Below are 85663 nucleotides of genomic sequence, written 5' to 3' on the forward strand. Positions count from 1 at the left end.
ACGTCGTTCGCCGCGGCGACGTTCGACGGCGAGTCGTTCGCCGACCGCGCCGGTTTCGAGGACGCACAGGTCCTGGTCAACCCGGGAACCATGAACTCGGAGTGGCCGGAGGGCTGGGAGATCAGTTTCCTCGGCGAGGACCATGCAGTCCGCAGCGGCGAATGGACCCACCTCACTCAGGACTTGTAGCGCTGCACCGCCTCGTCCACCGACCCCAGGATCGTGAACACCGAGTCCAGCCCGGTCGCCTCGATGGGCCGCAGAGCAGCCCGCGTGGAAGCGACCACGACGAACTCGACCTCGGACTTGGAGGCACGCTGCTGCCCGAGCACGAGGGCCTCCAGCCCGGCGGAGCCCAGGAACTTCACGCCGGCGAGGTCGACGACGACGGCACGGTTGGACGACACCACGTGGCTGTCCAGCGGTGTGGTCAGCTCGCTGCTGGAGGTCGTGTCGAGCTCGCCGGACACGTGCAGCACGACGACGTCGGGTGCGATCCGGTCTACGACCACGGATGCCAGAGCGGTGGGGTCAGGCACGCTGTCTCCCTTCAAAGCTTCAGCATCCCACGTTAACGCGACCACCCTGTGGGACGAGCCAGCGGCCCCTCAGCGAGGTGCGGCCCTGGGCGATCGCCGCGTGGACGTGGTGGGTGAGGCGGGCGTGGAGTTCGTGGCACACGGTGAAGCCCAGGCGGATGTCGTCCGGTGGGCATTGGACCGGCAACAGCTGCGCGAACGGGTCGCCGCCGATCGTGTCGACGGCGGTCAGGAAGCCGACGAGGGCTCCCACCAGGCGCTGGTGGAGGCCGAACAGCGACAGGGCGTTCGCCAGGGCCAGGGTGGGGGCGGGCATTTCGTCGACGCTGGAGCAGTCCAGGTCGCGCAACGTCACGGTGAACAGCACCGAGTGGGTGCGTTCGGACCGGGCGCCGTAGGCGTCGCCGTGGATGTCGCGCAGCACTGAGCGCATCTCGCGGCGCGGTTGCCAGAAGGCTTGGTGCTTGCGCAGTTCGGCGAGGCCCTCGTCGGACAGCGTGGCGGGGTGGGTCGACTCGGTCAGCGACCGCAGGCCTGCCTCCCAGCGGGCTTCCAGGGCCAGGTGGAACTGGGCCAGGAACGCGTTGTCCTCCCAGGCCGGGTCGGCGTCCTCGAAGCCGCGCGTCCGCAGTTCGTAGCAGATCCACAACGACAGCTGCAGGTCGTCGTCCTGCCACGCGTCCCTGGTTCCTCCACTGGCGAGCAGCGCCGGTCGCGGCTGCGGTGGCAGACGGAGTGCGGCGACCAGAGCGGCGCTCATGTGGCCGCGGGGTGCAGGGAGGCGCATCAGTCAGGTTTCCTCACGCGTTCGGGCGATCAGCATGTCCACAAGGGACTCGGGGTCCGGGCAGCGTCGTTGCCGAGCGGCACCACAGCCGTTGTGGCGCAACCAGTCCATGTGCTGCTCCACAGTAGACAGAGTGTCGCGATCGCGCAGGGCGACCTCGACGTGCTCGACCAACGTCATTGCCCGGTCGAACGCGGGGGAGAGTTTTCCGGTGTGTGGATCGGCGGCCAGTCCGTCGACCCCGTCGCGCGACGCCCGCCAATATGCCGCTCGCAGCACGGAATCGTCCACCCGCTGTTCGGAGGGTTCCGTCACGACGAGGGCTCGGATCAGTTCCGCGAGAACCGCGACTTCCGTTGCCAGTTGCGGAATGTCCGCGACGCGCACTTCAACCGTCGGATGATCGGCCGACGGGCGCACGTCCCAGTACACCATCGCCCTGTCCAGCAAGGCCTGCGTCGCGATGATCGACTCGACGGTCCGGTCGTAGTGCTCGGGGCCGTCCCACGACGGCGGCGGCCCGCTCACCGGCCAGCGCGACCACACCATCGACCGCCAGCTCGCGTAACCGGTGTCTTCTCCTTCGTAGATCGGGGAGTTCGCGCTGATCGCGAGCAACGTCGGCAGCCACGCCCGCAGTTTGTTGGACGCGAGCAAGGCTTCCGCCTTCGACGAAACACCGACGTGCACGTGCAGCCCGCAGGCACCCTGCCCGATCACGAGCCTGCGGTGGGAGTACTCGATCTGGTGATATCTGGGGTCATCCGATCCGGGGGGAGGGCCTGCCTCGCCGATCGGCGGCATGCCCGTCGCCACGAGCCGGCACCCGGCGGAGTCGGCGGCGTCCACGAGCACCCGCCGGCCGCGCAGGACCTGTTCGGACAGCTCCTCGAAAGAAGAGGTGACGCCGGTGGCGATCTCGATCTGGAACGGCGTCAGCTCGCCCTGGACGTCGAGGTCACCAGGCGCGTGGGACAGCTCCCGGACTCGGGGCGCCAGCGCTACCGGCCGCCGCGACTCGGGGTCAACGAGGAGGAACTCCTGTTCCACACCGACCGTGTAGTCATTCATCGGCGAGCGGGTACCCGCCTTTCGTGCTGATCAACCACGAGGTGGCCAGATGAGACTCCGCCGCAGTTCCCCGTCGTCGCCCGGCTGGACGCGGGTGAAGCACGGCAAGGGCTTCCGGTACCTGGACGCCGACGGCCGGTCCCTCACCGCGAAGGACGTCGAAAGGGTGAAAGCCCTGGTCATCCCACCCGCGTGGCGCGAAGTCTGGATCTCCCCGCACCCCAACGGCCACATCCAGGCGGTCGGGTACGACGACGCGGGCCGCCGCCAGTACCTCTACCACGAGCAGTGGCGCACCAATCGGGACGCGGAGAAGTTCGACCGCGTGCTCGAGCTCGCCCCGCGGCTCGGGAAGTTCCGCGCGCAGATCGAGGCGGACATGAGGTCACGCGGCCGCAAGCGATTGCTCGCCATCGCCCTGCGCATGCTCGACCTGGGCGTCTTCCGCGTCGGCCACGAGGAGTACGCCGAGGACAACGGCACTCACGGCGTCGCCACGCTGCTCTGCGAACACCTCAGCGTGCGCGGCGACCGGGTCAGGTTCCGCTTTCCCGCCAAGCACGGCGTCGAGGTCGACGAGGAGATCGCCGACGCGAAACTCGCACGAGCCGTCAGGACCCTGCTCGGGAACCGGACTCCGGACTGCCGGCTCTACGAGGACCTCACCGCCGACGACATCAACGAACGGTTCCGCGAGCTGGTGGGCGACGAGTTCAGCGCGAAGGATCTGCGAACCTGGCACGCCACGGTCCGCGCCGCCCAGGCGTTCGCCCGCGCCCTCCACGACCGCGGCAAGCCCTCGAAACGAGCGGTCAGCGCGGTGATGAAGGAGGTGGCGGAAGACCTGGGCAACACGCCGGCCGTCGCGCGGAAGTCCTACGTGGACCCTCGCCTGACGGAAGCGTTCGAACGCGGTGAGGTCATCGGCGACGGCGAGCCGGAACGGGCGGTGCGGAAGCTGCTCACACGGTCCTGAGCGCGGCCTTGTCGCACTGGCGGCACCAGGCGGCACCCTGGGCCGCCGCCAGTGCGGCGAAGCCGGCGAACAGGTGCAGCGCGTTGCTACCGGGGTTCACGTTCAGGAAGTTGACGACCTGGTCGTCGTACCGGGCCAGGCCGAGCCCGAAGATCACCAGGAAGGACACCGCGGTCAGCAGGCCGACGTCGCTCAACGCCTTCAAGCGCGGTACCGCGAGCAACAACGCGGCACCGAACACCAGGTGCAGCGTGTTCTGCAACGGATTGACGCGCAGCCCGAGCACCCACGTGTCGGACTCACCGGCGAACGACGACAAGCCGGTCACGAGAAACCCGGCGACCCCCCAGAGCACGAGCAGGGCGCCAGTGCCGATCGCCAGCTTCTGGGGCCACCGCAACCGGTTCATGCGGCCAGTATCGCGAAAACCGGACATTCCCGCTCGCTCATTTCAGTCTTCAGCCAGCAGATCGTGTCGCAACTGCTCCAGCGACTTGGTCAACAACCGCGAGACGTGCATCTGGGAGATCCCGACGCGGCGCGCGATCTCCGTCTGGGTCAGCCGGCCGAAGAACCGCAGCACCACGATGGTCCGCTCACGCCGAGGGAGACCCTTCAGCATCGGCTGAAGGGCCTCGTGGATCTCGACGCCTTCCAGGGCGGGGTCGTCGACCGTCGAACTCTCCAGGGAGTCGAGGGACGCGAACGCCACGTTCTTCTCCACCCGCAGGCCTTCGTAGACCTCCTGCAGGCTCAGCCCCAGGTGCCGGGCGATCTCGGAGGGAGTGGGAGATCGCCCGGACTTGTGCGACAGCTCGGCGGTCGCGCCGTCGATGGAGTCACACAGCTCTTTCAACCTGCGCGGCACCCGCACGGCCCAGCACTGGTCGCGGAAGTGCCGCCGGACCTCGCCGGTGATCGTGGGCACGGCAAACGACAGGAAGTCCGTCTGCCGGCCCACGTCGAACCGGTCGATGGCGTTGATCAGCCCTACGGCCGCCACTTGGGCGAGGTCTTCCATCGGCTCGCCGCGTTCACTGAAGCGGCGGGCGATGTGCCGGGCAAGCGGGAGGTACTCGCGCACCAAGCGGTCCCGCAACGCGTAATAGCGCGACGAGTCACGTGAGGTGCGTCCGAGTTCCTCGAACGCCGAGTGCTGGTCGGGCGTCAACGCGCACCGCGATCAGACCTGGGGCGGCGGCGTGACGTCGCCACGCCAAGCGCCCGTCTCGACGCCGCGGTTCTCGATGAACTCCTTGAACCGCTTCAGGTCGCCTTCGACCCGGTGGCCGACGACGCCGAGCGCCGCACCGGCCTTCTCGGTCAGGGTCTCGGGATCGTACTCCATCTGGAGGTGCACCCGAGTCGTCTCGTTGTCGAGCCGGTGGAAGGTGACCACGCCACCCTGCGGCGGTCCGTCGACCGTGGTCCACGCGACGCGCTCGTCCGGGTGCTGCTCGGTGATCTCCGCGTCGAACTCGCGGACGACCCCGCCGATCTTCGTGGTCCAGTGCGTCCTGGTCGGCGTGACCTGGTCGATCTTCTCGACGCCGTCCATGAACGCCGGGAAGGATTCGAATTGGGTCCACTGGTTGTACGCCGTGCTCACGGGCACTTGGACGTCCACCGACTTCTCAATGGTGGTCACGAAACCTCCTCCTCGTTTTCATCTCTAACCGTTCGAAGAGTGAGTACCCGCGTCACGACCTGTTACACATCGGTCACCAGTCCACTCTGGACGGACACGGAGAGTGCTGGACCAATTGCGATCTGCGCATCACGAAATCGCCCGTAGTGGGCAAACCGTCTGTGATCCAAGTCATAGCGCGGGCATACTGCTCGGTATGTCAGGGGCCCCTAGGAGGCGCTGGTGCTCGAGGCGAACAACCTTGAGGTTGTCTACGACGACGTGATGCTGGTGCTCCGAGGCGTGAGCCTCAAGGTGCCCCAGGGCAAGGTCGTGGCCCTGCTCGGAGCCAACGGAGCAGGGAAAACGACGCTGATGAGGGCCTTCAGCGGGCTCCTCGACGTGCACGACGGCAAGGTCACCAAGGGCTCGATCACGCTCGACGGTGAACCGATCCACCGCCTCTCACCGGCGAAAATCGCCGACAGGGGCATCAAACAGGCGCTGGAAGGCCGGAGGATCCTCGCCGAGCTCACCGTCGAGGAGAACCTCAAGGTCGGCGGTCACGCCCGCCCCAAGCGCCTCAAGAGCAACCTCGAACGCTGCTACGAGCTCTTCCCGCGGCTGGAGGAACGGCGAAGACAGAGCGCCGGCTACCTGTCCGGGGGCGAGCAGCAGATGCTCTCGATCGGCAGGGCGCTCATGTCCGAACCCTCCTACCTGCTGCTGGACGAACCGAGCCTCGGCCTCGCGCCGCTGCTCGTGCAGCAGATCCGCGACCTCGTCGTGAAGATCAACGAACAGGGCACCACGGTCCTGCTGGTCGAGCAGAACGCCAGCATGGCGCTCTCCATCGCCGACCACGGGTACGTGCTGGAGACCGGCAAGGTCGTCATGGACAAGCCCGCGGCGGCACTTCTCGCCGACGACGACATCCGCGAGTTCTACCTCGGCCTCGGCACCTCCTCGTTCCGTGCGGTCAAGCACTACAAGCGCAGGAAGCGGTGGCTGTCGTGAGCGTTCTGGAAGTCACCGACGTCAGGCTCGCGTTCGACGGGGTCGTGGCCGTCGACGGGGTGTCGTTCAGCGTCGAGGAAGGCGAGCTGTTCGCCATCATCGGGCCGAACGGCGCCGGCAAGACGTCCATCTTCAACGTCCTGAGCGGCGTCTACCGGCCGCAGCAGGGCACCGTGCGGTTCCACGAGCAGAACCTCCTGGGCATGCGCCCGCACCGGATCGCGGCGCGGGGCATGGCCCGCACGTTCCAGAACATCGAGCTGTTCTCGCACCTCACCGTCGTGGACAACCTGATGCTCGGGCGCCACAACCACATGAACTACGGCGCTCTGAGCGCGTTCTTCTGGCTCGGCAAGGCCCGCAACGACGAACTCAGGAACCGGGCCGCGGTCGAGAACGTGATCGACTTCCTGGAACTGGAGCAGTGGCGCCGGTACCCGGTCGGGCTGCTGCCCTACGGCGTGCAGAAGCGCGTCGAGCTCGGCAGGGCGCTCGCGATGGAGCCGAAGCTGCTGCTGCTCGACGAGCCCGTCGCGGGCATGAACGTCGAGGAGACCGAGGACATGGCCCGGTACATCCTCGACGTCCGCGAGGAACTCAACATCCCCATGATCATGGTCGAGCACGACATGGGTCTCGTCATGGACCTCGCCGACCGCGTGATGGTCATGGACTTCGGCCGCCCGATCCGCACCGGCACCCCTGCTGAAGTGCAGCAGGATCCCGACGTCATCCGCGCCTACCTCGGCGAGCAACACCGGAGCGTGGCCTCATGACCACACCTGAGACGACCACAGCTGGGACGACCACACCCAAGATGATCACGACCGTCGTCACGAGGGTGAAGAACCGGGCGGCCGACACGCCCGATCAGATCGCGCTGCGGGCCAAGGACTTCGGCATCTGGCAGGAAGTCTCGTGGGCCTGTTACTGGGCGAACGTCGAACTGGTCGGCGACGCGCTGCTGGCGTTGGGACTGCAGCCGGGCGACCGGGTGGCGATCCACTCCGAGAACCGGCGCGAGTGGCTCTACGCCGACCTCGGGATCGTCGCGGCCCGCGGCATCACGGTCGGGCTGTACCCGACGAACCCGGCGTCCGAGGTCGCGTACCTCCTGTCCCACTCCGGCGCGCGAATCCTCATCGCGGAGGACCAGGAACAGGTCGACAAGGCGTTGCTCGTGCTGGAGGACACGCCTGACCTCGAATGGATCGTCTATCTCGAACCGCGTGGCATCAAAGGGCGCTACGACAACCCGAAGCTCATGGCCTGGGACGACTTCCTGGCACTGGGCGCGCGGCACCGGGACCAGCACGGCGACGAGCTGGCCGAGCGGATGGCGCGAACTGAGCAGGACGACGTGATGACGTTGATCTACACGTCCGGCACCACCGGGCCGCCCAAGGGCGCGATGCTCACCGTGGCGAACGTCGAGTTCGCCGTCCACGTGCTGGTGGAGGGCGGTGGTTTCACTTCGCCGCCACCGTCCTCCACCGACGTCACGTTGTCGTACCTGCCGTTGTGCCACGTCGCCGAACGGATCTTCACCACGTGGTTCAGCGCGGCGAGCGGGGTGCAGGTGCACTTCGCCGAGTCCATCGAGACGGTGCAGGCGAACCTGCGCGAGGTGCAGCCGACGATCCTGTTCGGGGTACCGCGGATCTGGGAGAAGGTGCTGGCGGGCGTCACGATCGGCGTGTCGTCGGCGTCCTGGCTCAAGCGCTCGGTCACCCGGTTCTGGCTGCGCCGAGCGGAAGGCATCGGCGAAACGCTGGTGCACACCGGTGGCAAGCACACCGGCAAGAGCAGGCTGATCTACGCGCTGGGCTGGCTGTTCTGCTTCCGCGCGCTGAAGGCCCGGATCGGCATGCGGTACGTCCGGTACGCCGCGTCCGGTGCCGCGCCGATCGCACCGGACGTGCTGAAGTTCTTCATGGGCATTGGGGTGCCGATGCACGAGGTCTACGGCATGACCGAGAACACCGCCGTGGCAACGGGAAACCGGCCGGGCCGGGTCAAGATCGGCACGGTCGGCGAACCGCAGCCCGGCATCGAGCTGCGGATCGACGAGGAGACCGGCGAGATCCTCACGAAGCACGGCGGCACGTTCGCCGGCTACTGGCAGGACCCCGAGTCCACGCGACGGGTGCTGTCCGACGGCTGGCTGCACACCGGTGACGTCGGCGAGTGGGTCGACGAGACGCACGTGAAGATCACCGACCGGATGAAGGACATCATCATCACCGCGGGCGGCAAGAACATCGCGCCGTCCGAGCTCGAGAACGCGCTGAAGACCTCCCCGTACATCAAGGAAGCCGTGGTGATCGGCGACCAGCGGGCGTACCTGGTGGCGTTGATCGGCATCGAGCTCGACACGGTCGGGCACTGGGCGCAGCAACGCAAGATCACCTACACCACCTACCGGGACCTGTCGGAGAAGCCGGAGGTCCTGGAGCTGGTGCAGCAGATCGTGACCGAGGTGAACGGGAAGTTCGCCACGGTCGAGCAGATCAAGAAGTTCCGGATGTTCCCCAAGGAGCTCGACCACGAGGACGGCGAGCTGACCGCGACCCAGAAGGTGAAGAGATCCGCGCTGGGCAAGATGTTCGACGACCTCGTGGAGAGCATGTATGGATGAGTTTCTCCAGTCGTTGATCCGGGGTCTCGGCGCCGGGTCCATTTACGCGTTGCTCGCGCTCGGCTTCGTGATCATCTACAAGTCGACGCAGGTGATCAGCTTCGCGCAGCCGGCGTTCATGCTGGCGGGCGCGGTGCTGGTCTCGTACCTCTCGCCCGCGGTGTCGTTCGTCGGGGCGGTGCTGGTGGCCGCGGTGGTGATCGCGGTGCTGGCGCTGGGCGTCGAACGCACGGTGCTGCGGCCGATGGTCGGCAAACCGGTGTTCGTGGTCGCGATCATCACGATCGGTGTTGATGTCGTGGTCAGGGTCGTGACGAACGCGTTCATCGGCCTGGACGTGCGGCAGGTCGGCGATCCGTGGGGCCTGAACACGGTGTCGTTCCTGGGTGCGGAGGTGCAGCAGCGTTATCTGGTGATGATCGCGACCACCGCGGTCGTCACGGTCGCGTTGTTCGCCTTCTTCCGTTATTCACGGATCGGGCTCGCGATGAGGGCGGTCGCCTACGACCAGGAAGTCGCGCTGGCGCAGGGGATCTCGGTCGGGTCGGTGTTCGCGCTGTCGTGGGCGCTGGCCGGCGGGCTCGCGGCGCTGGCCGGTGTGTTCGTGGCGACGGGCGCCGGTGTCGACCAGCAGCTGTGGATCGTGGCGCTGAAGGCGTTGCCCGCGATCATCCTGGGCGGCCTGGAGTCGTTGGGCGGCGCGGTCGTCGGCGGGCTCGCGGTCGGCGTCGTCGAGTCGCTTTTCGGGACGTACCAGGGTGACTTCGCACCGTGGCTCGGGCCGAACTTCGGGCTGGTCGCGCCGTACGCGTTGATGCTGCTCGTGCTGCTGGTCAGACCGTACGGGTTGTTCGGCAAACGGGAGGTGGAACGACTGTGAAGGGTCGTCCGGAGCTCTACACCTCCTACCGGCAGGACATGGGATTCCTGAACACGCGTCCCAAACGCGCGTGGACGGGTGGGCTGGTCGTGCTCGCGTTGCTGATGCCGTTCATGATCACCGACGACCTGTTGCAGCTGCTCGCGACCGGGTTCGTGGCGGCGATCGGCGCGATCGGGTTGAACATCGTCACGGGTTTCGCGGGCCAGGTTTCGTTGGGGCACGCGTTCTTCCTGGCGATCGGTGCGTACACGGGTGCGGCCCTGAGCGGCTCCGAGACCGGGCGGGTGATCGGGTTCGGCATCACGTCGCTGCCGATCTGGATGCTGGCCTCGGGGCTGGTGGCCGCGTTCTTCGGCGTCCTGGTGGCGCCGGTGGCGGTGCGGTTGCGGGGGCTCTACCTCGCGATCGTGACGCTGGGACTGGTCTTCCTGGGAGAGCACGTGTTCCGGGAGTGGACATCGCTGACCGGCGGGCCCGGTGTCGGGCGGCCCGCTGCCGTGCCCGAGTTGTTCGGGGTGCGGCTGGACCGGGACAACGCGTTGTTCACGGCACCGCAGCAGTTGTATCTCGTGATGTTCCTGCTGCTGGTGATTTTCGGTGTGCTGGCACGGAATCTGGTGCGCTCGCGGGTAGGGCGGGCGTTCGCGGCGGTGCGGGACCGGGACCTGGCCGCGTCGGTGATCGGCGTGGACCTGACCAAGTACAAGGTCCTGGCGTTCGCGATCTCCTCGTTCTACGCGGGGGTCGCGGGCTCGTTGCTGTTCGTGATGAACGGGTTCTTCGATCCCGGTTCGTTCAGTCTTCTGTTGTCAGTGCAGTACATCGCGATGGTGCTCATCGGCGGCGCGGGCACCATCTCAGGGGCGATCATGGGCGCGCTCTTCATCACACTGCTGCCACGCATCACCAGGGAACTGCCCGCGGTGCTGCCGTTCATCAGTGGTGACGCGACCGGGGTGATCACGGTCTTCCAGCTGGAAGCCGTGCTCTACGGCGTGCTCATCATCGTGTTCCTCATCGTCGAGCCACGCGGGTTGTTCGGCATCTGGGTCCGCGTCCGCAACTACTGGCGCACCTGGCCGTTCTCGTACTGAGGAGAGAGAATCCCCATGTCTGGTAAGAGATTGGCAGTCATATTCGTGGGAGCCCTGGCTCTTGCGTCCTGTCGTGGCGGGGACGGCGCGGCACCGCAGGAGGGTGCGGGCGGCATCAAGATCGACGCCGGGGTGACCAAGGAGGCGTGCCCCAACGCCGTCGACAAGTCCAAGGGTTGCATCTACCTGGGCACCATCTCGGACCTCACCGAGGGTCCGTTCAAGACGCTGGCCGTGCCGATCACGGACGCGCAGAAGGCGTTCTGGAAGCGCGTCAACGACAAGGGCGGCATCGGCGGCTACGAGGTCGACGTCACCAAGTACGTCAAGGACAACAAGTACAACCCGCAGATCCACAACCAGGTCTACCAGGAGATCAAGGGCAACATCCTGGCGCTGACCCAGACGCTGGGTTCTCCCACGACCGTCGCGATCCTGCCGGACCTCGAGAACACCCAGATGGTGTCGGTGCCCGCGTCCTGGACCTCGTTGTGGGGCTTCGAGGAGGTCGTGCTGGAGTCCGGCGCGAACTACTGCGTCGAGTCGATGAACACCGTGGACTACGCCGTCGAGAAGATGGGCGTGAAGTCCGTGATGGCCGTGCACCTCGCCGGTGACTACGGCGACGACGCCGCTGCCGGGGCGAAGTACGCCGCGGAGAAGCGCGGGCTCACGTTCGAGAACGTGACCACGCAGAGCGGTCAGGACAACCAGGGCGGGGCGATCGACGCCGTGGTGTCGAAGAAGCCCGATCTGGTGGTGCTGACGACCGGTCCGACCGACGCGGCCGTGATCGTCGGACAGGCCGCGGCCCGTGGCTACAAGGGGAAGTTCATCGGCACCTCGCCGACGTGGAACCCCGGTCTGCTGAAGTCGCCGGCCGCGCCCGCGATCAAGGCGCTGTACATGCAGTCGGCGCCGTGGAAGGCGTGGGGCACCGAGTCCGTCGGCCACACCGCGATGCGTGCCGCGCTGCCGGGCGTGACGCCGAACGACGGCTACACCGCCGGTTGGGTGTGGGCGTACCCGCTGAAGGCCGCGCTGGAGAAGGCGGCGTCCAACAAGGACCTGACGCGCGCCGGTCTGCTCGCCGCTGTGCGCCAGCTCACCTCGGTGGACTACGAGGGCATGCTCCCTTCGGGTGCGGGTAATTTCTCCGCTTCCGCGCAGGACGCGGCGTTCCGTCAGACACTCATCTATCGCCCGGATGACGCCGCCCCGACCGGAGTGACGCTGGTAGAGGACTTCTTCACCGGTTCGACGGCAAAAGATTTCAAGTTCGAGAAGCCCTGCTACCAATGAACCGAACGGGTGACACGCACCTCTGATGCCGCTGGTTTCTGGCTAGTCTCGCTTTGAGAAGTTTGCTAGGAGGTTGCAGCGGTGTTGACTTGCGTTGAAGTTCGCCGTGCTGCGGGTGGCCTCCGGTTGTTCGTTCGTCCCCCGGCCGCGCTGCGCTGGAGCGCGCGGCTGGGGTACGAACGGGTGTCGGAGTTGTTGACCGCGATTCGTCAGGCCGAGTCGTGCACGGTGCCGGGCGTGGCGTTGCGGTACGTGCCCGACCAGCGCACCGGCGAGGCTGTTCTGGCGTGTGAGAACGGGTCCGTCCTGCTGGACGCGGACGACGTGTCGCTGTTGCACGACACCCTCCGCGCGCACATGCCGGACCGGATGCGACCCCTGCCTGTGTAGACACTGCCTGCTCAGGTGCCGAGCGTGCGCGCGAGCCAGTCGGTGCGCGTACGCCGTGCGGCAACGGAAAGCCGTGCGTCGGGAAAGATCGCGTCGAACCCGTGGAAGCCGCCTGCCCACGTGTGCAGCTCGGCCTGTCCACCGGCCGCCCAGATCCGGGTCGCGTAGTCGACGTCCTCGTCGCGGAACACCTCTGCGGTCCCGGTGTCGACAAAGGTGGCGGGCAACCCGGACAGGTCGTCGGCCAATGCCGGTGACACGTAACCGGGCACGTCGGTGAGATCGCCGAGCACCGAACGCCAGCCGAACTCGTTCATCTCCCGCGTCCACACACCGGGTTCGCCGGAGTACTGCCCGCTGGACGTGGTGGTGTTGCGGTGATCCAGCATCGGGCAGATCAGCACCTGCGCGGCGATCGCGGGCCCGTTCAGGTCGCGGGCCATCAGCGTGACTCCGGCGGCCAGGCCGCCACCGGCGCTGATGCCCGCCACGACGAGCTTCGCCGGGTCGATGTTCAGGGCTTCCGCGTTCTCGACCGTCCACAACAGACCGTTGTAGCAGTCGTCTACGAGCGTTGTGCCGGTTGCTTCAGGAGCCAGCCGGTGTTCGACGGTGACCACGACGACACCGAGTTCTTCCAGCCACTCCAGCGGAATGTCGATCTGCGAGAAGCGATCGCCCATCACCATGCCGCCGCCGTGGATCCAGTAGACGCACGGCGCCGGGCTTTCCAGGCCCGCGGGGCGGAAGACGGTGAGCTGGATCTCGCCGACGGTCACGTCGTGTCGTTCGGCGTGGGTCTTGACCGGCGGTGACGGCATTTGCCGTATCTGCACCAGCATCTCGTAGGTGAGTTCGGTCGAGAGCGGCATGTCCGCGAGCAGCGTGCGCAGCTCGGGGTCGAAGGCCGGGCGGGTCATCAGAACGCCGCCTTGCCGCCGACGGGAACCTCGTCCAGGTACGTCGACTCGCCGACGAGCAACGTCTGGAGGTTGGCGACCAACGCCTGCGCCGCCTCGCTCGCGAAGAACGTGCTGTGCGCCTCAGCGGTGACCCAGCCCTCGGTCACGTGGATGACGTCCGGGTCGGCGGCCGACCGACCGACCAGGAAGACCACGCAGTCGTCGTTGGCGAGGGAGGGTGCGTTGAGCAGAAACTCGACGACCTCGTCGCCCTTGCCGGGCCGTGCGGTGAGGGTGGCGTGGAAACCGTGCTCGACACTCATCTGTTCCTACCTCTCGTTGCTGTCGCCGTTCTGGCGATGAAGCAATCAGATCAGTCTGAGCAGGGGTTACGGGAGAGCGATGCTGTCGATCTCTTGCCCAATCCTGCCGATCGGCATGATCTGCCGGGTGACTACCGAACAGACGAGCCAGGCGTACGGAAAGCGGGCTGACGAGTACATCGAGGTCGTCGGCACCATGGCGGACACCTCGCCGATCGACCGCGAGAGGGTTGGCGCCTGGGCGCGCGAGCACGCCGCCGGGCAGATCCTCGACGTCGGGTGCGGGCCCGGCCAGTGGACGAACTGGTTGCACGAGCAGGGGATCGACGTGATCGGCGTGGATCCGACACCGGAGTTCGTCGACAGGGCCCGGCGTGACTACCCGGACGCCCGGTTCGTCGCGGGCCGCGCCGAGTCGCTCGACTTCGCCGGGCTCGCCGGCATCCTCGCCTGGTTCTCGTTGATCCACACGCCCCCGCGGGACGTACCGGCGATCCTGGCCCAGTTCGCCCGCTGCCTCGAACCCGGCGGCGGACTGATGCTGGGGTTCTTCGAGGGCCCGGAGCTCGAACCGTTCGACCACACGATCATCACCGCGTACTACTGGCCGGTCGACGAGCTGGCCCGCGTGGTCGAGGAGGCCGGTTTCACCGTCACGGGACGGCATGCGCGCGACGAGCCCCCGCACCGGCGCCAGGGAGCTGTCACGGCGGTCCGGCTGGGATGACTGCCCGTTGGGGCAGCCAACCGTGTCCGCGGGGACGTCGGTGCGCTGATGGTTCCCGGTGCGGTGGCGCGCGATCGTGGACGGTGTGATCCACGAGGTTGACGAGGCTTTGCGCCGCCTGGTCCGGGACGAGGCGTTGCGCGGTTCCGACCTGGACGTCGCGTTCGACGCGCCGACCAAGGACTGGGCCGCGCGGCGCAACGCGCCCACGGTCAACATCTACCTCTACGACATCCGCGAGGACATCAGACGCCGCCAGCGCGGGCTGCTCAACGAGTACGACGCGCAGGGCCAGGTCGCGGCACGGCATCTGCCGCCGCGGCACATGAAGCTGTCGTACCTGGTCACGGCGTGGACGCAGCGGCCGGAGGACGAGCACCGGCTGTTGTCGGACCTGCTCATGGGATTCATCCGCTACGACGCCGTGCCGCCTGGCCTGTTGAGCGGGACGCTGGAAGAACTCGCGTTGCCGGTCCCGATGTCCGTTGCGTTGCCACCGCCGGAGGATCGCGCGTTCGCGGACGTGTGGAGTGCGCTGGGCGGCGAGCTGAAGCCGTCGCTGGACGTCGTGGTGTCGGCGCCGGTTTCGTCCGGGCGCAAGTTCGCCGCCGGACCGCCCGCGAAGGAAGGCATGCGGCTGCGGACCGGGGACGATCGCGTGCGGCACAACGTCGACCCGGACGGCGTCTCGATGCGCCGGGTGGCGCGATGATCTTCGAGCGGATGGCGGGGCTGGAGCGGCGGATCCGGATGGCCGTGGCGGCACGCCGTGCCACGGATCCGAACCCCGACGACCCGTTTCGCGGGCTGTACCTGTCGGACGAGGTCATCGAGGCGTTGCTGGACAGCGGACGCGAGCCGTTCGGGCCGTTCACCGAGACGAACGCCGATGGTCGGCTCGGGCAACTCGCCCGCAAGGCGCAACTGTCCGAAGTGGACGTCGAGCTGCTCCTCGTGGCGCTGGCGCCGGACGTCGACAGCAGGTTCGAGCAGTTCTACGGATACCTGAACGACGACGTGACGCGGCGCCGGGCCACGGTCGGGCTGGCGTTGCGGCTGTGCGGGCTCGCGGAGGCCTCGGCGCGGGGGAGGGCGAGGCTCGACCAGGGCAGCCCGCTCGTCCGCTGCGGGCTCGTCACCGTGGAGGACCCCGAACGGCCGTTGCTCAGCCGGTCGTTGCGGGTGCCGGACCGGGTCGGGGCGCACCTGCTCGGCGACGATCGGCCTGACCCCTCGCTCGCCGATTTCGTGACGCTGCCGGGAGATCCGGTGCTGATGCCGGGCTCGGAACGGCTGGCGCGCGGTGTCGAACGCGGCGTGCGGCTGGTCTACCTGCGTGAGCATCCTGGCGGTGGCGCGGCGGAACTGGCGGTGGCGGCGCTGGCACAGGCGGGCTTCCCGGCGCTGCTGGTGGACGCGGCGCGCATGACCGATCCGCTCGCGGTGACGCGGGAGGCGTTGCTGCGGGGCGCGGGGATCGTCATCGGGCCGGTGGAGGCGAACTTCACGCTCGATCCGTTGCTGCACGACGAGATTCCGGTGGTCGTGCACGGGTCCGGGTCGTGGGAACCGCGCTGGACGCGGATGCCGCCGTTGCAGCACGACGCGGTGCAGGTGCCGTTCGACTTGCGGGTGGCGTTGTGGCGCAGCGAACTCGACGGCAAGCTGTCGGCGGGGGTCGACCCCGCCGAGGTGACCGCGCACTTCGTGCTGGGTCCCACGCAGATCAGCCGGGCGGCGAGCGCGGCCACGGTCTCGGCGCTCGCCGACGACGGGCTGGTCGACGTCACGCATCTGCGGGCGGGTGCGCGCAGTCAGAACGCCGGTGGGCTGCAACGGTTGGCCAGGCGGATCGAACCGGCCGTGTCGTGGCCGGACCTGGTGCTGCCCGTGACCGTCACGGCACTGCTGCACGAACTGGCGGCCAGGGCGAAACACCGCGACCGCGTGATCGACGAGTGGCGGATGCGGCCCGGCGGCGGCAGGGGCAGGGGAGTCACCGCGTTGTTCGCGGGCGACTCCGGGACCGGCAAGACGATGTCGGCCGAGGTGATCGCGGCCTCGCTCGGGCTCGACCTCTACACGGTCAACCTCGCGACGGTCGTGGACAAGTACGTCGGCGAGACCGAGAAGAACCTGGAGCGGATCTTCGTGGAGGCGGCCGGCGTCAACGGCGTGCTGCTGTTCGACGAGGCCGACGCGATCTTCGGCAAACGGTCCGAGGTCCGCGACGCGCACGACCGGTACGCGAACATCGAGAGCGCGTACCTGTTGCAGCGCATGGAGTCGTTCGACGGGATCGCGGTACTGGCGACGAACCTGCGGGCGAACCTGGACGACGCCTTCACCCGCCGCATCGACGTGATCGTGGACTTCCCGTTGCCCGACGCGGACCTTCGCCACGGGCTGTGGGACCGCTGCCTGGGCGGGGCGGTGCCGCGATCGTCCGATGTGGACCTGGAGTTCCTGGCGGAGTCGTTCGAACTGGCCGGCGGGCACATCCGGTCGGCGGCGGTGACCGCGGCCTATCTGGCGGCAGCGGCCGGGCACGTCGTCGGCATGGTCGAGCTGATCGGTGCCGTGGCGCGCGAGTACCGGAAGCTGGGCAGGCTGGTGGGCGAGCGCGAGTTCGGCCGCTACTTCGACCTCGCAGTGGAGAGAGATGGTTGTGATGCACGGGCACGAACATGAGTACGAGACGTCGGTGCGTCCCAAGGGCGACCGGGCGTCGCACGAGGAGACCGACCTGATGGGTCGCGCGGCCGTCGCCGGACGCCCTGACGTGCTCGGCGCCTCCGGCATGCTCGGCCTGCAACGGGCCGTGGGCAACGCGAGCGTCGGCGACGTCGTCTCGTCCGGTGGATCACCGCTCGACGCCGGTGTGCGCGAGGACATGGAGGGCCGGTTCGGGCAGGACTTCTCGGACGTGCGGGTGCACACCGGGTCGGCGGCGCACGACTCGGCGAAGTCGGTGAACGCGCAGGCCTACACCGTCGGCTCGAACATCGTGTTCCAGCGCGACAAGTACGACCCGGCCTCGGACTCCGGCAAGCACATGCTGGCGCACGAGCTGACGCACGTTGTGCAGCAGCGTTCCGGGCCGGTCGAAGGCACTGACAACGGTTCCGGCGTGAAGGTCAGCGACCCGTCCGACCGGTTCGAACGGGACGCCGTGGCCAACGCCGACCGCATGATGTCGGCGCCCGCCGCTCCCGTGCAGCGCTGCGAAGACCACGGCAGCCACGGCGAGATGGCCGTGCAGCGCGAGGAAGCGCCTGCGGAGGAGGAAGAGACCGCGCAGACCTACGTTCAGCGGGCGGAGGAAGAGGAAGAAGCCGCCGCCGAGTAGTCAGTGCTGCTTCCGGCGTTCGCGCCCCGAGTGGCGAGGGAGAGTTGGGTGTAGTTAGCGGCGGTTCGATCAAGGGTTGGTAGTACTTGCAGACGCCGTCAGCTGATCGGTGCAGGAGAACTCGCCTCGGGGACCAGCACCGCGGGCGTGCCGGTGCCGTCGGCGGGCACGGACCACACGTCGTTGAGGCCGTCGTCGCGCTGGATCCCGTACGCCACGGTCCTGTCGTCCAGCCACGCCGGCTGGTCGTCGACGCTGCGGGTCTCGGCCAGCGGCGTGATCCTCTTCGTCGCCAGGTCGAGCACGGAGACCCGCCAGCCCTGCTGCGGATCGCCGTTGACCGCGGCCTTGTAGGCGATGCGGGTGCCGTCGGGGGACAGCGACGGGCATTCGACGTCGTCCAGGTCCGTCGGCCGGACCTTGCGCGCCGCGAAGTCGCCTTCGAGCAGGTAGCGGTGGCCGCCGGTGGACATGGTGGCGTAGAAGCGGTTGTCGTCCGCGGTGAAGGTGACGCCCCAGAAGTTCGTGTCCACGGGCAGCTGGGGCATGCCCTCGACGGTGAACTCCTCCAGCGACTGCACCAGGGTGCCGGTCTTCGTGTCGAGGATGCCGGTGCTGGTGGAGAACCCGTTGGCGGCGTAGGAATGCCCGTCGACGAACAACGTCCAGGCCACCATCCGGCCGCTGGCGGACACCCGCGTGCGGTTCGGGAAACCGGTCAGCGGGACGGTCCTCAGTTCTTTGAGGTCGCTGTCGAGCACGGCCAGTTCGCCTGCTTTCAACGCCCCGACCGGACGCAGGCAGGAGATGGTGCCGGCGGCGGCGTACACGCGGTCGCAGCGTTGTTCGGTGACTTCCCGCGAACCGGCTGGATCGTTGCGGGAGACCGTGGAGAGCTTGCCGTTGCTGAGCATCATCAGCCGCGGGCCGGTGCCCGTCGTGACGGCGTGCGCGGCATCGTCCGGGGAAGCGCCGGACAGCACGGTGTAGCCGACCGCGACGCCGCCGAGCAGCACGGCGGCGACCAGGGTGATCAGCAGGCGGTTCTTCATGAGCGGCGACGTCCCAGCAGTGCGGCGGTGGTGATCAGGGCGAGGACGACCGCGACCGCGGCCATCCTGGTGGCGGCCTCTGGGCTCCAGAACTGCCAGGCGAGGCCGAACAGCACGGACGAGCAGAGGTAGGCGAGCGCCTGTCCACTTTGGATCAGCGCGATGCCGGTGGTGCGCAGGCGTTCCGGCAGGACCGGGCCGGCGAGCGCCATCAGCACGCCGTCCGTGGCCGCGTAGAAGACGCCGTACAGCAACACGACCAGGACCAGCAGCGGCCAGCCGCCCAGCGGTCCGAAGAGCAGCAGGTAGACGAGGGTCAGCGCGCCGTAGCCGCACAGCATGACCTTCAGCCGGCCCACCCGGTCGGCGAGGGCGCCCAGCGGTGCGGCGAGCAGCAGGTAGACCAGGCTGGTGCCGACGGCGAGCAGCGGGAACCAGCCGAAGGCCAGCCCCTCCCGCTTCTGCAGCAACAGGTACACGAACCCGTCGCCGATGGTGACCAGGCCGAGCAGCGAAGCGGCCGCCACGATCTTGCGGACGGCCGGGTCCTTGAGCAGGGCGAGCTTCAGGGGTTCTTTGCGAGCGACGGGTTCTGGCCGGTCCTTGACGTAGAGGACCAGGACCAGCACGCCGAACGTGGCGATGCAGAAGCTGGTGACGAACACGGCGTCGAACGACTGGGCGGACGCGGCGAGCACGGCCATGGCGACCAGTGGCCCGGCGAACGCGCCGATGCCGTCCATTGCCCGGTGCACGCCGAACGCCCGTCCGAGGTCACCGCTCGGAGTGGAGAGGGTGATCAGCGCGTCGCGTGGCGCGGTGCGGAGGCCTTTGCCCGCGCGGTCCGCCGTGATCACGAATCCGAGCGCGGTCAGGGAGTTGCCCGCGGCCAGCAGCCCGAGCTTGGCCGCGGCGGAGAGCCCGTAACCGAAGCCCGCGACCGCCTTGCGCCTGTTGGTCCGGTCTGCGAGATAGCCGCCGGCGAGTCTGAGCAACGTGGTGGCGCCGGTGTAGACGCCGTCGATCAACCCGTAGGCGGCCGGGCTGAGCTGGAGGCCGATGACCAGGTACAGCGGCAGGATCGCGGCCACCATCTCCGACGAGACGTCGGTGATCAGGCTGACCGTGCCGAGCGCGAAGACGTTGCCGCTCAGCCCTTTCCAGTTCGCCGTCCTGGGTTTGTCAATTGTGGACAGGTACACATCGGCCTCCAGCGGTCCGTCAGTGGCAGTTCGTGGTGCCGCTGTCGGTGTAGGTCTTGCCGGCCTCGGGGACGAACTGCCAGTCGAAGCTGTTGCTGTGCAACGTCAGCTTCAGCACGCCACGAGTGCCGGTGTTGCGCGCTTCGCTGTTCGGCTTGATCGTGCCGAAGCCGTAAGCGCCCGCGCCGCCCATGCCCGCGACGAACGTGCGGATGCCGCGTGCGTTGTCCAGCCCGCCGGTCGGGTTCTGCGGGGCGAACCGCTCGTACTGGTGGTTGTGCCCGAAGAGCACCACATCGGCGTTGGCGTCGTACAGCGCCTGGAACAACGGCCTGGTGGCCGTCGAAGGCGCGTGGTTGGCACCGCTCGTGAACAGCGGGTGGTGCCAGTACGCCGCGGTGCACGGCTTCGTGCTCGCCGCGAGGTCCTGCCGCAGCCACTGCTCCTGCGCGCTGCCCGCGGACATGCTGATGTTGGAGTTCAGCGACACGATGTGCCAGTTGCCGATGTCGTAGGAGTAGTAACCCCGTCCCGACGGTCCGGCCTGCGTCCCGAAGTAGTTGTAGTACCCCGTGGCGCCACTGGTGTGGTAGTCGTGGTTGCCGGGCGACGGACGCGTGCGCGCCTTGTGCCGGCCCCAGGTGGGCTCGTAGTAGGAGTTGAACTGCGACGCGGTGCCGTCCGGGTAGACGTTGTCGCCCGTGGTCCAGACCGTGCCCTGGATGTTGTCCAGGAGCGCGGCGGTCGCGGTGTCACCGGAACCCGAGTCGGCGATGTCGCCGGCGCCTACGAACACCGGGTCGCCGGGCGGCGGCGTCGTGCCGTCGGTGACCACGAGCTGCGGCGCGGTCGTGCCGGACTCCCTGGAGTCGTAGTCGGCGCCGTCCGTGCTGCTGGACGTGATCGCGATGCTGTACGTGCCGTTGCCGGTGACGTAGCTGGTGACGTCGACCTCGTACCAGGCGTTGCGCACGACCGACCCGAGCGAGCCGAGCGTGGCGCCGTCGACGGCGGGCTGGTTGTTCCAGGTGACTCCGGTCTCGGTCCAGCTGACGTTGGACGTGGACCGGAACGTGCCGCCGTTCGGGCTTGCCGCACCGGAGACGTCGTCGGTGTGGATGCGCAGCTTGGCGTTGCTGACCGAGCCGCTGATCCCGGACACGGTGAACTTGAGGAACGTCCGCTTGATCGGCGAGTTGTCGGTGCCGAGCTGGCCGGACGTGCCGTAGTTCGTGCCGGTGGCGGAGTTGTCGACGTAGGTGTCGGCAACGGGGGTGAACGTGGTCGTGGCCGCGTGAGCAGCGGTGGAGGCGGTGAGTGTGGCCGCCGTGACGATGACGGTGGAGAGCACGGCTATGGGAGCCCTGCGACGTGACATGCCTGTCCTCGGTGTGGTGGGCGGACATGGGCCGTCGCGAAGGGTAGGGCTCAAACGGCTCGCGCGCGGTGATCGTTCGGCGGCAGTTCGGTGAACGGCGGGAAAATCCCTCCCAGGGGTGGCTGCCCTTTCGGGCAGTCACCGGCTCCCTCCGGCACCGTCGCGTGGTCGTGTCGGGTTTTCCCAGGTCGCCGCAGCATGTGTCGTACAGGGTTCCGTACGACTTGGGAGGCCGTCGATGCCCACCTATCTCTCGCCGGGCGTGTACGTCGAGGAGGTGGAGGCTGGTGCTCGCCCGATCGAGGGCGTGGGCACCGCCGTCGCCGCGTTCGTCGGGTTCGCGGCCAAGGGTGACTACAACATCGCGACGCTGGTGTCGAACTGGGCGCAGTACACCGAGAAGTTCGGCGACTTCGCCGAGGGCTGCTACCTGCCGCTCGCCGTCTACGGCTACTTCCTCAACGGCGGCACCAACTGCTACGTCGTGCGCGTCGGCGGGTCGCGGTCCACCGCAGCTCTGCCCGCGGGTCCGCAGGCCCAGCTGGGCGGCTACCGGGTCTCGGCCCGTGAGCTCAGCGCCGGATCGCTCGCCGTCGAGGTCGGCGACGCGGCGGGCGAGAACGCGCCGGACGACCGCTTCGCGTTGCTGGTCAAGGACAACGGCAAGGTCGTCGAAACGCACCAGGTCTCCGCCAAGCGCGGCAAGGAGAACGTGGTCACCGTCGTCAACACGGCCTCGAAGCTGATCACGATCGAAGAGGTCGCCGGGGCTGCTGCCACGCGTCCTGACAAGGCTTCTGTGGCGTTGCGCGAGGCACCCGCGCCACCGCCCGTACCGCGCAAGGTCGTCGCGGACGACTACGTGGGCGACGTCGCCGACCGCACCGGTTTCGGTGGCCTGGAAGCGATCGACGAGGTCACCATGGTCTCGGTGCCCGACCTGATGAGCTCCTACCAGCGCGGGCTGATCACGCTGGAAGCCGTGAAGACCGTGCAGACCGCGATGATCGCGCACTGCGAGCTCATGGGCGACCGCATGGCGATCCTCGACCCGCCGCCGGAGCTCTCGCCGGACCAGGTGAAGAACTGGAAGCAGGTCGAGGCGGGCTACGACTCGAAGTACGCGACCCTGTACTACCCGTGGATCAAGGTCTACGATCCGTCCACTTCGGACAACATCTTCGTGCCGCCGTCAGGCCACATGGCCGGCGTGTGGGCCCGCACCGACGCGACCCGCGGCGTGCACAAGGCTCCGGCGAACGAGACCGTGCGCGGCGCCGTGGCGTTGCAGACCCAGCTCACCAAGGCCGAGCAGGAGCTGCTGAACCCGATCGGCGTGAACTGCATCCGCTCGTTCACCGGCCGCGGCATCCGCGTGTGGGGCGCGCGGACTCTCTCCTCCGACCCGGCGTGGCGTTACCTGAACGTCCGGCGGCTCTTCAACTACCTGGAAGAGTCCATTCTGGACGGAACCCAGTGGGTCGTCTTCGAACCGAACGACGACGCGCTGTGGGCGCGCATCCGCCGCACCATCGCCGCCTTCCTGGTCATGGAATGGCGCAAGGGCGCGCTGTTCGGCCTGACGCCGGACGAGGCGTTCTACGTCAAGTGCGACCGCGAGACCAACCCGGCGGAAGGCATCGACCTCGGCCAGGTCGTCTGCGAAGTCGGCATCGCGCCGGTGAAGCCCGCGGAGTTCGTCATCTTCCGTCTCGCGCAGCTGCAGGGCGGCACCAGTCTGGTCAACGAGTAAAGGTGGTTCATCGGCATGGCACTCCCCGATCTCGACACGTCGGTAGGCCACTCGTTCGGCCTTGAGGTCGACGGCATCACGATCAAGCAGATCTCCGAGGTGACCGGCCTGAAGATGGAACAGGACGTCATCGAGCTCAAGCAGAACATGGCCGACGGCAAGTACGTCGTGAAGAAGCTGCCCGGCCGCATGAAGGCGGGCGAGGTCGTCTTCACCCGAGGCCTGACCGCCGACAACTCCTTCGAGAAATGGGTGAAGGACTCCCGTTTCGGCAAGATGGGCGCCGCCCGCAAGAACGGCGTGGTCGTCGTCTACGACTACGAGGGCGTGGCCATCAAGCGCTACAAGATCATGCGCGCCTGGCCGAAAGCGTTGGAGATCGGCACCTTGAAGGCCGGCGACACCTCCGTGCTGACCGAGAAGCTCACGGTCACCTACGAGGAGATGGACGTCGAGTGAGGCGCACCGGTGCTACCGCGGTGATGCAGACCGAGTTCGCGTTCGAACTCCCGCGCGGCTACGTGGACGACTCCGGTGCCGTCCACAAGTCCGGCGTCATGCGCCTGGCCACCGCCCGCGACGAGCTGATCCCGCTGCGGGACGACCGGGTGCGCGAGAACGCCGCGTTCCTGACCGTCGTGCTGCTGGGGCGCGTGGTGGTCCGCATCGGCTCGGTGACGGACGTGCACGCCGGGATCATCGAGAACCTGTTCGCTTCGGATCTGGCTTTCCTGCAGGACATGTACCGCCGCATCAACAGCGAGGGACACACCCGGTCCGCTGTGCTGTGCCCCTCCTGCGGGCATGGCTTCGAGGTCGACATCTCGGGCGGGCGCCTGGGGGAATCGTGACGTACGCGCCGGACCGGCTCTACTCGGAGGTCGCGTACGTCGCCTACCACTTCCACTGGTCGCTCGACTCCATTTTGGACCTGGAGCACTCCGAGCGGCTGCGGTACGTGGAGGAGATCGGCCGCATCAACACGCGGATGTCCGCTGGTTCAGGCTCGGGTTCGGGTTCCGGGTTCGGTTCGAGGAGGTGAGTTGCTGTGTGGCCCTTTCGACGGCGTTCTGCTCCGCTGCCCGTGGTGCGGGCCGACTGGCGGACGCTGCCGCCCCTGCAACGGATCGTCACCGCGCACCCGCTGATCAACCCGGTCTCCGCCTTCTCGTCGCGGCTGGCGTCGTGGCAGAACCCTTCGTTCCTGGCGCCGCTGGCCCACGTGGTGGGTCCTGCAGAGCCTTCCGGGTCGATCGCGGACGTGGCGGCCCCTGCTCCGGAGTCGTACGGCTGGAAGTCGGAGCTGGGCCGGGCGCCTGCCGCCGATGGACCGGTCGTTGCTCGGATCGCCGAGGCGCCGCCGGTGGTTTCGGCGGGTTCGGTCGGTTCGGTGGTTTCCCGCAGCGTCGTGGAACCGGAGCCCGACTTGGCGCCGTTGGAGGCCCCCGTGGCTCCTCCGGCTAGCGCCCCGGCCAACGCCCCGGACGTCGTGCCGGCGAGTGGTCCGGCTCTCGTGCAACGCTCCGTGTCGGAAGATCTGCCGCTGCCGGCCCCGGCCCCGGCGACTCGGCCTAGAAGGCTGGGTCTCGGCGAGCCGATCTCGCCGGTGTTGCAACGAACTGCCGAGACCGCCGCGCTCACCGGGCCCGCTGGTCCGGACACGTCCCAACCGTCGGGTCCGGCGCAGCCAGCCTCGACTGGAGATGCCGTCGATTCGCCGTCGGCCCCGATCGCGGGATTCGCCGACCACCAGCGATCCACCGACGCCAGCCGGGAGGTGGCCCAGCAGGCTGCTCCACCGATGGCGCAGCGAGCGATCGAGTTGCCCGTGCCGACAGCGCACACAGCTGATGTCCGCCAGAGCAACATTGTGGACTCCAGCGCCGTCGCGGCGGACCACGTGTCTGGCGTCCACCAGGGCGGTTCCCCAACCATCCGCGAGGCCAGTCCGCCGACGGTGCAGCGGCTCGTCGGTGCCACACCCAGCTTGCCGGTCGTGGCACGACTCGAGGATTCGGCCGCACCGGAGACGTCCGCTGTGGCCAGTTCCGGCGATGGGCAGCTCGGCGCTGATCCCAGCACGACCATGCCAACCGACCCGCCACGTGCGGACCCCGGTACCGCGGTGCCGTCCGGCCAGGTAGGGACAGACGTCAGCGCGGCTCCGCCGACCAAGCCGGACACCAGCGGTCCGGTAACGCAGCGCCTTGTCGGTAATGAGCCAACCCTGCCGGTTGTAGGCCGAGCCGACTCCGCCGCTCCTTCCGCAGGGCGGGAGTCCGCCGCCCCAAGTCCGCTTGCCGCGGCCGGATCGGACTTCACTGAACCGGTCGCGCAGCGCCTCGTCGGTGGCGAGCCGAGCCTGCCGGTCGTCGCTCCTTCCGCAGCGCGGGAGTCCGCCGCCCCAGGTCCGCGTGCCGCGGCCGGAGCGGACTTCACTGAGCCGGTCGTGCAGCGCCTCGTCGGCGGTGAACCGAGCCTGCCGGTCGTCGCTCCTTCCGCAGCGCGGGAGTCCGCCGCCCCAAGCCCGTCTGCCGCGGCCGGAGCGGACATTGCTGAACCGGTCGCGCAGCGCCTTGTCGGCAGTGAGCCGAGCCTGCCGGTCATCGGCCGAACCGAATCAGCCGACATCCCTTCCACCCCGCAGGAGTCCGCTGGCCCGCTCGCCGTGAGCCGAGCGGACTTCGTCGAGCCGGTCGCGCAGCGCGTTGTCGGTGGTGAACCGAGCCTTCCGGTCATCGCCCGAACCGACTCAGCCACCGCCGCCTCCACACCGCAGGTCGCCACGGCCCTCAGCCAACCCGCACCCGACCTGCCCTCCGCCACGACACTCACCCTGACCCGAGCCCACTTCACTGAACCGGTCGCCCAGCGCCTTGTCGGCTCGGCCCCGCCGATCATCCAACGGACTGCCGACGTCGATTCGCCAACCCACCGGGAAAGCCCTCCCAACAGGGCCAGCACCCAAACCGGCGAACCCGCGGTGATCCAAAGAACCGACACAACACCCCAAGCACTGCGTGCCTCATCCGGATCCCAAGCGCCCGGACCACTAGCCCCGGGAGTCCTAACTCTCGCGCACCCAGCCGCGCTGCAACGAACCACAGCACATTCAGCAGCAGCACTGCCAACACCAGCGCTGCCAACACCAGCACAACCAGCCGCGGCCCTGCCGGTCGTCACCCTCCCCACCCCAGACCCCGCACCGGTGCTGCTCCGCACCCCGGACCCGGCCCCCAGCCCACCACCAGCCGAACCCGTCCAGCGGACCGCGGAAGTCCAGCGCGCCGAAGCACCCCAGCCCCAAGCGTCGGCGCAGAACCCCGAAGAGCTGCTGAGGAAGCTGTACGACCCCCTGCTGCGCCGGCTCAAGGCCGATCTGTGGCTCGACCGTGAGCGTCGTGGGGCGCTCACCGACCTGTGAGGACATGCCATGACCGCACCAGAGGAAGCCGTCGCCGTCTGCTTCAGCGTGTCGGTGGACAAGGACGACCTGGGGTCGTTCAACAGCTGTGAGGGGCTCGGGTGCGAGTTCGTCATCGAGCAGCGGGAGGAGGGCGGCAACAACGGGATGGTGTGGCAGTTGCCGACGCGGATCAAGTATCCCAACGTCAAGCTGTCGCGGCCGGTCACCAGGGACAGCCAGAAGATCACTCGGTGGATCTCGGGCATGGCGGCGGGGGTCAAGCGCCGGACGGCCGTCATCGAGGCGAAGACGTTGGAGGGCAAGACGATTGCCAGCTGGTCTCTGTCGGAGGTCATCCCGGTCAGGTGGACCGGGCCGCAGTTGAGTGCCGAGCAGACGAAGGTCGCCACCGAGACGCTCGAGTTGGCGCACCACGGGTTTTTGGACGCGCGATGACTGTCACGTTCACGAGCGCCGGGCCGGCGACCACGTCCAAGAAGATGGTGCACGCGTCCCTCAAGGTGTACGAGCCGCCCAAGCGCGGCAGTGTGCAGAAGCCGGGGGCGTGGATCACCGACATCGAGTTCCAGTTCAACCCCAAGGAGTTGACGCTCGCCAAGAACGCCAAGTGGCAGCGGCAGAGTCAGCCCAACGCGGCGAAGGCCGGGGTGCCGGAGTTCAAGGGGGCCGAGCCCGCCAAGCTGAGTTTGGAGATCTTCCTCGACTCCACGCGGGACATGGGTGACTCGACGATCAAGACGGTCGAGCTGCTGTTCAACCTCACCGTGCCCACGAAGGCCAGCCGCAAGGACAGCAAAGGCAGTCCGCCGTGGGTCATCTTCAAGTGGGGCACCACGACGGCCTTCCCGAGTTACGTCGCGAGCGTCACGGCCAAGTACACGCTCTTCACGCCCGGCGGGATGCCGGTCAGGGCGGTCTGCACGGTCAACCTCGAAGAGGTCAGCGGCGAACCGGGCGGGCAGAACCCCACAAGCGGTGCGCTCGCGGCGAGGGACGCGCACACCCTGACCGCTGGCGACTCGCTGCAAAGCCTGGCGTACCAGGCGTACGGCAACCCGGAGTTGTGGCGGTACATCGCCGAGGCCAACGAAATCGACGACCCGATGCGGCTCAAGCTCGGCACGACGGTCCTCGTCCCGGCGTTGGAGGAGGTCCAGCATGGCTAACGAGAGCTTCGCCAACAACCTGGTCGTCGAGGTCGAGGGCCAGCCGCTGCCAGCGGACGTCAAGTTGTTGCTCACCTACGCCTACGTCGACGACAGCCGGAACCTGCCGGACATGTTCGTGCTCCGGTTCCGCGATCCCGGCCACGTCGTGCTCGCCAAGGGCCGCTTCACCATCGGCGCGAAGGCCGCGCTGAAGGTGCAGACGGCCGACCCCGGCGCGGCGAAGTTGTTGATGAGCGGCGAGATCACGGCGGTCGGTGTCGAGCTGGACGCGCAGGGCACGTTCACCGAGGTCCGGGGCTACGACGAGGCGCATCGGCTGTTCCGCGGCACCAGGGTCGCGGTCTATCCGAACATGACGGTCAGCGACGTGGTGAAGAAGGTCGCCGAACGCGCGAAGATCAAGCCGGGCGAGATCGACAACGTGCCGGGGTTCGGCGGCCGGCCGGACACGCAGCTCAGCCAGGACAACGTCAGCGACTGGGAGTTCCTGAGCCGGCTGGCGCGCACGGTCGGCGCGCAGATCGCCGTCCGCGAGGGCAAGCTCGACTTCAAGCTGCCTGAACCACCGGCGACCGCGCCGAAAGCCAACGCCAAGGCCCAGACGAACCCGCTCGTCCTCGAGATGCACAGCACCCTCGTGGCGCTGCGGGCCGGCATCACGACCGCGGGACAGGTTCCCGAGGTCCAGGTCAGGGGCTGGGACTTCGAGAACAAGCAGGAGGTGCTCGCCACCGCCATCCCGAACACGGCGGGAGTCGAGGTGCCGCAGGCGAACCCGGTGGAGCTCGCCGGCAAGTTCAAGGCACCGCCCCACCTCGAAGCCGGGCTGCCCTACCGGACGCACGCCGAAGCGAAGACGGCGGCGGAAGCGCTCGCGGCACAGCTCGGCGGTTCCTGCGCCGAACTCACCGGCGTGGCGAAGGGAAACCCCGAACTGAAGGCAGGAACCGCGGTGGCGCTGACCAACGTCGGCGAGCCGTTCCAGGGCAAGTACACGCTGACCAGCACCCGGCACCTGTTCGCCGAACACGTCGGCTACACCACGGAGTTCACCGTCTCCGGCAGGCAGGAACGCTCGCTCTACGGACTGGCCCACAGCACGAAGACCAAGCAGCTCAACGGACTCGTCCCCGCGATCGTCACGAACGCCAAGGACCCGCTGCAACTCGGCCGCGTCCAGGTCAAGTTCCCGTGGCTCGCCAACGACTTCACCAGCGTCTGGGCCAGGACCGTGCAACAGGGTGCCGGCGCGAACCGCGGCACGATGATCCTGCCGGAGGTCGGCGACGAGGTGCTGGTGGGTTTCGAGCACGGTGAGTTCGACGCGCCGTACGTGCTCGGCGGCCTCCACAACGGCAGGGACAAGCCGCCGAAGCTGACCAAACCGCCGGTCGACGGTGCCAGCGGTGAGATCGCGGCCAGGGGATTCGTGAGCCGCAAGGGGCACAAGGTCGAGTTCGTCGAGGACGACGGTGTCGTGATCTCCAGCGGTGACGGGAAGTTCGTCGTCAAGCTCGACCAGAAAGCGCAGAACATCGAGATCACCAGTGGCAAGTCCATCACCGTCAAGGCGCAGAACGGCATCACCGTCGACGCCGGCACCGGGCCGTTGGAGCTCAAGGGCCAGAAGGTGACCGTGAAGGCGCAGACCGAGTTCAAGGCGGAAGGCGCCCAGGTCAAGATCGCCGGTCAGGCGCAGACCGAGGTGACGGCCAGTGGCCCGCTGACGGTCAAGGGCGCCATCGTGAAGATCAACTAGGGGAACGGGACATGCCACCCGCAGCGAGAATGGGCGACCTGACCGGGCATCCCGGCGTCATCACCGGGCCCGGTGTGCCGACCGTGCTCATCGCCGGCAAGCCGGCGGCGACGGTCGGGGACATGCACGCGTGCTCGTTCCCGCCGCCCGCCGTGCACCCGCCGACGCCGATCATCCCGCCGGGGTGCCCGACCGTGCTGATCGGCGGCAAGCCCGCGGCCCGCGTCGGTGACATGAGCGGCTGCGGCGCGCCGATCCTGCCACCCGGCGCTCCGACCGTCCTCATTGGAGGGTGAAGTGGACTTCATCGGCAGGGGCCTCAGCTTTCCCGTCCGCACCGACGCGACGGGCTCGGTGGCGCTGGTCGGCGGCGACCGCGAGATCGTGGAGAGCATCCGGCTGATCCTCGCGACCGCGCCGGGGGAACGCCCGATGCGGCCCGAGTTCGGCTGCGCGATCCACGACCTGGTGTTCGCGCCCGCCGACTCCACGACGGCCGGGCAGATCGCCTACGAGGTGCGGCAGTCGCTGGAGCGGTGGGAGCCGCGCGTCGACGTCACCGACGTGGTCGTCGACTTCGCCGAGGCCGACAACGGCACCCTGCTGATCGACATCCGCTACACCCTGCGCACCACCAACGACCCGCGCAACCTCGTCTTCCCGTTCTACGTCATCCCGCCGCACGAGGACGGTGCGTGATGCCGCTTCCCTTGCCGAACCTGGACGACCGGCGCTTCCAGCAGCTCGTCGACGAGGCCAAGCGCCGCGTCCAGCAGCACTGTCCGGAGTGGACCGACCACAACGTCTCCGACCCCGGTGTCACGCTGATCGAGGCCTTCGCGCACATGGTCGACGAGCTGATGTACCGGCTCAACCGCGTGCCGCGACTGCACTACCTCAAGTTCCTGGACCTGATCGGCGTCGAGCTGTTCGCCCCGACCGCCGCACGCGTGGACGTCACCTACTGGCTCTCGGCACCCCAACCGGCTCCGGTCGAGGTCCCGCGGGGCAACCAGGTCGCGACCCAGCGCAAAGGCATCGAGGACGCGGTCGTGTTCACGATCGACCGCCCGCTCACCATCGTGCCCTGCGAGCTCACGCACCTGGCCACGGCCACCGCGAACGGCCAGCCGATCGACCGCACCGACGACCTCAAGGCCCTGAAGGAGCCGGCGGCGTTCAGCGAGCAGCCGGCACCGGGCGACGCCGTGCTGTTCGGGCTGTCCGCCGCGATTCCCGGCTGCGCGGTGCTGCTCAGGTTCGACTGCGAACCGATGGGCTCCGGCATCAACCCGGCCGACCCGCCGTGGGTGTGGGAGGCCTGGACCAGCGAGGGCTGGACCGCCTGCGAGGTCGACCACTTCACCAACGGCGGCTTCAACTCGTCCGGCGACGTCGTCGTGCACGTCCCGCCGGACCACACGACGTCGATCCTGGTCAGGCAACGCGCGGGCTGGCTGCGCTGCCGCGCCGCCGAACTGTGGCAGGACCAGCCATTCTACCAGCGCTCACCGAAGATCCGCGACGTCACCGCCGCCACGATCGGCGGCACCATCGAGGCCGTGCACGCCGACGTGGTCAAGGCCGAGACCGTCGGCGTCTCGGAAGGCGTTGCCGGGCAACGGTTTCCGCTCGCGCGCACCCCGGTCGTCGCAGGCGCGCCGATCACCGTGGAGGTAGCGACCACCGACGGCTGGGACGAGTGGACCGAGGTCCCCACGTTCGTCGAGTCGGGCCCGGATGACCGGCACTTCCTGCTGGACAACATCGAGGGCCAGATCATCTTCGGTCCGGCCGTCCGCCAGCAGGACGGCACGTTGCGGCACTACGGCGCCGTACCCGCGAAGTCGGCGGCGATCCGCGTCCCCGAGTACCGGACCGGCGGCGGGGTCCGGGGCAACGTCGCACGCAACCTCGTGGTCGTGCAACGGGATCCGGTGCCGTTCGTCAGCAACGTGACGAACCGCAAAGCCGGACGTGGTGGTGTCGCGGGGGAATCGGTCGAGGACGCGGCCCTGCGCGGTCCGCTGTCGTTGCGGACGCGGGATCGGGCGGTGACGGCCGAGGACTACGAGATCCTCGCGCGGGAGGCCGCTCCGGAAGTCGCCAGGGTCCGTTGTGCGCCAGGGGACGAGGGTGTGCGCGTGCTGGTCGTGCCGGCCGTCCCGGAGCACGAGGAACCGAACTTCGCGGCGCTCCAGGTCGATCAGGAGACGCTGGAGCGGATCGGGCGCCACCTCGACGCCCGACGGTGTGTGGGGGCGCGGGTGAGCGTCGAACCGCCGTTCTACCAGGGGATCACGGTGGTCGCGGACCTCAAGGCACGGACCGGCGCGCCGACCGAGGCCGTGCGGGCCAGGGCGATGGACGCGCTGGGGAATTACCTCGATCCGATTCGCGGGGGCGCGGACGGCGACGGGTGGCCGTTCGGGCGGCCGGTGCACTCCGGGGAGGTCTACGCGGTGCTGCAACGGATCGTGGGCGTGGAGCTGGTGGAGGACGTCCGGCTGTTCGCGGCGAACCTGGTGACGGGGGAGCGCGGGCAGGCGGTGCAGCGGGTGGATCTGCCGCCGAACGGACTGGCTTTCTCTTACGGACACCAGGTGAGGGTGGTGAAGGGCTGACCATGCGCACCGCGGTTGACGACCTCATCTCCCCGCACCCCCTCGGCGAGCGCATGCCCGCCGTCTACACCGACGACGACTTCGCCCAGCGGTTCACCCAGGCCCTCGACGGCGTGCTGGCCCCGATCTTCACCGTCCTGGACAGCTTCGCCGCCTATCTCGACCCGCGGCTCGCCCCCGCGGACTTCGTCGACTGGCTGGCCGGCTGGGTGGCGCTCGACCTGGACGAGAGCTGGTCCGCCGGCCAACGCCGCGAGCTCGTGGCACGCGCCGTGCGGCTGCACCGGTTCCGCGGCACCAGGAGAGGGCTGGCGGAACACGTCTGGCTGCTCACCGGCGGCCGCGTCGACATCGCGGACAGCGGCGGCACCTCCACGTCCCCGCGCCCGGACGGCCCGATGCCCGGCAGTTCGCCCGCGCACGTGCTGATCCGCATCCGGGTGGCTGACCCGAACACGGTCGACCGGGCGCGGATCACCGCGGCGGTACGGCGGATGGTGCCCGCCCACGTCGCCATGACCATCGAGGTGACCACATGATCGTCTGTCAGACCTGTGGGGAGCACAACGCGCCCAACGCGGAGTTCTGCGGCAACTGCGGCGACTTCCTGAAGTGGACCGGGGCGCAGGTGCAGGCCGGGCCGGTCCGCCCGGACGCCGTGCCGCAGCAGCAGCAGCAGCACCACCGTCCACAACAGACGCTGAGACGGCAGGCCCAGCCAGGTGACCTGATCTGCGGCCAGTGCGGGTCCGGCAACGTGCCCACCAGGAACTTCTGCAACGTCTGCGGCCACTCGCTGCAGGACGCGGTCACGCAGAAGCAGCCGTGGTGGAAGCGCTGGGTGCCCGGCAAAGGCCCGAAGGTCAGGGAACGCGGCAGCCGTCCACCCCGCACCAGCAGAACGACCAAGGTCCGCCAGGGGATCGGCAAGGCGTTCCGATGGGTGCTGGTGATCGCGGTGCTGCTGTTCGGCGGCTTGTACGGGTTCTCGCAACCCTTCCGCGGCAACGTCAACACGCAGGTGGTCGAGGCGAAGGACACGCTCGCCGGCATCTTCCTGGAGGACTGGGTGCCGGTGCGGCAGAGCTCGATCTCGGCCGGGCGGGAACTCCCCGACCACCCTGCGAAGCTCGCCATGGACAACAACACCGCCACCTTCTGGGCCGCCCAGACCGATTCGAAGACCGCGGCGCTGACCATCCAGTTCGACCGGGTCACGGACCTGCGCCGGATGATCGTGCACAGCGGCGACCCCAAGAAGTACCTGGGTTCCCAACGGCCGCAACGCCTGACGCTGGTGTTCGACACCGGCAAGACCCACGACGTCACGCTCACCGACAAGCCGGACGAGCAGCAGCACTCCATCAAGAACGGTGACGGCGTCAAGCAGGTCCAGGTGCTCATCGCGGGTGTCTACCCGTCTGCCGACAGCACCGACACGGTGATCAGCGAGATCGAACTGTTCGAGAAGCAGGTGAAATGACCGTGCGCGCACTTCCGTTGCTGCTCGTCGCATTGCTGGCAGCGCCGACCCCGGTGTCCCTCGCCCAGCCACCGCGACCCGAGCCGTTCAACATCGGCTTCACCAGTGACAACGACCTCTTCACCGTCGACAGCTCCGGAAACGCGCGCACCAACCTGACGAACAGCCCGCGCGAGCAGCAGTACGACCCGGCGTTCTCGCTCGACGGCGCCAAGCTCGCCTATGTCGACCGCGGCCGCGTCATGATCGCCAACGCCGACGGCACGAACCCCGAGCGGCTCAACAACGAGACGCTCGCCCAGACACAACCGGCGTGGTCCCCGGACGGCACGATGATCGCGCTCGTCACCTGGATCCCGAACGGCGACGGCGAGCGCCCGTTCATCGAGATCTACCGTGCGGCAGACGGCGTCAAGACCGGTGGGATCCCGATCCCCGACCACCTCAGCGCCGAGGACACCCAGCCGGACTGGTCGCCGGACGGCAGGACCATCGCGATCACCCGCCGCTCCAGCAACAGGACGCCGCCACCGCCGCAGATCACCCAGCCCGCGACCGACCGCCCGGCCAGGCAGGGCAGCACGTTCGACCTCGAGCAGGTCGTCCACACGCCGCGCGTCCCGCCGAAGCCGGACGTGGTGCTGCTGATCGACATCAGCGGCTCGATGCGCGACGAGCTGAAGGGCGTCCAGGAACAGCTGGGAAGCATCATCGGCGAGGTCAAGACGTTGCAGCCGGAGACCAGGTTCGGCGTCGCCACCTATGCCGGCGCGGAGAACAAGGGCAAGGTGTTCACCGTCGACATCCCGCTGACCGGCAGCGTCGAGGAGGCGGTGAAGGCGGTCAAGGACATCGGCCTGGTCACCGACCTCACCTCCAGAGAGGTGTGGGCGAACGCGCTGATCGAGTCCTCCACCCGCGCGTTCGAGTTCCGCCCCGACGCCAGCAAGGTCTTCGTGATCATCGGCGACGAGCCGACCGAGGAACGACTGGTGACCGGCAACGACACGGTCGCCAACGCCATCACCGAGCTGAAGCGCGCCAACGTTCGCGTGGTCGGCGTGGACAGCGGCGACGCGGAGGTAGGCCTCAACTCGCGCGGCCAGATCAGTCAGATCATCGTGGATCCCAAGGGGTCGCTGCAGAAGTACGTGAAGAACGGCTCCGAGCAGATCCGGACGGCGATCCTGGACGGCATCAAGGACCTCGACGTCACGGTCACCCCGATGCCGAGGTGCGACACCGGGCTCACCGTCGAACTCACCCCTCCGGGCCCGGTCACCGGCCCGAGCGGTCAGGACGTGAAGTTCGCCGAGAAGTTCAGCGTGGCCGCGACCGCCACACCCGGAAGCACTCTGCGCTGCACCATCGAGTTCCGCCTCAACAACGAGCCGCAGGCACGCCCCGGCCACACCCAGACCGTCACCGTCCGCGTCGCCGACCTCGTCACACCGTTGGTGCGCATCGACAACGTGACCACGCAGGCCCAGGACGGCACCGGTGCGACCGTCACCTACCAGGCGAGCGCGACCACCAGCCAGGGCCAGCCGCTCACCCCGGCCTGCACGCCGCCGTCCGGAACCAGGTTCCCGATCGGCATCACGACGGTGACCTGCACCGCGACCGACCCCCAAGGCAACACCGGCACCGACACCGCCGTCATCACCATCACCGCGCAGAATCCCGAGGGCTCCCAGATCTGGCTCGTGTCACCGGACGGCGCCAACCAGGTCGACCTGTCGTCACGCTTCGACGACCCGTGCGGCGGCCGCGACGACGAGTTCCCGGCGTGGTCCCCGGACGGCATGAGCCTCGCGTTCACCCAGGACGAGCGGATCTGCACGGTCAACGCGGACGGCACCGGCCTTCGCGTGATCGTGGAGGACGCCGGCACCATCGTCCGCCCGCGAGACGCTGCGTGGCTTCCTGACGGGACCAGGCTGGTGTTCCAGTCCTCCGACGTCGAGGCGCCACCGGACCTGTGGACCGTCGCCGTTCAGAACGGCACCCCGCAACCGCTGGCCCGCAACGCCGGCCAGCCTGCCGTGCAACGGCTGCCCAGGCTCGCCGTGACCGCCACCGCGACACCCGCCGAGATCCCGTTCAACGGCAAGACGACGATCGAGGTCGCCGTCACGAACTCCGGCTTCGCCCCGGCGCCCGCCACGCTCACCGTGACCATGCCGCCTGGCCTGCGAGGTGGACCGGCGGGAACGAACCTCGGCCCGATCGCCCCGGGGGAACGGAAGGTCGTGAACGGCGAGGCCTCTGGTGTCACAGCAGGAGAGCACGTGGTGACGGCCGCGGTCGGCACGATCACCTCCCAGGTCACGGTGAAAGTCCTGGAACGAACCGGATCCCTCTCGCTCACGCTGTCGGCGGGCCCTCGGCCGGCGTTCGTCGGCGGTGACGACGTGAGCGTGGTCTTCAAGCTGCTCAACAGTTCCGGCTCGACGCTGACCGACGTGCGGGTGGTCGCCTCGGCGTTCGGCTGCCAGCCGGACTGCCCGGTCGGCACGCTCGGGCCCGACGGCCAGGCCGAGGTCAGGTTCACCATCCCGGCCACCCAGGCCGTCGACCGGGAGCTGGTCGGCGTCGTGATCGCCACCGGACCGGACGAGAACTCGCTGGACAACGTCGCGGCCACGCAGATCGTGATCAAGCAGCCCACGCTGACCGTCGACCAGCAGGCAGGGCCTCTGGGTGGGGTGGTCTCGCTGCTGGGCAAGGACTTCCCGCCGGGCGCGAAGCTCAGGCTCGGCTGGACCACCGGCATCTCCGAGACGCCGGGGGAGATCACCACCGCCGACGGCACGTTCGCCACGCAGATGCTCGTCTTCCACAACGACACCGAGGGCGTCCGGCAGGCGCTGGCGACCGCGCTCGAGGGCACGCGGTTCGGCGAGGTGAAGTCGGGGGACTTCCTCGCGCTGCCGAGCACCGTGCAGCCGTCGGACTTCGTCGAGCGCGGCTGAACTGCACCTACGGGCAGTGATGAGCGCACCCGGTCACGCCTGAACCGCCACTGCCACAGGGACGCTGAAGAAGGAGACTTCAAGTCATGGGAGCAACAGCGACACTGTCCACTTCGGACCTCGCGGTCGCACCGGGCGGGGACGTCACCTGCCAGGTGATGGTGCGCAACGCGGGCGAGCTGGTGGACCAGTTCACGATCGACGTCGTCGGCGATGCCACGTCGTGGAGCCACGCCGAACCTGCCGCGGTCAACCTCAACCCCGGTGAGTCCGCGCCGGTGCTCATCCGGTTCGCGCCACCCCGCGACGCCAGCGTCCACGCGGGCCCGATCCCGTTCGGCGTCCGGGTCATCTCACACGAGGACCCGCACGGGTCCGTCGTCGAAGAGGGCGTCGTGGTGGTGGGCGCGTTCACCGACGTGGCCGCGGAACTGGTACCGGCCAAGGCGGAGGGCGCCAGGAAGGCCAGGTACGAGGTCGCCGTCGACAACGTGGGCAACGCGCCCGCGATGCTGCGGTTGCGGGCCGTGGATCCCGAGGACGAGCTGGACTTCCGGCTGGACCGCACCGAGATCTCGCTGCCGCCGGGCACCACCGCGTTCGTGCGGCTGCAGGCCAAGCCGCGCAAGACCTTCCTTCGTGGCGAGCCGAAGCGGCACCCGTTCCAGGTCGAGATCACGCCGGAACAGGGCGAGCCGCTCGTCGCCCAGGGCAGCATGGTCCAGCGCCAGCTGCTGCCGAAGTGGTTGCTGCCGGCCCTGATCGCACTCCTGTTGCTCGCGGGAGCCCTGGTGGCGCTGTGGTTCACGGTGCTGGCGCCGGCGGTGAAGTCCGCGGCACGCGAGGCGATGCAGCAGGAGAGCAAGGAGATCAAGGAGAAGGCTGACGAGGCGGCCAGCGCGGCCGGTGCGGCCAAGAACGAGTCGAAGCAGGCGGCGGCCAACGCCGGTCAGGCCCTGGACGCGCTGGGCATCAAGCCGGGCGACACCAGCTCGACGCCGACGTTGCCCAAGCCCGCCGAGAAGGGCGAACCGGTGACGTTCCGGATCGACGTCACCTCACCGATCGTCGCGAACGCCGGTGCGTTCACCGAGGTGACCTTCACCCCGCCGGACGACAAGAAGACGCTGCTGTTCAAGGACATCTTCTTCGAGAACGCCAAGGGCGACACGGGCACCGCCCAGCTCGTCCGGGACGCGGGCGGGACCCGCAGCGTCATCAGGGTCATCGGGCTCGGGAACTTCCGGGACCGCGACGAGCACTTCCAGGAACCGCTGCGGTTCCAGCCTGGCGAGAAGATCGTGTTCCGGGTGAGCTGCCAGAACCCGCAACCGAAGGGCGCTTGCACGCCCTCGGTCGTCCTCAACGGACGGGCGGAATGACGTCAGGTCAGGCCCTCACCCTAGATCAGGCCTTCGCGCAACGCGAAGGCCACGGCGTGGGCGCGGTTGCGCAGCTGGAAGCGGTTGGTGATGTCGTGCAGGATCGACTTCACCGTCCGCTGCGAGTAGCACAGCCGCTCCGCGATCTCCTTGGTCTCCAGGCCGTCGGCGATCATTCGCAGCACCTCGGTCTCCCGGCTGGACATGCCGGCGAGGTTGAGCCCGTTGGGGCGCAGCACGTTGCGTTGCAGCTGGGACACCCGGCCGAGCAACCGCCCGAGCAGGTCGGCGGGCAACGAGCCCTCGCCGACGTGAGCCGCGCGGATCAGCCGGACCAGCGTGTCCGGGGTGGCCTCGGCGCGGCGCAGCACGGCGGACACGCCACTGCCGACGACGTCGAGCAGTTCGGAGTCGGCCACGTCGCCCGTGACGAGGACGATCCCGGGATTGGGCTGGCACTGCAGCTTTCTCAGCAGTTGCAGGACGTTCTCGTCGAGACGTTCCGCGACGACGAGCGCGACGCAGCTCTCGGCGGTCTCCGGCTCGACGAGCCGGATCTCCGGGCGTGAGCGCAGTGCGACGATCACGCCCGCGCGGGTGATCGAGTCGGCGGCGTGCAGGACAACGGTCACTGGTTCGGCGTTCATCAGCTCCCCTTCTGACGTCGGCCCAAGAAAAGGCACCACAGCAATCATCCGGCCGGAAACGTCCCGGCGGACAGGTGCGGTTATCCCGAACTGTCCCGGAACCGGTTCACGGCTTGAGCGCGATCTGCTACCTGTAACTTGCGGAGGATGTTGGAAACGTGATTCCGCACGGTTTTGGTGCTCAGGAACAACTCTCGTGCGATCGTGGCGTTGCCTTTGCCCGCGGCCATGAGATCGGCGATCTCGCGTTCCCGCCCGGTCAGTTCCGGCAGCGTGCTCGGACGTGGCGCGGTGACGAAGAAGTCCAGCAACCGCGTGGCGACGGCCGGGCTGAAGATCGCCTCACCCTCACCGACCGCGCGCACGGCGTCCACGATCTGCTGGGGACGCGAGGACTTGACCAGATACCCCCGCGCACCTGCCCGCATCGCCGCGAACACCGATTCGTCGTCGTCGAACATGGTCAGCACGAGCACGCGCGCGGACGGCCGTTCGGCCACGATCTGGCGCGTGGCCTCCACACCGCCGAGGTCCGGCATGTTGAGGTCCATCACGATCACGTCCGGTTGCAGCCGGTCGGCCAGCTCGATCGCCGCCGTGCCACCGGAAGCCTCGCCGATGACGTCGATGCCGCTGTCGGTCAGGGCGGCCATCACGCCGCGGCGGAACAGAGGGTGGTCGTCCACGACGAGTGCGCGCAAGGTCATGACCGCGCTTTCATCTCGGGGCCGTCATCTCAGGGGGATGGCCGCGACGAGCCTGGTGCCGCCGTCGCGACCGGATTCCACCCGGCAGTTCCCGCCGAGCTCGCTGGCACGTTGCCGCATCGACGCGAGCCCGACGCCGTTCGACAGCTCGGCGCTTCCGACGCCGTCGTCGACGACCTCGGCGTGCAGCTCCACGTCGAACCACAGCCGCACCTGGCACGTGCGCGCGTCGGCGTGCGTCACGACGTTCGTCAGCGCCTCGCGGATGATCCGGTACGCCGCCACGCTGACCGCGTCGGGCAGCGGCGGGATCTCGCCGAGCACCACGACGTCGATCGCGACGTGCAGCCGGGAGCGCAGGGCCGCCACGAACTGCTCGACCGCGCCGGCCAGTCCGAGCCTGGTCACCGAGGACGGGCTCTCGTTCGCCACCAGCGCCTTGATGTCGCCGATCGCGGAGTGCATCTCGTCCTCGAGCAGCGCGAGCAGCCTGGCCGCGCCGGTGGGGTCGGAGGTGAGCAGCTGCCGTGCCGACCGCAGCCCGAGAGCGACCGCGGCGAGCGATGGGCCGACGCCGTCGTGCAGGTCGCGCAGCACCGTGCGGCGCGCCTCTGCCGCACTCCTGGCGCATGACTCCGCGGGCACGATGAACTGGCGGCGCATGCTGCCTCCCCTCCAACTGTGACGTCGTCCGCGCGTCAGCACCCGTTTCCGGCATTCCCGATGGAGTGACGCAAGTCCCCTGATCGGCCCATTCCGCCCGCTGGCGTGCGTGCGCGACAGGTCGTTTGCACTCTGATGGAAGCGCCGGTCGCCGTGATACAGCCAGATGGAAATTCCAAATGGACCGGTGAGCGGTACGGAGGTATTTGTCAGCCGAATGGACGCTCCTGTCGAGTATGGGAGTCGAGGTCCACGACCCTCGCTGGCTCACGGCCGTGCCGGGCGCCGAGCTCGTGGTCGGGCTGGACGAGGCGGGGGAATGCGCCGCCAACGGTCACCGGGCGACGGTGTTGATCGACCTCGTGCCGGACACCGTGCCGTTGCTCCGGGGTATGGCGGCCGAAGCGGTGGGGGCGGGTGCGCGCAAGGTGCGTGTGCGGCCGTACGGCGTGGATCGGGTCGACCTCGTCTACGCGGCGGTCGAGCTGAACCGGGTCGCGGAGGACGATGCCATCGAGGTCCAGTTCGACGTCACGTCCGCCGCACTGCTGCGGGCGGACCCGGCGGCGTTCGTGCGGGTGGATCCGCTGGTGGTCAAGGCGGACGGGACCGTCGTGCCGATCTGCGCCGGGCTGGAGCGGTACGCGCTGGGCGCCATGGGGCCGTCGATCGACGAGCTGGTGTCCGCGTGGGATCCCGAGCCCGTCCGGGACCTGTGCCGGGTCGCGCTGACCCGTGCGCTGGCCGACACCGGGCCGCTGGTCTCCTGGTACGAGCACCTCACCCGGACAGCAGCTCAGATGCGGACCTCGTGTTGATCACGAGGTCCGGCGTGACGCCGCACTCCTCCGCCCGCGCGCAGCCGTAGTTCAGCCAGTCCAGCTGACCGGGCGCGTGCGCGTCGCTGTCGATCGAGAACGTGCACCCGGCGTCGACGGCGAGGTTGAGCAGCCGGCGCGGGGGATCGAGCCGCTCCGGCCGTGAGTTGATCTCCACCGCGGTGCCGTGCTCGGCGCAGGCCTCGAAGACCCGTTCCGCGTCGAACTGCGACTCCGGGCGGCCCTTGCCCACGACCAGGCGTCCCGTGCAGTGGCCGAGGATGTCGACGTGCGGGTTCGCGACCGCGTTCAGCATTCGTTTGGTCATGTCGGCTTTCGGCATCTTCAGTTTCGAGTGGACGCTCGCGACCACGACGTCCAGCCGTGCCAGGAGGTCCTCGTCCTGGTCGAGCGAGCCGTCGTCGAGGATGTCGACCTCGATGCCGGTGAGGATCAGGAACGGCGCCAGTTCCACGTTCAGCTCGGCGACGACCTCGAGCTGCTTCTCCAGGCGTTCCCTGCTCAGTCCATTCGCGACGGTCAGGCGCGGCGAGTGGTCGGTCAGCACCATGAACTCGTGGCCGAGGTCCCTGGCCGCCTCGGCCATGTCCCTGATCGGGCTGCCGCCGTCGGACCAGTCGGAGTGGACGTGGCAGTCGCCCTTCAGCTTCGCGCGCATCTCCTCGCCGCCGGTGATGTCGACGTGCCGGAGCTTCGCGAGATAGGCGGGTTCCCTGTTCGCGAGCGCGTCCTGGACCACGCCCGCGGTGGACTTCCCGACGCCTTTCAGGTCGGTGAGCGTGCCGAGCCTGGCGCGCTTCTCCACGTCCGCGGGGTCCAGGTCGGCGAGAACGGCGGCCGCGTTGCGGAACGCCTGGACGCGGTAGGTCGGCTCGCCTGCCCGTTCGAGGTGGAATGCCACCTGCTTCAACGCCTTGACCGGATCCATACCCCTTCCTACCTCATCGACTCTCCGCACGCCTTCTGTTGTTGGAGACGCATCGATCAACAATGATGTCCGCCATGAACCGAGCCGGCTCGCGGCGCAAGCGGAGCAAGGGTGACCTGACGTCGCAGGCCATTCTCGACACCGCGGAACAGCTGCTGGAGACGAGAGCGCTCGACGACATCGCCGTCGACGAGCTGACGTCCGGCGCGGGAATCTCCCGGTCCACCTTCTACTTCCACTTCGAATCGCGCGAGGCGGTGCTGCTCGCGTTGTCCGAGCGGATCACGGACAGCCTCTACGACTCCGCGGTGCTGTGGTTGCGGCGCGGCAGCGAACCGCCGGCGGACTCGATCCGGCGTGCGATCGCGGGCACCGTCGCGTTGTGGCGGGCGCACGGTCCTGTCTTGCGCGCGGCGGTTCGGGCTCGCGACACGAGTGAACTGGTGCGCGGGTTCTGGTCCGGGGTCGCCCGCAGGTTCATCGAGTCGTCGGCCACGCAGATCGAGATCGAACGTGAGGCCGGTGTCGCCCTGCCGGGGCCGCCGACCGCGCGGGCTCTCGCGACTGTGCTGATCTCGATGAACGAGTCCATGTGCTACCGCCTGTCGCTGTCCCGGAAGTCGGCCGCTCGCGATCGTGAGGTCGTGGACACGCTTACTGCTGTGTGGTTGCGGGCCGTGTATGGGGTTCCCCAGTAGATAAGCGGTGGTCATTGCTCTCTCGACACTGTGTCGAATAATTTCGCCACCATGTCGAGCAACCCGTTTTCGCTGGTCGGGCACGTCGCGCTGGTCACCGGCGGCACCCGTGGCATCGGTCTGGAGTCGGTGCGCGCGCTGGCACGTGCGGGGGCGAGCGTCGCCGTGGTCGCGCGCACGGCCGAGACCACCAAGGAGGTCGCGGCGGCGGTCGAGCGCGAGTTCGAGGTCGAGGCGCTGCCGCTCGTCGCCGACATCGGTCATGACGACGAGATTCCCGGTGTCGTGTCGGCCGTCGTCGATCGCTTCGGCCGCATCGACGTGCTGGTCAACAACGCTGGTGCCGCGCCGCCGTTCGGGCCGTTGATCGACGTCTCCGTGAAGGCGTTCGACAAGATCATGGCGGTGAACGTGCGGGCGCCGCTGGCGTTGACGCGTGCCGCGGTTGGCGCCGGCCTCGGTGCCGGTGGTGGGTCGGTCATCAACATCGTCTCCGCGGCCGGGCTGAAGGCAGAACCGTTCATGGGGCTGTACTCGGCGGCCAAGGCGGCGATGATCAGCGCTACCCGGACGCTGGCCCGTGAGCTCGGTCCGGCCGGGATCCGGGTGAACGCCGTGGCGCCAGGGGTGATCAGGACCGAATTTTCGGCCGCGATCGTGGGGGATGAGCGTCTGCACGCGTCGGTCGTCGCCAAGACCGCTCTGGGGCGGGTTGGAGAGGCATGCGAGGTCGCCGGTGCCGTGGCGTATCTGGCTTCTCCGGCCGCTGCTTACACCACCGGTTCGATCCTCGTCGTTGACGGCGGGACGGTGGCGTGATGGAGCTCGTGCCGTTGGGGACGATGACCGCCCGGCTGCGAAAGCCTTACATGCTCCCGAAAACACCCGCTGGCGATCGGTTGATCTACGAGGTCGAGTCTGGTTCGTTCGTCGGTGACCGGTTGCGCGGGGAGATGCACGGGACCTCGACCGCGGACTGGCTGACCATCGGACCGGACGGCACCGCGACCCTGGACGTGCGGTCCGTGCTGCGCACTCATGACGGCGCGTACGTGTTTTTGCACTACTCAGGACGGGTTGACGTCTCGAATGGCTTCAACGCGCCGTTGTACGCGGCGCCGCTTTTCGAAACCGGTGACGACCGCTACCGCTGGTTGAACCGCGTGCAGGCGGTCGCGAAGGGCGTTCTGGACGGGCTCGTGCTGACCTACGAGGTGTGCGAGGTGCGGTGAAATTCACCCGACCTTCGGGGGTGTCGATCGGGTCAGCTGCTGCGGAAGCGTCAGCCGCTGACCGATCGGGAGGGGTACGCGGTGAACAAGCGTTGGGGCGCGGCGGCTTTGGTCGCTCCGTTGTTCGTGTCCTTGGTGGGAACGGCCCAGGCGGCGCCGGGGCCGTTGGACGAGTACTACAACCAGACCGTCGCGTGGGCCGAGTGTCCGGCTGGGTGGGTCTCGCCGTCGACTGGCGTTGAGTGCGCGACGGTTGTCGTGCCGATGGACTACAAGAATCCTGGCAACGGGAATCTTGAGGTTGCGATCTCGCGGAAGAAGGCCGCGGATCCGGCTCGGCGCAGAGGGGTGTTGCTGACCAACCCCGGTGGGCCCGGTGGGTCTGGGCTTGGGGCTGTGCACTGGTTCAACGCTCAGACTGAGGTTCTGAAGATCTACGACGTCATCGGGATGGATCCTCGTGGGGTTGGGCGGTCCACCCAGCTGCGGTGCATCTCGACCGGCTCTGATGACGAGTTTCCCACTCGTCCCACGGACTCGCAGTTGGCCAACTGGGCGGACTACGCGCGTGCGGTTGAGGCCAACTGTCAGCGTGGTGGCGGGGAGATGCGGCGGTTCGTCTCCACCATGAACACTGCTCGGGACATGGATGTGATCCGCGGGGCGTTGGGGGAGAAGAAGGTTTCCTACGTCGGGTACTCGTACGGGACTCAGCTCGGGGCGGTTTTCGGGTCCATGTTCCCGAAGTCGTTGGATCGCAGTGTGTTGGACTCCGCGCTGGATCCGTTGAAGACCTGGCATGAGCAGGATGTCGATGTTGTCGATGCGATCACGGACAACTTGAAGAAGTGGACTGAGTGGACTGCTGCTCGGCATGGGACGTACGGGCTCGGGAGTACTGCTGCTGCGGTGCGGGCTGAGTTGGATGCGATCGCGGCCAAGTTGAAGACTGGGCCCCACGGTGGCTACGCGGACGTCAGCTCGTTCGACTACGCGGTGGGGGCTACTCGGTATCGGCGGTCTTGGGCGGCGTTCTCGCGGCACATCGCGTCGATCAAGGCCGGGGTGGTTGATCCCGGTGAGGCTTCCGCGGTTGTTGCCGCGTTGAAGAAGGGGGACATCGAGCCGACCTCGGCTGGTACGTATCAGGCTGTTACCTGTGAGTGGGACTGGTTCAGCGATGTCAACACTTACTACGGCGACATGAAGCGGTGGCGGGATACGAACCCGTATGGCGGCACGGTGGACTACATGGCGCCTACCAACTGTACGTTCCGGGCGTTCCAGCGGCCGGAGAAGATTCCGGCGATCACGCGGAAGTATCCGGCTGGGATCGTTGTGAACTCTGATGGGGATACTCAGACTCCCTTGGCCAACGGGCGGGTCATGGCTGAGCATCTGAATGAGCCGTTGATCAGTGTGGCCAATGATGGGCAGCATGGGCACTATGCGTTGCGGCGCAACGCTTGTGTGGATGTGCTGGTCAACAAGTACCTGGTGTCCGGGGTTTTGCCGGCTTCGCGGGTTACCTGTGCTGGGACGGATGTCGCGGAGACTGTGCCGCCGGGTGCTGCTTCGCTGTCGGTGCAGTCGTCCCGGCCGTTGAGCGAGATCCTTGGGGAGATCGCTGTGGAGCCCAAGCCGTTCTAGGCAGGCTGCCGGAAGTGGTGTCCGTTACCCGCCGGAGCCACCCAGCGCGTGACCCTGATGGCGTCTGCAAGTACCGCCAACTCAACATCAACACGCACTTTCCTGCTACCAACCGCGCACCCTGCGCGCCAGCACAGGGGTGCGCAGTTGGGTGTAGGTGACGGTGATTGGATCAAGTGTTGGTAGTACTTGCAGACGCCACTTGGAGCTGGCGAGCACATGAGGTTCCGGACAAGGCTGCGCAAGCTTGGGCGCTCGCCTTCGGCATCGCGGGCTTGCGTTAGGCGTACCAGGTGTTGCTGCTTTGGTGGTAGCCGAGAGCGCGGTAGAGAGCGTTCACCAGGGACTGTCCTCGGGAGTTCAGGGCTAGGCCTGGGCCCTGTTTGTTCATGGTGTAGCCGAACGAGATTCGTGCTTTGGGGTCGGCGAAGCCCAGTGAGCCGCCCATGCCGGTGTGGCCGAAGGCTTCTTCTGGCATCAGCAGGCCCTCGGCGTCGTTGGCGGGGAGGTGGGTGTTGTTCACCTGCTTTTGGAAGCCGAGGGAGAAGCGGGACGGGACGCCCACCACGGCGTCTTGGCCGGAGACGGCGGTGATCGACATCTGGGGGATTTGAGACTCTTCGACCAGGCGTATGCCGTTGTAGGTGCCGCCCAGGGCCAGGGGGCGGTACATGCCTGCCAGGCCTCGGGCGTTGGAGATGCCGCCGATTGCGCCCATTTCTGCTGTGTGGGCGGCTCTTGAGTCGGATTCGCCTGGGGCCATGTAGCCGCCGTTGTTCAGGAGCATCAGGCCGGGGAGGGATTCGGGTTGGGTCATGGCGGTGATGAAGAGGGACGGGAGGAGGAGGCCTGGTTCGGTGGGGTCGACCGGGATTGTCGGGGCTACGTGGGGTTCCAGGTCGTCTGGGAGGCCCATCCAGAAGTCCAGGGCCAGGGGGCCGGAGACTTCCTTCTCGAAGAACTGGCCGAGCGAGAGGCCGGTGGCGCGGCGGATTACCTCGCCGATCAGGAAGCCGAAGGTCAGGCCGTGGTAGCCGTGGCGGGTGCCTGGTTGCCAGAGGGGTTTTTGGGCGGCGAGGGTTGAGGTGATCAGGTCCCAGTCGTAGAAGGCGTTGGCTGGCAGCAAACTGGTGGCTGCTGGGAGGCCTGCTTGGTGGGAGAGCAGGTGGCGGACGAGGGTGGTGTCTTTGCCTTCGGCGCCGTACTCGGGCCAGTAGTGGGTTACCGGGGCGTTCAGGTCCAGTTCGCCTCGGGAGGCGAGGATGTGGGCGCAGAGGGACGTGGCGGCCTTGGTGCAGGACCAGACGTGGACGATGGTTTCTTCTGACCACGGCTGGCCGGTCAGGGGGTCGGCTTGGCCTCCCCAGAGGTCGACTACCGGTTCACCGTCGAGGGTGATGTGCACGGAGGCGCCTACCTCGCCGCGTTCGGCGAAGTTGCGTTCGAACTCGGTGCGGACCTCGGCGAACTGCGGGGCGCAGGTTCCCTGGATCGACATTGACCCTCCTCGGACGGCGGCTGGGTCCTCAGGGCATCACTGAGAGGCACCACGGATTAGTAGGGAACACTCAGTGGCTAACGCGGTTGGGCTCATATCTGGGGGAAGTATTACTGGGAGTGAGTGATCCGGCACGGAAAGCGGCTCTTGGCGGGGGCGGACACCCACATGGAAGACTCTGGGCAGCTCCGCTGAAGTTTGCCGGGAGGCCGTCATCGCCGACACTCCGCTCCGTGCTGTCCCCGAGTTGTGGGGGCGGGAACCGGAGCTGCGCGATGTGCTCGAGGCTGTCGACCAGGCGCCTGCTACCGGGCTGGTCGTGGTTCAGGTCAGTGGTGAGCCGGGGATCGGGAAGACGTCGTTGCTCGCGGAGATCGCGCGGCGGTTGCGGGAGCGGCAGTGCGCGGTGTTGACGTCGGCGTCGGACGTGCTGGGCAAGCGGATCCCGTATGGCGCTGTGGTGGCGTTGATCCGGTCGTTGGGGGCGGACAAGGGGCGTTCGGATGCCTTGGCGGCGTTGGAGGTCTCGGTTGCCGAGGATTCCGGGGCCTGGTTCGGGCGGGCTTGCGATCAGGTGGTGCGGCTGCTGGCCGAGTTGACGGCCACGCGTCCGGCGGCGTTGTTGATCGACGATCTGGATCATGTCGACGACGATTCACTGGCGTTGCTCACGCTGGTGCTGCGGCGGGTGTCGGCTGCGCCGCTGGTGCTCGTCACGGCCAGTCGTTCGCACGTCAGCGAACCCGGCGCGGAAGGGTTGCTGGATCGCGTTGAGCAGCATGCCGAGGTCATGCGCATCGATCTCGCGCCGCTGTCCGGTGCGGACGTCGCGCGCATCGTCGAGTCGGTGTTGCAGACGGCGGTGGACGAAGGGCTGGCGCGTGAGGTCCAGCAGCGGTCCGACGGGAATCCGTTCTTCGTCACGGAGATCGCGCGGTCGTTGAGAGAGCTCGACCTGGTGACGGTCGAGGGGAACCGGGCGCGGCTCGCGGTGTCTCCGGACGCGATCCGGCTGACTCGTCGCGAGGCGGTGCTCAGGCGAGTGGCGCCGCTGGAGAACGACACGCGGCTGGTGGCGCGGGCGGTGGCTGTGTTCAGGCGGGTTCGGCTGGACCAGATCTCTCTCCTTGCCCGTGTCGCGTCGCTGCCGGAACAGACTGTGGTTGCTGCGTTTGACGAGTTGTCGCGCGCGCACATCGTGGTGCACGACGACGATCGGGGTTATCGCTTCTCGCACGCTTTGGTCGGGGAGGCGCTCTATCACGAGGTCGGGCCGGCTCAACGTCGTCACCTGCACTCGCTGATCTCCGCACGGCTGCTGGAGGATCGGGCTCAAGGGCTGGCGGTAGACCTGCTGCAACTCGCCTGGCACCTGGCCGAGTCCGCTGCGCCTGGTGATCGGGTGGCTGTGGGAGTGCTCGCGGAGGCGGCCTCGGTGGCTCGTGCCACGGCGCCCGAGACGGCGGCCGCCCTGTGTGCTCGGGCTCTGCAGTTGTTGCCGCGCAACGCACCTGAGCGTGCCGAGTTGCTGGCGTTGCAGTGCCGGGTGCTGGCCAGGGCCTCCCGTCCGGCGCTGGCTGTTGAACCGGGGCTGGCGGCGTTGGAGTCGTTGGAAACCGGGCCGGAACGTGCGCGTGTGGCGACGGCTGTGATCTCGTCGCTCTTCTCGGTCGGGCGCACGGCAGAAGCCATGGAACTGGCCGACGTCGAGGTCGCGCGTGGTTCGGTGCCTGCGTCGTTGGAAGCTCAACGGGCCGTGTTGTTCCTCTACAACGACCGGTACGAGGACGCGGCGAAGGAAGTCGCGCGCGTTGAGGCGTTGCCGATCAGCTCACCGGCCGAGGGGGTGATCGTCTTCGAACACCTGGCGATGCTGACCTCGTTGCTGTTCCAGCACGACAAGACCGTCGAGTACGCGAACCGCGCCCTGTCGTGCAGCGACGGCCAGCCGATGCTCGAACTCCAGGCGCTCTCGGTCTGCGCGTCGATCACGGCCCTCGCCGGTCTGGTGCACGACGCGTCGTGGCGGGTGCGGCGGGCCGAGGAACTCGTCGATCAGGTGGGGTCGCACGGCTTTCGCGCCGAACGTGCCGCGTCACGGGTGGCGCTCGACTGGCTGGGCGGGCGCTGGGACGCGGCGCTGGACGGCATCGGCCGCTGGCTGCCCGATGTCGAGGCCGCCCAGGCCGATCAGGCGCTCGGTGTGCTGCACGCGATCGAACTGTCCATCCGCACCTGGCGCGGCGAGCTGGACGTGGCGGCACGGCTGGCCGCGATGCCCGCGCCGCAGTCGATCAACATCTCGAAGCTGCACGCGATCGCGCTGGCCGAATACCTGATCGCCAGGGGAGAGCTGACCGAGGCCTACGACCTGCTCGCGGAGGCCGTGGGCGAACGGCTGGAGGCCGCCTACTCCTGCGTGCTGGTCGCGAGGATGATCGAACTCGATCTGGAGCGCGGCCGCACGAAGGAGGCAGAGGAAGCGCTGGACCGGCTGGCCGAGGTGTCCGCGACACGGGTTTCGCCGTGGTCCCGCACCACGATCCGCAGGGTGTCCGGCGTGGCGCGGCGGGACGAGGACCTGCTCAGGGAAGCGGTGTCCGAGGCCGCGCTCGGCGGGCTGGAGTTCGAGAAGGCCCGCGCTCAGCTCGCGTTGGGCGAGGTCTCCGCCGACGAGGTGCCGGTGCTCGTCGAGGCCTACACGACCTTCCAGCGGCTGGGCGCGCACGGGCTGCGGCGCCAGGCGGGCAACCGGCTGCGGACGTTGGGGGCCAAGGTGCCCAGGGCGCGGTCGAAGGCGCCCGGCCTGCTGACCGAGGCCGAGGAGAACGTGGCACGGCTGGTGCAGCAGGGAATGCGCAACCGCGACATCGCCTCCGCGCTGCACTACAGCCCGCGGACGATCGAGGTCTACCTGTCGCGGATCTACGCGAAGCTGCACGTCTCGTCACGGCTGGAGCTCGCCCGCGTGCTGGACGCCATGCAGCAGCGTTAACCCGGCGGCATGACCTTGCCGAGCCGGTTGCGCACGCCGCCTTCCTGGTAGCGCGCAACGGTTTCGGCCAGCTGCTCGCACGCGCGCTCGATGGCCCGCCTGGCCTCGTTGCGTTCGCTGGTGATCGCACTCAGGACCAACCCGGTCAGCGCCACCGACCCGTTGAAGGCCTGCAGCACGATCATCGTGGTCAGCAGGTCGGTGGCCGCGAACTGCCCAGCGGCCGCCGACATCACGGCCGCCACCGAGATGATCACCGCGCACGGTGCGGCGATCGCGTGCTGGAACCTCAGCGCCGCCCAGATCAGCATCGGGAACACCAGGAACAGCAGCCGCAACTCCGACATGGTCACGAACGACGCGAGGGCCGCGGTGGCGATCAGCAGCGCGCAGGCCTCCGCGAGCCTGCGCGGCGGGGCGTTCCACTGCCGGGGCAGCGTGAGCAGCAGAGGCGTGAACACCAGCACGCCCATCGCGTCACCGGTCCACCACACCGCCATCACGGCCGGCACGTCGTGCCACGGGATGTCGCCGCCCATCTTCAACGCCGCCGTGCCGACCAGCGCGCTGATCAGCATCGCGCCCAGCGCGCCCGCGAAGACGAGCAGCACCGCGTCCCTGAGCCGGTCGAGCTGGGGCCGGAACCCGAGCCGCCTCAGCAGGTACCAGGCGGCCAGCGGAGCGGCGGTGTTGCCGATGGTGATGATCAGGATCGCCCACGGGCCCGCGCCGAGCGCGAGGTTGGCGGTGAGCGCGCCGAGCGCGATGCCCGGCCAGATCTTGGGACCCGACATCAGCAGCGCCGCGACCGAGATGCCCGTCGGCAGCCACAGTGGCGTGACCTGGCCCTTGACCAGTGCCAGGACCAGTCCCACCTTGGCTGTCGCGTCGTAGGCGACCGCCACCGCGAGCATGGTGAGGGCGGTGCGGAGTGCGGCGTTCACCGGCACATGCTCCACCCGTGCACACAGGATCGCCAGACCCCGCAACAGGCCGTACCCACTCGGACTCACCCCGCGGGCCGCGATCGCGGACCGAGCCCCTGAGCAGCGCGGATTCTTAGCTGTTGTGGAAGCCTCACTACAGCCGGTCGCCGCGAGAACGTGAGATGGCCACATGCGCACTGCCGAGGCGATCGACGAGGTCCGGGTGGAGGACGGCGGACGTCGCGTGGTGGTGGTCGCCGGCCGGCTGCACCTCCCGGTCTCGGCGGGCGTGACCGACGCCCAGGCGCTGACACTGGCCAGAGCAGGCACAACGGCGTGGCACCTCCTCCGCACGTGCGCGCACCTCAAGCCGGACGAGTCGATCGTCGTGCACGACGCCGCGAGCGAGGTCGGTGCGATCGCGGTCCAGCTGGCCCGCAGTTTCGCCGCCGGCCGGGTCATCGCGACCGACTCCAGCCAGGCTCGCCGGCGCAGGGCGATGAAGCTCGGTGCCGACGTCGCGGTCGAATCCGATCGAGACGGTCTGGCCGAACGGCTGATCCAGGCGAACGAGGGCAAACAGGTCGATGTGGTGCTCGATCCAGGTGGCGCCCTCCAGGCTTCACTGGACGCTCTCGCGCCGTTCGGCAGGATCGTCTGTTACGGCTCTGACCAGGACGAATCCGTCAAGCTGATCGGTCTGCTCGGCGGCTCGCGGGCGGTCATCGGATTCCGGTTCGAGCACACCCTCGAACGGCCGGACATGATCGCGAGGGCTGTCAGTGAGCTGTTCGGGTTGACCTCGGCTGGGCGATTGCGTCCGATGGCACATGACTAGTACCCGTTAGTAACAAGCTGCGTGAGGGGACCCATGAGGACCGTGTTCACGACCTGCCCGCTGTGCGAAGCGACGTGCGGGCTGGAGCTGACGGTCGAGGGCGACCGCATCACCAAGGTGCGCGGTGACCGCGAGGACGAGTTCAGCAGGGGCTTCATCTGCCCCAAGGGCGCCTCGCTCGGCACGCTCGACGCCGATCCCGACCGGCTCAGCGCCCCGCTGATCAAACGCGACGGCGAGTTCCAGGAGGTGACCTGGGACGAGGCCTTCCGGTACGTCGACGAACGGCTGAAGGACTTCCCGGACCGCAACGCCGTCGCGATGTACCTGGGCAACCCGGTCGTCCACTCGCTCGCCGGCGGCCTCTACGCCGGACCGCTGCGCAAGGCGCTGGGCAGCCGCAACGTCTTCACCGCCAGCACCGTCGACCAGATGCCCAAGCACGTCCAGTGCGGCCACATGTACGGCAGCATCTTCTCGATCCCGGTGCCCGACATCGACCGCACCGACTTCATGCTGGTGCTGGGCGCGGACCCGTTCTCGTCCAACGGGAGCCTGTGGACGGTTCCGGACGTGCCGGGCCGGTTCAAGGACCTGCGGAAGCGCGGCGGGTCCTTCGTCGTCGTCGACCCGCGCCGCAGCCGCACGGCCGCGGCCGCCGACCAGCACGTCGTGATCCGGCCGGGCACGGACGTGTTCCTGCTGCTGTCGTTGATCCACGAGCTGTTCGCGCAGGACCTGGTCGATCTCAAAGACCTCGCCGAGCACGTCACCGACCACACGGTGATCCGTCAGCACGTCACGCCGTTCAGCCCGGAGGCCGTTGCCGAACGCACGGGCGTCGAGGCGGACACGATCCGAGCACTCGCACGGCAGTTGGCCGAGGCGGAACGCGCTGCCGTCTACGGCCGTATCGGCACGACGACCGTGGAGTTCGGCACGGTCGCGTCGTGGGCGGTCGACACGCTCAACATCCTCACCGGCAACCTCGACCGGCCGGGCGGCGTGATGTGGCCGTTGCCCGCGCACAGCAAGCGCGGCTCGGGCCGTGGCAGGGGTTTCGGCATCGGCCGCTGGCACAGCCGGGTCAAGGGACACCCCGAGGTGATGGGGGAGTACCCGGCCGTCACGATGGTCGACGAGATCGAGACGCCCGGCGACGGCCAGGTGCGGGCGCTGTTCACGATCGGCGGCAACCCCGCGCTGTCGTTGCCGAACTCGGCCCGCGTGAACGAGGCTCTGTCCGGTTTGGACTTCATGGTCAGCGTCGACCCGTACCTCAACGAGACCACCAGGCACGCGGACGTCATCCTGCCGACGCCGCCGCCGTCCCGCCGCGACCACTACGACATCGCGTTCCTCAACAACTCCGTGCGCAACGTCGCGAAGTACTCGCGGGCGGCGATCCCGTTGGAGGAAGGCAGGGTCGACGAGACGGACATCTTCTTCCGGCTCGCCACGATCTTCAGCGGCCTGGGCGCGGAGGCCGATCTCGACGCCATCGCGGCGATGCAGCTGGCGGGACTGAAGCAGAAGGCGGGCGTCGACTTCGAACCCGAGGGCGAGACGCGCGAGGAACGGTTGCTCGACCTCAAACTCCGCACCGGCCCGTACGGGGTGTCGTTGCGGCAGTTGCTCGACAACCCGCACGGCATCGACCTCGGCCCGCTCACCTCGCGCCTGCCGGAGATCCTGCGCACGGAGTCCGGTCGCGTCGAACTGACCCCGCGGGCGATCATGGACGACTTCCCGCGCGTGCTGGAGGCGTTGGAGAACCCCGAGACCGAGATGGTGCTCGTCGGCCGCCGGCACCTGCGCACCAACAACTCCTGGATGCACAACGTGCCCGCGCTGGTGAAGGGCAAGCCGTTGTGCACGCTGCTGGTGAACACCGGTGACGCGGCCAGGATCGGCCTCGCCGACGGCGCGACCGCCCAGGTCACCTCGCGCGTCGGCAAGATCGAGGTGCAGGTCGAGGTCACCGACGACATCGCGCCCGGCGTTGTCTCGATGCCGCACGGCTGGGGCCACGACCTGCCGGGCACGCGGCTCACCGTCGCCAGTGAGCACGCCGGCGTGAACGTCAACCTCCTCACCGACGACCTCCGCATCGACCCGCTCTCGGGCACGGCCGTGCTGAACGGCACCCGCGTTCAGGTCGTGCCCGCCTAGTACAACCCCCTGAAGTCCACCTAGGAGCCGCCATGACCGCCGGAGTCGCCAGCCCGAACGCGGTGCAAGCCGTCCGCCGGATAGCAGACCTGCCGTTCCTCGCGGAGCAGGCGTACGGCGACGCGGTGGCGTGGCGGTTCAAGGAGAACGGCGAGTGGCGCACGCAGACGTACGCCGAGGTCTCCGAGCTGGTGCTGGACCTCGCGTCCGGGTTCGTCCACGCCGGACTGCAGGTGGGCGACCGGGTCTGCGTGCTCGCGAACACCCGTCCTGAGTGGACGGCGGTCGAACTGGCCGTGCTCGCGGCGGGCGGCATCGTCGTGCCGATCTACCCGTCCAGCACGTCCGAGGAGATCGCCTGGGTGGTCGGCGACTCCGGCGCGTCGATCGTGGTGGCCGAGAACGAGGCCCAGTGCGTCAAGGTCGAGGTCGTCGGCCCCGAACTCCCCGAACTGCGAACAGTTTTCACCATCGACCCCGCCGGTGACCGTCCCAGGATCGCCGAGCTGCAGGACACCGGCCGCACGTCACCGCTGGCCGACGAGCTGGACAACCGGCGGCGCGCGATCAAGCCGGAGGACCCGAGCCTGATCATCTACACCTCGGGCACCACCGGTCCGCCCAAGGGCTGCATCCTCACCAACGCGAACTGGGTCGCGCTGTGCCGGGTCGCGGAGGAAGCCCGCATCGACGCGATGACCGGCACCGTCTACCTGTTCCTGCCGATGGCGCACGTCTTCGCGCAGATCATCATGTTCGGCACCATGTACCGCGGCGGGACGCTGGCCTACTTCGGCGGCGACATGTCGAAGATCGTGCCGGAGCTGGCCGAGGTCCGGCCGACCTTCCTGCCTTCGGTGCCGCGGATCTTCGAGAAGATCTACACGTTCGTCACCTCCGCCGTGCCGCCGGAGCAGCTCGCGCAGGCAGTCACGCTGGGCCTGGAGGTGCGGCGCAGGCGTGCCGCCGGCGAGCCCGTGCCTGCCGAGATGGCGGCGGCGTTCGAACAGGTCGACGCGCTGTTCGCCAACGTGCGCGCGGTGTTCGGCGGTCAGCTCGTGCAGGCGTTGTCCGGTGCCGCACCGATCTCCCGTGAGGTGCTCCAGTTCTTCCACGCGGCCGGCGTGCCGGTGCTGGAGGGCTACGGCATGACCGAGTCCACCGCCGTCGGCACGATCAACACGCTGGACCGCTTCAAGCTCGGCTCGGTCGGCGCGTCCGGCGTGGCGGGCCTGGAGATGTCGCTGGGGGAGGACGGCGAACTGCTCATGCGCGGCCCGCACGTCTTCGCCGGGTACTGGCGCAACGACGAGGCGACGGCCGCCACGATCCAGGACGGCTGGCTGCACACCGGCGACCTCGGCGAGATCGACGCGGACGGTTTCGTGACGATCACCGGGCGCAAGAAGGACATCATCATCACCGCCGGTGGCAAGAACATCGCGCCGGCGAACGTGGAGAACGTGCTGCGCCAGTCCCGCTGGATCTCGCACGCCGTCCTGTTCGGCGACCGCAAGCCCTACTGTGTGGCCCTGCTCACACTCGACGCCGACGAGATCGTGCCGTGGGCAACAGCCAAAGGCTTGCCTTCTGACATCGAATCTTTGGTGGGTCACCCGGAAGTGCGAACGCTGGTGCAGCAAGTTGTTGACGAAGCGAACTCGCACTTCGCCAGTGTTTCCCAAGTGAAGAAGTTCGTGCTGCTCACCCGCGATCTGTCCCAGGAGGAAGGTGAGCTCACCCCGACGTTGAAGGTCAAGCGCAACGTGGTGCACCGCCTTCACTCTGGGTTGTACGAAGGCCTCTACGAGTAACCCGTACGTACGAGAAATCCAAAAACAGGTACATCCACCCTGGCGGATTCCGTCCGCTCAGGGCAGAGTGGAACACCAAGCGGTGCCAGGCCCCCTCCCCCCTCGGGCCCAGCCGCTTCGCGGCCCCGGCTTACGGCGTACTCCCCCCAGACGCCCTTGCCGGGGCCGCCTTCATCTACCGCCTCGGCGGTGTCGTGGTTCCGCGCACGATGAGTTGGGTCTCCGCCACGATCTGCGGCACCTCGGTGTTGTCCGAGTCCAGCCAGTCGAGCAACAGGTTCACGGCGGTGCGCCCGGCCTGTGCCACGGGCATTGCCACCGTTGTCAACGCGGGCGAGCACAGCGCCGCGTACGTCAGGTCGTCGAACCCGGTGACCGACACGTCACCAGGCACGGAGATACCGCGGTCCCGCAGCCGCGCCAGCACGCCCAGCGCCATGATGTCGTTGTAGGCGATGATCGCGGTCGTGTCGGCCGCTACGGCCAAATCAGCGGCCTGCAGGCCACCTTCGTAGCGCGGCGCGAACGGCCCGAGGTCCACCAGGTCCACGCCGTGCTGGGCAACGGCCGACATGAGCCCGCGGCGACGCTCCTGGTTGGACCACGAGGTGCGCGGCCCGTTCAGGTAAGCGATCCGCCGGTGTCCCAAAGCGACGAGATGGTCGACGATCGCGTGCATTCCTCCCGCCGAGTCCATCAACGCGGCGGGCACGCCGGGCAGGCGCCGGTTCAGCAGCACCAGCGACGTCGCGCCCGCCACCTCGTAGACCTGCGAGTCCTCCAGGCCCGGCGCGCACAGCACGACGCCGTCGACCTGTTTGGCCATCGCGTGCACGAGCTTCGCCTCGGCCACCGGGTCCTCGTCGCTGTCCGCCACGAACACCGCGTAGTCGGCCTGCATCGCCCGTGCCTGCACGGCCTTGAGCACGCCTGTGAAGAACGGGTTGTCGAGGTCCGGCACGACGATGCCGATGTTGCCGGTCTTGCCCGTGATCAGTCCTCGAGCGGCCCTGTTGGGCTGGTAGCCGAGGTCGGAGGCAGCAGCCAGCACCCGTGATCTGGTCTCCGGGCGGACCAGCTCGGGGGATGTCAGCGCACGCGAAACGGTGGCGACCGATACGTGCGCCCTGCGAGCCACGTCGCGGATGGTGACTGCCACTGGTTACCTCACCCTCAACTGCCGGTTGAAACAATCATGACGGGTCAGGTGTCAAGCCGTGTCTTTGAGTCTGGTGACGAGCTGGGTCGGGTTCACAAACCTAAGCGCGATCACCAGCAAAAGCAGCATCGAGCCGGTGTAGATCACGGCCATCGAGTCGACCATCTGCTGTGGCCTGATGCCCGCCGACGACATCGCCTCGTACAGCGACACCACCAGCGTCTGGCTGGTCGGGCCCGCCGTGAGGAACGTCAGTTCGAACATGCCCACCGTCCGCACGAGCACCAGAATCGAGGCCGCCAGGATGCCCGGTACGAGCAGCGGCGCGAGCACGCGGGTGAAGATCGCGTACGTGTTCGCCCCGCACATCCGGGCCGCCGACTCGATCTTCGTGTCGATCTGCTCGATGAACGGTGTCATCGTCAGCACCACGAACGGCACGGCCGGCACGAGGTTCGCCGCGATCACGCCGAACATGCTGCCCGCCAGCTGGAACTTGTACAGCACCGTCGCGAGCGGGATGCCGTACGTCATCGGCGGCATCAGGATAGGCAGCAGGAACAGCACGTTGAGCAACTTCTTGCCGGGGAAGTCGCGCCGTGCCAACGCGTAGGCAGTGGGAACTCCGATGAGGACGGAGATGACCACGACCGCGATCGCGACCTGGAACGTCACCACCAGCACGTCCAGCAGCCGGTAGTCGCGCCACGCCTCGCCGTACCACTTGCCCGTGTAGCCGTTGGGCAACCACGTGCCGAACCACGACTCGGCGAACGAGTTGGTGACGACCGCTCCCACGATGCCCACCAGATTGAGCATGAAGAAGATCAACGCACCCCACGTCAGCCACACGACAGGGCGAGCAGTGAGTTTCATCCCTTGCCTCCCGTAGCGCCTCGGTAGAGCGTCGTGCGCCAGATGAGCACCACGCCGATCACGATCAGCATCACCAGCGCCATCAGCATCGCGATCGCAGAACCCATCGCGAAGTCGTTGTCCCGCAACGCCGTCTCGTACGCGGCGATCGACATCACGTGCGTCTCGCCGGCGGGGTTGCCGACCATGACCGCCGACGGGAAGACCGAGAACGCGAGCACGAACGAAAGGCAGAACGTGACCGCCAGGCCAGGTGCGAGCAGCGGCATGGTGATCGTCCGGAACCGCTGCCGTTTCGACGCTCCCAGGGTCGCCGCCGCCTGTTCGAGCGTGGGATCGATGCCGGACAGGTAGGACAGCGTCAGCAGGAACGCGAACGGGAAGCCGGTGATGATCAGGCTGAACAGCACGCCCCAGTAGTTGTGGGTGAGCTTCGCCGGTTCGTCCGCGCCCAGCGCCATCAGGATGCGGTTGAACCACCCGGTAGGCCCGAAGAACGCCAGAAGTCCTTCTGCCGTCAGCACGGTGCCGAGCGTGATCGGGACGACCAGCAACGTGGTGAGCGCTCTCTTGCCCCGGAACCTGCCGCGCATCCGGAACGCGATCGGGATGGACGCCAGCACGTTGAACAGCGCCGCCGGCAGCCCGAGCCGCAGCGTGATCCAGACGGTCTCCGCCAGGTACTCGTCGGAGAAGAAGGTGATGTAGTTCTGGAACGGGCTGCCGCCGCCCTTCGGCTGGAACGAGAGCTGCAACCCGTACAGGAACGGATAGACGAACAGCAGCACGACGAACACCGCGCCTGGCACCAGCAACCAGAGGACGCGGTCGACGCCCTTCTCCGCCAGCCGGTGCTTGAGCGACGCTTTTTCGAGGGCGGGCTTTTCCAGAGTGGCTGTCATGCGAACACCAGTACGCGTTCGACCGGCACCTTCAGCGCGATGGTGTCGCCCGGTGCCAACCGCGAGTTGGTGCGGACGTGCAGCCGCTCACCGTTGCGCAGCCGTGCCTCCACCGCCTGCTCACGGCCGTGGTACTCGACGATCTCGACCACCGCTTCGAGGGTGTTGTCCCCGGCTTCGCTCACCACGGTGAAGTCCTCGGGCCGGACCGCCGCCACGGCTTTCGATCCGAGCTCTTCCCGTTTGACGCCAACGAGCTTGACGCCGGCCTCGGTGTACACGGTCGCGTGCTCGTCACCCTGATCGGAAACGGTCACCGATATCATGTTGCGGTAGCCCATGAACCCCGCCACGTACTGGTTCACCGGATGTGCGTAGACCTCCTCCGGCGACCCGACCTGCTGCACCTCGCCGAGCCTCAGGACCACGAGGCGGTCGGCGAGGGCCAGCGCCTCCTCCTGGTCGTGCGTGACGTAGACGGTGGTGAGGCCGAGCGACTGGTGCAGCCGGCGGATCTCGGTGCGCATCTCCAGCCGCAGCGCCGCGTCCAGGTTGGACAGCGGCTCGTCCATCAACACCAGGGGTGGTTCCAGGACAATGGCTCGCGCGATGGCCACGCGTTGCTGCTGGCCACCGGAGAGCTGGGCCGGGAACTTGTGCTGGTGCTCCTCGAGTTGGACGAGCCGCACCGCCTCGTCCACGCGCGAGTTCAGCTCGGCCTTGGGCGTCTTGCGCATGGACAGGCCGAACGCGATGTTGCGCCGCACCGACATGTGCGGGAACAGCGCGTAGTTCTGGAACACCATCCCGAACCCGCGCTTCTCCGGTGGCAGGTCGTCGATGCGCCTGCCGTCCAGCGTGATCCGTCCGCCGGTGAGCGGCAGCAGACCCGCCAGGCAGTTGAGCGCCGTCGACTTGCCGCAGCCGGACGGACCGAGCAGGGCGACGAACTCGCCGCCCTTGATCGTCAGGTCCATGCCATCCAGGGCAACGGTGTCCCCGAACGCCCGCCGCACGTGATCCAGGTGCAGCTCGGCGAACCGTTGCCCGGAAATGTGAGAGATCATTTCTTGCCGATCTCCCTGTCCCAGCGCTGGAACGCCTTCACCTGCTGGGCCGCCGGCAACGAGGTCTCCTTGGGGTTGTCCGCGATCAGCTTGTCGTACTCGCCGCGCCCGAACTTCGCGATCGCGTCCTGCGACTCCTTCGGCGCCATCTGCAGCGTGACGTCCTTGACCGCCGGGCCGGGGTAGAAGTAGCCCTTGTCGTAGGCCTTGGCCTGCTGCTTGGGCTCCAGCATGAACTTGATCAACGCCAGGTTCGCCGCCAGCACGTCGGCGGAAACCCCCTTGGGCACCACGGCGTAGTGCGCGTCGGTCACCCAGTGGAAGCCCTTGAACGTCGAGATCTTCATGCCCTCCGGCACCGAACCGAGCACGCGCGGGTTGATGTCCCAGCCCGTGGTCGAGGCGACCATCCACGACGTGCCGTTCGCCAGGTTCTTCATGACGTCGGTCGTGCCGCCGGGGTAGTTGTCGACGTACTGCCCCAGGTCCTTCAGGTACGCCCAGGTCTTGTCCCAGCCCTTCTCCGGGTCCTTCGGGTCGGAGTCGCCGAGCAGGTACGGCAGTCCCATCAGGAACGTCCTACCCGGACCGGAGTTCGCGGGCCGCGCGTACTGGAACTTGCCGGGGTGCGCCTTGGCCCACTCCAGCAGTTCGGCGGGAGAGGTCGGCGGAGTCGGGACCTTCGCCGGGTCGTACTCGAGCAGCGGGCCGGCGGGGTAGTAGGTGACGGCGACGCCCTGGCCCTGTGCGAGCTTCTGCATCTCCCACGCGGGCGGGAGGTAGGTCTTCTCCAGATCCGGCAGCTTCCCCGAAAATCCGGGGAGCAGTTCGTAGACCAGTTTCTGCTCGATCACCGACGACAATCCGTCGGTACCGGTCAGCACGAGGTGGGTCTGGGAGGTGCCGGAGTTCTGTTCGGCCTTGAGCTTGCCCGGCATGTCCGGCGCGGTCGCCTTGGTGTAGTTGACCTTGCTGACGAAGTCCGGGTTGGTCTTGACGAACTCGTCGATCATGCCCTGGGTGAGCTGCAGGTTGCCGGCCACGTCGAGGACGTTGAGCTCGACCGGTTTCGACGGCTTGTCCGGGATTGTCGTGGGTGCGTTCTGCGCCTGCGGGGCCGCCGGCGCACCACACGCCGTGACGACCAGCAGGGCGGGGATGACGAGCTGCAACTTCCTTGTCCAGCGCATCTGATGGCTCCCTTAACTGACTCTGGACCTCGCGCTCGAAAACGTTTACGGTTTTTCTGTAACACTCGTACACCCGCCGCCGTTCGAACGCAATGCCCCGCCGCCGCACACCCGTTCCCAACGAAAGTGGGAGGCTCCTGTGGCACCCCGTTCACGGCGGTTGCCGGTAGCTAGAACCGGCATCCTGGCCACTGCGCTCGCAGTGGCGGTGACCTCGCTCGTTTCCGCCGCACCCGCGGCGGTGGCAGCCGATGTCCTGCTGTCCCAAGGCAAACCCACGACCGAGTCGGCGTCCGGAGGCGCGAACTACGCGCCCCGCAACGCCGTCGACGGCAACGCGGCCACGCGCTGGGCCAGCAAGTCGAACACCGATCCGGCCTGGATCCGCGTCGATCTCGGCGCGTCCGCGAACATCAGCCGGGTCCGGCTGCAGTGGGACCTCTCGTGCGCCAAGGCGTACCGCGTCGAGACCTCTGAGAACGACTCGAGCTGGACGTCCGTCTACAACACGACCGACGGCAAGGGAGGTGTCGAGGACCTGACGGTTGCCGGGCGGGGCCGTTATGTCCGCGTCTTCGGCACCACGCGCTGCCGCACCGGCACGTCGTACGGCTACTCCCTGCAGGAGTTCCAGGTCTTCGGCAACAGCGGCCCCGTCGACGGTGAACCGCCGTCAGCGCCGACGGATCTCGTCGCGTCCGACGTCAAGTCCGACTCCGCGAAGCTCACGTGGTCGCCCTCGACGGACAACATCGCGGTCACCTCGTACGAGATCTACAACCTCGGCCAGTTCGTGAAGTCCGTGCCCGCGACGCCGACCTCGACGGTGATGACGGGCCTGAAGCCGAACGTCACCTACGGCTTCTACGTCAACGCGAAGGACGCGGCAGGCAACATCTCGCAGGCGTCCAACACGGCGGAGTTCAAGACCCCGCCCGCGCAGGACGACCCGATCCCGCCGACGGCGCCGAAGAACCTGCGCTCGCCCTCGCAGACCGCGAACAGCGTCACGCTGAACTGGGACGCGTCGACCGACAACGTCGGCGTGACCCGCTACGAGGTCTACAGCGGTGGCGCCAAGGTCGGTGACTCGACCTCGACGTCGGCCACCATCGGCGGCCTGAAGGCGAACACCGAGTACAGGTTCACCGTCAAGGCCTTCGACGCCGTCGGCAACGCCTCACCCGCGTCGAACGAGCTGACCGCGCGCACCAAGTCCGGCGGCGACCAGGTCGGTGCCGTCACGCAGATCGCGACCGACAACGACGTGCCCTGGGGTCTCGCGTTCCTGCCCAACGGCGACGGCATCTACTCGCGCCGCGACGCGCAGGACATCGTCAAGATCACGCCCGCCGGTGTGAAGACCACACTGGGCAAGGTTCCCGGCGTCTCCGGCACCAACGGCGAGGGTGGCCTGCTCGGCATCGAGCTGTCGCCGACGTTCGCCTCGGACGGCCTGATCTACGTCTACCACACGGCTTCCGGCGACAACCGGATCGTGCGGGCGAAGATCGAGGGCAACGCGCTGACCGGCTGGACGACGTTGCTGACCGGCATCCCGCGCAACAAGTTCCACAACGGCGGCCGCCTGCGCTTCGGCGCCGACGGCAAGCTCTACGCGGGCACCGGCGATGGCCAGAACGGCAACAACGCCCAGAACAAGCAGAACCTGGGCGGCAAGGTCCTGCGCCTGAACCCGGACGGCACCCCGCCGTCGGACAACCCGTTCTTCAGCGAGGGCGGCAACGCGCGCTACGTCTGGACCTACGGCCACCGCAACGTCCAGGGCCTCGCCGTGGACTCGCAGGGCCGCATGTGGCAGGCCGAGCTCGGCAACTCGAACATGGACGAGATCAACCTGCTGCAGAAGGGCGGCAACTTCGGCTGGCCCTCCTGCGAGGGAACGTCCGGCTCGTGCGGCGGATTCGTGGCACCGAAGAAGACCTTCTCGGTCGGCTCCGCGTCCCCGTCCGGCCTCGCGATCGTGAACGACGTGCTGTTCCTCGCCGCCCTGCGCGGCGAACGCCTGTACCGCATGCAGATCAGCGGCTCGTCGGTCGGCACCACCACGTCGCACTTCCAGGGCACCTACGGCCGTCTGCGGACGCCCGAACCCGCCCCGGACGGTTCGCTGTGGGTCACCACGTCCAACGGTGACAAGGACTCCACCGCGGGCAACAGCAACACCAAGCTGTTGAAGGTGGCGCTGAACTAGCGCTGTCGAACGGAAGAGGCCCCGGACGCGATGTCCGGGGCCTCTTCCCACTTCAACGTATAGCGCACAGGGGGACTTGCGGCAAGACCCCGTCGGTGCCGCACACTCTGCGACCTCAGCCACATTCGGCGCAGACTGGGGAGTCGCGAAGTGCGTGTTGTGCTTGCTGGATACGGATCGCGTGGAGACGTCGAACCGCTGATCGCCCTCGCGGCGGCGTTGCGGACCGCGGGCGCGGAGGCGGTGGTGTGCGTGCCGCCGGACGAGGAGTTCGAGAACAGGCTGGCCGACCACGGGGTGCCGTTCGTCGCGTTCGGACAGTCCGTGCGCGAGCTGGTGACGAGCGGGCGCGCCGACCCGCCGACGGTCGCGGCCGCGCTGGTCGGTGAATGGTTCGGCCCGGTGGCCCGCGCGGCCGAGGGCGCCGACGTGCTGGTGGCGACCGGCCTGATGCCGGCGGGTGCGCGCACAGTGGCCGAGCACCTGGGCCTGCGCTACGTGCTCGCGATGTTCCACACCATCAGCCTGCCGTCGCCGCACCGCAGGCCTGCCGGGCGGCCGGGCAGGTCGATGCCGCCGGACGAGACCGACAACCGGGTGCTGTGGGCCATCGACGCGGAAAACGTCGACGCCATGTACCGCCCGGCGCTCAACACCCACCGGGCGGAGCTCGGCCTGCCGCCGGTGGACAACGTCCGCGACCACGTCTACACCGGCGAACTCCTGCTCGGGGCGGATCCGCTGCTGTGGCCGCCGGAGGAACTGCTGAACCTGGAGGTGACCCAGACCGGCGCGTGGATCCTGCCGGACACCCGGCCGCTCGCACCCGACCTGGTCGCGTTCCTCGAAGCGGGCGAACCACCGGTGTACGTCGGCTTCGGCAGCATGCCGATGCACACCTCGAAGGACATCGGCCAGGTGGCGGTCGACGCGGTCCGCGCCCAGAACCGCCGTGTGCTGCTGGCCAGCGGCTGGGCCGACTTGGCCCAGATCGACTCCGGTGACGACTGCTTCGTCGTCGGCGAGGTCAACCAGCAGGAGCTGTTCGGCCGGGTCGCCGCCGTCGTGCACCACGGCGGCGGCGGCACCACGACCACCGCGGCCCGCGCCGGCGCGCCTCAGGTGGTGGTGCCGCAGATCGTGGACCAGCCGTTCTGGGCGCGTCGCGTGGCCGAGCTGGGCATCGGCGCGGCGCACGACGGTCCGACGCCGACCTTCGAGTCGTTGTCCGCCGCGCTCACGACGGCCCTGGCTCCGGAGACTCGCGCACGTGCGGCCGAGGTGGCGGGCATGGTCCGGGCGGACGGGGCGGCGGTGGCCGCGAAGTTGTTGCTGGGCTGGGAAAACGCCTTGAGGGGCACTCCGGTCGGAGTGCCCCTCAGCGGTTTCTGACCGTCAAACCGTTCAGCAGCAGTTCGATCACCCGGCGCGGGTTGTAGCGCGGGTCGTCGTCGCGTCCGATGCACAGGTTGCCGATCCCGCGCATCAGCTCGATCGGCCGCACGTCGTCCCGGATCTCGTCCGCCGCGGCCGCCGCCTCCAGCAGCTCGCCGCACACCGGCCCCAGCCGGTCGATGAAGTACGCGTGCAACGACTCGAAACCGCTGCTGTCCGACTGCAGAGCGCTGGCGAGCCCGTGTTTGGTCACCAGGAAGTCCACGAACAGGTCGACCCACGCCCGCAGCGCCGCGAACGGTGAGTCCGAAGTGGACAGCAACGTCGGTCCTGCCGAGGCGCAGGCCTCGACCTGGTGCCGGTAGACGGCGACGACGAGGTCGGCGCGGGTGGGGAAGTGGCGGTAGATCGTGCCCATGCCGACGCCCGCCTCGGCCGCGATCTCGCGGATCGGCGCGTCGACGCCGGACCTGACGAACACCTCGGCCGCCGCGGCGAGCAGCGTCTGCTCGTTGCGCACGGCGTCGGCCCGCTTGCGTGGTGGCACGCGCGCTCCTCCCGAACGGATCGGTTGACAAAACGGAACAGCGCTCCGTATCGTTCCGGAACGTCGCTCCACTTAAGCGGCGAGCTTACCCGAAGGGAACGTCATGACCGTCTTCACGGTTAGTCCTGTCGTGCTCGAAATCCCTGGAAGGCCTGTTGACCTGCAGTTGAAGGTCTCGGCACCGACCGAGGGCACGGAACTGCCGATCATCCTGCTGTCGCACGGGCAGGGCTACTCGAACCACCTCTCCTCGCTGAACGGCTACGCGCCGCTCGCGAACCACTGGGCCGAGCAGGGCTTCGTGGTGCTTCAGCCGACGCACCTGAGCAGCCGCACCCTGGACCTCGCGGACGTCCCCGGCGCGCCGATGTTCTGGAAGGAACGCGCCGAGGACATGTCGGCGATCATCGACCGGCTCGACGAGATCGAGAAGGCCGTGCCGCAGCTGCGGAACCGCCTCGACCGCACGAAGATCGCGGTCGCCGGTCACTCGATGGGCGGGCACACCGCGAGCCTGCTGCTGGGCATGACGACCGAGGGCGTCAGCCTCAAGGACGAGCGGATCAAGGCGGGCGTGCTGCTCGGCTCGACGGGCCGCGGCGACGGACTCACCGAGATCGTCCAGGGCAGCTACTCGTTCATGCTCACCCCGGACTTCAGCGACATGACCACCCCGGCGCTGGTGGTGGCCGGTGACAAGGACGCGTCCGAGCACCTCACGACCAACGGGCCGGAGTGGCACATGGACCCGTACCACCTGGCACCCGGCCCGAAGGACCTGCTCGTGCTGTTCGGCGCGGAGCACGGGTTCGGCGGCGTCTCCGGATACGACGTCGCCGAGACCACGGACGAGAGCACCGAACGGGTCGCGGACGTGCAGCGGCTCACCACGGCGTACCTGCGCAGCCGGCTGCACGGGACCGACGACTGGCAGGAAGTCCAGTTCACCACGGGTTACGTCGAGTCCAAGAGCTAATGCGCGTTGGGCTCGGGGTTCTGCCCGGGCCGTGACAGGAACTCGAAGTCGCAGCCTTCGTTGGCCTGCGTGATGTGCTCGTAGTACAAGGCACCGTAACCACGTTCGAACTTCGGCGGCGGCACGGTCCACGCGGCGCGACGCCGTTCCATCTCCTCGTCGGAGATCTCCACGCGCAACACCCGCGCCTCGACGTCCAGCGTCACGAGGTCGCCGTCCCGCACCAACGCCAGCGGTCCGCCGACGTGCGCTTCCGGTGCCACGTGCAGAACGCAAGCGCCATAAGAAGTTCCGCTCATCCGCGCGTCCGACACGCGCACCATGTCCCGGACACCCTCGCGCAGCAGCTTGTCCGGGATCGGCAGCATCCCGTATTCCGGCATGCCGGGCCCGCCCTTGGGGCCACCACCGGCGAGCACGATCACCGAATCGCGCGTGACCTCCAGGTCCGGCGAGTTGATCCGTGCCTGCAAATCCTTGTACCCGTGGAAAACCACGGCGGGCCCGGTGTGCTTCCACAACGAAGGCTCCGCGGCGACGTACTTGATCACCGCACCGTCCGGCGCCAGGTTGCCGCGCAGAACGGCCAGCCCGCCCTCGGCCGAAATGGGGTCGTCCACCGATCGAATCACCGAGGAGTCGTAGACCTCGGCACCTTCGAGGTCTTCACCGAAAGTCCGGCCGGTCACCGTGATCCGCTTGAGGTGCAACGAATCCCGCAACCGCGACAGCAACCCGCGCAGCCCGCCCGCGTAGTAGAAGTCCTCCATCAGGTACGAGCCGGCGGGCTGAACGGAGGCCAGCACCGGCACTTCACGCGACAACCGGTCGAAGTCGTCCAGTGACAACGAGATCTGCGACCGCCCGGCCATCGCGATCAGATGGATGTAGGAGTTGGTGGATCCACCCAACGCCAGCACGGTCCGGATCGCGTCCTCGTACGCATCAGGAGACAGCACGTCACCGATCGTCAGCCCCTCGCGCACCATCTCCACGACCCGCATGCCCGACGCGGCCGCCATCCGGTAGTGCGCCGAGTCCACGGCCGGAATCGACGACGCCCCGGGCAGAGTGAGCCCCAGCGCCTCCGCGGCCGCGGTCATCGTCGACGCCGTGCCCATCGTCATGCACGTGCCGGGGGAGCGGGCCAGCCCGGACTGGATCTCCGTCCAGTCCGCACCGGAGATCGTTCCCGCGCGCTTCTCGTCCCAGTACCGCCACATGTCGGTGCCGGACGCGAGCCTCTCGCCCCGCCAGTTGCCGCGCAGCATCGGCCCGGCAGGCACGAAGACCGTGGGCAGACCGGCGGAAGCGGCGCCCATCAGCAAAGCCGGCGTGGTCTTGTCGCAGCCGCCCATCAGCACCGCGCCGTCGACCGGGTAGGACCGGAGGATCTCCTCGGTCTCCATCGACAGCATGTTGCGGTACAGCATGGGCGTCGGCTTCTGGTACGTCTCCGACAGCGTGGAAACGGGGAACTCCAACGGATGTCCGCCGGCCTCCCACACCCCGCGCTCGACCTGCTTGGCCCGCTCGCGCAGGTGCATGTGGCACGGGTTGATGCCGCTCCACGTGTTCAGGATGGCGATGACCGGCTTGCCGAGGTGCTCCTCGGGGTTCATGCCGAGCTGGCGCATCCGGGCGTTGTGCGAGAACGCCCGCAACCCCTCACCCTCGAACCACTCCGCGCTGCGCAGGCCTTTTTCGGGCAGCGTCACAGCAGGCTCCACGAGTTCAGCAGCACACCCACCGCGGAGCGATCGGCCTCCGCCAACACGGAAGCGGGCGGCCGGACATCCCGGCGGCACAACCCCAGCTGCGCCAACGCTTCCTTCACCACCGAGACGTTGTTCGCGGACTCGTTCAACGCCCGCAGCTCCTCGAACCGGCGGATGAACTCCCAGAACTCCATCGCCGCACCGAACTCACCGGCCTGCAACGCCCGGAACATCTGCACCGACAACCGCGGCGCCACGTTCGCCAGCCCGGAGGTGAACCCGGAAGCCCCCACCGCGAAGTACCCGGGAGCGGACAGCTCGGCCAGCCCGGCCACCCACGTCAGCCGGTCCAGCCCGGCGTCCCGGGCCACCGAGGCGAACCGCACCGGGTCCGGCACCGCGTACTTCACCCCGACGACGTTCGGGCAGGCGTCCGCCAACGCGGCGATCTGCGCGCCGCCGATCCGCGGGTTGCGCACGTACAGGATCACGCTCAGCTCAGGCACCGAAGACGCGATCGCCCGGTGATAGTCGACCCACCCGTCCAACGACACGTACGGATGCACGGGCTGGTGGATCATGATCCCCTGAGCGCCGGCCCGATCGGCGAACCGGGCGGCCGCCACCGCCGACGCGAGGTCATGCCCGACGCCCGCGATGATCGCGGCGCGGTCTCCGACGGCGTCCACGGTGATGGACAGCGCGCGCTCGGTCTCGGCGGCGGACAGCGTGTAGAACTCGCTGGTGTTGCCGTTCGGCGTGACGACCGAGACGCCGCCCTCCACCATCCGGTCCACGATCGCGGCGTAGTTCTTCTCGTCGATCGCACCGTCGGCGTCGAACGGCGTGACGGTGATCGCCACGACGGACGCGAGCCGCTCGGAGAGGTCATCGAACGCCATCGGGAAGCTCCTCAACTACTCGGTCGGCGAAGGTCTGGATGTGGCGGCGGAGGAGTTCGAAGGCGAGGTCGCCCTTGCCCTGCACGGCGGCGGCGAGGATCGCGCGGTGCTCGGCAGCCTCGTCGTCCCAGGTCGGGCAGATGCCCCAGCCGGCGACGGTGATCAGCGCGGCCTGGTCGCGCAGGCCGTCCAGGATCTGGATCATCAACGGGTTGCCGCACCCGGCGTACAGCGCGCGGTGGAAACGCCGGTTGGCGAGCGAGCGCCGAGCCAGGTCGGAGACGTCCTCCAACGCCAGCGCGGCCTCGTCGAAAGAAGCGCCCAGCAGGATCGCGCGGCGCAGCGCCTCGGGTTCCACGAGCATGCGCACGTCGTAGACGGAGGCGGCCATCGCGGCGTCGACCGTGCGGACCGCGGCGCCCTTGTACGGGCTCATCACGACGAGTCCTGACCCGGCGAGCGTCTTGAGGGCCTCTCGCACCGGCGTCTTCGAGACGTTCAGCGTGGCCGCGAGATCTGTTTCCACGAGCGCCTGACCGGGCTTCAGCTTTCCGTTGAGAATCGCTTCTTTGATCGATTCCAGAACAAAGTCCGTGCGCGACGCAGGAGGCGCTTCCACCCGGTCATACATCATATATGAGACCTTAGGAGCTGCTGGAGGCCCAGGTCAACCGTCTTCTGTGGGCTGCGCAACGTCGATGTATCTGGTTTGAACCAAGTTCCTCGCCGGCTCGTTTTGAAGGTGTCGGTCACCGCAAGTGCGCGGGACTGGAGAAGGAGAAAATGAGTGCATCGTTCCGCGTGACCGTGTCCATTGCCGCGTCCGCCAGCGCAAGGCACCGAACGTCCCTGGGCACCAACGAGTTGAACGAGATCGACACATGCTGATGGAAGAACTGCCACCGGAGGCCGCACTCGACGGCCCTCCGCAGAACGCGGACCACCTGCTCCGCCGTGCGCTGGGCACGGTCCGCGAGGAGAGACACCAGGCCGTGCGCCGCCGCGGCCGCATCACAGCCCTGACCTCGACCTTCGTGGTCGCCGGAGTGCTCGCCGGTGGCGTCTGGATGGGCCAGGGCATGGGGGTCGGCGAGATCGGCGCCGACGGCGAGACCTTGCAGGGAACCTCCGCCGCGGGAGCGCACCTGGCCGTGAAGGTCACCGACACCGAGGGTGGCCTGCGACTGGTCGCCACGGTCGACGGCATGCAGGACGGGGAAGCCTGCTGGCTCGTCGTGCACACGAAGGACGGAAGGAAGTTCACCGCGGGCTCGTGGAGGGCGCACGACGGTGAGGTGACTCTGGCCGGGTCCGCGATGGTGCGGGCCGGCGACGTGGCCGGGGTCAGCGTGATGAACCACGATCACCAGCCGCTGGTGACCGCCAGTTAGTACGTGACAGGGGAGCGTTCCCGACCGGGTTCGGGAACGCTCCCCTGTCACGTAGTCGTACCCGTGGAGCAACGGTGAACGCCCGAACTGAGACACCCCCCTTTGGTCTCACCACGCCGCTTGGCAAGCTGTAGGCGTGGCCCCGAACAAACCGATGACCTTGGTGATCGCGGCAGTCGTGGTCCTCGTCATCGGGGCCTCCGCAGCCGTGCTGTACGGGACTTCCCGCGCTGACCAGTACGTCAGCGAGCTGGACCAGGTGCTGGACGAGCCGGAGACGCCGCACGTGGTGATCCGGTGCGGCACCAACGAGGAGCGGCACCTCAACGCGGACAACCCGGTGGTCTCGCCGGGCATCCCGTTCGGCGCGCACCACACACATGAGTACGTGGGCAACAAGTCGGCGGACGCGAAGTCGACGGACACCTCTCTCGCGGCCGCGCCCAGCACGTGCGAGAAGAACGACCTGTCCACGTACTACTGGCCGGTGCTGCGCCTGACCGACGGCACTGGCCACGACGTGCACGCCGACGGTGGCGGGCTGCACGGCAACACCGGCGAGGTGCTGAAGCCGAAGAGCGTGGAAATCCGGTACGAGGGCAGCCCGGTGAGCTCCGTGCTGCCGATGCCGCGGTTCCTGCGCCTGATCACCGGCGATCCGATGGCGTTCACCAACGACTACGGCGAGAAAATGCGGGCGCGGTGGGGCTGCGCGGACAAACCTGGCCGGTACACGACGAAATACCCGTTGTGCGGGAGTGCGACCACGTTGCGCAGCTACGACTTCGGCAGCTGCTGGGACGGCAACAACACCGACAGCGCGTCACACCGCACACACGTGGTCTTTCCGCTGGTGGGCGGCGCGTGCCCGCCGCGGACGTTCCCGATCCCGCGGCTGCACGTGACCGTTGGTTACGACATTCCGGCCGGCCGCCCGTTCGCGATCGACAGCTTCCCGGAGGAGCTGCGCGACCCGGCGACCGACCACGCGATGTTCATCAACGTGATGCCGGAGGCGTTGATGCGTGAACTGGTCGGGCAGCTCAACCGCTCCCGCTAACATCCGCACGATCTTTTAGTCCACTTTCGTTGAACCGAAGCCTGTCTCTGCTCGTGTCTGGGCTGAGGTCTGTGAAAAGAGCGCCCGCACGAGTACCCCGCGGGCGGGGAGGAGTGGGTGGATGGCGGCTTTGTTCTCCCGCAAACGGGAGACCGCGGCCGACGAGGCACTGATCCGGTCGCTCTACGAGGAGCACGGTCGGGCACTGCTGGCGTACGCGACGCGGTTGACCGGTGATCGGGCGGCTGCCGAGGACGTGGTCCAGGAGACCCTCGTCCGAGCGTGGCGCCACCCCGACGCCCTCGTGAACGGCAAGGGATCGGTGCGCGGCTGGCTTTTGACAGTGGCGCGCAACATCGTCACCGACCGGGTGCGGGCCAAGGCGGCGCGCCCGCAGGAGGTGGCCGAGTCTCCGGCGACGCCACCGATCGAGCGCGACCACGCTGATCAGGTCGTCGACTCGGTGGTGGTGCTGGAAGCGCTCGACAGGTTGTCCTCGGACCACCGCGACGTGCTGATGGAGATCTACTTCCGCGGTCGCAGTGTGACGGAGGCGGCAGAGGCGCTCGGGGTACCACCGGGCACCGTGAAATCAAGATCGTATTACGCGTTGCGAGCCTTGAGGGAGACCTTTGGCGGTCAGAAGGTCGCACTGAAGGGGGTGGCCGGATGACCACGCAGCACGACCCGCAACTGCTCGGTGCTTACGTTCTCGGAGCGCTGGACGAGCAGGAGGTGCACGCCATGGACGAGCACCTGGCGTCCTGCCCTGACTGCAAGCGTGAACTGGAAGAGCTCCGCGACATGGAGGCCTTCCTCGGCGAAGTGCCGCCGGAGGCCATGCTGGACGGGCCGCCGGAGGGCGGCGATCTGTTGTTGCAGCGCACCCTGCGTCAGGTGCGCGGCGAACGAGGTGGCGTCGCTCGTCGCCGTCAGTTCGCTCTCGGCGCCGCGGCGGCCGTCGTGGCCGCGCTGGTGCTCGGCGCCGGTGTCTTCGTCGGCAAGGCCACCTCGCCCGATGCGAACGTGGCCGCTCCCACACCGACGGTGGCACCGGATCCGTCGGGAACCAAGCTCGCCAACTTCACCGACCCCGTGACCAACGCGTCGATGACCGTCAAGGTCGTCCCCGCCGCGGGCTGGGTGCGGACGAACATGGCGATCCGCGGTATCCCCGAGGGCGAGAAGTGCCGGATCTTCGTCGTCTCGAAGGACGGCAGCCGCCAGGAGGCGGGTTCCTGGGTGGTGTCCAAGAAGGGCGCCGCCGAGGGCACGAACCTGGACGGTTCCGCGCTCGTGGCACCGGCCGACGTCAAGTCGGTGGTGGTCGAGAACTTCGCCGGCAAGAAGTTCGTCGAGGTGCCAGTACAGGCGTGACCGAGGGGTAAGAGAAACGGGGTCGTCCCTTGTGGACGACCCCGTTTCGCCTTGCTACGGCTTGAGCACCACTTTCCCCACCGTGGCACGGGATTCCAGCGCCTCGTGCGCCTTCGCCGCGTCCTTCAGCGCGAACGCCGGGTTGATCAGCGGTACGAACCGCCCGCTCGCCAGCCCCGCCATCGACTCGTCCTCGAGCACCCTGAGCCCGCGCCGCATCAGCCCCGGCCCGAGCGCGACCGTCGCGGTGAGGCTGTTCGCGAACAACGCCGCCGTGCTGATCGTGGTCATCGCCCCGGACGCCCAGCCGTAGATGATCTGCCGGCCGCCCACCCCGAGCGTGCCCAGCGCGGCCTCGCCCACCTCGCCGCCGACGCCGTCGAGCACCACGGTCATGTCCTTGATCCCGTCCGCCCAGTCCGGCCGGGTGTAGTCGATGGCGGCGTCGGCGCCGTTGTCCATCACGTGGTCGAGCTTCGAACCACTGGCCAGGCCGACGACCCGCGCGCCGATGTTGCGCGCTTCCTGCACGAACAGCGCGCCCATGCCGCCCGCCGCCGAGGTCACGAGCACCACGTCGTCGGCCGTGAGCTTCGCGGCGTCCAGCACTCCCACGACCGTGCGGCCGGTGCCGATCATGGCCACCGCCGCCTCGAACGACACGGTGTCGGGCAACGGGTGCAATGCGGTGACGGCCGCGACCGCGAGTTCGGCGTAACCGCCGTTGACCTGGCCCAGGTGCGCGACTACCCGGCGGCCGAGCCAGTCGGGGGAGACGTCGTCACCGAGTGCCGTGACGACACCGGCCACCTCGCGGCCCGGCGTCATCGGGAAGTCGACGGGACCGAAGCCGCCCTTGCGGATGGTGGTGTCGACGAGGTGGACGCCGGCGGCCGCCACGGTGATGCGGACCTGACCTGCGGCGGGCTCCGGGTCGGGCACCTCCTCGAACAGCAGGTGCGAAGCCGGGCCGAACTCGTACTGCCGAATCGCGAACATGCCGACGACGCTACGAACTCCACTTAACTGGAGGTCAACAGAGTGGCGCGTTCTGCCGGGTAACTCGTTCGGGTAAGGATCCTCGTCGCTCGGCCCGGCGCACGAAATGATCATGGTCGTGACCCTCGGACCTGACTCCGTGACGTGGCGGCTCGGCTGGTACACCCGGTTCGAACTGGTGGTGCTGGGCAGGGCGGTGCTGATGCAGGTCGCCCACCCGGTGATCGCCACCGCGGTGAGCGACCGCTACCGCGCCGACCCGTTCGCGCGGCTGACGAGAACGATCACCTCGTCGCAGCTGCGGTTGTTCGGCGGTGAACTGGCCGCTGCCGAAGCGGAACGGCTGATGCGGACGCACGCCTCGATTCCGGGTGCGGACGAGGAGTTGTTCCGCTGGGTGCACGCCACCAGCTTCGACTCGCTGCTCACGGCGTACCGGCTGCTGCGTCCCCGGCTGCCCGCGATCCACGAAGAGCGGCTGTACGCGGAGTGGCGGGACACCGGACGGTCGCTCGGCATCAAGTCGATGCCGGGTGACATCGCGGCGCTGCACGAGTACGTCGACGAGGTGGTCGCTTCCCAGCTGACACGCACCGACGGCGTGCGGGACCTGTTGGAGGCCTTCGAACTGCGGACCGGCAGGGCACCGGGAGGCGAACACCTGCCGAGCGTGCTCTGGCCGTTCGTCCGGCCCGTCGCGGCACGGGTGCTGCCGGACTTCGCCGTCGGCACGCTGCCGCCGGTGCTGCGGGCGAAGCTCGGTCTGGAGTGGACGGACAGCGACGAACGCAGGCTGGGCCGGTGGATCAGGACGATCCGCGTGGTCTCCGCGGTCGTCCCGACCCGCCTGCTGCACTACCCGATGCCATACCGGGCGATGGTCAGTGCGCGATCATCACGTGCTTGACGCGCGTGTAGTCCTCAAGTCCGTGCATCGACAGGTCCTTGCCGTAGCCCGAGGCGCCGAAACCGCCGTGCGGCATCTCGGACGCGACGAGCCCGTGCGTGTTGACCCACACGATGCCGAAGTCGAGCCGCGCCGTCAGTGCCGCGGCCCGGCTCGTGTCCCGGGTCCAGATCGAGGACGCGAGCCCTTGCGGCACACCGTTGGCAAGCTGGACGGCCTCGTCGTCGTTCGCGAACGACTGCACGGTGACCACCGGCGCGAACGCCTCCTCCTGGACCAGTTCGTCGTCCTGCGAGAGGCCGGAGATCACGGTGGGCTCCAGGAAGAAGCCGGTCGAGCCGTGCCGCTTGCCTCCACAGTGGACGGTGGCGGACGACCTGCCGAGCAGGCCGAGCACCCGGTCCAGCTGAGCCTGGCTGTTCAACGGCCCGAAGTCCTGGCCGGGAACCTGGGCGGACGCGGCCTTCACCAGCGCCGCGACGAACTCGTCGTGCACGCCAGAGTGCACCAGCACGCGCGTGGCGGCGGTGCAGTCCTGGCCCGCGTTGTAGAAGGCCGCGCCCACGACGCCTTCAGCCGCGGCCGTCACGTCGACGTCGTCGAACACCAGAACCGGCGCGTTGCCACCGAGTTCGAGGTGCGTGCGCTTCACGGTCGCGGCGGCGCCGCGGGCGACCTCGACACCGGCCCTGGTGGAGCCGGTCAGCGACACCATCGCGGGGACGGGGTGTTCGACCAGCAACCGGCCCGTGTCGCGGTCGCCCAGCACGACGTTGAACACGCCGGCCGGCAGCACCTGAGCCGCCAGCGACGCCAGCAGCACGGACGACGACGGCGTGGTGTCAGCGGGCTTCAGCACGACGGTGTTGCCCGCGGCGAGGGCCGGGGCGATCTTCCACACGGCCATCATCAGCGGGTAGTTCCACGGCGTGATCTGCGCGATCACGCCCACCGCCTCACGGCGCTGGTACGAGGTGGCGCCGGCGATGTACTCGCCCGCCGCGGCGGTGCCCAGCGCGCGGGCGGCACCGGCGAAGAACCGGATCTGGTCCACGCACTGCGGGATCTCCTCGTCCAGCACGACCGAGCGGATCTTGCCGGTCTCGCGGACCTCGGCGTCGGCAACGGCTTCCGCGTCGGCTTCCAGGAGATCGGCGAGCTTGAGCAGAGCGAGCTGGCGTTCGCCGGGGGTGGTGCGGGACCACGCCGGGAACGCGGCCTCGGCGGCTCGCACCGCCGCGTCGACCTCGGCGGCCCGGGAGATGACGGCCCGGCCGAACTCCTCGCCGGTCGTGGGATCGATCAACGCCGAGGTCTCCCCAGCGGTGGCCGAGTTGCCGTTGATGAAGTTCGCGACGGTCACGTGTGCTCCAGATGCGTCGGGGCGAACATGCGCAACACCGCGGGCAGCACCACCACGTGCGGGCCGTCCCCGGCGAACGCCTTGGCGAGATCTTCGCGCAGCGACTCGGGCGTGCTGCGGGTGGCGGGCACCCCGAACGCCTCGGCGAGCGCCACGAAGTCCGGGCGGGCCAGCTCGGTGGCGGTGGCCTGACCGAACGTGCCGGTCATGTACTCGCGCAGGATGCCGTAGCCGCCGTCGTCGACGATCAGCCACACCACCCGCGAACCGTGCTGGGCGGCCGTGGCCAGTTCCGAGATCCCGTACATCGCGCCGCCGTCGCCGGACACGGCCAGCACCGGCCCGTCGACAGCCGCCGCGACTCCCAGCGCCGCCGGGAAGCCGTACCCGAGACCGCCGGCACCCTGGGCGGAGAACTGCGCGCCACCACGGGGATCCCACGCCGACCAGGCCCAGTAGGCCAGGATCGTCATGTCCCAGCAGGTGGGTGTGCCCTCGGGAACCGCCGACCGCAGCGCCGACAGCACCTGCCACTCCAGGTCCAGTTCCTGCGCGCTCAACCGCTCCCGGACCCGGTCGAGCAACGAGCGAACCGCGGCTTCCGCCACCCCGTCCGCGGGCCGGGCCGTCACCCCGGACACCAAGGCGCGCAACGCATGCCGGGCATCGGCGTGAATGCCGAGCGCCGGGTAGTTCGACTCCAGCTTGCCGAGGTCGGCCTCGATCTGGATCACCGCACCGCGCGGCCGGAACGTCCGGTAGTTGCTGGACAGCTCACCCAGTCCGGAACCGACGACCAGCAACACGTCCGCGTCGGCCAGGAACTCCGTGGTGTGCCGGTCCTCCAGCCACGACTGGGCGGAAAGCGGGTGCTCCCAAGGGAAGTTGCCCTTGCCTCCGAAGGTCGTGACGACCGGCGCCCGCAGCTTCTCCGCCAGCTCCAGCAGTTCGCCGGTGGAGGCACCGCCACCGGCCAGGATCACCGGCCGGGCGGCGCCGTCCAGCAACCGGACCGCCTCGGCGACCAGTTCGGCCCGCGGATGAAGTTCACGCGCGGACCACGACACCGAGGTCACCGGCGGCACCGAGGCCGGCCCGAGCAGCACGTCCTGCGGGATCTCCACCCACACCGGTCCGAACGGCGCGCTCAACGCGATCTCCCACGCCTCGGCCAGAGCGGACGGGATCTGCGACGCGTGCCGCACCACCCGCGCGTGCTTGACGACATCGCGGAACGACGCCAGCTGATCAGTCAGCTCGTGCAGGTATCCGCCGCGCACGCCACCGAGCCCTGCCGAGGGGATCTGCGACGAGATCCCCAGCACGGGCGCGGAAGCGGCGGCGGATTCCTGCAGCCCGGCCAACGTCTGCAACGCACCGGGCCCGGTCGACACCAGCAACGGCGTCACCGAACCGGTGATCCGCGCGTGCCCGTCGGCGGCGAACGCGGCGTTGACCTCGGTCCGCGAACCGACGTACCGCAGGTCGGACCGGCGAAGGGCGTCGAACAGGCCGAGCGCGTGCTGACCGGGGATGCCGAACACGGTGTGCGCGCCGAGCGCTTCCAGCGTCTCGACAACAACATCGCCGCCGTTGCGGGTGCTCACTTGCCCTCCTTCAGCGCCACCAGGCTCACGAGGTCGGAGGCCGGACGCGAGGTCACTGCCCCTCCTTCAAAGCCAACAGGCTCACCAGGTCGTACGCCAGATGGGACGCTGCCACAGAAGTGATGTCCGCGTGGTCGTAGGCGGGCGCCACCTCGACGACGTCCGCGCCCACCAGGTTCAACCCCCGCAGCCCGCGCACGATCTCCAGCAGCTCCCGCGAGGTCATCCCGCCGGCCTCTGGCGTCCCGGTCCCAGGCGCGTGCGCCGGGTCCAGCACGTCGATGTCGATCGACACGTACAACGGCCGCGAACCGATCCGCTGCCGCAACGCGTCCACCGTCTCGTCCACCCCGCGGCGCATCACGTCCGACGACGTCACGATGCCGAACCCGAGCCGCCGGTCGTCCTCGAGATCTTTCTTGCCGTACAACGGACCCCGCGTGCCGACGTGCGAGATCGCCTCGGTGTCCAGGATCCCGTCCTCGACCGCGCGGCGGAACGGCGTCCCGTGCGTGTACGGCTCGCCGAAGTAGGTGTCCCACGTGTCGAGGTGAGCGTCGAAGTGCAGCAACGCCACCGGGCCGTGGATCCGCGAAACGGCCCGCAGCAACGGCAACGCGATGGTGTGGTCGCCGCCGATCGTCACCAGCCGGGTGCCCTCGGCCTGCAGTTCCGACGCGGCCTGCTCGATCGTCTCGATGGCCTCGCCGATGTGGAACGGGTTGACCGCGATGTCCCCGCCGTCCGCGACCTGGATGCGGTCGAACGGCGACACGTCCAGGCCGGGGTTGTAGGGCCGCAGCAGCCGGGACGCCTCCCGCACGGCCGAGGGCGCGAACCGCGCGCCCGGCCGGTACGAGACGCCGGTGTCGAACGGGACTCCCACCACCGCGACGTCCGCGTGCGCCACCTGGTCCAGGCGGGGCAGCCGGGCGAAGGTCGCCGGGCCCGCGTAGCGCGGGACCTGGGAGGAGTCGACGGGGCCGATCATGCGTTCACCAGTTCCTCTTCCGCAGAGCCGTCACCGGCTACCCGGCGGTCCCAGTTCGCGAGCACGGCCGCGTCCGTGGCCGGGGTGGCGAGACTGACCACGACGTACGTCACGAACGACGCGCCGAGGCTGTAGTAGATGGCTTCGTTGGCGTACACGTCCACGAACACCATGAACCCGATCGCCGTCAGCGACCCGACGGCCATCGACGCCATCGCACCGAGGCGCGTGCCGCGCTTCCAGACCAGACCGCCGATGATCGCGACCAGCAGCCCGCCGACGAGGATGTTGTAGGCGACGGTCAACGCGGCCACGACGTCGTTGAGCGCCACCGCGATGGCGATCGCGACGACACCGATCACGAGCGTGAACATCCGGTTGTTGTGGACGTCGGAAGCAGCGTTGTCGTTCTTCTTGGCTTTCCGACGCCAGATGTCGTTGGACGCCACCGTGGCACACGCGATGAGGGCGCCGGACGAGGTGGACATCATCGCGGCCAGCGCGGCGGCGAGCACGAGCCCGCGCACACCGGTCGGCAGCAGGTTCTCCACGATCGTCGCGAACGCCTCGTCCTTGTTCGCGATGTCCGGGTACAGCGCCTTGCCCGCGAGGCCGATCACCGCACCCGCGACCGCGTAGACCAGGCAGTAGAGCCCGGACGTGATGCCGCCCCACGTCGCGACCTTCGGCGACTTGGCGGTGAACACGCGCTGCCAGATGTCCTGGCCGATCAGCAGCCCGAACACGTAGATCAGCAGGTAGGTGATGATCGTGCTCGCGCCGATGTTGCCGACGTCGAACATCGCCGGGTCGTTCAGCCGCTGCTGGATGCCGTCGAAGCCGCCCGCGGTGGCGAGGCTGATCGGCAGCAGCAGGAACAGGATGCCGACCGTCTTCACCACGAACTGCACGATGTCGGTGAGCGTGATCGACCACATGCCGCCGAGAACGCTGTACAGCACCACGATGCTGCCACCGATGATCACGCCGATGGACTTGGGCAGTCCGAAGAGGACGTTGAAGATGGTGGAGTACGCGATCGTGGACGTGACGGTGAGCATCAGCGTGTACGCCGCCATCACCAGGCCGGAGATCGTGCTGGAGTTGCCGCCATACCGGAGATCGAGCATCTGCGAAACGGTGTAGACCTTCAACCTGACGATCCGGCGCGCGAAGAGTGCGCTGAGTAGCAGGATGCCGAGGCCGATGGCGAACACCATCCAGGCGCCGGAGATGCCGTACTTGTAGCCGAGCCCGACACCGCCGATGGTCGACGCGCCGCCGAGCACGACGGCCGACATGGTGCCGGAGTACATCGTGAAGCCGAGCCTGCGTCCGGCGACCAGGTACTCGCTCTTGCTGGTGGCGCGGCGCATGCCCCACCAGCCCATGCCGATCATGCCGAGCACGTAGGCGGCGATCACCGCGTAGTCGAGAGCCACTGTCGGACCTCCTTGGGTTGCAGGTCACAGTAGGAACGCGGGCTGGCGCTGGTAAGTGGTCGTTGTGCACAATCCTGGACTTATGGTTGTGCAAACCGTCCCACTGAAGGATCTTGTCGCGCGAGTCGATCTCGGGCTGAAGGTCCTGGGTGGAGCCGACGCCCTGGACCGGCCGATCCGCTGGGCGCACGTGTCCGAGCTGGAGGACCCGACCCCGTACCTGGTCGGCGAGGAGCTGCTGCTCACGGCCGGCGTGCGGTTCCCGTCGGACGTCCCCGCGTACGTCGCCGGGCTGGTCGCCTCCGGTGTCTCGGCGATCGGGTTCGGCGTCGAGCCGGAGTTCCCGGAGGTGCCGTCCTCGCTGGTGCAAGCCTGTGAGGCGCAGGGGATGCCGCTGCTGGAGGTACCGCCGTCGACGCCGTTCCTCGCGGTGTCCCAGGCCCTCGGCGCGCTGCTCGCGGAGATCGCCGTGCGGGAGCAGCGGATGCTCGCCGACAGCCAGCGCGCGCTGACCCGTGCGGCCACTCGCGTCCGTCCCGTCGAATCGGTGCTGACGACGTTGGCCGTGGTGCTGAACTGCCAGGCCGATCTTGTGGATCGCACGTCCGCACCGTCAGGGCTCGCCTCTCTCGTGGCACGCATCGCGTCCGCCACCGGACCCCGTTCGGCCTCGACCCAGCTGGGTGAAGACCACGTCACGCTGGACCCCGTGGAGTCCGCGGTCCTCGTGGTGCGCCGATCCACACCGCTGTCTCCCGCCGAACGGGCCGTGGTCGCGGTCGCGCTGGCGTTGCTCGGACTGCTGCGCCGCGACCTGGCGAGCGAACGCGGCCAGATCGCCCGGCTCGCGGCGTCCGCGCTGCTCCGCTCGCGGGTGACAGGCGTGCGGAACGTGCTGGGGCCGGGGCCGTACCGGGTGGTGGCTGGGCAGTCGCGGGCGGACTACGACGTGCTGGCGCAGCGGTACGGGCCGCTGGTGTCGAAGGACGGGGACGGGTTCCTGGCGCTCGTGCCGGCGGGGTTCGAGGTGTCGGGGCCCGTCGGAGTCTCCTCAGAAGTGCCGGAGGGGGAGGTCGGGACCGCTGTGGAGGAGGCTGCGGCATTGCTGCCGCGTGCTCTCGCCACCGGCTCTCCCGCGTTCCCGGCGTCCGATCTGACGTCTCTGGTGGACCCCGTGGCGGCCCGCGCCTTCGCCAGGAGAGAGCTCGCGGGGCTGCTCGGACGCCCCGAGCTGATCGAGACGCTGCGAGCCTGGCTGGGGCAGCACGGCAGCTGGGACCGGGCCGCGACGGTCCTCGGCGTGCACCGCAACAGCGTCCGGCACCGCATCGCCCACGTCGAACGTCTGCTCGGCCGGGACCTCTCGGCGGCCGACGCGCGGGCGTCGCTGTGGCTCGCGCTCACCTGGCTCGATTAATTGCTTTGCGATGTGCGCACAGCCTCGGTCATCATTGTTCCATGATTACCGCAGAGGAATGGGCCGGAGCGCCCTCGAAGCTGTGACCAGCTAGTTCACTTTCTACTATTCTCTGCGAGCATTTGTGTATCAATGCTCGTTCTTGGCGTGTTCGTCCAGTGGTCAGGACGTCGGATTCTCACTCCGGAAACACGGGTTCGATCCCCGTACGCGCTACGTGGCCCGGTCTTCGTGGGGTGGACTGGGCCCGCTCTCGACGGGTCCATGTCAGACGGACCCAAAGAATCTTCGAAAACTTCGCCCGAATGGTCTAGGCGCCAGTTACGCTCTGCGAATGGCTGCGGTCCCCGCCTTCGCACGCTACGAGGTCGACGTACGTCGGCCGAACGCCGCGCGGATCCACGACTTCTACCTCGGCGGCGCGCACAACTACGCCGCCGACCGGGCGTTCGCCAAGCAGGCGGTCCGGATCGACCCGGAACTGCCGCTCGTGACGCGAGCGCATCGGTCGTTCCTCCGGCAGGCCGTCCGGCACTGCTGGGCCGCGGGCGTCCGTCAGTTCCTCGACCTCGGCTCGGGCATCCCGACGTGCGGCGCGACGCACCAGACGTTGCCCGACGCCCGTGTCGTGTACGTCGACTCGGACCCGGTGACAGTGGCGTTCTCCCGCGGGCTGCTCCGCGGCGAGCCGCGGACGTGCGCGATCGAGGCCGATCTGCGCCGCCCCGAACAGGTGCTGCGGCATCCGGGCGTGGTGTCCCATCTCGACCTGCGTGAGCCGTACGCCGTGCTGATGGTCGACGTCCTGAGATACGTGGACGACGCCACCGGGCCGGGGCGGGTGGTGCGCCGGTATCGGCACGCGTTGCCGGCGGGAGGGTTCCTGGTGGTGTCGCATCCGGCTCCGGTCGAGCAGCTGATGGAGGGGCTGCTGATCGAGTCGCCGGCCGTCGTGCCGGGCGCGTACGTCGGCATTGGGCGCAAGGGCCGTATCTGAGAGCTCTTCCGCGCGTCCTAAGGGAATGTGCGGGACGCGCTGGAGCGGGCGAAGGCGTTGCGGTCGGCGGGAAGGCCGGCCGACGCCGCTTTGGAGCTGCGCAAGGCGCTCGCCGGCGCCGGTGACCGGTGCGAGCTGCTGTACCTGTTGTGGGACTGCCAGTTCGTCATGGGCGACCGGGCCGCGGCGTTCGAAACCCTGCTGGAGGCCAAGGGGCTCGCGGCCGGGCCCATGGTCGCGCGCGTCGCCATCGCCGAGGCCAGCTGGCTCATGTCCCAGGGCGAGTACCGCGAAGCGATGACGCTCGCCGGTTCGGTTGTCACCGACGACGACGAGATCCGCGCCTATGCCTTGAGCGTCCGGGGCGTGTGCGAGGCGTTCCTGGGCGAAGTCGAACGCGGCACCGCCACGTTGGAAGCGGCGCGCACGGCCGCGCATCGCAGCGGCTGCGTCCGCGAGCTCACCAGGGCCGTGGGCAACCTGACCTACGTGCTCGGCAGCGCCGGGCAGCACGAGCGCAGCGCGCGCATCGGCAAGGAAGCGTTGACGCGCCTCAGGATTCAGGGTCTCGCGCCGACGTTCAGCGCGGTGATCCGCTACAACCTCGCGACCAGTCTGTTCGCCCTCGGACGGTGGCAGGAGCTGGACGAGGTGGAGGTCCCGGACACCATCCCCGGCAACAAGGCCGCGCGGATCCTGCTGTGCAAGGCGGAAGCGGCGGCGTTGCGCGGGCGGGATCCGGACGACCTGATCGAGGAGGCCGCCAAGGCCGTCGACGGTCCGGACGCGTTGTTCGCCGCCCAGTGCGCGTACGCCAAAGCCGTTGCGGCGCGGGCGAAGGGGCAGTACCGGGCGGCGGTCGAACTGTGCCGCGAGACCGTGGCGGATCCACCGGAGGCGTTGACCCGCGGCGAGGTCCTGCGGCTGTGCGTGGAAGGCCTGGGCGCGGCCCGCGATCTGCAGGCCGCGGGCGGCCGGGTGACCAGACTCGATGATCCGGAAGCGACGGAACTGGAGCTGCTGGCCCGGTTGCCGATGCCGCACGGACCGGAGGACGAGGTGTGGCGCCGGGTCGCGTTCGCGGAGGCCGGCCGGGACTCGTGGGCAGGGATCGCCGTCGAGTGGGATCGGCTGAAGATGCCGTACCAGGCCGCGTACGCGCGAACCCGTTCCGGTGAACCGGAAGCGCTGCGCCACGCCGACCGCGCCGCGCAACGGCTGGGCGCGCTGCCGCTGGCCAAGATGATCGACCGGCAGGCCCGCCGGTTGCGGATCCCGTTGCTGCACGAGGACAAACCGCAACTCGGCACGCTGACCCCGCGCGAACGCGACGTGCTGGAGCTGCTGGGGTGGGGCCGCACCAACAAGGAGATCGCCGCGGAGCTGGTGCTGAGCGTGCGGACGGTGGGACTGCACGTGTCGCACGTGCTGGCGAAGCTCGGCGCGAGCAACAGGTCGGAGGCCGCGCGGATCGCGCGCGACCAAACCTAGGTAATGCTCTGGATGTGCGGGCGGTGCCGTCCGGGTTCTCATTGAGGGGCAACAGAAAACCTGCCGCAGGAGATCCGGGTGAACCATCGGGCGCCTCGCGGCCGTGCTGTCTCTTGCGGGGCCGTCTCCTGCGGGGCGGAGTCGCCGCCGCCACGGCAGGCGTTCGTGATCCGGCTGCTGCGGTCAGTTCTGTTGCGGACAAATTCCGGGGCGCCGAGCGGTGGGCGCGGCGTCCCGGAGCCCACCAACCGTTCTCGAGGGGGGATTTACCCATGAATCCGATCGATCCACCCACCAGCACCGAGCTCTGGGCCGTGCTGAACGTCGACGAGTTCCAGTTCCGCCTGGTCAAGCCGTGGAACCTGGACACCCTGGCCGCAGCCCTGCGCAACGCGGCCGCGCGCGGCACGCAGGTCGAGGTCAGGGCGTACAACGAGCAGAACGCCGAGATGACGGTCCTCGTCAACCCGGCCAGAGCGCGCGTGGTCCACATCGGCAAGCGCAACGTCGTCGTGGCGCGCAACGGCATGCCCGACGTCTCCGTGAACGGTTTGGCGGAGGTCGTGGCAGGGTAGTCCGCCGGGCGACAAGTACGGAGCCTGGAGGGCGTCATGACCCACCGCGTCACAGTCAAGGTCGCCGGTCTGCAACCGGTGCAGTTGCTGGCCGCGCTGGCCGGTATCGCGTTCATCGTGTTCGGCGTCGTGGGATTCACCCGCACAGGGATCGGCGACTGGGCCGCCCAGTCGTTCGTGCTCGGGTTCTCGGTGAACCCGCTGCACAACCTGGTGCTCGTGGCCGTCGGCGTGCTCGGCCTGCTCATGGCTCTCGGGTCGGGCCTCGCCCGGCTGTACGGGTGGCTGCTGTTCATCGGTTCCGCCGCGATCTTCGTGTGGGGCCTGATGATCACCGGCATCCTCGCCAGGAACCCGGCGGAGCAGTTCGGCAACCCGTTGGCGCTCAACACCAACGACAACTGGCTGTACCTCGGCCTCGCGCTCTTCGGCCTGCTGCTCGCGGTGTTGCCCGCGCGCCGCAAGCTGATCGAGGAGGAGGAGCCGGTGCTGCCGGAGCAGCGGTCGGCGGCGTTCGACGGGGTTGACGACACCCGTGACAGCCGCGTCGGCGACAGCCGTGGCGGCGACACCCGTGAGCACCGGATCGAGGAGATGGATCCGACCGTCAGTCCTCGGGAGCGGGAGCCGATCACCAAGGAGCAGGCCGTGATCGACCCGAAGACCGAGCGGGTGAGCAAGGACAAGATCAAGCACTAGGAGTGCTGTTCGGCCCGCCGGACAGTCCCCCTGCCCGGTGCAGACGCCCTGTTGGAGCCCACATGCGGCTCTAACAGGGCGTCTGTTTCGATGTCTCGATGCCTTCCGAGTTGCTGACCCACGAAGTGCTCATCACGTGGGGGACTGCGCTGGCCGCGTTCCTGGCTGTCGCGTTGCACGGGATCTGGAGAGTTACGCGCAACGTCATCACCATCGCCCATGAGGGTGGGCATGCGTTGGTCGCTGTGCTGACTGGGCGGCGGCTCAGCGGGATCAAGCTGCATTCCGACACCAGTGGGCTCACCGTGTCCCGGGGGAAGCCGCGCGGGCCCGGGATGGTGTTCACCGCGCTGGCCGGGTACATCGCGCCGTCGTTGCTGGGGTTCGGGGCAGCTGTGCTGATCACCAACGAGCAGATCCAGCTGATGTTGTGGATCAGCATCGGGTTTCTCGCGGCTATGTTGATCATGATTCGCAACGTGTTCGGGGTGTTGTCGATCATTGTCACCGGCGGGGTGTTCTTGGTCGTGTCGTTCTACGCCTCGGCTGAGGTTCGGGACGCTGCCGCGTATGTGTTCGCGTGGTTCTTGCTGCTTGGCGGGGTGCGGCCGGTGTGGGAGTTGCAGGTCAAGAGGTGGAGGCGGCAGGCGCCTCGGAGTGATGCTGATCAGCTGGCCTGGTTGACCGGGGTGCCGGCGTTGGGGTGGGTTTCGTTGTTCGGGGTGGTCAGTGCGGCTGCCCTGGTGGGTGGCGGGGCGTTGTTGCTTGGGCGGTGGTGACGGGCGCCTGGTCCGTAGGGTTCCCTGGTTGCGTTGAGCGCGTCACCTTGAGTGCTTCCCCCTGGGGGGCCCCAGACCCCCGCCAATCTGATCTGGGGGGTACCACGCCACGCGCGGGTTGATGGCACGTCTGACGCTCCTATAGATGTCAAGCGATGGTTGCGAGGTCTTTCATGATCGCGGTG

Annotated in this window: 81 protein-coding genes, 1 tRNA gene and 1 pseudogene (1 of these 83 running past the window's edge); 52 read left to right on the forward strand and 31 right to left on the reverse strand. The window is 68.4% G+C overall.

The features are described 5' to 3' along the window. Positions 1 to 189 carry the end of a pentapeptide repeat-containing protein gene (locus SK803_RS29225; RefSeq protein WP_319969342.1) on the forward strand. Its footprint begins 972 nt before the window's first position, so the window shows 189 of its 1161 coding nt (coding positions 973–1161); its start codon lies beyond the left edge, outside the window; it ends in the stop codon at positions 187 to 189. On the opposite strand, the gene SK803_RS29230 is transcribed toward SK803_RS29225, so the two are convergent. The 3 genes from SK803_RS29230 to SK803_RS29240 are packed head-to-tail and all read right to left on the reverse strand — an operon-like array spanning position 177 to position 2397. After that, the gene (locus tag SK803_RS29230) at positions 177 to 539 is read right to left on the reverse strand and encodes an STAS domain-containing protein (RefSeq protein ID WP_319969343.1); all 363 of its coding nucleotides are present in this window, start codon (positions 537 to 539) and stop codon (positions 177 to 179) included. The two genes, SK803_RS29225 and SK803_RS29230, sit on opposite strands and share 13 nt — an antisense overlap. A 19-nt stretch (positions 540 to 558) precedes the next feature. After that, positions 559 to 1299, reverse strand: coding sequence for an iron-containing redox enzyme family protein (locus SK803_RS29235; protein ID WP_319969344.1), 741 nt, complete (start codon positions 1297 to 1299; stop codon positions 559 to 561). A 30-nt stretch (positions 1300 to 1329) separates the two neighbouring features. Continuing rightward, complete coding sequence (locus SK803_RS29240) at positions 1330 to 2397, reverse strand: carboxylate-amine ligase (protein ID WP_319969345.1); 1068 nt, start codon at positions 2395 to 2397, stop codon at positions 1330 to 1332. Positions 2398 to 2446: 49 nt separating this feature from the next. Between SK803_RS29240 and SK803_RS29245 the strand changes: the two genes are divergently transcribed. After that, on the forward strand, positions 2447 to 3373 hold the full coding sequence (locus SK803_RS29245) for a DNA topoisomerase IB (RefSeq protein WP_319969346.1): 927 nt from the start codon (positions 2447 to 2449) through the stop codon (positions 3371 to 3373). Here SK803_RS29245 and SK803_RS29250 read toward each other — a convergent pair. The 3 genes from SK803_RS29250 to SK803_RS29260 are packed head-to-tail and all read right to left on the reverse strand — an operon-like array spanning position 3360 to position 5021. Beyond that, the gene (locus tag SK803_RS29250) at positions 3360 to 3782 is read right to left on the reverse strand and encodes a DUF4383 domain-containing protein (protein ID WP_319969347.1); all 423 of its coding nucleotides are present in this window, start codon (positions 3780 to 3782) and stop codon (positions 3360 to 3362) included. The genes SK803_RS29245 and SK803_RS29250 overlap by 14 nt on opposite strands. A gap of 42 nt (positions 3783 to 3824) precedes the next feature. Further along, on the reverse strand, positions 3825 to 4544 hold the full coding sequence (locus SK803_RS29255; RefSeq protein WP_319969348.1) for a SigB/SigF/SigG family RNA polymerase sigma factor: 720 nt from the start codon (positions 4542 to 4544) through the stop codon (positions 3825 to 3827). A gap of 12 nt (positions 4545 to 4556) precedes the next feature. Then, entirely contained in the window at positions 4557 to 5021 is a 465-nt protein-coding gene (locus tag SK803_RS29260; RefSeq protein ID WP_319969349.1) for an SRPBCC family protein, read from the reverse strand. A gap of 219 nt (positions 5022 to 5240) precedes the next feature. On the opposite strand from SK803_RS29260, the gene SK803_RS29265 reads away from it, so the two are divergent. The 7 genes from SK803_RS29265 to SK803_RS29295 all read left to right on the forward strand — a co-directional run bounded on the left by SK803_RS29265 (position 5241) and on the right by SK803_RS29295 (position 12324). Next, positions 5241 to 6017 (forward strand): ABC transporter ATP-binding protein, encoded by a 777-nt coding sequence (locus SK803_RS29265; protein ID WP_406601596.1) that lies wholly within the window; start codon positions 5241 to 5243, stop codon positions 6015 to 6017. Next, positions 6014 to 6793, forward strand: coding sequence for an ABC transporter ATP-binding protein (locus SK803_RS29270; protein ID WP_319969351.1), 780 nt, complete (start codon positions 6014 to 6016; stop codon positions 6791 to 6793). The genes SK803_RS29265 and SK803_RS29270 overlap by 4 nt, the downstream gene beginning before the upstream one ends. Further along, positions 6790 to 8655 (forward strand): AMP-dependent synthetase/ligase, encoded by a 1866-nt coding sequence (locus SK803_RS29275; protein ID WP_319969352.1) that lies wholly within the window; start codon positions 6790 to 6792, stop codon positions 8653 to 8655. The genes SK803_RS29270 and SK803_RS29275 overlap by 4 nt, the downstream gene beginning before the upstream one ends. Next, positions 8648 to 9535 (forward strand): branched-chain amino acid ABC transporter permease, encoded by an 888-nt coding sequence (locus SK803_RS29280; RefSeq protein ID WP_319969353.1) that lies wholly within the window; start codon positions 8648 to 8650, stop codon positions 9533 to 9535. Before SK803_RS29275 ends, SK803_RS29280 begins: the two co-directional genes overlap by 8 nt. Continuing rightward, positions 9532 to 10632, forward strand: coding sequence for a branched-chain amino acid ABC transporter permease (locus SK803_RS29285; RefSeq protein WP_319969354.1), 1101 nt, complete (start codon positions 9532 to 9534; stop codon positions 10630 to 10632). The genes SK803_RS29280 and SK803_RS29285 overlap by 4 nt, the downstream gene beginning before the upstream one ends. 45 nt (positions 10633 to 10677) lie before the next feature. Beyond that, on the forward strand, positions 10678 to 11934 hold the full coding sequence (locus SK803_RS29290; RefSeq protein ID WP_319969355.1) for an ABC transporter substrate-binding protein: 1257 nt from the start codon (positions 10678 to 10680) through the stop codon (positions 11932 to 11934). Between the two features lie 126 nt (positions 11935 to 12060). Then, positions 12061 to 12324, forward strand: a complete 264-nt coding sequence (locus tag SK803_RS29295) for a hypothetical protein (protein ID WP_319969356.1) — start codon at positions 12061 to 12063, stop codon at positions 12322 to 12324. A gap of 11 nt (positions 12325 to 12335) precedes the next feature. On the opposite strand, the gene SK803_RS29300 is transcribed toward SK803_RS29295, so the two are convergent. After that, on the reverse strand, positions 12336 to 13244 hold the full coding sequence (locus SK803_RS29300) for an alpha/beta hydrolase (RefSeq protein WP_319969357.1): 909 nt from the start codon (positions 13242 to 13244) through the stop codon (positions 12336 to 12338). Next, positions 13244 to 13549: a putative quinol monooxygenase gene (locus tag SK803_RS29305; protein ID WP_319969358.1), complete on the reverse strand. Its 306-nt coding sequence runs from the start codon at positions 13547 to 13549 to the stop codon at positions 13244 to 13246. Before SK803_RS29305 ends, SK803_RS29300 begins: the two co-directional genes overlap by 1 nt. A gap of 127 nt (positions 13550 to 13676) precedes the next feature. On the opposite strand from SK803_RS29305, the gene SK803_RS29310 reads away from it, so the two are divergent. From SK803_RS29310 to SK803_RS29325, 4 genes are all read left to right on the forward strand, one after another. Then, the gene (locus SK803_RS29310) at positions 13677 to 14276 is read left to right on the forward strand and encodes a class I SAM-dependent methyltransferase (RefSeq protein ID WP_319969359.1); all 600 of its coding nucleotides are present in this window, start codon (positions 13677 to 13679) and stop codon (positions 14274 to 14276) included. 85 nt (positions 14277 to 14361) lie between these two features. After that, positions 14362 to 14988 (forward strand): DUF4255 domain-containing protein, encoded by a 627-nt coding sequence (locus SK803_RS29315; RefSeq protein WP_319969360.1) that lies wholly within the window; start codon positions 14362 to 14364, stop codon positions 14986 to 14988. Beyond that, positions 14985 to 16967 carry an ATP-binding protein gene (locus SK803_RS29320; RefSeq protein ID WP_319969361.1) on the forward strand — a complete coding sequence of 661 codons (1983 nt, stop codon included), beginning with the start codon at positions 14985 to 14987 and terminating at the stop codon, positions 16965 to 16967. The genes SK803_RS29315 and SK803_RS29320 overlap by 4 nt, the downstream gene beginning before the upstream one ends. Then, positions 16948 to 17625: an eCIS core domain-containing protein gene (locus SK803_RS29325; protein WP_319969362.1), complete on the forward strand. Its 678-nt coding sequence runs from the start codon at positions 16948 to 16950 to the stop codon at positions 17623 to 17625. Before SK803_RS29320 ends, SK803_RS29325 begins: the two co-directional genes overlap by 20 nt. 98 nt (positions 17626 to 17723) lie before the next feature. Here SK803_RS29325 and SK803_RS29330 read toward each other — a convergent pair whose 3' ends face one another. Genes SK803_RS29330 through SK803_RS29340 form a run of 3 tightly spaced genes read right to left on the reverse strand, consistent with a single transcriptional unit; the run spans position 17724 to position 21257 of the window. Beyond that, positions 17724 to 18677 (reverse strand): hypothetical protein, encoded by a 954-nt coding sequence (locus SK803_RS29330; RefSeq protein WP_319969363.1) that lies wholly within the window; start codon positions 18675 to 18677, stop codon positions 17724 to 17726. Further along, positions 18674 to 19879: an MFS transporter gene (locus tag SK803_RS29335; RefSeq protein WP_319969364.1), complete on the reverse strand. Its 1206-nt coding sequence runs from the start codon at positions 19877 to 19879 to the stop codon at positions 18674 to 18676. Before SK803_RS29335 ends, SK803_RS29330 begins: the two co-directional genes overlap by 4 nt. Positions 19880 to 19898: 19 nt before the next feature. Continuing rightward, the gene (locus SK803_RS29340; RefSeq protein ID WP_319969365.1) at positions 19899 to 21257 is read right to left on the reverse strand and encodes a CBM96 family carbohydrate-binding protein; all 1359 of its coding nucleotides are present in this window, start codon (positions 21255 to 21257) and stop codon (positions 19899 to 19901) included. 238 nt (positions 21258 to 21495) lie between these two features. On the opposite strand from SK803_RS29340, the gene SK803_RS29345 reads away from it, so the two are divergent. The 15 genes and pseudogenes from SK803_RS29345 to SK803_RS29415 all read left to right on the forward strand — a co-directional run bounded on the left by SK803_RS29345 (position 21496) and on the right by SK803_RS29415 (position 37829). After that, a complete protein-coding gene (locus SK803_RS29345) occupies positions 21496 to 23010 on the forward strand; it encodes a phage tail sheath family protein (protein WP_319969366.1) in 1515 nt (504 codons plus the stop codon). A gap of 15 nt (positions 23011 to 23025) precedes the next feature. Continuing rightward, positions 23026 to 23469 carry a phage tail protein gene (locus tag SK803_RS29350; protein ID WP_319969367.1) on the forward strand — a complete coding sequence of 148 codons (444 nt, stop codon included), beginning with the start codon at positions 23026 to 23028 and terminating at the stop codon, positions 23467 to 23469. 23 nt (positions 23470 to 23492) lie between these two features. Continuing rightward, positions 23493 to 23861: a hypothetical protein gene (locus SK803_RS29355; protein WP_319969425.1), complete on the forward strand. Its 369-nt coding sequence runs from the start codon at positions 23493 to 23495 to the stop codon at positions 23859 to 23861. After that, positions 23858 to 24010, forward strand: a pseudogene (locus SK803_RS29360) (DUF6760 family protein); the annotation flags it as partial. The gene SK803_RS29355 and the pseudogene SK803_RS29360, both read left to right, overlap by 4 nt. Positions 24011 to 24058: 48 nt before the next feature. Next, on the forward strand, positions 24059 to 26434 hold the full coding sequence (locus SK803_RS29365; protein WP_319969368.1) for a hypothetical protein: 2376 nt from the start codon (positions 24059 to 24061) through the stop codon (positions 26432 to 26434). 9 nt (positions 26435 to 26443) lie between these two features. Continuing rightward, positions 26444 to 26872: a phage tail protein gene (locus tag SK803_RS29370; RefSeq protein WP_319969369.1), complete on the forward strand. Its 429-nt coding sequence runs from the start codon at positions 26444 to 26446 to the stop codon at positions 26870 to 26872. After that, entirely contained in the window at positions 26869 to 27603 is a 735-nt protein-coding gene (locus tag SK803_RS29375) for a CIS tube protein (RefSeq protein WP_319969370.1), read from the forward strand. Before SK803_RS29370 ends, SK803_RS29375 begins: the two co-directional genes overlap by 4 nt. Beyond that, complete coding sequence (locus SK803_RS29380) at positions 27596 to 29365, forward strand: VgrG-related protein (protein ID WP_319969371.1); 1770 nt, start codon at positions 27596 to 27598, stop codon at positions 29363 to 29365. Before SK803_RS29375 ends, SK803_RS29380 begins: the two co-directional genes overlap by 8 nt. An 11-nt stretch (positions 29366 to 29376) precedes the next feature. Then, entirely contained in the window at positions 29377 to 29661 is a 285-nt protein-coding gene (locus SK803_RS29385; RefSeq protein WP_319969372.1) for a PAAR domain-containing protein, read from the forward strand. Position 29662: 1 nt separating this feature from the next. Continuing rightward, positions 29663 to 30064, forward strand: a complete 402-nt coding sequence (locus tag SK803_RS29390) for a GPW/gp25 family protein (protein ID WP_319969373.1) — start codon at positions 29663 to 29665, stop codon at positions 30062 to 30064. Beyond that, the gene (locus SK803_RS29395) at positions 30064 to 31989 is read left to right on the forward strand and encodes a putative baseplate assembly protein (RefSeq protein WP_319969375.1); all 1926 of its coding nucleotides are present in this window, start codon (positions 30064 to 30066) and stop codon (positions 31987 to 31989) included. Before SK803_RS29390 ends, SK803_RS29395 begins: the two co-directional genes overlap by 1 nt. Positions 31990 to 31991: 2 nt before the next feature. Next, on the forward strand, positions 31992 to 32528 hold the full coding sequence (locus SK803_RS29400; protein ID WP_319969376.1) for a phage tail protein: 537 nt from the start codon (positions 31992 to 31994) through the stop codon (positions 32526 to 32528). After that, the gene (locus SK803_RS29405; RefSeq protein WP_319969377.1) at positions 32525 to 33472 is read left to right on the forward strand and encodes a zinc ribbon domain-containing protein; all 948 of its coding nucleotides are present in this window, start codon (positions 32525 to 32527) and stop codon (positions 33470 to 33472) included. Before SK803_RS29400 ends, SK803_RS29405 begins: the two co-directional genes overlap by 4 nt. Continuing rightward, positions 33469 to 36447 (forward strand): VWA domain-containing protein, encoded by a 2979-nt coding sequence (locus SK803_RS29410; protein ID WP_319969378.1) that lies wholly within the window; start codon positions 33469 to 33471, stop codon positions 36445 to 36447. Before SK803_RS29405 ends, SK803_RS29410 begins: the two co-directional genes overlap by 4 nt. Before the next feature lie 86 nt (positions 36448 to 36533). Next, positions 36534 to 37829, forward strand: coding sequence for a COG1470 family protein (locus SK803_RS29415; RefSeq protein WP_319969379.1), 1296 nt, complete (start codon positions 36534 to 36536; stop codon positions 37827 to 37829). Between the two features lie 20 nt (positions 37830 to 37849). On the opposite strand, the gene SK803_RS29420 is transcribed toward SK803_RS29415, so the two are convergent. From SK803_RS29420 to SK803_RS29430, 3 genes are all read right to left on the reverse strand, one after another. After that, complete coding sequence (locus SK803_RS29420; RefSeq protein WP_319969380.1) at positions 37850 to 38476, reverse strand: response regulator transcription factor; 627 nt, start codon at positions 38474 to 38476, stop codon at positions 37850 to 37852. 80 nt (positions 38477 to 38556) lie between these two features. Next, a complete protein-coding gene (locus tag SK803_RS29425) occupies positions 38557 to 39183 on the reverse strand; it encodes a response regulator transcription factor (protein WP_319969381.1) in 627 nt (208 codons plus the stop codon). Between the two features lie 24 nt (positions 39184 to 39207). Further along, entirely contained in the window at positions 39208 to 39846 is a 639-nt protein-coding gene (locus tag SK803_RS29430) for a sensor histidine kinase (protein ID WP_319969382.1), read from the reverse strand. Positions 39847 to 40082: 236 nt separating this feature from the next. Between SK803_RS29430 and SK803_RS29435 the strand changes: the two genes are divergently transcribed. Further along, positions 40083 to 40664, forward strand: a complete 582-nt coding sequence (locus tag SK803_RS29435) for a hypothetical protein (RefSeq protein ID WP_319969383.1) — start codon at positions 40083 to 40085, stop codon at positions 40662 to 40664. Here SK803_RS29435 and SK803_RS29440 read toward each other — a convergent pair. Then, complete coding sequence (locus tag SK803_RS29440; RefSeq protein ID WP_319969384.1) at positions 40627 to 41613, reverse strand: PHP domain-containing protein; 987 nt, start codon at positions 41611 to 41613, stop codon at positions 40627 to 40629. The two genes, SK803_RS29435 and SK803_RS29440, sit on opposite strands and share 38 nt — an antisense overlap. Positions 41614 to 41687: 74 nt before the next feature. Here SK803_RS29440 and SK803_RS29445 point away from each other — a divergent pair, with 74 nt between their 5' ends. From SK803_RS29445 to SK803_RS29460, 4 genes are all read left to right on the forward strand, one after another. Then, positions 41688 to 42311 (forward strand): TetR/AcrR family transcriptional regulator, encoded by a 624-nt coding sequence (locus SK803_RS29445; RefSeq protein WP_319969385.1) that lies wholly within the window; start codon positions 41688 to 41690, stop codon positions 42309 to 42311. A gap of 51 nt (positions 42312 to 42362) precedes the next feature. After that, positions 42363 to 43130, forward strand: a complete 768-nt coding sequence (locus tag SK803_RS29450; RefSeq protein WP_319969386.1) for an SDR family NAD(P)-dependent oxidoreductase — start codon at positions 42363 to 42365, stop codon at positions 43128 to 43130. Beyond that, the gene (locus tag SK803_RS29455; RefSeq protein ID WP_319969387.1) at positions 43130 to 43543 is read left to right on the forward strand and encodes a DUF3237 domain-containing protein; all 414 of its coding nucleotides are present in this window, start codon (positions 43130 to 43132) and stop codon (positions 43541 to 43543) included. The genes SK803_RS29450 and SK803_RS29455 overlap by 1 nt, the downstream gene beginning before the upstream one ends. A gap of 81 nt (positions 43544 to 43624) precedes the next feature. Then, positions 43625 to 45193 (forward strand): alpha/beta fold hydrolase, encoded by a 1569-nt coding sequence (locus tag SK803_RS29460; protein ID WP_319969388.1) that lies wholly within the window; start codon positions 43625 to 43627, stop codon positions 45191 to 45193. Between the two features lie 280 nt (positions 45194 to 45473). Here SK803_RS29460 and SK803_RS29465 read toward each other — a convergent pair whose 3' ends face one another. Then, complete coding sequence (locus SK803_RS29465; protein WP_319969389.1) at positions 45474 to 46691, reverse strand: serine hydrolase domain-containing protein; 1218 nt, start codon at positions 46689 to 46691, stop codon at positions 45474 to 45476. A 247-nt stretch (positions 46692 to 46938) separates the two neighbouring features. Here SK803_RS29465 and SK803_RS29470 point away from each other — a divergent pair, with 247 nt between their 5' ends. After that, positions 46939 to 49686 (forward strand): helix-turn-helix transcriptional regulator, encoded by a 2748-nt coding sequence (locus SK803_RS29470; RefSeq protein WP_319969390.1) that lies wholly within the window; start codon positions 46939 to 46941, stop codon positions 49684 to 49686. Here SK803_RS29470 and SK803_RS29475 read toward each other — a convergent pair. Further along, positions 49683 to 50630 carry an MASE1 domain-containing protein gene (locus SK803_RS29475; RefSeq protein ID WP_319969391.1) on the reverse strand — a complete coding sequence of 316 codons (948 nt, stop codon included), beginning with the start codon at positions 50628 to 50630 and terminating at the stop codon, positions 49683 to 49685. The two genes, SK803_RS29470 and SK803_RS29475, sit on opposite strands and share 4 nt — an antisense overlap. 172 nt (positions 50631 to 50802) lie before the next feature. Between SK803_RS29475 and SK803_RS29480 the strand changes: the two genes are divergently transcribed. The 3 genes from SK803_RS29480 to SK803_RS29490 are packed head-to-tail and all read left to right on the forward strand — an operon-like array spanning position 50803 to position 55436. Further along, on the forward strand, positions 50803 to 51450 hold the full coding sequence (locus SK803_RS29480) for a quinone oxidoreductase family protein (RefSeq protein ID WP_319969392.1): 648 nt from the start codon (positions 50803 to 50805) through the stop codon (positions 51448 to 51450). A 33-nt stretch (positions 51451 to 51483) separates the two neighbouring features. Further along, positions 51484 to 53622, forward strand: coding sequence for a molybdopterin oxidoreductase family protein (locus tag SK803_RS29485; RefSeq protein ID WP_319969393.1), 2139 nt, complete (start codon positions 51484 to 51486; stop codon positions 53620 to 53622). Positions 53623 to 53654: 32 nt separating this feature from the next. Continuing rightward, positions 53655 to 55436, forward strand: coding sequence for an AMP-dependent synthetase/ligase (locus tag SK803_RS29490; protein WP_319969394.1), 1782 nt, complete (start codon positions 53655 to 53657; stop codon positions 55434 to 55436). 175 nt (positions 55437 to 55611) lie between these two features. Here the strand turns inward: SK803_RS29490 and SK803_RS29495 are convergent, their stop codons facing one another. Genes SK803_RS29495 through SK803_RS29515 form a run of 5 tightly spaced genes read right to left on the reverse strand, consistent with a single transcriptional unit; the run spans position 55612 to position 60630 of the window. After that, positions 55612 to 56595 carry a LacI family DNA-binding transcriptional regulator gene (locus tag SK803_RS29495; protein WP_319969395.1) on the reverse strand — a complete coding sequence of 328 codons (984 nt, stop codon included), beginning with the start codon at positions 56593 to 56595 and terminating at the stop codon, positions 55612 to 55614. A 51-nt stretch (positions 56596 to 56646) separates the two neighbouring features. Further along, on the reverse strand, positions 56647 to 57471 hold the full coding sequence (locus SK803_RS29500; protein WP_319969396.1) for an ABC transporter permease: 825 nt from the start codon (positions 57469 to 57471) through the stop codon (positions 56647 to 56649). Then, complete coding sequence (locus SK803_RS29505; RefSeq protein WP_319969397.1) at positions 57468 to 58373, reverse strand: ABC transporter permease; 906 nt, start codon at positions 58371 to 58373, stop codon at positions 57468 to 57470. Before SK803_RS29505 ends, SK803_RS29500 begins: the two co-directional genes overlap by 4 nt. Further along, complete coding sequence (locus tag SK803_RS29510; RefSeq protein ID WP_319969398.1) at positions 58370 to 59440, reverse strand: ABC transporter ATP-binding protein; 1071 nt, start codon at positions 59438 to 59440, stop codon at positions 58370 to 58372. The genes SK803_RS29505 and SK803_RS29510 overlap by 4 nt, the downstream gene beginning before the upstream one ends. Further along, positions 59437 to 60630 (reverse strand): extracellular solute-binding protein, encoded by a 1194-nt coding sequence (locus SK803_RS29515; RefSeq protein ID WP_319969399.1) that lies wholly within the window; start codon positions 60628 to 60630, stop codon positions 59437 to 59439. The genes SK803_RS29510 and SK803_RS29515 overlap by 4 nt, the downstream gene beginning before the upstream one ends. Positions 60631 to 60838: 208 nt before the next feature. Here SK803_RS29515 and SK803_RS29520 point away from each other — a divergent pair, with 208 nt between their 5' ends. Both SK803_RS29520 and SK803_RS29525 read left to right on the forward strand, forming a co-directional pair. Beyond that, positions 60839 to 62845: a PQQ-dependent sugar dehydrogenase gene (locus SK803_RS29520; protein WP_319969400.1), complete on the forward strand. Its 2007-nt coding sequence runs from the start codon at positions 60839 to 60841 to the stop codon at positions 62843 to 62845. Positions 62846 to 62995: 150 nt separating this feature from the next. After that, a complete protein-coding gene (locus SK803_RS29525; RefSeq protein WP_319969401.1) occupies positions 62996 to 64237 on the forward strand; it encodes a glycosyltransferase in 1242 nt (413 codons plus the stop codon). Here the strand turns inward: SK803_RS29525 and SK803_RS29530 are convergent. Beyond that, positions 64224 to 64787 carry a TetR/AcrR family transcriptional regulator gene (locus SK803_RS29530; protein ID WP_319969402.1) on the reverse strand — a complete coding sequence of 188 codons (564 nt, stop codon included), beginning with the start codon at positions 64785 to 64787 and terminating at the stop codon, positions 64224 to 64226. The genes SK803_RS29525 and SK803_RS29530 overlap by 14 nt on opposite strands. 103 nt (positions 64788 to 64890) lie before the next feature. Between SK803_RS29530 and SK803_RS29535 the strand changes: the two genes are divergently transcribed. Next, positions 64891 to 65763 (forward strand): alpha/beta hydrolase family protein, encoded by an 873-nt coding sequence (locus SK803_RS29535; RefSeq protein ID WP_319969403.1) that lies wholly within the window; start codon positions 64891 to 64893, stop codon positions 65761 to 65763. On the opposite strand, the gene araD is transcribed toward SK803_RS29535, so the two are convergent. Genes araD through SK803_RS29550 form a run of 3 tightly spaced genes read right to left on the reverse strand, consistent with a single transcriptional unit; the run spans position 65760 to position 69017 of the window. After that, positions 65760 to 67481 (reverse strand): L-arabinonate dehydratase, encoded by a 1722-nt coding sequence (gene araD / locus SK803_RS29540; RefSeq protein WP_319969404.1) that lies wholly within the window; start codon positions 67479 to 67481, stop codon positions 65760 to 65762. The two genes, SK803_RS29535 and araD, sit on opposite strands and share 4 nt — an antisense overlap. Next, positions 67478 to 68383: a dihydrodipicolinate synthase family protein gene (locus tag SK803_RS29545; protein ID WP_319969405.1), complete on the reverse strand. Its 906-nt coding sequence runs from the start codon at positions 68381 to 68383 to the stop codon at positions 67478 to 67480. The genes araD and SK803_RS29545 overlap by 4 nt, the downstream gene beginning before the upstream one ends. Then, on the reverse strand, positions 68370 to 69017 hold the full coding sequence (locus SK803_RS29550; RefSeq protein ID WP_319969406.1) for a GntR family transcriptional regulator: 648 nt from the start codon (positions 69015 to 69017) through the stop codon (positions 68370 to 68372). The genes SK803_RS29545 and SK803_RS29550 overlap by 14 nt, the downstream gene beginning before the upstream one ends. A 247-nt stretch (positions 69018 to 69264) precedes the next feature. Between SK803_RS29550 and SK803_RS29555 the strand changes: the two genes are divergently transcribed. The 4 genes from SK803_RS29555 to SK803_RS29570 all read left to right on the forward strand — a co-directional run bounded on the left by SK803_RS29555 (position 69265) and on the right by SK803_RS29570 (position 72211). Then, complete coding sequence (locus SK803_RS29555; RefSeq protein WP_319969407.1) at positions 69265 to 69774, forward strand: hypothetical protein; 510 nt, start codon at positions 69265 to 69267, stop codon at positions 69772 to 69774. 136 nt (positions 69775 to 69910) lie between these two features. Continuing rightward, positions 69911 to 70834 (forward strand): DUF1996 domain-containing protein, encoded by a 924-nt coding sequence (locus SK803_RS29560; protein WP_319969408.1) that lies wholly within the window; start codon positions 69911 to 69913, stop codon positions 70832 to 70834. 121 nt (positions 70835 to 70955) lie between these two features. Then, on the forward strand, positions 70956 to 71507 hold the full coding sequence (locus SK803_RS29565; RefSeq protein ID WP_089953784.1) for a sigma-70 family RNA polymerase sigma factor: 552 nt from the start codon (positions 70956 to 70958) through the stop codon (positions 71505 to 71507). Next, entirely contained in the window at positions 71504 to 72211 is a 708-nt protein-coding gene (locus tag SK803_RS29570; protein WP_319969410.1) for an anti-sigma factor family protein, read from the forward strand. Before SK803_RS29565 ends, SK803_RS29570 begins: the two co-directional genes overlap by 4 nt. 54 nt (positions 72212 to 72265) lie before the next feature. Here the strand turns inward: SK803_RS29570 and SK803_RS29575 are convergent, their stop codons facing one another. Beyond that, positions 72266 to 73210, reverse strand: a complete 945-nt coding sequence (locus tag SK803_RS29575; protein ID WP_319969411.1) for a zinc-binding dehydrogenase — start codon at positions 73208 to 73210, stop codon at positions 72266 to 72268. A 118-nt stretch (positions 73211 to 73328) separates the two neighbouring features. Here SK803_RS29575 and SK803_RS29580 point away from each other — a divergent pair, with 118 nt between their 5' ends. Continuing rightward, positions 73329 to 74117: an oxygenase MpaB family protein gene (locus SK803_RS29580; protein ID WP_319969412.1), complete on the forward strand. Its 789-nt coding sequence runs from the start codon at positions 73329 to 73331 to the stop codon at positions 74115 to 74117. On the opposite strand, the gene SK803_RS29585 is transcribed toward SK803_RS29580, so the two are convergent. From SK803_RS29585 to SK803_RS29600, 4 genes are read right to left on the reverse strand one after another with little or no spacing between them, the layout of a single operon-like run. Further along, a complete protein-coding gene (locus SK803_RS29585; RefSeq protein WP_319969413.1) occupies positions 74092 to 75480 on the reverse strand; it encodes an aminobutyraldehyde dehydrogenase in 1389 nt (462 codons plus the stop codon). The two genes, SK803_RS29580 and SK803_RS29585, sit on opposite strands and share 26 nt — an antisense overlap. Further along, positions 75477 to 77087 carry a thiamine pyrophosphate-binding protein gene (locus tag SK803_RS29590; RefSeq protein ID WP_319969414.1) on the reverse strand — a complete coding sequence of 537 codons (1611 nt, stop codon included), beginning with the start codon at positions 77085 to 77087 and terminating at the stop codon, positions 75477 to 75479. The genes SK803_RS29585 and SK803_RS29590 overlap by 4 nt, the downstream gene beginning before the upstream one ends. A gap of 52 nt (positions 77088 to 77139) precedes the next feature. Then, the gene (speB, locus tag SK803_RS29595) at positions 77140 to 78078 is read right to left on the reverse strand and encodes an agmatinase (protein WP_319969415.1); all 939 of its coding nucleotides are present in this window, start codon (positions 78076 to 78078) and stop codon (positions 77140 to 77142) included. Then, the gene (locus SK803_RS29600) at positions 78075 to 79520 is read right to left on the reverse strand and encodes a sodium:solute symporter (RefSeq protein ID WP_319969416.1); all 1446 of its coding nucleotides are present in this window, start codon (positions 79518 to 79520) and stop codon (positions 78075 to 78077) included. Before SK803_RS29600 ends, speB begins: the two co-directional genes overlap by 4 nt. A gap of 88 nt (positions 79521 to 79608) precedes the next feature. On the opposite strand from SK803_RS29600, the gene SK803_RS29605 reads away from it, so the two are divergent. The 7 genes from SK803_RS29605 to SK803_RS29635 all read left to right on the forward strand — a co-directional run bounded on the left by SK803_RS29605 (position 79609) and on the right by SK803_RS29635 (position 85478). After that, positions 79609 to 80937 carry a PucR family transcriptional regulator gene (locus tag SK803_RS29605; RefSeq protein WP_319969417.1) on the forward strand — a complete coding sequence of 443 codons (1329 nt, stop codon included), beginning with the start codon at positions 79609 to 79611 and terminating at the stop codon, positions 80935 to 80937. A gap of 144 nt (positions 80938 to 81081) precedes the next feature. Next, a tRNA-Glu gene (locus SK803_RS29610) sits at positions 81082 to 81153 on the forward strand. 118 nt (positions 81154 to 81271) lie between these two features. Beyond that, positions 81272 to 81934 carry an SAM-dependent methyltransferase gene (locus tag SK803_RS29615; protein WP_319969418.1) on the forward strand — a complete coding sequence of 221 codons (663 nt, stop codon included), beginning with the start codon at positions 81272 to 81274 and terminating at the stop codon, positions 81932 to 81934. 27 nt (positions 81935 to 81961) lie between these two features. Continuing rightward, entirely contained in the window at positions 81962 to 83425 is a 1464-nt protein-coding gene (locus SK803_RS29620) for a helix-turn-helix transcriptional regulator (protein ID WP_319969419.1), read from the forward strand. A gap of 272 nt (positions 83426 to 83697) precedes the next feature. Then, a complete protein-coding gene (locus SK803_RS29625; protein ID WP_319969420.1) occupies positions 83698 to 84000 on the forward strand; it encodes a hypothetical protein in 303 nt (100 codons plus the stop codon). Positions 84001 to 84036: 36 nt separating this feature from the next. Continuing rightward, entirely contained in the window at positions 84037 to 84699 is a 663-nt protein-coding gene (locus SK803_RS29630; protein WP_319969421.1) for a DUF4383 domain-containing protein, read from the forward strand. A 98-nt stretch (positions 84700 to 84797) separates the two neighbouring features. Continuing rightward, complete coding sequence (locus tag SK803_RS29635) at positions 84798 to 85478, forward strand: M50 family metallopeptidase (protein ID WP_319969422.1); 681 nt, start codon at positions 84798 to 84800, stop codon at positions 85476 to 85478. Positions 85479 to 85663 lie beyond the last annotated feature (185 nt).

Source organism: Lentzea miocenica, from assembly GCF_033949945.1.
In the GTDB taxonomy this organism is placed as follows: Bacteria; Actinomycetota; Actinomycetes; order Mycobacteriales; family Pseudonocardiaceae; genus Lentzea; species Lentzea miocenica.

Excerpts from the sequence above, each read along its gene's own strand:
- SK803_RS29235 (WP_319969344.1), bottom strand. The coding sequence starts at position 1,299 with ATGAGCGCCGCTCTGGTCGCCGCACTCCGTCTGCCACCGCAGCCGCGA.
- SK803_RS29240 (WP_319969345.1), bottom strand. The coding sequence starts at position 2,397 with ATGAATGACTACACGGTCGGTGTGGAACAGGAGTTCCTCCTCGTTGAC.
- SK803_RS29245 (WP_319969346.1), top strand. The coding sequence starts at position 2,447 with ATGAGACTCCGCCGCAGTTCCCCGTCGTCGCCCGGCTGGACGCGGGTG.
- SK803_RS29250 (WP_319969347.1), bottom strand. The coding sequence starts at position 3,782 with ATGAACCGGTTGCGGTGGCCCCAGAAGCTGGCGATCGGCACTGGCGCC.
- SK803_RS29275 (WP_319969352.1), top strand. The coding sequence starts at position 6,790 with ATGACCACACCTGAGACGACCACAGCTGGGACGACCACACCCAAGATG.
- SK803_RS29280 (WP_319969353.1), top strand. The coding sequence starts at position 8,648 with ATGGATGAGTTTCTCCAGTCGTTGATCCGGGGTCTCGGCGCCGGGTCC.
- SK803_RS29300 (WP_319969357.1), bottom strand. The coding sequence starts at position 13,244 with ATGACCCGCCCGGCCTTCGACCCCGAGCTGCGCACGCTGCTCGCGGAC.
- SK803_RS29305 (WP_319969358.1), bottom strand. The coding sequence starts at position 13,549 with ATGAGTGTCGAGCACGGTTTCCACGCCACCCTCACCGCACGGCCCGGC.
- SK803_RS29320 (WP_319969361.1), top strand. The coding sequence starts at position 14,985 with ATGATCTTCGAGCGGATGGCGGGGCTGGAGCGGCGGATCCGGATGGCC.
- SK803_RS29325 (WP_319969362.1), top strand. The coding sequence starts at position 16,948 with ATGCACGGGCACGAACATGAGTACGAGACGTCGGTGCGTCCCAAGGGC.
- SK803_RS29330 (WP_319969363.1), bottom strand. The coding sequence starts at position 18,677 with ATGAAGAACCGCCTGCTGATCACCCTGGTCGCCGCCGTGCTGCTCGGC.
- SK803_RS29340 (WP_319969365.1), bottom strand. The coding sequence starts at position 21,257 with ATGTCACGTCGCAGGGCTCCCATAGCCGTGCTCTCCACCGTCATCGTC.
- SK803_RS29345 (WP_319969366.1), top strand. The coding sequence starts at position 21,496 with ATGCCCACCTATCTCTCGCCGGGCGTGTACGTCGAGGAGGTGGAGGCT.
- SK803_RS29350 (WP_319969367.1), top strand. The coding sequence starts at position 23,026 with ATGGCACTCCCCGATCTCGACACGTCGGTAGGCCACTCGTTCGGCCTT.
- SK803_RS29355 (WP_319969425.1), top strand. The coding sequence starts at position 23,493 with ATGCAGACCGAGTTCGCGTTCGAACTCCCGCGCGGCTACGTGGACGAC.
- SK803_RS29370 (WP_319969369.1), top strand. The coding sequence starts at position 26,444 with ATGACCGCACCAGAGGAAGCCGTCGCCGTCTGCTTCAGCGTGTCGGTG.
- SK803_RS29375 (WP_319969370.1), top strand. The coding sequence starts at position 26,869 with ATGACTGTCACGTTCACGAGCGCCGGGCCGGCGACCACGTCCAAGAAG.
- SK803_RS29380 (WP_319969371.1), top strand. The coding sequence starts at position 27,596 with ATGGCTAACGAGAGCTTCGCCAACAACCTGGTCGTCGAGGTCGAGGGC.
- SK803_RS29385 (WP_319969372.1), top strand. The coding sequence starts at position 29,377 with ATGCCACCCGCAGCGAGAATGGGCGACCTGACCGGGCATCCCGGCGTC.
- SK803_RS29395 (WP_319969375.1), top strand. The coding sequence starts at position 30,064 with ATGCCGCTTCCCTTGCCGAACCTGGACGACCGGCGCTTCCAGCAGCTC.
- SK803_RS29400 (WP_319969376.1), top strand. The coding sequence starts at position 31,992 with ATGCGCACCGCGGTTGACGACCTCATCTCCCCGCACCCCCTCGGCGAG.
- SK803_RS29405 (WP_319969377.1), top strand. The coding sequence starts at position 32,525 with ATGATCGTCTGTCAGACCTGTGGGGAGCACAACGCGCCCAACGCGGAG.
- SK803_RS29410 (WP_319969378.1), top strand. The coding sequence starts at position 33,469 with ATGACCGTGCGCGCACTTCCGTTGCTGCTCGTCGCATTGCTGGCAGCG.
- SK803_RS29415 (WP_319969379.1), top strand. The coding sequence starts at position 36,534 with ATGGGAGCAACAGCGACACTGTCCACTTCGGACCTCGCGGTCGCACCG.
- SK803_RS29420 (WP_319969380.1), bottom strand. The coding sequence starts at position 38,476 with ATGAACGCCGAACCAGTGACCGTTGTCCTGCACGCCGCCGACTCGATC.
- SK803_RS29425 (WP_319969381.1), bottom strand. The coding sequence starts at position 39,183 with ATGACCTTGCGCGCACTCGTCGTGGACGACCACCCTCTGTTCCGCCGC.
- SK803_RS29430 (WP_319969382.1), bottom strand. The coding sequence starts at position 39,846 with ATGCGCCGCCAGTTCATCGTGCCCGCGGAGTCATGCGCCAGGAGTGCG.
- SK803_RS29435 (WP_319969383.1), top strand. The coding sequence starts at position 40,083 with ATGGGAGTCGAGGTCCACGACCCTCGCTGGCTCACGGCCGTGCCGGGC.
- SK803_RS29440 (WP_319969384.1), bottom strand. The coding sequence starts at position 41,613 with ATGGATCCGGTCAAGGCGTTGAAGCAGGTGGCATTCCACCTCGAACGG.
- SK803_RS29445 (WP_319969385.1), top strand. The coding sequence starts at position 41,688 with ATGAACCGAGCCGGCTCGCGGCGCAAGCGGAGCAAGGGTGACCTGACG.
- SK803_RS29450 (WP_319969386.1), top strand. The coding sequence starts at position 42,363 with ATGTCGAGCAACCCGTTTTCGCTGGTCGGGCACGTCGCGCTGGTCACC.
- SK803_RS29455 (WP_319969387.1), top strand. The coding sequence starts at position 43,130 with ATGGAGCTCGTGCCGTTGGGGACGATGACCGCCCGGCTGCGAAAGCCT.
- SK803_RS29465 (WP_319969389.1), bottom strand. The coding sequence starts at position 46,691 with ATGTCGATCCAGGGAACCTGCGCCCCGCAGTTCGCCGAGGTCCGCACC.
- SK803_RS29480 (WP_319969392.1), top strand. The coding sequence starts at position 50,803 with ATGCGCACTGCCGAGGCGATCGACGAGGTCCGGGTGGAGGACGGCGGA.
- SK803_RS29485 (WP_319969393.1), top strand. The coding sequence starts at position 51,484 with ATGAGGACCGTGTTCACGACCTGCCCGCTGTGCGAAGCGACGTGCGGG.
- SK803_RS29490 (WP_319969394.1), top strand. The coding sequence starts at position 53,655 with ATGACCGCCGGAGTCGCCAGCCCGAACGCGGTGCAAGCCGTCCGCCGG.
- SK803_RS29500 (WP_319969396.1), bottom strand. The coding sequence starts at position 57,471 with ATGAAACTCACTGCTCGCCCTGTCGTGTGGCTGACGTGGGGTGCGTTG.
- SK803_RS29505 (WP_319969397.1), bottom strand. The coding sequence starts at position 58,373 with ATGACAGCCACTCTGGAAAAGCCCGCCCTCGAAAAAGCGTCGCTCAAG.
- SK803_RS29510 (WP_319969398.1), bottom strand. The coding sequence starts at position 59,440 with ATGATCTCTCACATTTCCGGGCAACGGTTCGCCGAGCTGCACCTGGAT.
- SK803_RS29515 (WP_319969399.1), bottom strand. The coding sequence starts at position 60,630 with ATGCGCTGGACAAGGAAGTTGCAGCTCGTCATCCCCGCCCTGCTGGTC.
- SK803_RS29535 (WP_319969403.1), top strand. The coding sequence starts at position 64,891 with ATGACCGTCTTCACGGTTAGTCCTGTCGTGCTCGAAATCCCTGGAAGG.
- SK803_RS29545 (WP_319969405.1), bottom strand. The coding sequence starts at position 68,383 with ATGGCGTTCGATGACCTCTCCGAGCGGCTCGCGTCCGTCGTGGCGATC.
- SK803_RS29550 (WP_319969406.1), bottom strand. The coding sequence starts at position 69,017 with ATGATGTATGACCGGGTGGAAGCGCCTCCTGCGTCGCGCACGGACTTT.
- SK803_RS29555 (WP_319969407.1), top strand. The coding sequence starts at position 69,265 with ATGCTGATGGAAGAACTGCCACCGGAGGCCGCACTCGACGGCCCTCCG.
- SK803_RS29565 (WP_089953784.1), top strand. The coding sequence starts at position 70,956 with ATGGCGGCTTTGTTCTCCCGCAAACGGGAGACCGCGGCCGACGAGGCA.
- SK803_RS29570 (WP_319969410.1), top strand. The coding sequence starts at position 71,504 with ATGACCACGCAGCACGACCCGCAACTGCTCGGTGCTTACGTTCTCGGA.
- SK803_RS29575 (WP_319969411.1), bottom strand. The coding sequence starts at position 73,210 with ATGTTCGCGATTCGGCAGTACGAGTTCGGCCCGGCTTCGCACCTGCTG.
- speB (WP_319969415.1), bottom strand. The coding sequence starts at position 78,078 with ATGATCGGCCCCGTCGACTCCTCCCAGGTCCCGCGCTACGCGGGCCCG.
- SK803_RS29615 (WP_319969418.1), top strand. The coding sequence starts at position 81,272 with ATGGCTGCGGTCCCCGCCTTCGCACGCTACGAGGTCGACGTACGTCGG.
- SK803_RS29625 (WP_319969420.1), top strand. The coding sequence starts at position 83,698 with ATGAATCCGATCGATCCACCCACCAGCACCGAGCTCTGGGCCGTGCTG.
- SK803_RS29630 (WP_319969421.1), top strand. The coding sequence starts at position 84,037 with ATGACCCACCGCGTCACAGTCAAGGTCGCCGGTCTGCAACCGGTGCAG.
- SK803_RS29635 (WP_319969422.1), top strand. The coding sequence starts at position 84,798 with ATGCCTTCCGAGTTGCTGACCCACGAAGTGCTCATCACGTGGGGGACT.